The sequence below is a fragment of the Paenibacillus periandrae genome, assembly GCF_022458865.1.
Lineage (GTDB): Bacteria > Bacillota > Bacilli > Paenibacillales > NBRC-103111 > Paenibacillus_S > Paenibacillus_S periandrae.
Genome location: NZ_JAJNMU010000008.1, coordinates 115,343 through 230,685 on the forward strand (window position 1 = coordinate 115,343; position 115,343 = coordinate 230,685).

Genomic DNA, 115,343 nt, shown 5'->3' on the forward strand with positions numbered 1-115,343 from the left:
AAAAGTTCATTATCCGTTACTTCGCCTCGTCCGAATACAGTCTTGTTAGACGCATTAGACATTATGGTGCGATCATAACCTCTTATGACTGATTCAAGCTGTCCCAGTGACTGAATCGCTATCAAGGTTCCAACTTTATAGGAACGCCCAAGGGTCAGCAACCTAACAAACGCTTCATTAATAAAAAGTGGAAATTCATCAATGTTAAAAAAAATAGGAAATCTTTCGAAACCTGACTCTTCACTTGGTCTTCGGAATACACTTGACTGGAACTGGCGAATAAAGAATTGCCCGAAGCTCATACTCAGCTCTTCTAATTCTCCCAGAGCTGTATTCACAAGAAGTACCCCGCCTTCAGCCAAAAACTTATCGATATCAAGAACTTCTTCACCATCTTTAGCAACCATTAATTGTGATAGCATAGCATTCATGCAAATATCATTGATGTACTTTTTTGCACCCGTAATAAATTTGTCTTTTTTGTTTTCTACTACCTGTTTTCCCTCATATTTATGACCGTCTGGATAAAGCACTGGCATAATTCTATGTTCTTTGTCTTTCCATGTCTTAAACTCAATGACCTCATTCTCGAAATAGGAACATACTCGATCATATCGTTCCAATAGGACACGATTTTCTTCAGTCAAAGTAGGACTTTCTAAATTTCGTGTGATCCATGACCGAACCTCTTCTGTCATATCGGCTAAATAACGAGGATCTGAGTACATTCTTTGCATGTGTACAATCGAGAACATGTTACCGTGACGAATTTTCCCAAGCATAGTGTAAAGGGATGCTGTCTCCGATTGTTGTCCTTTGAAAAATTCATCTTGATCTCCTGCAAGTGCATCAAGAACGCCCCGAAAGGTTTCTGCTGCTGTTTCCAAGGGGCCAACAAATGGGTTGAATTTTACAGAGCGAATAAGGTCCGTAGGGTCAATCACTTTGATCTTGCTTTCTGGTATTCCAAGTTTTTTGCAGAGATTCAAAACGTCTCGTATCAGATCTCCCTTTGGTTCGAGTACACATACACCGAGCTTACCTCCACGTGCGATACGAATCAAATCTTGTACAATACGTGTGAGAATCGTTGTGGATGTTTTACCAGTGCCTGTAGCCCCGTTAACAAGCTCATGAAGAAATCTATTTTCTTCAACCAATACAATTGGCTTATGAGTTGCTTTCTCCCAGCCAATAATAACATCTGCTTTTTTGGAACGCAGAGAGAACGATTGACTAGCCAGAAGAGAAAATTCCCATTTGAAAAACATTTTCCTCAAATCTTCGTTCATGTGAAACTGTTTCATTAACAGGTAGGTGCCAGTAATAGAAATGAATACTGGGATACACATCAGAATATAACCAAAACTCGCCATGGAATTAATAACAAGATAAGCCTCATCTGACTTAATTCCTTCAAAAAAGTGAAACAAGTAATTTTCAACGTACCAAGCGAATATAGCGCAATAATGAACAATTAGTGCACAACCGTTTATTACGGCTGAAATAACACGACCCTTGCGGCTTTTCCAGTCAATATAAGTCGAATAGCCTTTCTTTATCGGCTGGGTGACCGTAGAATAAAACCAGGTAATGATAGGGAGGTTTAAGAATACTAAACACCACCAGGTCATATGCAAATCCAACCCAAAAAATGGGATATTCAAAATACTCGTCAAAAAGTGCGATGGATATGGTAATAATAACGATAGGAATCCCTCGACACTTCCCGATTTATGTTTCCATTGTGCTAGATAGATAATCACTGCGGAGTAAGCAGTGACCAGGTTAACAATCATTAGAAGTGTAACGAATATGGTGTGAAAATAAGTTCGGTATATCTCCATTATACGTTCGCGATTATCTACCCAATATTTCCTGTATACGGCCGTGATCAAAGACATTGATTCCTCTTCTTCTTGTTGACTCATAGCGTCCATCCTATACTCTCCTTTCTTTAAGAGAACTTGTCTCGATAGCCAACCTTATTTCCAATAGGTTTAAGGCCTTACCCTCTTTAAGTTTGGTAGACGAGCTTTCTCTTTGATATTCCTTGGTCATTTGTACAGCTTTAAATAACAACAATCGTTTATCCCCTCCTTGTGTGAAAATGCAAAAAAAGCACGCGGAACAAACCCTGTGTTAGGATCTGTCCGGTGCTTCCGGAAAAAAAGCCATATGAAATTGGCTAATACAGTTTTATTATAAAGGATTACTAAAAATTCGAGTAGCCAAAATTATTATTGCAAATTCGCACTTCAATTCAAGTCATGTTACACTAAAAAGAACGTCATAAAGTGGACAACCGATCAGTTATTTTATGGAACAATAGGTTATTCGAATTTTACAGTCGAATCGTTGATGATAATTTCCAGTGGGAAGGGGAAATTCATATGGAATTGGAAGATGCACAGTTTCTTGAAAAAGATGATATATTGAGAATTGTTGCAGAATTATGGTACGAAGGGCCATTTGAAAAAGAATTCGGTATTCGGTATTCTGATGGAAATGAAAGTTGGGGTAATTCACCAGAATACACTATTCAAAAATACAACAACTACGCCAAGCAAGGTATTGCGACTGAACTATTATCACGCAATCATATTGGATATTGGGACCCTACTGAAAACGTAGACCATCTATTAGATTTACTGAAAGATGAACGTTTTAATAATCTTGAGATGACGAAGATTGGTGAAAAATTTCATGTTAAATTAAGAGATACAACCATTACTCATGAAAACTTTCCAATTGCGATTCTAATCGCTTTTATAGTTGAGTTCGGGAAGAAATGATTCTCTAATCTAAGCATTTATTTCTTTCTTACATTGATATTGGATTGCAAGCATAAGCGAGAAGGAGGACATGCCTTTGCTAGAAATTATCGTTATAAGCTCACTACTAGCATTATTTATATATATGTTCGCTAGAGGTTACATAAAGTCAAAAAGAGAAGTAACACAAAAAGAAAAGGATTTTCGCTTAGACTTGATTAGTACCATTCGCACGCAGAAAGAACTTACAGAAGAACTCGAAATCAATATCACAGAGCTTCCTGTTCGAAAGCTCTCCTCTTTTCTTAATGACAACTCCCTTATAGATTCAGAGTCATATGATCGGGTAATAAAAAAACATTTCGGTACCGGCAAATAAAAACATCAACATTAATTAACAGAAAAACAAACAAGTGTTCTTGTTTGTTTTTCTTGTTTCGGTCTGTTTCTCGAATTAACTTCAATCGTCTATAATGGCAATAATTCAAACAACATTATGACGAAGGAGTAAGAGAATGTCTCAGACCAATGTACTTCATCTATACGAGACCTTAAAAATGCATGGACCTCCACGACCAAAAAGTGCATTCATTGAATCACTACAGCACGAAGATGCCGTTGCTCTGTTAAAGCGTGTGTTTCGTTGTGTAATCGCTGATCCAAAAAGTTTTTCAACATCTCAAAAATTCATAACCGTAAGTCTTGATTACGATAAAAATCTGTTATATGCGGAAGTTTCCACCGGATTTAAAGAAAGTATTGAAAGGTCCGTAGATTCTACAAAGCTTTTCATGCCAAAAATAAAGAATTTCACCTTACTTCTCTTTAAATTACCCGAGGAAACAGAAATTCTCACAGAATCTGAAGCTAAAAAAATGGTTGCGAAAAACGCGACAAGTGGTATATCCCCTGAAGATCTTTTTAATAACTCTGAACGTTATGAATTGGTACATGTTTCTGATATATCACTTCGTAACGGCCTGAAAATCAGATAATTGAACCTTTCACTTCAAAAAAAATGCCTTGGGTTATTACCCTTGGCATTTTTAGTCATTATTCAGCTTCATAGTGTCTAATGGATAACATGAATCTTTCTGCTTCCTCGAAATTCGCATTCCTCATTTTATTGATTTTGTTATCAGAGACACAGGCTTGAAAAGAGTACTCGTTCCCACCAACGTACACAGCAAATGGTTGCAGTGTTAAAATGCCGTCTGATTTTATTACCTCCGACACGGACACTAATTTGTGAGCTTCGACAGTAAGGACAAAGTCGATTGCGCCAATCTCACTTTGTAACTCATGATCTTCTCCAAGAAGACTGGCAATTTCATCTAGAGCGAAGTTCACTGTATGTCCATCTAAAGCAGCTAACCCTTGCCCTCTTTTACACATTTCTAAAAACGGACGTACGTTTTGAGCTGTCAGTCCGTTGACAACCACGGAAGTAGCTTCATTAAATGCTGGAGAAAAATCATCGCCATCCCAGGAACCAGTAAATTCCATGATCCGACGCTTTGGATACAACCCTTTAATACATTCTGAACCTAAAAACAAGGTTGTCCCACCTAAACTTTTAGCATCAAAAAGAGTTTTTAGGAGCTCATCGCTGCCAGACCCCTTTCTGCCATGTACTAATACACTGGCATTACAATTAATCATGGATTGCAATAGAGTATAAACTTCAAAATTAAACATCCTATTGTAAAAATACATGTTGTGTAAAAATTGCCTTTGTTGAACTTGACTCATTAATAATCACTCCCTTAAATTAAAAACAAAAAACACCCTTGAACGAAGTATAGTCCCACTATTGTGAGATGACTTGGCTCAAGGGTGCTTCCCTTAACGAACATATGAAAATTCTTTTGTATTTCTTGATTATATTATTCCATAAAACATATCACCTTGTAAAGCAAAGTATATTTATACAAAGAAAAAGACCAGTAATTTCTACTGGTCCACTTCTTATCTACATTTCGATTAGCATTCCCTTGTCAAAAAAGTAGAGAAATGCCTCGTCTACAGTTGACCATACTTGATTTATTGCCTTACGGTATAAACTAATCTGAAATTTATATTTTTCACTCATTTCAGAATAGGATTGCTGATTAATTTGATCAGTTTTAAAATCAAGGAGGACAGTTAAGTCTTGTTCGTCTACGAAAAGACAATCTATTACACCTTGAATCAGTATAATTTCGTCCTCAGCTCGTATCGCGTCCGGATACAATTCTTTCGCTTTAATCCCATAACTAAACGGAATCTCTCTCAAAACCTCTTTTGCTTTCAATAGTCTTAAACCAATAGAACTAGAGAAAAAATCTAAAATCGTCACGGGATCTATGCAGCCTGCTTGCTCATCGGTTAGTAACTTCCTTTCAACCATTCTTGCAATTGCATCGAGGACTTTACCCGCGTCTACCCCGTTTGAGTCTAGTGGGAAGTTCTGCATGACCGTGTGGTAAAATGTCCCTTTCTCAGCTGCAGAGAATTTGCTTGTTGAGATAAATTTAGGCGCTCTTAGTGTTTGACTCGCTTGTGAAGCTTTGATTCTACCTGTGGAGCTCTCATCTGCTATGACAACCGCTTCTCCTAATCGCTTCATTTCAGTCACTGAGGTTTTAGAAAACATCTTGGTGGCTTCCATATGATTATAGTTCCAGCCTAACTGATTAACACGATCAAATTGTTCACTTGGAACTTCTATCATGATAGGTTGATTTCTCGAAATGGAGTAAAGAAATTTATTTTTCTCCTCCAAGTCAATGATTTCTAATGTTGGCTGTGAGTGTCTACATATGTCAGTGCTAGACATGCTCACTCGCCATTCAGATACATCCTCCAAACCTGATTGCTCCCAACCAAAAATAGAGGAACAATTACTGTGCCGGCTAAGGGCCATCATAATCCAATCCAAGAAACTGTTGCATTTTGTAAGTAGATAATCCGGTATAAGCGAAGATGTCGTTTGAACTGCTGCTTTAGACCATACTTTTAACATGTCATCAGTATTCTTGGCTGAACCTACAAGGAACAACTTCTCCCTTGCTCTGGTCATGGCAACATATAGCACTCTCATTTCCTCAGCCAATAGCTCCAAACGCATACGTCGTTTAATTGCAAGGGATGGAAGTGATGGGTAACTTAACCTCAAAACCGGATTCGAATATTTCGGTCCGAACCCCATTTCCTTATGAAGGAGGAACTTTCCAACGAGATCCTGTTGATTGAACTTCTTGCCCAGGCCTGCAACAAATACAACTGGAAACTCTAGACCTTTGCTCTTATGAATTGAAATGATACGCACTACGTCTTCATTTTCACCCAATGATCGTGCTGCACCCATATCCGTACCACTTTCCTTCATCCGTTCTATGAAGCGTAAAAAACGGAATAAACCACGGAAAGAGGTTGACTCGAACTGTCTGGCTCGGTCAAATAGTGCCCTTAGGTTCGCCTGTCTTTGTTGACCTCCAGCCAATCCCCCTGCAAATTCATAAAAACCCGTGACTTCGAAGATATTCCCGATCAAATCCGAAAGCGAACCACTACGAGCTTGATTGCGCCATTCATCAAGTTGATTCAGAAAATTTTCTAGCTTAGCACGAAGCTTTAATGAATGGGTTTCGTCTTCGATTGCTGCTGCTGCTTCAGTGTGTACACTTTCTTCCATTTCAATATATCGTTGTACTGCTCCGTAGAACCGTCCCTTGTTCTTAGCATGACGGACTTGAGCAAGCTCATCAGCCGATAGTCCTACCAACGGTGAACGAAGTACGCCAGCCAAATGAATATCTTGATAAGGATTATCGATGATGGTTAATAAACTCATCATTATTGATACCTCGGTTGCCCCAAAGTAACCCGTCGATAAGTCTGCATAAGCTGGAATTTGCAACATTTTAAATTCATCCAGGATGACAGGTGACCAATTTTGTGTTGACCTTAGAATAATAACAATATCTCGGTATTGAATGGGCCGTAACCCTTGGATTTGCTTGTCATAAACATAATAAGGTCTTCCGCTACTTTGACCAATGAGATTTTTGATTTGTTCGGCAATGTAACGCGCTTCAAGACGTGCTGGCTCCGATTCTTCTAGTTCCATCTCCAACATCATATCGCCAGGATGGGTATCTTCAAGATTATTATCCCTATCACGTTCAATGTGCTGATTTCTATCGATCACATGAACATCGACCGTATAATCCTGTGTTGTATCGGGGTAATAGGTGGCACCAAAACTCAACTCAACTTCAGGAGTATAGGCAACTTCAGCAACCCGCTGACTCATGATCTGACGAAATATGAAGTTAGTCGCATCCAACACTTGTTTGCGGCTCCGGAAATTCTTCGTCAGTTCAATTCTCTGTCCAAGGGAACGTTCTTCACCAAAGGCTGCATATTTCTCCAAAAATAGCCTTGGCTCTGCCAAACGGAAACGATATATACTTTGCTTAACGTCCCCCACCATAAAACGATTTCCATTATGAGATTCTCGCGAAACCAATGACAATATTGTCTCTTGGACACGGTTCGTATCCTGATACTCGTCAATTAGGGTTTCGTTATAAATTTTCCTATAATCGTGTGCTGCTTTTGTAGGCTCATAACGACCATCTTTTATTTCCCCAAGAACCATCAAAGCCATGTGCTCTAGATCTGAAAAATCTAACAAGTTCTTTTCCGTCTTTGCTTTTGAAAATCTAGTATGAAACTCCATCACAAGTCTTTTTAAGCCTAGCACCACAGGTTTCATATGCTGACATTCGAGAATGAAGTCTTGAATGGACCTCTGAAAAATTTCACCTTTCAGTTTCTCCAAGTCTTTTTTAGCTCGGTCTCTCAAAGCCTTAACCGCCTCAATCTTCACTTCATCATAACCATCTTTTTTACAAGCCTTCAATCGGTCAAAGATGGATTGGTGCATGGCGGTGTGTAAATTGTCCCATGACGTGGAGCTATCCATGATATTAGTTAACACAGACAATTCTTTCATCAAATTATCAAGATATGGAGTCGGACCCTCTGGTTGATGGATGATCAAAACGGCTTCTTGTAGCAGGTTTTTAATACTCTCCAACTCTAATTTCACATCTTCCATTAAGCAGCTCACCCAAATAGGGATTGAGTCCTCCCCAAGATCGTACATTGAAACAACATGGGTCAACCAAGCCTCCGGGCTAGGATGACTTCTTGCTGAGTCATAAATCATTTGGACAAGATTGAGCAAGGAATTATCATTTCGATCACCTGAAAACCAATCAAGTAGCATGGAGAACTCCATGTTGTCAACTTTTTGATGACATTCCTCGATAATGTCCTCCAAAACATCCTGACGTAGTATAGCTGCCTCTGTTTCATTTGCAATCCTAAATGATGGATCAAGGCCTATTCGTTCATAATACCGTTGGATGACATTCTTGCAGAAAGAATGGACTGTTGTAATCGTTGCTTGTGGTAGGAGCGCCAACTGTTTTTTTAGATGCTTGGAGTTCGGATTTTTGAATACTTCCTTCTCCAGTTCTTCTCGAATACGCTCTTTCATTTCAGCAGCTGCTGCCTTAGTAAATGTTGCCACCAACAATTGATTTACGTTAGTCTTTTCCTTGGGGGATCGAACTTTTTTCACAATCCGCTCAACGAGAACGGCCGTTTTTCCAGAACCTGCAGCAGCCGATACCAATGTATCGGAGCCCACATAACTTATTGCTTGGGATTGTTGATCAGTCCATATAGACATTTGGGATAATGTTGTCATTTTCTACACCTCTTCATTAGATTCGTCGTCCTTTTCAAGTCGGCGCCATACTTCTTCGTCATCCAAAGAAGGAAGTACTCGTACATCATCCTGATTTACTAAAGAATCAAAATGACATACTGGCTGGTAAGAGCAAAATTGGCAAGGTAGCTTTTTTCCATTGAGTGTAGGCTGGATTTCAACATGGCCATCGATAATACCATTACCTACATCCGTAATTACTTTACGTACGTGATTTTGAAGTCGCTCAAACTGCTCTTTGCTTGCCACAGACGCATTCTTGTAGAAAGTGCCATCTTTTTTAAATGAAACCGGAAGGAAATCTGATTCACCACCTGCTAAGGTATTATCCATTTTCCCGAGCATTTCATTATCAGCAAGCAATAGACCTTTCATTTTGAACTGTTTGAGAATTTCTTTCTCGACTTGCTCAGCATCAATTGGGTTGGTGAGATTGAGTAATGGGTTGTGTACATGCATATACAGGGCGCCAGCTGCATTGCCTTGCTGACCTAACCATACTTTAGAATGTGACAACACTACGTCTAAGTAAGTGAGTAATTGTAGCGAGGTACCGTGGTAGACATTCGATAAATCAAGTGAAGTTTTGCTTGATTTGTAGTCAATAATGCGTAGGAAAGTTCCATTTGATAAGTTTGCTTGGTCAACGCGATCGATTCTTCCTACAACCTCAAGCGTCTTCCCTTTATCCAATGGAATTATGAGGGATGGCAGTGTTTCCCCTGGACCAAAAGCTAATTCCAGTCCAACCGGAACGAATTCACTTTGAAGGTTATGTTCCAACAGCACTTTTGCCGTTTTGCTAACTACTTCTTTTAACTTTTTGGCGATGTGTCGGTACCTAAACGTACTACTTAAGATGTCACCTTGTAATCGAGGACTGAGTATGTCCACAATGGTAGAGACTCGGTGATATAATTCTTCGTCAGTGATAATCACATCGAGCTTGTCCTCACGTTGTAGTTCTTTCATGAGTCCTGTTAATGCTGCGTGGTATAGACGCCCAATATCGGGATTATTTAACTTATAGATTTTACGTTCTTCCAGTTTCAGACCGCTTGCCGCGAAATGCGAGAAAGGACATCCAACGTACTTCTCCATTCTCGATACGCTTGTCTTCAACAGATCACCATATAAAAGTTCTCCGACTTCTGGTCGCAAAAGTGATTCTTGATTCCGGTAATCGATTGCAGCAAAAACTTTTTGAATTCGGTCTCCATAGCCATTATTTAAAAGCCAGTTATACACTGCAAACCACCCAGGAGCAATCGTCATTCCTCTTGTCCATTCCTTAAGCATCGTCACTAAATGAGTCAAAGTCTTTTCCGGATTAGAAACAAAAGCCAGTTGTTCTTCGTGCGGCATTTGGACATCAGGCATTTGACCGATCAGTTCCTCTTTAATGTCAGGGAACAATCGCCTCACATGCGTTAAGATTTCTGAAGGTAATAACGATTTGCCCTCTTCATCGGATAATGGATAACTTAGCCATAATTTGTGGGACGGTCCGCACAAAACGGTGTAGATGAGGAACTGCTCATCCAGTAGTTTTCTCGTAACACTATCGGCAATTTCAATACCGTTTTCGATTAACCATTCCCGCTCCTCTTCGGTAATGACACCCGCTTCATCAAACGATTTGGGGAGTATTCCATCATTACAACCAAGAACGAAGGCTACCTTCATTTGGGCAGATCTGGTGCGATCTATGCTCCCGACTAATACCTGATCAAGCGATGGAGGTACCAGCCCCTGCTGAATGCTTTCCAAACCAGTTTGGACTAGCGTAGAGAAAATATCCAGACTCACTTTGTCATTCCCTATCACATCAACCATCTGTTCCAACATCGAAATCACATTTTCCCATATTTGGGCATGTTCCTTTGCCTTCTCCGGTTGTCCTGCAACTAAACACTCATCTGACCAATGCAGAATCCGTTCAGGAGCCTTCACCTCAACCAAGTACTTGTATAAGGCAATTACACGTTCGCGAATCGTCTGGGACTCGTTAAGGTCCTTCTCAAGGCTTCTTAATGGCTTAGCGATCATACGCCGACACCTGTCCATTCGTTTGTTGAAAGATTCATCCGTATCGACAGAGTTCTCATCTTCGAGAGAACGATATTGACGAAACTCCCAGTTTTTTTTATCCGTCCAACGACTACCATGGAGACCATAGGCGAGAACCAAATTTTCCAGTTCATCGGTGTCGTGACGATTCAAGCGTCTGCTCTTTTTATTCCCGTTATCAAGCGGTAACAAGAAGTCTGTCTTAATGCAGCGGAACATAGCATCAAAACGCCATTTCTGAACCACAACATCAATAGAGGACCGTATAAATTCGACTAGGGGATGATGAATAACATTGCGTTTTTGATCCAAGAAAAAGGGGATATTCATTTCACCAAAGATGGTTTTAATAAGTTCACCATAATCTTCTAGATTACGTACTCGAATTGCCATATCGCGGTATCTAAAACCACGCTCTCTTGCAAGTCGAATCATCTCTCTACCTGCAGCTTCAATCTCAGCTCGCCGATTCACCGCGGCGAAGATTTTGATCTCTTCAGTATTGTTCGCAAACTCGGGTACCCCTTCAAAGAGGCGATTCTCATAATGCCGTTCCAGATGATCAAGCATCGGGGCTTCCTTAAAACGAATGCCCCCTTCTAGTTGGATAACCTCCGGTAGTAAGCCAATCTCTTTAAGGCGAGTTTGAATTCGTTTCATGGTTTTCGCAGTTGGATAAAATAAACTCAACTCATCGATGAATTCATCTCCTCCATAAACCCGGTCAGAACAAAAGGTGATTGTCACATTTGGAAAGACTGTTATGGCCTGTATGACCACTTCGAGTTCTTGTGCCGTGAACCCGAAAAATCCATCTATCCATAATTCTGCTTTACCCGCTAATGTAGTTTCCGGCAACTGAGCAGCCAATCGATTGAGATAGGACTCACTGTCCATAAATCCATTCGAAAGGATCATTTCGTAGTCACGATAAATGAGCAACAAATCTTCCATTTTCAGACTTAACGTTGCACTTACATTAGCGATCTTCTCTCTCGCACGTTGAAAATCACTATCCAAAGATTCCGCAGTTAAACGGTAACGACCTAATTCATTAAAAAATGAACCTATCGTTTCGATGAATCCCATTTTTTCTGTGTACCCCTTGAATAGCCGAAGTTGCTCTTTACGTTTTTGAAGAATATGTTGAATCAGCATCTTCTTCCCTGAATCATCAATCATGACTCCTGAAGCTGTTCCTCCTGTTTCTTGCATTACCTTCCAAGCCAATCGTCGGAAGCTTAATACTTGTGCCCTCATTAACCCGCCGAGTCCTGGTGAGGTCACCAAGTCATGTTCTGCTTGGAAAGTGGCTTGCTCGGGTACCAAGAGAATAATGGGATTCCCTGATTGCTTTAGTAATAACCTTTCTTTAATTTCATTTAAACAATAATTGCTTTTTCCACTACCTGATCGACCAATAATAAATGTAATTGCCATGGTCATTCGCCTCCTAAAGAGTAATTTGTAAAATTAACCTAGCAGTATATAAAAGTGCACGCAAAAAAGCACCCGCTACAAGTGGTTCCCAAAGGGATGTCTGTCATATAGACAGAGCCAACCACTCATAACGAGTGCATTCTTATTAAATCCAGTCTCTCATAAGCCGCATGGCAGAGAGTTAGTATTGGAAGTGTGCTTAATTGGATAATATCACATCTAACGAGAGCAGTCTATAAATCCAGACAAGAGTAATATTCAAAATATCGTGCAACTCGAAAAGTCTTTTATTCCAAAACAACACTGATTACAGATTAGATACATAAATATCTGCAGGTTTTAATAGGTTTATAAGAAATAAGGTCTTAGTTACTAAAAAGAAAAAACGATACTATGCTGGATTTAAGTCTCCCATCCCAATTACCGCGCGTGTTAAGCGACTTTCATCACAGATAAATCCAAGTCAAAATATAGATTGTGGAATACTATTCCAGATTTAAGTTAGAGAACAATCATAAAAAACCAAGTAATTTTATAGAATAGTTAACATGACACATATCCACATAACTTAACAAGTTGAGACTTGGAAAAATATTTTTTTTAATGATTTCATCGTCTGTCCAATTATATTAGAAGCAGATTGAGAAAATGATGAAAGATATACACAATTAATATACAATAATGTACTTGGAATCGTATGATTTATAGAACAAAAAAAGCCCATTCCTCTCTTCTAAGGGATGAACGTATTCGCTGATTAGGTTCGATTTTTTCGACTGAGGGTACTAAGCAAAAATTGACTGGTATGTTGACATGGGAGAATGCAAGATAAAGAGCACTCAGGAACTGATCCTTGAGAGCTGTACTATCGTGTTTCGTTGAAGAGGAATTTCTCCAATCGGAAATTAAATGGAATGATGCGTTGGCCAGCCAATACAGGTAATTTTAGTAATTCCCCGTGCATCCATTCTTCAACTGATTTAGGATTCGTGTTTCGTATAGCTAAAAGAGCATTGTATTCAAGACTGCCATAATAGTATGGATCTATATTTAGTCTCAATGCTTCTTTCCTGACGCCATCGATATCCAAATATCCACGAAGTTCCTGGTACTGAAAGTCATTTCGGCGTCCATAGTCTTCTATTGTCCATGGTACGACGGGATAAAGATCCGACAATCTATGTACAGATTGCTCAATGAGGACTCGAAGTTTTTTAATCCCAAGCTTTGACTTCGCGGCTGCCTGACTAAAAGACCATTTCCGCTCTTTTATAAGCTCGTCCATCGTTTCAGGGTACCGCACAAACTCTTCGGCGCCAGTTTTGCTTATTACTACATTGAGAAGCTCATTAAACCTTGACTCGATGCATTCCTTGATCATATATTCCGGATTACGTGGGAGTGTGCCTTTCTTTGAAAAATAGTTGCTGAGCTCGTGAAACGCATTACGTATTAATCGAATATTGATAGTCCGCAGCGTTTGTACAAGTCTATTGGCCATATGACGATCGACTAAGAGCTCACCGATCCCATAGAAATCCGCTTCCCTTTTTAGAAGAGCGTGAAACTTCGGATAGAGAGAGCAGGCATCCAGAGGATGGTAATATTTTTGAGGCTCCTCTTCTGAGACAGCTAATAAGAATTGAGGGTTAAACTGCATTTCTGCTTTATAACCCAATTTTCCTTTAACTAAACCAATATTAACGAAAAGATTTGCCTTTTGCTTCGGAGCAACTGGCACTTCGAGATTCATCAGGTTGGTTAGAATTTCAGAAATATGGCTTTTTTGGCTTTTATGTAAGAAGGACAGCAATCCTGAAAATTGTGCATGTCTAAAGACACCATCTATGTGCTTTAAATTTCGAGAGATTATTTTCTTCGGATTCCCGCTTGTTTGTGTGTAGGAAGAAATGATTAACTTCTTCTCAGCTAGGGTTAATTCGTCGAAAGTCTTCGAGAAAATGAAGGGATGGAAAAGAACATAGTGACCAATTTTATTCGTTTTTTCATTTATAAAGTAGTTTAGCTTGTGCCGCGTATGACCATCAACTGATACTTCAGTTACGATGAGTTGATGCTGAATGTATTTCTCTAAGGACACATAAAACTGACTTTCACTAATAGGCATCTCAAACTCTTGCTCAAGCCGTCGATAGATCGCCTTTCTGTTTGCGAGTTCGATATATCCATATGCATTACAGCATCGAAACAAAATAAAGACAAGTTGTAAATCAGCATGAGTAAGATGATCTTTTAGACGGGCAGTCCCTCCATCACTGAAAGTGAATTTAACTCGGCTGCTAAAGTTTAGATTCATATCGAACAAGTTTGTTAAAAATAGGGATGTTACTTTAACAGGATACGTGGGTAAGCATTCTACCAATCCTAATTGATTGGCTAACACGAGTGTTTGCATTCCTCTGACACCTCCTTTCTATCCGTTTATATATAGACTTAACCGATACAATTTGATAAGATATACCCATAGAAGACAATATGAAAGCAGGCCTTCCAACTCCTTTTTTTAAAAAAAGGTGGAAAGCGTGGAAAGTGTTAAAGTGAGATCTGGTGGGTGCCGGTGATCTCCAGTATATGATCTTGGATACCTGTGTTGGTAGCATAGATATCCACAGCAAGAGTCCTTTATTCATTGAAGGACTCTTTTTCATGTATACACCTGTGGACAATTAAACGGAAAAGGGCGAATTTTCCACAGAAATGGGTATAATCTGACAATATCATTTTTAAAATCAATTGGTCAATCGGGGTTCAGTATATAGTTCATGACGGGTTTCAGTATATACTTCGGGGCTCAGTATATAGTTCGGGGTTCAGTATATAGTTCATGACGGGTTTCAGTATATACTTCGGGGTTCAGTATATACTTCGTATCGGGTCCCTGTATATAGTTCGGGGTTCAGTATATACTTCGTGACGGGGTTCAGTATATACATTGATAATTGGTTATTCAATAGAATATTTCTATCAAATCATCTTGGCCTATAAAAAAAGATCAACAGCTTTAGATGGGCTGTTGATCTTTGTTATTAATCAGGAAAAGTTGTAGTGGTTCCTTAATTTCTTCGTCTGAATTAATTTGAATGGGAAATTTGTTTTGTAGTTGAAGCAGATCACCAGGTACAAAATTAATATATTGGATACTCTTTTTGGGACCATACACAATTTCGTAGGAATCAATAACATCCATTTGTTGTAGTTCTTGAAAAGCCTCTATGATTCCACTAACAACTAGTGATCGATTTTCCGTCTGAAGATTCAGATGTTGACTCAACGTGTCTACATGGAAGGAGGTTATGTTTTGTGCACAGGAATTGATCATATTGACATACAAGAGCTTTGTGATTGGCTTATGGAAATCGTTAAACAGGACTACGTTCATATGATGCAAGTTTCCTGCTTGTAGGGATCGGTTAATGAAAGAGTGAAAAGAAACACTAGCAGCTCTCTCTTTCCCCGGTTCCTCCCCTTCCCGTAGAATGAATTCTAGTGTATCAATTGGATGATACAAAATTGTCCTCTGACGAACTTTATTACCTGGTAAGTAATACTCCTCCATGATAATTTGGGTACGTGAAAGATTAAGCAGACTGTCATAAAGGTCTAAATACACTCTTCCTGACGGTTCTGTATCCATAGCATGGACTAATTCGTTAAATTGAAAGGAGAATTGTTGGTTCATCCCTTTTTCGAAATAGAGTTTTGTTAAGCCTGCTAAAACGCGTACATCAAATGTCCCCAGAAAAACACCATTTGCATTTTGATAAAATAGGTGCCGGAAGCCAGTTCTAGTCTGCTGCACCATACCACTAGGATATTTCTTTTTCATAACTGCTTTAGAATGAGACCCTGCCCCAAAAAGACCGTGTTCTATTAAATTGGCTTCAATAGGTGTATCAGGAACCTTACGATTTTCAATTTTCTTGAGCTCTAGCGCTTTTTCGAGCATTTTATACTCAAGTTCCAGGATAGTTTGTTGTAAATATCTATGTTGGTCAATATCTATTTTTTTTCGTTCTTCATCATTAATTTGCCGCGTCAATTGATTATACTCATGACCAAGAGATGTAAACTCCATTGAGAGCTGCAGCGTTTTATGCCGTAACATTTTTTTAGCGGACTGATGGATATTAGGAGCAATACGCTCCTCAATATCATCGTGCTGCAAGTTCATTTTTTTTAATTGTGTGAAAACCTGGATGATATTAAGAGATTCTTGACGTAGCGTGCTTCGAATAGCCTTCATATCCTTTTCCTCCATTTCAAACAGTCTCTCCTTCTATTGTATATTTAAAAAGAAAAAAGAAAAAGCACTAAATGACAAAATCACCCCTGTTTTAGAGGTATTGTCATCAGTGCTTCTGATGTGTGACTATATTTAGTTCGTATACAATATAACATAAATGAAATTCGAGACCAAGAGCAATGCTAATTTCACCCGTAATTCAACATTCTCCTGTTTTACACGAAAAAAAGGATCTCTCAGCGTATATCATTTCTTTATTTATTATTTGGTTGTTTGAATGCTAAAATAACTATAGGGTGGATTAGGAGGGATTTTTACATGGTTGATGATGACCGTAACTTAATTAGACAAATGATTAGTGCAAAATGGCATGATAATGATGAACTCTCAAAAAAATGGTTGTCGTCAAGCTCTGAACAAAGATTAAGAGGCATATGCCTTGAAATTGATCATATTATAAGCGATTCCATGGAAAAGGTCAGTAGGCTTAACGCAGAAATCAAAGATAATAAAAAATTATATTTACTGGATGAAGTACAATTACTTGCTCTCCAACATGTTCGAATGACAATTCAAACCGAGATTACTATGCGGAATAGTTGATCACATATGAAAAAGAGACGATAGATGGACAATCCATTGCTGGATGCCATCTATCGTCTCTCTTTATGATTATTTTTTCTGCCACCTTTTTACGAGCCTGAGACAGGATGAGCGGGTTACCATGGGTTTATTAGTTTTTTGGAGTTTCGGAAAGAGTGGTGGGAAAGCAACTAAGTTGGAAATCTCCTTACTAAGGAATTCACCCGCATGTTGACTTGGTTTAAACATTAAGGTTTCTGCTTCCTGATTTGCATTAAAAACGGTGACTTCGCAGGATGTGCAGATCGTAAGATTTTTGTTGTCGTTAGCCCTGAAGCATATTTCACATATGTCTTCTGGAACTTCGTAATCAAGCTGGCAATACTCACTCCACTGCTCGTCTGACATGGTGATCCACTGATCATAATGCAGACATGAATCACATAGCGCTTTACTCCCTGGTATACATGTACAATTCATACTTTTACTCCTTTTTTAATGAGGTGATCTCAGGTTATTCGTCCTTAATGCTCCTAAATACAGAATCGTTAAAGATTTCATCCATTAATGCATGAGTGGAAATTCTGACATCAAGCTTTCCCTATTGCCCTACTCTTTCATGGCTTTATGTGCCTTATGAACAGATGCAAAAAGGCAAAAATGCACCTAGTTACACCACCAATCCAAAATGGATGTCTGTCAGAGACAGATTGGTCGCATAACTACGCGCATTTTGTTAAACTAATCTTTCGCCGTATGGCCAGATCGAAATTAATAAACATCTACACTCATTATGTTATCATAAACCCTTGTTAAAGAAAAGAAACTGATTGTTCCCATTCCCAAAGTAGTGGTTAACAAATACTGAAGTTCAAAGATAAGGTTTTGTCGGTCAAATGATAATAAATTGAAAGTAACAATGGACCTCCCATGGAGGTCTATTTTGTTCTCAGTACGTCTAGATAATCTTTAGGAAATGATCTATAATAAATCTTAAATATATCTCTTTCACACGGTAGGTCAGGCGACTAACCGATTCTAACTTTCCATCTTTGGAAGCATACCTTAATGACATAGTCATGAGGATTTATGCATTTAGAATCCAGGTCGTTCTGATCTTTTTTTTGTTTGGGGGAATATATTCACCAACAATTAACCTCTGGGAGCTCATTATTCTTGGGACTCTAGCAGCGGTTTTTTTATTATCAAATAATAGAAAGGAAAAGTGAATACTCGTGACAACAATTACTTTGATTGTAGCATTTGTAGTTGGTGGACTTGTCAATGCTGTGGTATCTGCACGTATCGATGGCGCATTATTTCCATACATCAAAAAAGTAGGTAAAAAACGTTACCTCAACCTTGGTATTATGGGGGATTTATTGATCGGAGGATTTGCTGCGCTGGCTGCCACTGCGCTACTGGAACCAACAACACTTATAAAAGTGGTAGGAACATCCGTTCTTGCAGGGTTTAACGGTCTTTCCTTCCTCGCAAAAAACGCCCTTGCGCGGTCTAGCGACCCTGAGGAGACTGATGAAGTTGACAAGATGTACAAAGCTTTCATAGAAGATAGCTCGAATGAACAAAAAGTGAATTCTAAACCACTTAAGTAAGCGTTCATCATTAAGGGGATGCCTTGTGACCCCTTCTTGTACATAATAATGGAACAAAACATGAACCCTAGATTTGGGAGGAACATGAATGACAATAACTGTTGAAAACATCGACAGCCTCATCCATCGCATGTATCGGCTATTTATACTATCTAAAAGCGAAATGGAGAAAGATGAACTCGGCCTCAAATTAAGAGAACTTATGAACAAGCGCAAAGAGCTTGTCAAAACAGTAAATTAACTAATGAAAAGACCTGCATTTATCCTTTGGGATGATCAGGTCTTTTTTCTTTTTCAAGTTGATCTATAGTCAATGTGTTATACTTAAAAGGAGCAAAACATCCAAATAATCTCATAAACCTAAATAATTACATTCACACGGGATCTTATGTCTGTTGTATTAAATAAATGGAGGGCTGATTATGGATAGAAATGCTGAAAACTATATTCTATTTAAAAGAACATTGGGCCACCTACTTATCGTTGCACATCGAAACCCTGATCCCCTCACGAGAATGGAGTATCGTCAAAAGTACGAAGATATGCTAGCTCGTGATTCGGATTACAAGGTAGACGACATGTCCGATGAACAACAACGAGAGGTTATGCATCTCGAACGTCTTACGAGTTTGTATGATGACTATCTTTCCGAATTATCTGATATGCGGAAGTCAGAGATATTTTTAGAAATTATAAGCCTATACAATGATTTAGGTTTAAGTCTTAACGATTCTTCGGATGTCTTGTGACATGCCTCCCACCTTTCAGAAGTGAAGGCTTCATCACATGCCGCTAGTGTTGCATGAGATAAAACAAAATAGGAGTGGATTAATCCCAACCCATGTTAGTCGATTCTTGAACGAACTTCTTATTTTGTGAAATTTTCTTTCAGGAATTTAGATTTTTTTAAGATGCGAAAGATTATCGAGAGTTTCTCATATAGTTCTGAAACATCCAACCGAATATCTTTAATCTTTTCTGCTTCTTCTTTTGCCAGATTTAAATGAAAATCCTCTTTGTTTTGTTTGCAATATTTAAGAATTCCATTCAAATCAACATCATTGAGTTTTGTTATAACTAAATTAGGATTCTTAGTCTTAATTTCATTCAACACTTTTAGTGTATTTTCTAATGCATGGAATGAAGTCCAGAATACTAAAGCCACACTACGTTTTCTTGTTTCAAAAACTTGCAGAATAACAACTTCAATAATTATATACGTTAATGCAGCTTCAATAAATGCAGGAAACAGTCCTTTTGTAAAATCCAAATAGTCTTGAGATGTTTTGAATACTCCCAACCTGTCAACAAAAAAAGGAGAAAAAGCATTGAATACAAGTCCTGACGTAATGCGATTGATAACACCAAGAAAATAAAATATTCCTGACGAGAAATAAATTAAGGTTCTTAATCTAAACAGGAAATACAATGTTAACAAGTAAATTAGAGATGCGATGTAAAAACAGGCATTTATTATCACTTTGTCTAAATCAATAAATTTTTTCATATATGTGACAAGTGAATCTACCGTCAAATGATGATTCTTTAAATATTCACGATATGCATAGAATTCCTCATTATTGCTTATTTTTTCCTTGAACGCCTCTTCATTTTTAAGTAGTATCATATAGAAATCCTGTTTTCTAGCAGGTTGATATGGAAGGTCTTTTTTTAAGCTTTCATAAAAAGATTTCTTTGCTTCAGCATCTTTTGTCCAATCAAAATATACATCATACGAATATTTGTCATCGGTTGCATAATTGTAATATGCATCTGAATTCAATGCATTAATAAACTCAAAACTATACATATACATCGTGATCGTAAGTGCAAGAAAAATGAGCGGTAATACAGAACCTGCTATTCCAAATTGAAACAGAGGATTTTTCATTAGATTTTTCATAATTGGATTACCTCCATTATGTATTATACTTGATTAGTCAAATAAAAACAGTCGATAAATCCAAACCATACATTCTAGGTATCATGTTTATTCATAAATAATTGTGTTTGCAAACGCACTAGAACCCCCTACTACTCTGTAGCGGGGGTTAGTAATGTTAAGCGACAGCGAGCTAAGGCTGCAACAAAGGTAATAATTGTTTCTTAATGGTCTTCGCCAAAAAGCGAGACACTTTATAATCAACACAATTTTTCAGTGCCTCAAATATTGCTGTCAATGGTCCACTGAATATAAAATCATCTGGTAGGCTAAACAGACGGGCGGCCTCTCTCACGGATAGATAACGATCAAGTTCGGGATGGATAAAAACCTCATCTTGAACGTGAGTAATCGTAGGCGATTGTTTATGAGTATCAAGCCTTTGGCAATAATTTGAAAATAGCTTTTTTTTAGATCGGAGGTGCATGGGTACTGAATTGATATTCCCTCCCTGGGGGACATACATCATACGCTCCAACGTTTTTTCTGTGGGTGTAAAGAACATATCCTGTTGGGGTATGCCTTCTATATCTGCAAACGCATCTCCCACTGTTGTAAATGCTGATATATGTGGAATATCAAGGTTTGGTTCAGCTCCCTTAAGACCCAGTATAAATGCTCTATTTCTTTTTTGAGGCGATCCAAGAGAAATAGCGTTTATAACACGTGCGGTGATGGTAAACTCACTGAGGACTTCCTTGAATCGTTGGAGCATAATCCCACCTTTTACAGTAATGAAATTTTGCACATTTTCAATAATAAATCCACTGCAGTTGCTCCATTTTATGATGTTTAAAGTCTTTTCTACTAATGGGTGGTGCATAGATTCTTCGTCTCTGAAATTATTGATAGTATTTAATGCGGAAAATTTGACGCAAGGGATTCCGGCTGCCACAAAGTGTACTTGAGGAATATCCGCTTGGGTAAACTCCATCACATCACGCATAACAATATGATTACCTATATTATTTCGGTAAGTACGTATGTGGTGGTCTTTCATGGTACGGTCATCATAGCGATCGTTTGCGAACACGATATCATAGTTCTCATCCAAAAAACCTTTATCTAAAGAGCCGCAGCCAGAGAAGAGAGATAGCATTTTAATTGTCTTTTCTTGAATACCGGTGCTGATTCGTCCACCAAGGGATTCCTTAATGTCTTTCTTGTCAGCTTGAAAAAGATCAAACAAATCCATCTGCTGGTAGTTTACAACATTACCGAATTCAACCAGGCTTACGGAGTATTGGCGCTTTTGCATCTCCAGCTTTTGATTTTTAGCCTCTTCAAAGTCAATGACGTTGGTAGCAACTTGAATTGCTTCTAGAACTGTGAAGATGATTTTTCCTTGTTGAATCTCAACCTCAACTTTTTGGTGGTTCTCCAAAAACTCCCTTACTTCATGGGCCTTGATGTCGATGACAGGAACTGTGGCACCGGTTTTCTGAGTCGTTTTAGCTACATGTTTTTTTGATGCTATGGCCGGCATAACTGTAATTTGTTTCTTGTCTTTATCGATCTCGTATTTGATGGCTTGACCAATATTAAATCCGAATTGGTTCAAGTAATGTGCTTCAATATAGAGCCGGTTTTTAATCTTATAGAGCCGCTTCATGATTGCTTTCATAATAATAAACCTCCATGTATTGGGATTGGGTTGTGAATAAGGCGCAAAAAAATACACCCTAACGAAAGAGACCCTTTGTCCATGAAAAGGCATGCTGCCTTATGGCAAAAGTCCACTTTCGTTGAAGTGTATTAGTTGTTCGAATATCCCTTGAAGCGCCTGCTAGGGATCATAAATATTCTAAAAGTATAAGATTATCTTATCACGCCTAACAAGAAAATGAAATGATGAAGTGATAAGAGAGCGATTTTACCCGCTCCCTCATTTGGCTGCTATACACGTTTATTATGAGTAGTACTCTCATTCACTCGTGCTGGAGGCACATACTTGTCCAAACCCAACGGTTCAATAACAAGATCCTCGCCGCGTAGCTCATCTGGATGAAATACACCGAGCATTTGTCCAAGGCGCATTGGGACGTTGGTATTTTCGCATTTTTTTAGATACACCATTGACCCACCACAATATAGGGCATCTTCAACCTTTTGGTCTTCACTCTCTTTATCGTAATCGATAGTCTTATGACAATGGAATGGAATGTTGTCATGAAGAGCACGAATAATTCCTTCTAAGCGACCAGGCCTCAAATCAAGCTTATTATCTTTCCGGAACGGGCAATCCTTACAAGGCTCTTTAATGGAAAACAATTGCGTAATACTCATTGTCCACCTCTATTTCTATTCCCAAAATCATTCCATTGCAACTTTCGCAAGGTACCATCACAATTATTAGAGAAAGTGAAGTTGTTGCAGGGCTGACCCTCTAAGATCATTCTATCATCCTCTACCATTTTTCTACAAGTTGAGCATACATGCCAGCCCGAAGAAATCTTATAATCGCTTGGCTCGAAAAGCAAGTCATTGGCATATCTATAAAAAGAGCGATATAGATTGTCTCCATTGTACATTGCGTAGATTTCATCTATAATCTGTGAGACCTTTTCCATTGCAATACCTCCCCCACCATCCAATCCCCAGAAAGGGTGCTCATCGAATCCTTGGAGTGGGATAGTCGTAGACTTGTATGATTGCATAACACCCCTAACAGAATTAAGGGAAGCGAACATGCGTTGCACATTATTTAATAACTCTTCATGAAATAACTGATCCCAAGGTGTTTTTCCCCCTGAAAGTTCCCGTTTGACTGGAACAATGTTGGATCCGTCTTCTTCAAATGTTTCAAGATTGACTGGACATGTATATGTCGTGGACATTCGTCTCTCTGTTGCTTCAGATAAAGTACGACCATATTCACTATCTAATCCGACCTTAAATTCCACGTAATCAACTTTCTCCTTCGCATCTTTCCTCCAATCAATGGAGCCATCCACTGTAAAGTGAATATAGCCACTGTGAAAGGATATACTGCCATTATGTGTCTTTATCCATGCCAGAGCTTTTTTATCATTAAGTGTAATATTCGTCATGTTTAACACACACACCTATTGATTTATTCCTCATTTTGATTTCGGCTAGTTATTATTTTCTTCCACCCATAATTCACATTCATTGCACAGCCCTGTTCGTGAGGGTATTAACTTCTTATATCGGCAGCACTCACAATATTGGAACAAAAATACTTTCTGAACCCTATACAGGACAATATTTTCATATAAAAGGGAGATTCTTACCGCAAATAAGTAAAATTTTCTATTTCCGAATAATCCATCTGAAATCAAGAAAATTAATTTGAACACGTTTTCTTGGAACAATTCAAGATCACCTTTTTTAATCTCATCCATTAATGGAATCGAGTTTTTTGATTCTACCATAAAATCCGGATACCCGATTTATTTTAATGGTATCGCAAAGTTTTGTCGCTGACAAACACTGATTCCGGATCTGTATCCCCAACCCTTTATTGTTACAAAATTTTTAGCATAAGATTTACTCACACTTGTAATGTGCACGGATAGCGACCAGCTGGTCATTAACCTGGAGTTGCTTTTGTATACAACCGGCACCCTGAACTTGATTGAGCCAGTTCTTTACATCATCGACGTCATTAATTCTGCAAACCACGGTCACAGCTTTAAAAGGAACGGTATCCCCAAAATATGGACAATTCTCTCCACCCGATGTTACGACCATTCCGGTACTGACCTGTTTCATCGTGTTAAGGTTGATGATCCCCCACACATCATGCTTCGTAAGATCTAGTGGATTGGGAAATTCAGGTTCTGAGATGCTGATTGTCATAGGATCAATACAAAGCACAACACCGTCGTCTGGTAAAGCATTCAAGCGTTTGCATATGGTAAACTCTTTTTTAGTTATGGCTTCCTTTGTGACTGAGTTAATATCATCAATCCATAGGGTTGAGCCCTTACCACGATAATCCCCACGTCTCCTTAACTCATTAGCAAGCAAAGATATTTTATCTGAGATCCCCGATGCGAAAGGATAATTATTGGTATCAAATGCCTGGATTAAATTCCTGTATCGGATATAGCCAATAAAACGACCCGTTTTTTTAATCATATTTTCGGCCTGCGTCCAAGTTACTTTTCTTTTATCAACTGTTATCATTTCAGTTCCTCCAATCGTTTAATAAGAATAAAGAGGGGATATCCAAAGACATCCTCTCTCGCATTTTTTTTACACTAAGCTAATTTGTTTCAGAATGTCATCCAAACTCGAATGAAAGACCTTCTTTTCGCTTAACCAATCGTTGAATTCGGTGGATTGATTGCATTGCGTTAATAAAGACGACATGGATATTCTCATCTGATCGAATGCCTTCTGCTGCTCTTGAGTAAGTTGATATTCTCCAGGGTTATGCGAACGTGTATTCACCCAACCCTGTATATGTGCTCTTGCATACTCAAATACATCATTTTCCGTTAATAGACGTTTCATGATACTATCGATATCACTGCTGTTATAGGTGGAAAGCAGAAATTCAATGAATCCATCTATTGCTTTATCCGATTCAAACCCTTCAGATAGATTCGTCCAAACTGGATAGAAAGGGATGCCATTACGTAGCTCCATTCTGCTCATTTCCCCAAAGACAGGTGTTCTCTCATGAATGGTTTTGTCTGCTTGCTCGATATATAAATTATGCCCTATACCTAAGCGAGCACCTATATCAAGAAACACACCATATTCTTCTTCAGATAGCTCACAAAAATCAGCGACACTCTTGAAATTCCGGTTTCGCCCCAGCGTAATCAGTTCCCCATTCACTTCGTCAAAAGCCTCTATGTGTGTATTTGTAATGTTTTGAAGTGGTGATACCAAATAAATGGAACGATACTGACTTCTATTTGGATTGATGTCCATAAAGTGCCTATAGGATCGACCTTTCAGATATTTGCTGATGACCGATTTTGCATAATCTATATGACATCTATGCCCTTTTTTTTCTTGAAGAATTAGAAACTCGTAATCAGACTTGGAAATTTCCAGCGCATCATGCCTCCAAATATCAATCGTACCAGTCTCTTCATCTCGAAGATGAATCAATCCCGTATCATTCAAGTCTTCTTCGTGCCAGAATACATTTAGGTATTGATCGTTCGAAGGGTGAATAACGATAAAATAACGATCCTTTGGTTTTACCAATAATGTGATTACTAGCTTATCCCACCCATCGATTAAATGCGTGCGACCTACGTGGTGCCGATTCGCTTCGAAAAGTTTGCCTATGAGCTCATTCGCAAATTCATCAGGGAACTCGACTGGATACGCATGATGTTCCATAAGCAATTTGGCTAGAGTACATGTGTTGCCGTCTGGATCATTTACCGCACGGGTTGGATTATACAAAAAAATTTCTATAGAACCTTCGTTACCTTCTTTTAGGTATAGTTCCACATCGTATCCTGTTGAGTTACGCAGCATTAGATTGACTTGATTGAGAAATTCTTTTACCGATAACGAATATGATAACGATGTTGGTGAAATGCCTGTTCCTGTTACCAAATGATGATGCCATTTTAAATTCATTTTTTTTGTATTATTCATTTTTATTCCTCCTAAGGATTCATATTGTCATAAGTGCCCATAAAAAAAGCACTCCTAACTAGGTTCAACCGGTACGCGGAAAATTCCAACGTTCGCTGGTTATTCACTAGAAAGAAGTGCTTTGTTCATGAGATGGTCTTTATGGCGCATGCCGGGACCAGAAAATTAATGAGCTCTTATGGAACTATACTAACATAATCAATGGTTATAAACAAACTGTAGAATGCTCTTGCAGACTTTGAATTTCCGCCCCCTTAGCCAAGCTTTATTTAGTTTGATCCTGTGATTCCTTTACGGTTTTTACAAGAGAATCAACTTCCTTAATCATATCTAGTTGCTGATTTTCTCCGATATAGCGCACGATATGAGATTTTTGATTGTCATTCATTTTTACACCATGCTTATTACAAGCATTTTCAATGACCTCATAAATCCTCATCTGCTTTTCCATCCATCCAAGGGATTCGCCTAATGTTTTATCGTGTTCTCTCATCTTCATTCCTCCTAATATTAAATAAAACTCACACTTTAGTTAGTCTTTAAAATCTAAATTGAAGTCATATTTTATTTAGATTTCAATTTCATCGTTGAAAACGTGGACTTCTTCATCGTTTTCCAAGCGAATCACATACATGCGTGGGTTTTCGTCTGTTTTATCAAACTCTTTCCCTGCTTCCAACTGGCGAATTACCGTAAATTTCAAACCTTCATACTTCATATAGTCACTACCAGTAGGTGCGAACGATTCTTTGAATCTGATTTCACCATTGATTACTTGATTATTTTTGCTCATATTAATTCCTCCTATTATAAATAGAACTCGCATTTTATTTAGTCATCATCGCATTGACATTGACATTCACATTCCCAACAGGTGGAGCAATATTCTCTGTCTGTTGCAGGTTTTCCACATAATTCGCACAAAAATAATTTAGTTTATTAAATTACCATTCCCTGCCGTTTTTTACTGCTTCTAAATTTTCCTTTGCAAGCTTGATATATTCCTCTTTTCTTGAATCATTACCATATTCACTAATTACCTTTTCTAATTGTTTCTCATAATAACTAATTAAGTCTTCTCTATTTTTCATTAACATCCTCCTTGTGTCTGAAAATCGTTAACAGACAGCTTTTTAGTAACTTTGTAAATGTCAAAACTAGCACGCTTATCTCCCTTGAATTATCTACCAAGTATTTAACTAGCTTTCTCGTTTGATTCTCACGCACGATTACTTCATGGTAGTTATTTTCGATAAAAAGATTCAAATTCTCTCCGTCATTATGTTAAGGGTAATTTATCCTTGTGGCAGGTAAATTACATCTTTGAATGACCTTTCAAGCTGCTGTATTGTCTTTTCATTGGAGATACTTGTATATGACCTACACATACCATTGTTAGAATCGAATATAAACCATGATTTTCCTGATTCATTGAAAATCAAACTATACTCTTTACCTTTGTATTTAATGGTAAAAGAAATTCCATTACCCAAGTCATTTACATTTACAATTACCATATCATACCTCTCCCTCTCAAAATCACATTTTATATATACTAGATTCATTCTAAAGCCTAGACACATAGTAAAGTGTTTTATAAAGAAGTAACTTCAAATACAACGGCCAATCCGTCCTCATAATTTTGAAATCTAAATTCACCATTCGTACCTTGTGCGTTACAATACCAGTCCCATTCATTGTTCGTTAAATGTTTAAACTTATCTTTAATTACTTCCATCATGCTTTCAAAGTCAACTGCTTCAATTATGTCTTCTTTACTAAATGGGAAGTGAAAATCCGCTGCACCTTCATCCACTCTTTCTTCGCTTTCGTTATGGGTTAATGTATATTGAAATTTCATTTTCTAACCATCTCCAATCTAAATTGAATTGTCTTTTTATAAAAGTACATCTCCATTAATTCAGATAACTTACATTCTCACTTACATTCCACTCCTTTAAATTTTTTGGGGTTTTGGGTTGTGAACGAAACGCAAAAAAGCGCTTCTCCCAGAATATGATCGCTTGTAACGCGAATTTCAACCAAAGGTTGATCATAATCTCGGAGAAACGCTAAACACTAATATCAGTTCATAGGGCGCATGCCAGAACCAAAAGAGTTTCGTAATTATTTTGATTTTATCATACAATTCATTATGAAACAAGATAACCGTTAATGTCGTACTTTTAGAATAAAATAAAGAAGCGAGTACTGCATAGTACTCGCTTCTCACTATTTCACTGATATATGCTTGTGAAGGAATCACCCTTTTACACTTGGTAAAGCGAAGACTTCCCTCAACTCATCTATTTGACTCTCGATGATACTAGGGTTAAATGATATCAATGCTATTTCTTCCAGAATAACCTCTTTTCCAAAATGAACCGGTTTATAGTATACCGTAATCATGTATTGTCTATCAATTAGGATAGTTGTTGTTCGAACATTTGTCATTTCAGCGATAGTAATATTATTGGAATTCTTAGATCGTAGACTCTGAATAACTTTCTTGGTTCCGGTATCTTTATCCATAAAACCAATGTAAAGTTTTGCATTTTGTGATAAGGCATCAAGTAAAGAAAGCAACCCATACTCTGTTCTTTGTAGATCATAAAAATGATCCGATATCAAAATAATTTCACCTGGATTTGTTTTGGATAAATTAAAAAACAAGTCCTGATATTCTTGGTAAAATAATAATCGATTCGTATAGTAACCATCATGAATTTGTTCCAGGTTTATATTTACACTGGTCATTAAAACTTTCAGTTGATTCCGGTTATACCTCATCAATTCGAGTTCTTCGGAATGCAAAAATGCGTTTGGTTGTAGAATCATTTGTTCATTCGACTTATAATATTTTGTGTCAAACAACCGTACAAATGATATAGGATGCTCTTTCATTTGTAACCTAAATAATGCCGAATAAACATCATTTTCTTTTTCATTGCCAGTATCCATAACGTAATCTAGTTGATCTGCCTCATCCACTAGTTGAAATAAATGGGCCGGTATCGTTTTATGAACAATTTCATATTCCTTTATAGAAATAATTCTATACAACTCATCCCGTTCCAAGATATCTGGGCCATTAACTCTAAAGTTTTTTTGATCAGTCTTTTGATAGAGATCATAAATTTCTTTAATATCGGGTTCGTGCTCAATTATATAACTGCTATTGGTTTCTATTCTTTTTGTCAAATAGGCGTCACAATTCACTTTTTCACGATATTCACTAAAACCCGTAATTTGCTTAACGATGCTTCCATCCAGTAAATTTATATAAATATTTTCCATAATATCGGGTTCGATTTTTACAGTTTTCATTGTTTCTAAAACAGTTCTACCTAACCTACTGATACTTATCTGTTTACCAAAATGGTTTATGTAATCACTCATTCCCAATTCCAAAATAATAGTGTCCATATAATCGGTGTCCACTCCAAGCAGCTTACGCAACTCATCATAATGACACCAATTTAGTGAAAGTAATTTTAGTACAGCTTCATGGGTTAATGGTAATGACAATTCTTTACGTATAGTGATATTTAATGTGATTTTCGCAAATGGTATACCGATTAAAATGGTTTTTAAAAAATGTTGGCCTTCACGCTCGTCTATTATTCTTTTACGGACTTCCAAGATATTATTATTCATTAAACACCTCATAATCATAGATTTTGCAACCTGGCGTTTGACGCATGTATTCAATAATTTGAGGGAATCTATTCGTATCGTCACGATTATTTTGAAAAAGATCGAGATCCCCGACAATAATAAGGAGGCGTCTTGCTCTTGAAAGTGCAACATTGATCCTTTTTTCTGATTTTTGGAAACCAATCCCATCACTTCTCACTGTACTGAAAATAACGATATCCTTGTCCCTTCCTTGATAAGAGTCAACGGTATTAACTTCAATTTCTTTAATATTGGAATAATCAGCTCGATTCACAGAATCACGGATTAAAGACTTTTGCGCGCTATATCCCGTTATAACTGCAATTTCATAATTTTCAGCTGACTTTTCTTTATCAATGGTCTGAAGGACTTTTTTAATAATGTTGTGTTCACTTTTGTTTGAATAGGAAGTGGTCCCTGATACTTGTTTTTGTCTACGATCAGATTCAGATAATTTACTCGTACTGATCCAAGCTATCTGAGTATCTTGAAAGCAAGTTAGATCATGTAGTCTCTCAGCGTCGTCAATACCGGTATCGATCGTATTCTCATAAAAAACGTTACTAATCATATTACCTATCGTTTTATGCATTCTATATTGCATAGATAAACGGAATTTATTGGTTACAGGTAAACGATCAAATAGATGCTTAAATAGTCCTGTTTCAAAAACTTCTTGTTTCACATTACATCTGTCAATTACTTCTTTTTTTAACGTAGGAGGCAGTTGGTTATGATCACCAACTAAAATAAGTCGACTTCCTTTTAGTAGTGGAATTAGTAACTCAGGGACACTTGCTTTTGCAGCCTCATCGACAATTACATAATCAAAACTCAGATTTTTAACGGCTGGATTTGAATTATATCCGGTACAAGTACCAGCAACGATGGTCGCATTTTCAATAAGTCTTGCAACCGAATCATTTGCTGTACGTATTCGATTACTCCAATCATGTTGTATGATAGCTGTTTGGATAACTCTCATTTTATCTGGATCATCTTTGTAAGATTCTTCAAACTCAATTATAAAATTATTATCTTCAATATTTTCTTCAGTGAAGTTACTTCTGAACTTCAAATCACAATATTTTCTAAGATGGTCTTGGTCAATTCCATTTAAGGTTGTTAATTCTTGTAGTCGTTCATTTGACGCTGCAACTGTATTTTCCACCCACTTAGAATGGACGTTTGAAAGACCAAACCTTTCCCATATTCCAGGAATAATATTTTCATTTGATCCGATACGTAGAATTTTAGTGTTTGATATTGTCTGGTCTGTTAAGAGCCCTTCTAATACGTGATCGACTGCAGTATGTGATTGTGAAACAATCAAAATTTTAGAATTTCTGTGAGAGAGGTCAGATGAATTTTCAATTAATATCTGATTTACAATTTCTCTAATTACAGATGTTTTCCCTGTACCAGGCGGGCCTTGAATGACAGAAATAGAAGAAGTACTCAAAACTCTCCTTACAGTCTCTTTTTGGTTTAAATCTAATTTCTTATTTATAAATGCAATTTTCGCAAATTTATCTAGCGAAGTTGGTTGTTCAAATCCCAAAACCACTTCCTTTAGATTCTCGTTACATTCAAACTCATTTGCGCTTAATGCCCACAATGCTTTCTTTTGTTTATCGATTAAAAACATGCTCAAATTATAATCTTCTACTAATGTCCCAGCATCCGGAAGTCGTACAGATTCATTTTCATATTTAACTAACATGATAGCTTTGTTATTTTTTACAACAATTTCTTTGAACGTTCCCACAACAGCGGGTTTTTTCCTCTTCTTCTCCCCAGCGTTCAAAATAGGGTCAAATAATAAAGTAGAGTCAATAGAAAACCCGAGTTCCTCAATATTAGTATTTTCTATAGCGAATTCTAGTAATCGTTCCTCTTTATTTAGAACAAGAGAAGTGTAGTTTACTTTACGAGCAGAGTCTATAATTAGCTCTTTTTCCTTATCTAAATACTCAAACCAAATACCGAAAAAACGCTCAAATTCATATTGCTTGTTTTCATCAGATTGATATTCCATTCTATGAGAAATCAAATCATTTACAATTTCATATGTTTTATGTTCTCGAATGGACTTAATTTCGGATGATGGAACAAAAAGCAAACTACCACTTATTTTCATGCATTTATTTAAGATAGCTTTTCTATTATTAGGAGTAATATTGGAAATATCCTCTACGATAAAATGTTCTTCATAACTGTTGTATGAGCACTTCAATTTATAGCCCATATCAGAAAAAATTGTAATATCGTGCTGCTTGTTTAATTCTGGCTCCTCTAGTTTTGAATCAATAAATGCAAACGGTATTTGAAACCATTTGTTCAGAGAAAGTTTTATAAAGTCTGAGATTCCGTGGGTTGCTGGTATCAGTTTCCTGTTTCTTGCTTGTGCTAATATAGAATGAGGAAATGTTACTAAATATTTTGATTCCGCATACAATTCTCTGTAAATTGAGTTCAACGCCCTTTTGAGATCTGTTACACTTTCATAACGATCTGTAGGTAATAATTGAACAGATTTTATTAATATATCCTTTAATTCGGGTATCATCCCAGATGTATTTTTTATTTCCGCTGCAAAGGACTCTGGCAAGGGCGGTTCTTCTCCAGTATGTAAATAGTATATCGTAGCGCCAATTGAATAGATATCGCTCTGAAAAGATGCATTATCACCATGATAACTGACTTCTGGTGCCATATATAAATTAGTTCCGTAATGTCCCACGGTCTCTTTTGAAATCTGTCCTTTTATTTTTGAAAGACCGAAATCAATTAATTTTGCCTTTCTATAGTCTTCAATCATGACATTATTGGGTTTTATATCGCGGTGTACAATGCTTAGATTATGAGCTGTTTCCACTGCATCAACGATATGAAACATAATATTGTTTTTTTCAACCTTATCAATGAGTGTATTATTTATATTTTGCAAATTCATGCCTTCAATGTATTCCAAATAAATTCTACCTAAGCTATTACCATCATTTGTTTGTTCAATTTCATAATCATACATTTTCACAACATTATCGTGATTATTCAATACTTTTAATGCGCCGATTTCTCGTTCAAAGAAGAGACTGGATATATGATCCATTCCTTTTATCTCTTTTATTACGATGGGTCGGTTATTTTGTATATCCATATACTTATTAATTGTAGATATCTTAGTTTCATAGATACTTTCAACCCAAGAAAATTTTTCCGACATGATATGACCTCATTTTCAAAAGATTTTTATTATTAATATAGTTTCTCACTATAAACCGTCACTTTCACAGATTAACTATATGAATATTTTACCATAAAATGATAGTTTAATCCTATCTATCATCATAAATATTGAGACTAAAGACACTTTCTCTCTATCACAATATTTACTCTTTCTAGTTTCCAAATAAGTGTATAAAAATCATACTAGCCATGGGCACCTGTTGAAGATCTCAAAGTTAACAATAGATTAACAAAAGCCCGAATCCGAGGATTCGAGCCTTTGTATTTTTTTTCGACAACCAATGTATGGCGTCTCATTATAAGAAACTATTAACCTTATGTTAGGGAAGTGAAAGACTAACTTTGTGTTTATATACCTTTTCGCTTGCTCCTCTGATAGTCAATTAAGTTTTTCAAAAAAAGACCAATAGCACTTAGTACTAAAGTGATTGGGACTGTTTGAATTAGATATGTGACCTCTGAGTTCAAACCCAATAATACACATCCTAAACTTCCGTAGAAAATTAAGATGAGTGTCCCCTCTATATACTTTAAACGAATGAGCTGAAAAACACCCAAGAAACCGCCCAAAGATATAATTATAACAGCTAAAAATTGAACCATTTCATTTTCACTCCTTCTAGATGCTTTATTGGATTTGGATGGTTTCCTTTTTAGATATTTAAGAAAGGAGACAGGTTTATACTGGGTCTCCCTCTTCCTTCCCTTCTCTATTCAAATCAATTTATTCCGAAATAAGTGCACTATCTAGTGTAAGAAATTAAGATAGTTCAACTCTGTAGTTTAAAAAGCTCAATTCCTCATGAAGCAAGGTAGTAGATATTCTTTGCCTTCTTTTTTCCATTAAAACATAAATGTTGGAAATCACATAGCGGCTTTTGATCTTGACTAGTTGCAGTACACCAACGTGTTCTCCATTTTCCTTGAGAATCAGACGTATGGATCCAAATTCCCCTATCCATTTTTCAATACTGGATGACTTTGTAATTACCCTCTTATCTTTCCCGAAATACAGTAACGATATCAATGAATGCGGCTTAGCAAATAAAAATGATTCAATACCTTCACCTTTCCCGCCAATAATTGGTTTTTCGTTAGAATAGATTGAAAGATTAACTCTACTCATTTTACTCACCACCAACAATCAGTAAATTAGAATAGGTCACTATTCCTGTATAAGCGCAGCAGTTCACCGCTTCTAACGATAGAAGATACTCGTTATCTGGGACAATCATCTTTCCATCTTTTTGAACAGTTTCGGGATTCTTCTTAGCATACTCCTCAAGGGTTTGGTTTGCAGGGCGATGTGTGTCAATTGTCTTCCCATCATGTGCCAATGGGCAATCCATAGCTTGATTATCATATTTAAGTCTAAGGGGGTCAGCCGTAAACCCATAGACGACAGGCTGTCCTCCAAAATCAAGAGATCTCGATCTTGCAAAAACTAGTGCTAAATCCAAAAAGCTGGTCAAATAGGGATTCTTAAGCCCGCTTCTTACGATTCCAGATGAACGGAAGCTGACTGATCGATGATACATCTATCGACCAGTTTTAGCTCTTTCATCTGATTCAAGATTGGAAATCTGCTTCTTAAGAATGCGAATTTTTCGATCACGATGGCCGGCAGCCACCGGATGATCCTCCGTTTGATTTATGTGCATAAATCAGCTATCTTTTCGTTCAGCTCACTGAGTATTTTTTGTTCCTTGCTCTCGTCAACCGGAACTAGTGTTATGTTTTCATAAAAAACTTTCGCATCACCAGAATCGATTTGGTCTCGGATCTGCATTACCCGTTCCATGATTCTCTTAGTCTCTATATGCCGCGGATCACCTTCGTAGATTCGAAAGTTCTTCCATCCTCGAATCGTGGCTGTAAATCGTCGAATATCCTCATCAATTTCATTAACACTCTCTGTAATGGTTGCACCAGAAACCCATCTGTGACGTGCTAAGATTCTCCATTGTTTCATGACGTAATCGCGCTCCCTAGATTAGAATAAAAGAAAGAACCCAGATTAAACTGAATTCTTTTTTTGGAAAATATTTATTGCAGCTGAGTTTCGACAGCATCTTTTAATTTCAAAGCATCCTTAATAGCTCTCAGTAGATTGAATGTTGTCGGGATCATCAGCCATTCCTCGACAATTTTTCCTGTAATATCGGTTGTTCTTCCTTCCTTTGGAAATGAAGGGTCGATATTAGATACACATTGCCATACAGTATGATCTCCATTGATAATAATACCGCAAATATCATCCCAATAATCAACACTAGGATTGTCTAAGTATCGCTGAATCCGCATTGCAGCTTGTAAAGGAAACTTTCCGAACATGTCCTCCATTTCTCGGAGTAGTTTGGAAATAGAAGTATTCGTTGGTTTAGGAAGATCCCGTTTCTCTGACACAGGCATACCCATGTTATACCAGATGCACACTTCATTCAGCAGCTCATCAGGATCATCATTGCCATAGACAGGAATTAATCGACATTGATCTGTCTTGTCATTCATAAAATAGCCAAACCAGCACGGTTCTTTCTTATTCCGAATGATTTGAACTAAATCCCCTGTCACTTCGTTTTTAAAGAAGCGATAGTATTGCGTACTGTTTTCACCACTCGTAAAATGTTCTGTTTTTAGCAACATAGCGATATGCCTCCTAATTATTCTTATGGTTAAGGTTATCACTGGCCTGTACATAGACTGGAGTCTTTATACTTCCAATAATCGTCTCGGTTTGCAAAGGCACCTCCGCAAAGCCCCAGTTCGTCTTCCACAACGTGAGGTTTTGCAGGGTAATTGCTTTCAAGTGCAATTATCATGGGGTGAGAGTCTCCTTCCTCCCCATGAACTTCAATCTGATCATGGGTAAGATCCATCGCTAACTTGACGGATCCTAAGACCAGCCATGATACGATGTTTGATTCATGGTTGATTACCTCCGATTAATAGATATCAAAAATGTTATTCCACGATCTGAATAATTAATTGTCTCTTTAAAGGGCATTCAGGTTCACCATCGCCTGTGATGGTATAATACCAATCATCCACAAGAGCATAGACTCTTTTGGATTCAATATTCGTATATAGCTTTCTTCCCCAGTGATCTTCGCCAAAGGCCTTCACCTTGATGGACGATCCAAAAATAGAAGTTTCATGAGAAACATGGACATCTGTATAACTGTCTGATCCTGGCTGTCCTTGTGAGACCAAGCTAGTGCCCCAGCAGGTGTCGCATTTTTCGCCCTCAACATAGCCGTTAATGCAGCCATCTGCTTGACAAGTCACAAGTTCGGGTACCGTTTCAATTTCATCGTCTGCCGGATTGCCTTTATTATTCGACATAGTCATGCTATCGCTCCTCAGAATGAAGTGTAAATATTGAATGGCAAGCCACAAAAAACAGGACTTAATAAAGTCCCGTATCGGTATGCACGATTAATCTGTAAAGACTAATTTTAGTTGCTCAAACGAATGTTCTTGGAACCGGTCTAATTCCCTACTTTCATCTTGCAGGTCCTCTAACCGATCCAGGAGCTTAGAGCCTTTAGACCATATAGGTTTCGCGATCAAATCTAAGTAGTGGATTCCACTCTGCTGCATTAAATCCTTACGTGCATCTGGATCAGCATAATAAAAGCCTGATTCATACATGGGATAGAGTTGTACTAACTTCGAAATGGCAGCTAACTCAAGCCACTTTTGAGTCACGTCCTTACTTCTATACTCTTCAATAAAGAAACTATAGACGACTTCAAGAGGAATCGAATCAGAAAATCGGACTGCTTCCCTCATATCGGGGTCTACTTCAATTTTTTCCGTGTTCAATGATTTCGGTTCAATCGCAATGATAGCTCGCCGTGTATGGTGCATCGCCAAGAGAGCATAAGCAGCTTGTTCTGCTGCTAATTCCTTAGCGTACGGATCGACCATTTCATTGAAAAAATAGATATAGGGTCCGGAATGGTCAGGCCAAACCTTCTTTTTCGGTAAAATATTAATAAGTCCAGTTTGTAACATCATGTGTAGATTTTCTAAACTTGTTCCGTGATAGTACATATAAAAACCTCTCTTCATTCTATATTTGGTTGGGTTGTGATTGAAGCGCAAAAAAGCACTTCTCGCAGTAAAAGATGCAAACGAGCGACATCAATAGTCACAAGTTTATTCTTTCACTCCGAGAAGTGCTTTGTTTTCATAGGGAGTTCTTGAGGCGCTTGCCAGAACCAAAGCGGGAATTTTAGTATTATAATCATACCACACACCTGAGATCCCTACAATGCTGTTACCAATTTGCATTCAGAGGAGGAAACGGAAGCAAGGAAAAAAGAGACAGTTGACTTTACCGTCTCTTTTTTTGAATATTCGGATTTTATCTTGGAAACTAAGACTTCAATTGTCATCATTCTTCTTCCATGTTCTACAATCAAACCGTTTTTGTCCATCGTCATAGAACTTCATATGTTCATCTATCCAATTAAGCTGTAAGGCTGTTACACCCTGAAATTTAACAGGAGAATGTGTAATAATTCCGTCTCTATCTCCATTCAATTTACTAGAGAAATATAAGCATCCAAATTGAACTTCGATAGGAATATCAGTTATTAAAAGGTTATGTTCTGTATTACCGCACTTCAAAAAAACTCCGTTTGGAAATAAAACCCCACTTAATCCTTTGTCTTCTACAAACTCGTAATTAGTGATTGTGACTTTCCTTTCCATTCTTTCTTCAAAATTTGCGGGCTTTACAATCCAATTTTTACAACCGGAGCAAAAGATGTACCCAGTTATATCTTGCTCCCATTTATCGTCCGTAGCGCACCCACACATACTATCAATTAACCCTTGGTCCCAAATTTGATTTAGATCTGAATAATTCAATCTCAAGTTAGCACCATCCTATTAATGATGTAAAAAAGTACTCATTTTCATGTTAAGCAATCTGAATGTACTCTTGCACGTATTGTAGATTAACAAACTCAACGCCAGTCATGACCGTTTCAGTGTAAAAAGACCCATCATTAAGCTCATGATATTCGACACCTCTGGAGTTGAAATACTCACGTATCTCTGGGGAGTCGTACTCTTGATTAAGAGTGAACACAATGCCATTTGCAGACTCGAATCTATTCGGATTCGTAGATATTTTCCCTTCTAAGATTTCTTCCACAATTTCAAGTTCATTGTTTGTCATTTTCATATCTCTCCTTCTAAATCGAAGATGAATAAAACTTCGTGTATCACTTCCTGACTAATCCTTATCCCGGCTCCAATTCTTGAACTGTCTATTAGGCATAAGAATATCTCTTTCATTTACTGCAGTATTGGGGAGAGGGTTGCTTGCTTGACCCGCCCCTGATTCATGAATTAATTTTGAAGCCATGGCTTTGACTCTAATGATTCAAGATACGCGAGTGCATCTTTAATGTTTTTGACTGGTTTGATGTGTAGCTGCAAATTCTCCTCTTTCTTAATTTTGATCGCATCAAAATAGTCATGTTCAGAAACAAAACATGTCATAAATTGGATGTTTTTCCCAGTTAAACTTGCATTGGATCTAATCTGGTTAGCTGTGATAAGTTTCATCTTAAGCCCACCTATTGAACTTACATTACCTTCAACGTCAATCGTACCGGTTCCGCAGATTTTATATCCCTTGAGGAGATCTTTATCACCGAACTGATGAAGGAGTTCAAGGGTAAGCATTAATCCAGCTGAATTGCCGTTTAAATCTTGGGGAGATCCTTCAAAAAGGTCTTTAGGCAGTTGCTTACCTAGGATGGATTCTGCCACAGTTTGGGCATTGGTATTAGAAACTGCGAAGTGTTCGTGACCTTCCTTTGCAGATGCCGTTGCCACTTTTTGTTTATCACCGAATGAAATATCAATGAGTTGTGCATAGGAATTAACGAATTTCAGATCATTCGCAACCTTCTGTTCAGTAAAAGGTAGATTCCCCTCTCTAAAGTCCCGAACAGCTTTATCTTTCTCATACTCACGAAATACTCTGCGAAACTCTCGATTGTCAGATAAATTCATGGTGGAACTTCCATACACACTAAGTGAATAGAAGTGACCATTCTTTTGCTCTGAATATTTTGGATTAATGAATTCGGAGTCGGGATGAACATCTCCCGAAATTATGACTTCATAATAAGCATAAGATTGAACGATGAACATTACAAAAAAAATAACTGTAATAATGGTGGCAACATAACCGAAAAACTTTAAGAACGTATTCTTAAATGTAAGTCTTTCGACATCATCAAGTTTTTTAACAAACTTGAAAATGAGGTAACTTGCCATCCCTGTAAGGATTAAACAACTAAGATAGACCCAAGCAATCGGGTCATGGATAAAATCAAACATGTAGACGCCTCTTTTCATATTTAGTTAAAAATTTCATTGGCCTGTGAGATCATCTCATCCCAGGATCAGAGACATCTGTTTCTCTACTAATTAGCAAAACGTCCTCCTTCTAAATGGAATATGGGTTGTGATCGGCGCAAAATAGCAAAAAAAGCGCCTTTCCCAGAGAATGACTGCCTTTGTAAGGCATAACGAACCGTAAAGGTTGTCATTCACTCGGAAAAGTGCTTTGTTCACGAAATGGTTCTATGGCGCTTGCGAGAACCCAAAAAGTTAAATATCTATACAACATTATCCTAACATAGCAGGGCCTATTACTCAACTGAAGGGCTCACTATAGTTCGTGTAACCGGCCACATGAAGCAGATAATATTTAAGACGTATACACAGAAATGGAGAATATATGAAATTGTGAGATGTAGCCACACAAAACAGACCAATTTGGTAAGTTATTAACATTGTTCAGTAATATTTCATCAAATAATACGCGTAATCCGATTTTTGCTTTCACTGAGTTATATTAATTGAAGATACCAGTCTGGCAAAGGGTTTACATCCTAACCGGCCACACAAAGCAGATCTCTTAATCGTAATTGCTTAAGAAACCCCTTTTGTAATTAATGAAAGCCGTTTTATTTCTATTCAAAGGTATAAGCAAGCTAGTGGCCACACAAAGCAGGTTTCATTAATAAAATTGCTTTATGTTATTAATGAAGTTCGATTTTCTTCCTATACAAAGGTATATAGATCAGCTAGCGGCCACACAAAGCAGACCATACTCCAAAATAACCCAAGGGGATTTAGACTTAAAGCCACACAAAGCAGAGGATTTAAACTACTTATCCACAATGTTTAATTTGGGTGTGTGGTAATTGGATATATTTATAATATTAACTCACTTTTGCGTGGCCTCTATAGTCTGCTTTGTGTGGCTTCTGATTCTGCTATATGTGTCCGCTAACAACACTTTGATGTGGCCGGTAAGTCTGTTCAATGTGACATTCAAGTCTGCTCTATGTGGCCGGTATTGCCAAAATGATATAGTCCCACCTGCAAATAACCATTACTAAAACAGGTAAACACAAAGAAAACTAAATAATAATTAAATATATATAAATAGTTAATTAATCATACATAGATATCCACAGGAAGAGATCCCAAATCCTTTAATCCTATTTTACGTGCCTCTCTTAGAAAAAATGCCTTAGAAATATTAAAGAATCATACCGGCCACATAAATATGACTTACATTCGGTAAAGCTTAAATGAACTAAGATAATTGGTAGTACAGAGGTGTTTCAATTGACTCTATATTCATTGGGGTTCATATAAGAACTGATTTATAAGCCAATCCTCCTATCTAGTATAGTCTGCTTCGTGTGGCCAGTTAGTAAAACCGCCATATTCTGTATTGTGTGGCCGGTAATCGAACTATTCATTTTGTCTGCTCTATGTGGCCGGTTCAAAACCAGGATACACACCAACAAAATTAAGCCATTCTATGATGATTATTGGTTATCCCAATACCAAAATAGATCGATCAAAGGCTATTTCATTAATTAAACTTAAAAGAAAGCGATATCTTATATACTCAAACCGGCCACACAAATGTGAGTGGAATCTCTACATAATTTACGCTATGATATTAATCAGTTGGTTAAGATCATTAAAAAAATGAATTATATAAACTTAATAAATCTACCGAATTTACATATGTTTTCACTTGATTAAAGAGAATCAAAAGATTCAACAAGAAGTTCATAGTACCAAAATACAACAATAGGTTGGTGATAGCCAATGATCGAGAAACAGTTACAAATGGATTTTGAACCCGATCCAATTTCAAATCACTATATCGTTTCTGAATCTAACGCTCTCATCGAAGCAAAAACCAACCTAACACTTTATGAGCGTAGACTCATTTACATACTAGCTTCAAGAATCCATCCGGAAGATAAAAACTTCAAAACCCATTTTTTTAAAGTTAGTGAAATTGCAGATAAACTCGACCTCAATGACAGAAATTTTTATAAACGCATTCGTGACATAGTAACTCAACTTCGAAGTAAAGAAGTCATTATTGATGAACCACAAATGAATTCTACTCTTGAAGCAAATTGGTTGGCCTCTGCAAGGTATTACCATGGAAAAGGGATTATAGAACTTGAATTCTCATCTCAATTGCAGCCATATCTTCTTCAGCTCAAGCAGAACTTTACGAAGTTTAAACTTTGGAATGTTCTTTATCTACGAAGTAATCATTCTCTAAAAATGTACATGCTTCTCAAACAATACCTTCACTATGGTAAACGTAAGTTTAAGACGATCGCTGAACTTAAACAGAAGCTTGAGATCGACCCTGGTCTTTATGAGAGGTATTCGCACCTAAAGAATCGAGTCCTCCTTACAGCACAAGACGAATTAGCTGAGAAAACAGATATTAGGTTTGAGATTGAAGAAATTAAAAATGGGCAGCGTGTAGTGAGCGTTGTTTTTCACATATTCCGCAATGCAAAAGAAGTGAGAGAAAATCTTAACGATGCAGAATATATCGATAACCAGCCAATTTATGAGCTACTTACTCGATTTGATATCAACCAAAAACAAGCTAAAGCCTTAATGAAAGATCATGGTGAAAAACGAATTCGAGAAAACATCCATTATGTTTTCAATCGTATGAAAAACCGCGATGTGACTAGTGTATCCGGATATATTATCAAAGCGATTGAAGAGAATTATGCTGATTGTGGTGCTTATTATGCTTTGGAAGATCCAGAGAACAAAAAGACATCACTTACTGATTTAAATCAACGCATTAGTAAAGTGATCTTTTTCTATGATCAGTGCATTAAAGATCGTATTTATGAACCAGAATTAGCAAATACAAATATGATGAAAACAATTTTGGATGATATAGCAAATTGCTCTAATGAAAGGCAACTACTCAACTTGAAGCCAATCGAAGAAGCTGAACTATATCACCATTACGCCAAAAAAGCACTTAATCATTACCTAAACGATTCAGAACAAAATTTTTAATTTATTCACTTCACTTTATCTTTTCTCAAATATCATTCGTTCTCTCACAATGCATTTACCTAAAAACCCGCACCTTTAAAAACTAAAGAAGCGGGTTTAAGTAAATCATTAATTGAATAAAGTCTCACAATTTAGTCACTGACTAACCCAAAATAATATTAAAACAGATGTTAATTTTGGCCTCAAGAATTTCCTTCTCCTCCCTCCCACTTTATGATACACAAATATCCCGAAGGCTAACGGAAAAGCAATCCTGCAAATAAATTTAATTCGCTCTCTCTTTACTTTCGAGTCCCATTTTTCTGTACTAGCTAAACTTGCTTTTAAGAGCTATTTGCAACTCCTGAGATATATTGATTTCCGCTTTATCTGCGGCTCCCTTGATCCATCTTGGTATCGTGTAGTTAACACAAAATGACATCTATAATTGTAACAGTTCAGTTCATTTTCGATAAATAAACTCTCTAAATGAAAAATCACTCCTAAAATAGGAGTGTTTAAGGGTACCATGGCTATTCTTAAGATGCCTTATTTTTTAAAGCTAATGCTCAGAGTGAAAATCCACCAAATGGTGGCCAGTAAGCAAACCCAAAGCATTGCTGGTGGAGAGAATACTGTTACAAAGACAATCCATAAGACAACGGTCACAATGAACCAAAACCACGAATTTAATAGTAGGAATGCGAAGAGACTTGTTTCAAAGATAAGCTCAACCAAAAATTCGAGCATGAATCTCAGCTCCTATTTAATTAATAACGTCCCTATAATTACTTTCATATCTAATCGATGGGTTTATTAACATTTTATCTGATCCCAATTAATTGACTGAGTCTTTTTGGGGTAACAAAAAAGTTACCCCTACTGGATGGATTTATCTTGATCTATGTTGACGCCAATACAAATCGTCATCGATTTTTACAGGTACCTCAACTGTTTTTTGATATCCCGTTGGTGTGGTTGCGGTAAATAGGAAGTAGATCGTCTGCGTATCCCATTTCAACATTTCTTCTGACCACAACTCTCCCGTCCAGATGCCATCAAATGCATTTCCAGACAATTTGGGCAAATTCGTTTTAAATACTGTCCCTTTAATTTGTGAATCTGTTTTGACGACATTTCCTGTTGTGACGGCTTTCAGTACAAATTTCTCTCCAGGGAAGAAGACATCATACGTCCTTGGACTCTCGTTTGTCCTTGTTTTAGATTGGTTGTATTGTATGCGATGTGAATTCCAGTCATCTGTGTGATTCACGTATCCAAGCAATACCATCGGACTCACCACAATACGTCTAGTCAAACTGTCGCTGGCTCCATGAATGTCTGTGACCGTTAAGGTCACATCAAAATTTCCAGGTTGTGCAAACGTGATATACGGCTCTGTAGCGCTTGTTGTCACATGCCCGCTTGGATCTATTACTGACCAAACCGAGGTGATCGCATCCCCATCCGGGTCGGTTGACTGATTATACAGTTGGATATGATCCCCTTCCCACGCCGGCCCCTCGAAAACATCTACAGGTGGATTGACTTTCCAACTAAATATCGCTTTTGGGGGTCTATTAATCATCATCCAAGTTTGAGGAGACCAATTCGACTCGGCTCCGTACTGGTCATAAACCTTGACGCGAACCCTCAGTTTTTGTCCGGTTGGCAGATCGGCTGGGACTGTCATTTTCCCCGTTGTTGAAGTTGTATTTTGCCATACTTTCCCTGAATCGAAGATCATGATATCATTCGCTTCATTCGTGATCTGGATCTGATACCAATACAGGATATATCCTATATCTGGATCGGATTGATACCACGTTAGCTCGGGCCGCAGCGTATTCACGATGTTAGGAACTGCTTGTGTTCCATAAGGAAAGGTCATATAGGCAACGGGCGGACTGTTCGTTGACATCCAACCGATATTACTCCAGTCAGACCAATCCTCTCCATCGCTGACTTGTACTTGCACAGAGTATTTTTGTCCCATCGACAGTTGGGTGTCCATTGTCCATGCCCAGCTTGTTAAAGGTGTACTCATGTCACGGTTAGTAACGCACTCTACGGGATTATTCGATATATCACGCACACATAAATTGAATGTAGAAAATATCGTGTTCGGATCGATATCGGCCTGATTCCAAGTCAAGGTAGGCTGCAGCGAAACGTGTGAAGGCTCCGCGTAGGTTCCGTTAGGGAAAGTAAGCCATACGGTCGGTGGATGATTTGGCGCTACGGGCTGGTCGATATCGATGGTTTGAATGTACCAATCCGACCAAGCTTTATTCTCATCTCGAACAGCCATAGCAACGGTATATTCCCCACCCTCTAAGGGTCTGACAAGCTTGCTATCTTTTTTCACTCCAGATGGGGTGATATAGTAAAACTTTTTGGCATAAATCCCGTTATTGGCTGCAAAGTCTGGCTGACAATTGCCGTGTGCGTAGCAGCGGTCCGGATCAAAACTCAGGTCCGTCCATCCTACTGTTCCATCCGGTTCAATATGCAGGGTAAATGGAGCTTCAGGTATCCGATGCACAATTAAATACTGCTCGTAATCCTCCGAATATTTGCGGTACGAATCAAAAGCAGCATTGTCGGGCCTTGGATTATCCGGTACCCGATATTTGAGCTTATATAGCCCAACCTTATCGAACTGTGGAACGGGATTGGTCACGGTTTGACCGTGCATCGAAGATAAGCCAAAATCCGCATCATAAGGTGCCCAGGTGTAGGTTAGGAATCGGCCAGGATCTACGTGGTCAATGTACCACTGCGTTAACGGTGCGAACATCGCATCCCTTTCCGGATCGTCAAAGGTAGTTTCATACTTAATGGGTGTATTGACGATCACAGCGCCTGGTGTATCGTAGCTTAGATCCGACTCTGACCACATATAACTAATGCCTTTAAATTCGGTATTATCGGCTGTTGAATACGGACCCAGCGTACCGGATGAAAAAGCGCCATCAGTGGCATCAATGATGAGTCCATTATTCTCATAAACCTTGATGTGAGACCCTGTAATTTTGATTTTGTATGAAACTTGCTGTTCATTATTTAAAATGTGACTCACTGGTGTAGAAATCAAAGCTTTTCTTCCATTTACGATACGAACCAGTTGTACATTGTCCTTATATACTTCTACTCGATACATATTTTGGTGATTTTGAATTCGGAATCCCATACCCGCATGATAATCGGGCCCGTCCAGCTTGGCAAACTTCATCGTCCATGAAATCGTACCGTTGAGCACCTGTTGAGATGATGGATTGAACAGTTGGCCGAATGTAATAGGTTCGTTACTGTAGGGTGATTGTCCTGTACTCGGCTTGTAGCCGTAGGATATCGAATATTCGACTCCAGCTTTAGTCGTGGAACCTCCAATATACCTTGTGCTGCTAGTAGGTAGTTGATTGCTTCGAGGTTGTGGATTAATTTCAACCCCAGAAAGAAGGTCAATCGTCTTGCCAGTAATCCGGTGTGTTCCATAGCCATTCCTATAGGTTGTATAATCTTTGTAACCATCAGAGGTACTGGTGCCTTCCGACCATTCGAAGAAATCTCCAGGCTTGGTTGTCGTTACCGCACTTGTACTCAAATTTTCGTAGTAGTAATTACAACCAGCAGGTGTCTCATATTCAGAATCATAAGGCCAACAATAGGAGATACCAACATATTTTTGATCAGCTGATACTCCGCCTCCGATAAATCCATTGATTTTATCATGAGCTACAATTTGTTTAACAATAGAAGGAAATCCAGTTTCAGCATCCCATCTAATTAAGTGGGGTTTATTGTTAATTCTGCTTAAAGTATAATAGTTGCCTTTCGGATCTCCAGCAGGTGCCCAATACCCAATATCCTCGTCATCAACACTTCGCTTAGCCCCACTGGACGTTCCTAAAATTTCATCCAAGCCGTCAGGTAGATACGCGATATAGCCATTCTGTGACGTGTTACCGGGATTATATCTGGGCTCGGCAGGAATATTGTCAAATGATTCCGTCTTATAGGGGGTAGCCATATTGTCAGGCTTAAACGATTTAATTGTCCTGGTAGTAAGATTAATTTCCTTAAAATCTGAATTAAACCGCATACGGGCATAACGACCAAGCTCATCCCCATTACTAAATGTTCCTCGTGCGCCCGTATAAGATGGTCTACCTGAATCGATTTCTATCATAAAACTTCCAGATGCCGATGCCGATGCTCTTAATGCAAGAAGATCATCAATTCGGTACCTCCACCAATATTCATTATATTGATATCTACTCCCACCTGTATTTCTAGGCGAAACTATAGTTCGGAACATAATTTCTCCTAAATCTTTGCGCACATACATCACTGGAGCGCTACCATTAACTGCAAAGGGGCTCAGTAGTATTGGATCGTGCGTATCTCCTAGGAGATACTGCTTACCATAATTCGTATCTGCAAATGTCGCGCTACTTACATATTCTCCTTGACCCAAATAATGGTAAGGAGCAGCCCCACCGTAAGGTAATTTAATCTCCTTTGGATCAAGATCCATATTTTCGGCTCCTATCGGCAAGGAGAATTTACTATGCACTCCATTGCCCATCCTAGCGCTTATTAATCGACCATCGGCAGATGCAAACCATCCATTGTTGATCCAAGATTTATCTAAGCTAGTGTTCGTCCAGCTCATAAATTCAGACGCTGGAAAAGGAGTTACATTGATAGGCATGGGCTCTGTGGCTATGCCTGTAGCTGTAAAGGTGACATCCGGATTGTCATTGTCTATTTCCGATATGAAGATATTCTTAGCTTCTTTAGCCAACGTGACGTTCACATCGCTTATGCATGTCGATAAAGTAATTACAACAATAAGCAACGCAGAAAATACAGATTTAATCTTGTTTACTCTCAAATTAATTTCTCCCTCTTTTATTATAAAAGACCGGATATCGATTTCCGTCCGACAGTTTATAGTTTGCGTCGATTTTCTTTTAACCTAGAACTGACATAGATTGCGACTTTACGGCAATTTGACTTTTTTTAAAAATTCAATTTAGCGGATATTTTCCGCATTTCAAATGAGCGGGATTTCGTCAGCATCAACCGATAGAGTAATATGTATGCTACTCTATTCTATCGTTCCCCTTTCAAATTATTCTGTTTCTCTAATGATACAAAAAGCTTCTTAATTCGAGAAACAAAGTACAAGATTGTATTCTATTTACGCAAAATCAGAGGTGTGGTATTATTTGGATATTACTTATATTTACTTACAAAAGGTCATGCGATAATCCTTTTCTAAGATCCTTTCTATAGGATCAGAGGACACAAGACTCTGTCTTGCTGTTTGTTATGTAGAAATAGGTGGAATCGTATGTCCTTTTTTGTATGGGCATTCAATCTATAACATTATGAGTATATCAAAGGGGGGTTGTTGAAATGAGAAGTGAATCAACAATTGAGAAAGTAATAGAGGAATATAAAAAGTTAACGGTCTGGAATGTAATTGTAATCGCGAGCGGCTCAATTTCATTTATGGTAATGACAATTTTATTAATTTTATTCGGGTATTTAGCACTGCTTGCTCTTTACCTAACTTCAAATGTAGTTTACAGCTTCGTTGCTGTGGCATTATTGGTTCTTGCTTTTGTAGTACACATGAAATCAGTTCGGAACGGCAACCATTATGTAAAAAGTAATATGGGATCTGGACAACTATTCGAAAACTGTCAGTTCCCTGATAAGGATTTAAAAAAGTGGAGTTATGGATATAAAATACTCATGAGAGAATTTCGTTACAATAAAATGGAGAACTATATAAAAGACGAATTACACATATTAGGAACAGGAGCTCCTGACGTTGAAAAATTAAATGAAATTATTACGTATCTTGAAGAAGAGGCAGTGGGTCAATTACAATCCAAATGGAAGCCTGTTGCGATTTTAGCGGTAATACTCTTCCCACTTATTAGTGAATATGTTGGATTTCGGTATAATATTTATTTAAGAACGCAAGGTGAAATCCTTACAACACTGATAACTGCTAATACACCTAAAGATGGTCTTGTTACGATTGAAACATTGAAGCAGCTCTCAAATGACTGGTCAGATGTTTCCAGCATAGGTGGATTGTGGTTGTTGATCAAACTGCTGCTTCCTTTAGGGTTAATTTGGACTTTAATTATCATAATTTTCAAGTTTACAGAATTGATTCTATTGAGTAATATACAGACGAAACGAGACATAATAAAAGTGCTAAGGATGATTAAAATTAATAGGTAATGACTGATCAAAGAGACAGAGGTCATTTATGGCCCTGCTTTTTGGGTTTTACATATAATCATGTATCAAAAAACGATTTATTAGCAGCCGCTACAAAAGTTAAAGAAGACTCTTATTGAGTCTTCTTTAACTTTTGTATTTTTATATATTTAGCAACCTTTTCAATTTTGATATTTTCATTTTCCGGCTATTCGAATTTTATGGTGGAATCAAGAAAATAATTTCCAGTTTATTTTAACTAATAGGTATATAGTCCTATATACATTTGTATATATTAAGCGTATTTTTAAGTCATAATATTAATGCCGACGAAATAAGGCGACGATCAAAAGGGAGTTGGGTAAAATGCGAAAACAACTAGTTCGCCAGGTAACATTCGGTAAGGCAATCGCTCGGGTAATGGTATCAAAATTTTCTCGTGACATAGATTTAGACGGCGACATCGTTGGTCAAAAAATTGAAACGGTAACAAAGATCGAGATATCGGTTAATGACAAAATCATTAGTAGCGGATTCCATGCAAGCCTGCTCCAATACAACAATCTGACCGATACATTCTACACGAAGGCAAAACTCGATCCAAATCAAGTCTACACACGTGTTGGTGACAAAGCCATTACGGCTGGTCGTGAAGCGTACGACGCGATCAAGGAAGCGATCGCTCAGATGGATGCCGAATTGGCAGCGGAATTCGGCGTCAAATCAGAAGCCCAAAAGGAACGGGACAAGCAATTGTCAGAAGCACAAGCGGTAATCGAGGCGGCAGAGTGCGAAGGCGTGGACAAACTGATGACGGAAGCGGATATCAAAGTTTGGCGTAAATGCTACAACGATCTGCACAACGAGGGCGGCGAAGGGTACATACCTAAAAAAGTGAGCAAGGAACGATATGAGTGGGCGCTAGGAGTGCTCGGAAAGTAATTGCAAACAAATAACAACGGGGATTCTATTCATTTGGAGGAATGGGAATATCATGGAATACATTGACGGAAAATTAATTGTTGACGAGCTCATAATTGACCCCTCTTTACCTAATCATGTTGTCATACGAATTGATTCAAATTTTTACATGTTGCGTCACAGCTCCGCCACCGATAGAGAGCTGACGGATAAAGACTTGCGCCAGTACAAAAAACAACCTCATAAGAATTGGTACCGTCCAACAGCATCTTATCAATACTGGATACAAGGTCTCGTCCCACGCGGCGGGTATCAAGTCGAGATTGGCCGCGCAGCAACAGAAGAAGAATTTTCGAAAATCATAGCAGATCATTGTCTCACCGAAGATGATGTTTCGCTTGAGTTTACTGACTCACGTGGAGAACTTTTCGGGCAAGCGTATAGCAAGTCGTTCCCGGCCAAGCAAATCAGAGTTAAGACAGCAGGCGAAGCGCTGGCGCTCGAACGCGAGTTGCGGAACAAAGGCATCGAAGCGGCAAACGGATCGCCGGATCGAGTTAACATTCGGGTTCAATCGGTAAAGTAGTAATGCCCCTCAATCAATCACAATTAGCTAAACACTTGGGCGTTACCCGTGGCCACATCAGTAACGCCCTAAAAGCTCAAGAGAAAGCCAAAGAAGCAGGACGCGCATACGAGGGGCGTGTGCCTTACCCTACTGGACACCGCGAAGGAAAGCCATATTGGATCATTAAGTAAAGCCCCCGAGGGGCTTTACTTTTTCCAGCTATTCCACCACAAAATCCGAATACCCCATTTTCCTGAACCATCACTGAATACATAACCAACGCAAGTACTACCAAAAACCCATTCTTCCTGTCCTTCTGACACCAATCTCTTTTTATTACAAGATCATCCTAAGAACAGATATACCGTATGATTCATAATTAGGACAATATACTTTGGGTTATTCGTTTTTTTATTGTACATCATTTTATGATGGAGGTATCAGAATTTAACTGCATAAAAAGATGGTTTGCAATTTCAACTGATCGTGTATCTGACCATTGACCATGGGATTCTATTATGTAGAACTTCCCGTTTTCATCAAAAGAGTAATTGAGACTACACTCTTTTTCGTTGTCGTTTTCGACCACAAACCAGTCGTCTGCCAATAGATTAAGTGCTATTATGACTGGATCATCGTCATCAATAGACGCTTTAAATTCATATTGTACGATTCCGTTGATAGAGGAAACGACTCGATACCGATCACCGTCAGCTTCTTCTGCAATTTTGACAAGTGTATTGAATTCATTGATCTGTTGATTCATTGAGTTATCTCTCCTTAGAAGTATTATTTTTCAAGATGACCATTATTTATTGAGAATACTATCTTCCTCTTCAAGAATATCTAGCAATTCCTCGGGAACCCAATCATCGGGACAAATTGAAAACAAAAAGTCTAATGAATCTTCATTGGGCTCAAAACAATCCCATTTTCGACCTTTTCGGCGAGCACGCTCGCTTTTTTTGCTTCGAAGTTCTTGTTCTGTGCCTTTTGCCATTCGGAAAAAATCAATTGCCTCCATAAATTCACCACTATTAATGGCTATTTGAATATGCTCCTTAAGTTGTAGCAACCTATAAACGAGGGCGACCTCTGCAATCACTGCAGGGACATCTTCAGGTAAAAGTTGGAGAGTAGTCAATTTGCGGGCTTTAGATAAACCGACATTCTTAAAACCAGCATGAAGATAATTAGCTCCAGGGAAAATTGATCTTACTGCACTGTCCTTGACAAAGGTAATAAAACCCTCCTCTGGTATACCCCATTTTTGGATACTCGCATAGATGGCCCACCTCACCAAATCAGAGGAGAGATAAGCCGATTCATTCCTGTAAGTTGTACATTCTATAACATCCTTAAAGCTGTCTATTCGCTTCTTCGAATACCATGACACCCAAGTAGCATCTCCCATTTGCGACCGCAAGACGAGGTTGTCACCTGGCCTCGTGAAAAATGAAGATCCAACAGTAACACGGGAATAGTGCCTATCTGCAAGGGCGAGACAATCGCGATCTGTCTTCGTCGTCGTAATCCAAGGCCCAAATTCCCCAGCAACTTCCGACCCGAATGACATCAGTAAGGATTGGGTCTTAGGATCAGTTGCAGGACGTATTCTCTTTTGTCGTTTATTCATTTTTGTTTGAATTTGTGAATCATTCTCTTCAATATCAAATTCCATTATGCCCTGCATAAAAGAAGACCTCCTTTTTAAATAACTTTTAATCAAAAGCAAAAGAGAAGCAATCGCAGCTAATTTTTTCTGCGTTTCTTCTCTTTTGGTATGAAGAACTGAAGCGGAAATATCTGCTACAGTCCAACATTTGTTTAGATGTTTCATTTTTAACTATTGTAATAAGGTTACCGATCACAGTATTATTACAAATTAGGATTTGGTGAATAGCCACCGAAGTCTTTTGTATTGATAGCTTGGCCGACACTAACGATATACACGGAACCTTGTCCCCAAATGCATTTCCACAATTCAAGAGCATCAGCTTCAGGTTCGTCAGAAAACATATGTTCAGTAGACCCAAAATTATTGTATGTGATTCTGGTAAGCATGGCTTTGTTACCTCCTAAGGTTTTTTATTTGACTTGCCAACTCAGACTGTTTGATTTTCAAAATCAAGAAAACAGCCGCATCCACCAATGTCAAACAGATCAATTTGATCGGGTTTGGTTTCTTCATCATTATTAAAGTCACGGAGTGTGTAAGGCACACTTGCATAACGATACTTAGTCAATGAAGCTCCATCCTCCTCATATTCATCGTAAAGTTCTAAATCCATCATTTCTTGTCTATCCAATGCGACTGTTTCTTCTTCGGCATCGATGGTATTATTTGAATTCTCTACAAGGGAATTTCCTTGGCGTTTCATAAAACTGTATTTTCTAATTTTCATGTAACGAGCCGATGCACTAGCACTAGGATGGATATATAGTTTTGGTTTATCTGCTCTGCCGTAAAAATAATCACGATACGCATCGTCCAACTCTTGCAGCATCATTTCCTGGACATGCAGTGGAATCCTGTCTTCATCTGGTACTGTGTTATCAATAATATACCGGTAGGCAGAAACGCACATATACAGGTGATATTCCTCTTCCATTAGCTTTTTGAATACTTCAGGCATCGTTTTTTTAAGATTTCTAAAATGTCCCATTCCTGCTTTTACACATCGCCCGCTGCAATTCGAATGAGAAAATCCTAGTTTATACAAATCGGGTTGTCTGATTCCATACTCTTTGAGTACATCATCTACACGTACAAAATTATGGATAAGTGGCATCTCTACTTGAAATGGCAACCAATTTTTTAAAATAGCTTTTTCTCTATGCATTTCTTTATAATCAATACCAAAATACAAAGTAGCACCTGTAATGAAATCATCCTGCTTCAAGAAGTTAGCATTACGCCAATTCTGGATATTCGGCTCGATACCCTTCTTCAAGTAGTCAGCAGCCACCCTCATCTTTAACAACTTTGAACAGTCACCCAGACGATTATTATAAACGAGCTTCTTCTCAAACATCAGCTGCATCGGTGAAAGACCGGTACTGTGAACGAGAAGTGGTAATTCTAGCTTATCGGCTCCTTCATAAATGAAACGATATGAGTCTTTATGCTCCCACTGGGGATCGGTGAAGTAAAGTAAAATGTTGTCACCCGGATACTTTTTCTTTACGAAGTCGGCCGTTGCAAAACTGGCTTTGCCTCCACTAAAGAAAATGATATGGTTCTTCCGGATAGGGACCTCCACTTCTAATGGGGATTTATCAAAAAAAGGTGGTTCTTTAATCGAATAGGTAATAACTCAAATCATCTCCTTCATGAATTTTGGGTTGTGAACATAGTCTTCTGCATAACAAAAGAAGCACGTCCACATGCCGATCACCACAAGGAAGGCAAAATGCCACCTGTAAGGGTGAATCTGACACGTAAAACGTGCTTCAAAAATAAATGACTCTATGGCGCCTGCGAGAGTCCATGTTGATACAGAAGTTATACACTCATGGTATCATACCTGCAATGTACCGACAAGGAGAAGTAAAGAAAAAGAAAATAATTAATGAAATTATTGAATCCTTGGTAAAAATTATTTCCCTTAAAGAAGAAGATTACGAGAAACGAGTACTCTGTTATACTTTTCTTATTTAGTTAGTTTAATATTTTTATCACATGACTATACTGAGAATTATATTCTCATAGAAAGAAGTGGACCATAGTGAAAGAAAAAAATGGGAAATTAATAACTGGAGATTTCAAGCGGCTCCCCTCTTACAAAGAACAATTGGATGCAATCATTAAACAAGTCGAAATGCATGATCGATCTGTAGCCAAAGCAAAAAAAACTATCAATGATGTACTTAACAAGAAAAATTAACATCCGATGTATATAAAAATAGTTCTTGGAGACAATGGTTAATACTAATCAATCTCTGCCTTATTCAGATAACCAATCGACGAAAACGCTCATGATTTCACTATGATCTTTAGTTCGAATTTCATGGACAAAATCTCGAAGCAGAACTGTAATTACTTCTTCGATGGTCATGGAAAAATCCGGGTTGATATTACTGAGATCCATTAACAGAACGGTTAATCTTCGTAATGCCTTTAAATGGATCTGAAACGAAATGATTTTGTATTTGCGCCGCGGTTCAGGAACTTTGCTTTCAACTAAAGCCCACCGGTTTATAGATTGCTGCCTTAAGTCACTTTGAACGGGCTTAAGATATTTTGTTTGCTTTGCCATCAAAGCATCTGCTAGATTCTTAAGTGGGATACCTATACTAATTTGTTTAAGAAAATCAGCTAGTAGAATCGATGTTAAACCTATAAATGTAATGGAATATTCTCCGTCCGTTGAATCGCTGATATCATCTAGAAACACCTCGATACGCGAAAATTCACTCAGGGAAAGCTTTATCATTATAGAGTCGTATTTCAATGGCTTCTCCGTTTTCGCGCCAAATAATGATGTTATCAACTGCCAGGTTATGGGTCTTTCTTTCGTATTGGCTGTATCGATAATGAGGGGTAGCTTTGGAGCTTCACGTTTCATCATAATAGGCTTTGCCCTCCTTGATTAAACATTTTGCATTCTATTGCATAGTGTATCAGTCGATATACCATTTGCCGCTCCGATACATCATAGTAAATCGCTAACTCGGCAATAATCTTATACCATTCTTCGGTAGGTTTAACATGCATATATCTTCTTGTATCCTCATAAGGGTAGCTTGGTATTCTCTGATCTCTCTTCTGAAGAGCGCTCAATAATAGATGTGTGCAGCAAGCTGTCTCTGTCAAATTCAATGACTTTCCGATACGTCGAAACATCATACGTTCAACTGGAGTTACCGGAAACCGAATATCATGAATTTTGTCTGAACGAATTTTGCGCTCTTTTGTTTTTAATTGAGTCTTATTTTTGTTGGCATTTTTTTGAGTTCTACTTTCTTCGATAATCTGATTTAAAAACAAACCTCTTCCCCCCTTTTAAGTGCTCGAACCAATTTTCAAAATAACTCTAGGGCCACTTGACCACTTGACCACTCCTTAGTACAAGCTATGAGTGGGGGAAAGGATATATACATTGTCTTTAAAAATATTCTAAAACATAAGGAATAGGAGGGTTTGATCTTGAATAAGCAGAAGGTTCAGAAGGAAATTGCGATTCAATTTTGCAAACTTGCCCAAAAAGTCCAAAAGGAGATCATCGTTAGAAAGAACCCTAAATCACACAAATAGTTTTATGGTAGTGGTAAATGATTCTGGCTGCTGGTCGATAGTCGAGGGAATTACTGCAAACTTACATAAAGGGAAATGAAATAAAGGGTTGAGCACTGTGCTCAACCCTTAGGAACCGCCTGCATTCACATAAAAATACGTCAAGTGACTTTAGATTTCAGTTACACAAGGCTATAAGGATTTACTGTGCCTATCGAAGGATTTCTTGTCGCTTAACTTCTTGAACCCAATTTGGAAATTCATTCATAAGACGGAAATACAAATCTTCATCCGAAATTTTATCAATATCATTTAATTGAAAGAAGTTTGCGTTGTCTACAACACGACCTCTCAAGTCGTCTAATCTTTGCAAGAATTCGAACTCATCAGCATCCTCATTCAGTCCAATAAACTGCCAGAAAATTGGATAATGAGCCGCTTTTATCAATGCACTTTTCGTCTTATTTTTATCACTATTTGCTCCATCAGTAATAAAAAGAACTAATGTTGGAAAGTTGGAAGGATCATTAATTCCATATTGTTGTACAATTTCCTCCATAATTGGAGCATACTCCGTACCACCCCAGAAATTATTTTCTCGCTTACCGAGAATTTCACGATCTACATACTGAAAAAAGTCCGTCTCAGTAATAGAATTGAGACGTTTATATGCGTTGCTATCACTTGAGAAAAGATACATATCAAGCTCCCCATTATCATCCATACGAAGTGCAACTGGAAGCAAACGCTCAATTACACGCTGAACAACACCATTTTTAAACAATGCTCTAGATGAGCCCGATTTATCCATTACGAAAACTACTCTTGCTTGGGAAGTAGTATTTCCACTTTTTTCAAGGACAATTTTAAATGTTTCTTTACGTATTGATAGGTTTTCTAGCGCCTGATCTTTTGCAAGGTTTACATGATTTTTCTGAGGTAACTCAGATCCCCCTTGGTTTTTGTTACCCCCACCAAACAATCCTTTTAAAAAACTCATTTAATTTGATCCCCTCTCATTTTGAAATGTACGTAGTTGATTCTAATTTTCGTAATCTGTTCCAGGATTAGATTTCACCAGTGTCACCACAAGTGTTACAATAAGTGGAGTACTTTGTGTAACCCTTGCCGTTACAGTCTGGACAAGGTTCACGTTCATTTTCCTTCTCATCTTCCATTTCGACCAACCAACCTCATATTTGATGCCCACAAAATCAGCTAAATTCGTTCTGGGACATATTCTCCTGAATTAGAGATCTTTTTACATCATGGGGAATTCAGTTTTTGTACTTTACGAATAACTCTTTTCCGAAAAGTTAGTGAATCGAGAGTATCAACAAAATCTATATTCCCTTCATGAATCCAATGATCAATCATAGGATAATTCACCTTGTCGATTAAAAATGAATCAATATAATAAAAGCCGTCACTGGATTTCTTTAGTTCTTTTCCAGAGCTTAATTTCCAGCAAGTAAAAGTAATCTTATTTGTGAAGTAGATAGATTTCGAATCCACTCTAAAACCATCAGATATCCTTAAGAAAATTTCATTCACAGCATTACACATTTGTTCAATTATATCTTGATATAATGAGTTAAGCTCAGCCTTTCGATAAACATCTTCAAGAAATTTAAAATAATTATGCAATTCTTCTTCGTTGTTTTGTATTCCACAATTATCCATGATCAAATGGACAGTTTCATGATTACGATCCCAGTTCTTACTATATTCCAAAATGGTATTTCTAAATCTAGATGGAATTAACTGATTAACTCCATCTATGGTTTCTGTAAAAAATAATACGTCTTCATTTGCACCTGCAAGATTATTCGTAGCTGATCCAACAACAGATGTATAACCTCCATCTCTATGATACTCAGGCTTTGACTTTAAACTAATAACCAAAGTTTCATTTTCCATTTAAAATTATCCTTTCGTATATAGGTAAAACCCTTCTAGAGTACGTAAGGACTTCTCGGGTTTTTCAGTTAAATGACATTAAATGTATGCGTTGTTCAATTTGTGGTTACTTTATGCCAATTAACGAAGTGAGTAGATCAGGGAAGAGGTACATGAGAAGAGCGTCCAAAAGAAAAAAATAAACCCAAAAGAAAAAATTGTTGCTAAGAACTCGCTTTCGGGAATATATAAGGAGAGCAATTAATGCAACTACCCCTAACAACATGGGGATTTCAATAAATCGACGAACAATATCTGCATTCGTGATCCCCTGATTATGAATTTCGATTAAAAATTCATCTACATCGGTCTGGTGAATCTTTACCCAATATCTGAGAAGTTTGATACTGCCGATACCTATGAGAAAAAAGAAGGTTCTACGGATTAACTTAAGAAAGGAATTTTTATTGCTTTCATTGCCCGTGTCATTTTCATTCGGTATCCTGGTTGTCGAACTTTCTATCATTTGTAGACCACCCCCATATGGCTTTATCCATAGACTACCATTATCCTACAGAATCGAGAAACAACCTTATATAAAAGAAAAACTCACTTCTTAATGAAGTGAGTCTGTTTCTTAATAAGTGACTTTAGGGATCACGTTATCCGTACACCCTCTGTAACAGTAGCCTGCGAAGATCCATCCATCATCACTTTTACGAAGAGTTGCGTAAGTTGCTCTTCCTTCAATATGATCATCAATGGAACCAATTTGTATGATACTACTTTTCAAGGTCGCCGGAGGTACTATATTCGAAAAATAATTTACCATTTCATCATCAACAAGATCATTAATCTGCAGATATTCATCCAAATCACCTTCCCAGTTTGCGTGTGTCTTCACAACCTTTTGAGGCTCATCCGGTTGCTGTTGATTGTTATCGGTACCTGGAGCGGGAAGTGGGATGTTTCCTACAAGTTTTAGTATAATTTTTATTCGATCGCGTGGGGATGATTGGTCATGGAATGAATAATCATTAATGACACTTATAATCTGGTCGTGGATCTCTGACCCCAGTTGTGTAATGGATATTTGTTTAACTTTGGACCATTTGACAACTTGAACTAAACCTAATCGTTCTAAAGCTGCTACGGGTTTAAGTGAATAGCGTCTTCTTGTGAAATCATGACTGTAGAGTAGTTTGTTTCCTTTAATCCATCCTAATGTTTCAATTTGTGCATAAGTCAATCTTAATGGAAGTACGGTTTCTTTCTTTTTCATGAAAATCTCTCCTCGTACTGGAATATTGGGTTGTGATTAAGGTACAAAAACACCTTAACGAATGAACCCATTACCTTAGGGGCATTTACCAAAATGACCATGAGTCGTTTTGATTAAAGTGTAATTTGAAAGTATTGTTCACAACTGCGCAAGCAAGGGACGATAACTGGAGTGTTTAAAAAATCTAGAGAATGAATAAGAAGTAAAACCCGCTTCTTATTCATTCAATAAAATACACAGTCAGTCACGATTCTCTATATGCTCAATGTGACTATTTTCGAACCTCATCATCGATTTTACAATCGCATTTATGTGCTCGATAAATTCAGGAGACATCGTTTTGAGCTCTGTAATGGTGGCGTCAATATTGCTCCGTTTTGTCAATATATCGTTGATTGATTCACTCATTTGCTTGAAGAGAGGATTATGTTTTAACTTTTTATTGGTCGTGAACTCAATTTTAAGCATGTTGAGGTATTCGCTCGGCATCGCCCTAAAAAGGTTCATGATATCAAATCCTTTACTACAATCAACTAAGAGGGGCTCCAAAAGCTTAATACCATATATGTGGGTAAAGGTTCTAAGCATAATTTACTCCTATTCTTGTATACTTTTACAAACCAGAAGCGGGTTGATTAAGTAACATGTACGTCCGTATCTGTGAAGACAATTGCAGTATTGACACCATTACAATGTTCTCTGAGACCGTAAAATAGAAGCATTCTACTTCTATTAAGGTACTAATAAATCTTCATCATCATTAAAGAGTGCTTAACAATCATTACATCCAAAATCGAAAATGTTTAAACTTCGTATTTTGTGTTATTTTCATGTTTAGTTAGAATATTTGAAGTCTTTTTCATATCGTAAGGCTCTTTATCTAATATCTGAAGAAGCCTCATTCGATTAAAGCGTTCTGCCAATAATGTGGCAAGATTTTGAATTAAAGCTTCTTCGATATAATATGGAGGTTCCCCATTTCTATGATCGGGCTCTTCAGAAGGATTAAACGACCTGATAAATACGTGGGGTAAGCGTTCTACATATCTCCATCTCTGGTACAGTGCATGCTTTGTAGACAACCCACTCCCATCCAGGAAATAATCGCCAACTCGGACTACTGCGTGCTCAGCATGCTGGTCCTCTTTACATATGACGATGAGATAAGGTATTGCATGAATTTCGCCTAGCCAAAGCAAGATGGCCTTCATCAAGCTTCTGCAACCTCCATCGATCCAGCCGCAATCCGGTAGGAGTTCCAAAACATGATCTTCATTAAGGAATGTCTTTAGTTCATTACTGAGCTGTCGAACCTTTGGATTAATGATCTTTACACCTCTTATTCGCAAGTGTTCTGGCCAAACCATTTTTCGACTGGATCTCCAAATTAATTCCCACTACCCGAGTGCAACTGGACTCTTCAACTTTAGAATACGTCTGCCAATAACCACAATAGAGGGGTTCCAAAAGGGATCATTAATGAATGAATTGAAACTGTCGATAGATTTGATGAGGAGTTGCTTCTTCGATGCTACGTACTTGTGCGTCCATTCTGTGTGCTCAACTAATTTCACATGTGCTGTTTTGTCCCCAAGCTTAAAGGTTATGATGTGCTCATCTCGGTCGATTTTAACAAAAATGTTATAGTATCGATTGAACTTGCAGATGTATTCCTCAAATCCCTCACAATCAGGTGTTTCGTAACAAATACTATTGAAAAATTCTTCGATGGAGACACCGAGTTTCTCATTAATTACGAGTAAGTCATCCATAGTGGGATGAATTCGAATCGAAGTCAATTCTTGAATGACAGTATCTAAAAAAGGTTTTGTTTCGAATTCAGATCTGAACGTTCCTTCAATACCCTGATTTCCATACCATCTCACGATAAATGTTGCGTCGTCTTTAATTTTCTCCATCATGGCCTTGAGTTGTTCTTTCATGTTCATACTCCTCTTTTTATTTGGATTTATTGGGTTGTGAAAAAGGCGCATAAATGAAAAATACACCCTAACGACAAGGAACCATAAGCCCTGAAAAAAATAGGCATGCTACCGTAATGGCAGATGGGTCCACTCTCGTTAAAGTGTATTATGGTAATTGAATAATCCCATAAGCGCCTGCTAGGGATCAAATAGGAAAAGATTAACTTCTCTATATATTAGCATTTTCCTATAAAGTTGAACAGGAGCGGGTGAATCACTCATATTACAGAAAATAGGCGTGAAAGCCCTTGGCTTCAGCCATGGGATGAATCGGCTTAGGACAAGGGATAGCCTTTAGGCTGTCTTAATTGCCCTACATGGTTACACCTCCTTGTGCAGTTTTGTTATTCAACTGATTCAATATAGGTATGGGACAATCATACAGAACTACCAAAACAACCGTATCATTGATCAACTTTCATTTGGTTAGCAATTAGTAGAACTAGCTTTGAAAGGGTGACATCATGCAGACACTAACCATTCAAATACGCATATTTCCGTCCAAACCGTCTGTATTGGTGGATATGGGCAATGCGTACATTCGGACGGTCAATGAGCTAACTGAGCAAGCAGAACTCTAGGACGGGCTATTGAACTAGCCCTTAACTTAGCAGTTGGGCAAAGCGGAAACGTATGCACCAATTAACTAGCTAGGAATCCCACCCTTTCAAGGGTGTGGAGGTTCAATTGTGATACTATTTCAATAAGTATTTTCTGATCCATGTGATCCGCGGTATCGGCTGCCGGTAGGGACGCTGGTGATGATAAAGCTCTCAATGTGTGTTCATGTTCTTTTCGTTTCCAAATACATGGAAATTGAAGGTTAAGTAGACTATGTGATCTGTGATGCCTGCTTATAAGGTTTGAGGATTGTCACGCTTGAACATTTCCACCACTTAGCTAACGCTTGAAATGAAGGATTCTTGGGTAAGCGACCCTATGGATTCGAATTGTGCCTATTCATAGGGGTGTTCTCATTATTTATTAATAAATTTTCATATTAGTTAAAGCCATTATTTCTAGATATGGACGGTGAAAACAACAATGAACGATCCGTATCTGGCAGAATGATTAGCCAAATTGATCGTTCATTACATTAAAAGATATTCAAGAATCGCTTGATTTCAAAATTTCTAGAATCATTTAAAACGCAAATTTTTAAATCTTATGTCCATACCTCGCAGATGAATAAAAATCCCAATGCCAATCGAAGTACTTTGTATTTCTATCGTTAAATCCTGCACATTTTTTTCCGTCGAGTTCGAGGATCTTGAATTGAAGAGCAGATGCTGTAGTAGAACGGATAGGAGTAACAATTCCTTGATTTATCCCAATGTACCCCTTCTCAAACAGATCATCGCAGCCAAGTTTACACATAAGGGCTGCAATATTTAGAAGGTCCCTTTTTTCTTCAGGTTGACACTCTGAACGTTTTTTTATATGTGCTGCCCAAAGCATATCTGCCGGGTACATTTCTCCGCAAATAACACAGCAGCCTTCCTTTTGACCCTGAAGGAGCAGTTCTCGCAGTTTGCTCTGTTCCTTCCGGTAACTCCCCATAGCTTGTCCATCGAAATCCCAATCAAAGGGTTCAGATGGTGGCGTAGACGCTTCTAAATCTTCTTTGTGTAATGGATTGGAGCTAGTAAGCCAACCTGCTTCAATCGCTCGAACGAGCGTGAAATGTATGAGGCTGTCATTTTTTTTGCATTTAATCTTTATTTCGGGCCAGTTCACCATTTCACATTTCCCCTTATTGTTTACAGAAAAAGCATTGAGAGTCACTTGGCCGCTTCCACTCTTAACACTGATCCATACACCGTATTGGCGAAACGCGAAACTGCCGTATTCTCCAATGCCTATATAATGCTCACCATCCTCTGAACTTGAGGAATTTAAAGAAAACATACACGGATTCGGTATGCCAAATTTAGATAATACACGGGCTTCTTTCTCGCTGAATTGCAAGTGAAAATCATACCAACCATTGGGGAGCTCCGTTTGATCTAATAAAGATTCGCGGATATGCCAAGGATTAATTTTTATAGGATAATAGGTTATGCCTTTGGGGGACCATTTTTCACGTTGTGTTGGCGTCACGCCAATATTTAAGTTGGTTTTGTTTTGTAATATGAAAATGGTATGAAGTACTTCATTCGGAATGAGTATGTAATAACCTACATTATTTAGGTAACGCAGACCATCCCGTTCTGCATGTACAACGAGTACGTAATTATGGACTGACTTGTTTTTGGCAAAAAATTCATTTATTGTTTTGTAGTCGTCCTCGTGAATCATCGCATTTTGCTTTGGTTTATCGTAATCCCGCGGGATAACATACACACTGGTTTGAGTTTTAGTCAAATTCAGGTCCGTTGAGACGAGGACAATGCCATTATCAGTCTCCTCGACTACGATATCATTTGGATATAATTGGTTTTTCACAAAAGACACGCCAGATTTGGCGAGAAATGGACTTAGCTCCTTCATGTTGTATTCCCTTTCTATGAAATATTTACATGAATCTTAAAAGTGGTATCGTGAACGCATTTAGGTTATTACCGATTGGAGATATTTCATTCCCCGATCGGGTACAAAGTTCATTTACTAAGAAACTTTTGGAACAGACATAACATCGAACAAAATGGTTGACGATGTTTCTAGAATAGCTGTAGACTCGATCCCAAACACCATATGAATTCTTTTGGTAACTATGGAGACTCACTCCTTAAATACTACCATGACGAAACATTGACCGGACACGTTCCTTGCCCCATGGAGTATGTAGCAAACTAATTATCTCATTAAGGACAACATCAGATGGCGTCAAAAATTTAATAGGATCCGTAACGCTTCTTTCGGCAAATTGTTCGATCAACATCAACTGTAACACTTCTTGAGCATAAGTCATTGCTTCTTCTGAAAAAGTATTACTTTTCAATTCGATTTTCGGAATTTCAACGAATTGAGTAGTCACGTTTATAATGACTTTTTGCATGCGGACTCTACTAGAAGTAAGAATGTCCCAGATCGTGTAATGAAGAGGCAATTGGCCGTTCTCACAAATAAAACAGGTACCTTCGTTGTAGAAATTACCAGATCCGTTGCATAATCGGCACATTGTCGTGGTAACTAGCTTTTGAAAATCAATTTCGTCGGTTCCAGGCTTTACAACTAGTGCGACCATATCCCCTGGGCGTAACCCTAAACGATCACGTTCGTCTTTCGGCACAGTAAATTGTAGCTGTCCTTTTTCGCTAAGTTTGGCTTGAAGCATTTTTTTACCCCCTGTAAGTACAATTTCCTTACCTCATGAGTCGATAGTAAGGTATTTGTACTTACATGTCAACGCGTTATATTATAAAGAATTCTGATTTATTGGTGAAAACCCCATATTTGGATCACCATTTTTTTCGTTTCGCAAAGTTGTGATCTTAGTTCGTGTCTTGAGATATATGAAATGTTGAATCATTTCTCTGTAAACAAAAAAGAAGGCCATAAATGATATGGCCCACTAATTTTTTGGTATAGTTTATTTGTGCGAGAACTGACATTTTTGCTTGTGACGATTAATATACTCTTTCATCTCCACATCAGCACTTGCACGTTGATCTGATGGAATTGGAACAACCATGACCCCGTCATCGAGTAGACGAATTACAGGTCGATTTCCAAAAACGGATACCCTTCCGGCAATTAAAGGTTTTGACTTGCGCATGAAGATCAACTCCCTTGTCTATAGTATAACTCAATTAGCCCTTTGGCTTCAACAGGGGGAATAGCCAGCAATCGTTGTTTTCCATTAACGACTTCCATTCCGTAATGGTCAATGTAATATTCCATTAAACCTGTCTTTGCTTTAAGTAAAACATAACCATCGCCATTGTTTTCCATGCTAATTAGACACGCCTGCGCGAATAAAACATCTCCTGCATTTAAGAATTGTTCCATTGGTTTTCGATTAGTTGGTGCTTTTTCAGCAAGGTCAAGCTCCACATATCCTTCTCTAATTGCAATTGCAATTAAACCTTGAATGCTATTATTTCCAACAACTTGCATCTTATATGCAGTGTACTCGTGATTTTTTCGCAAGTAAACGCTCCAATCAAAACCGCGAGACCAGCCATCACTTTTCTTTAATTGTGGTAAATCCAGTCGTGTCAACAAACTGAATTTTGCAGTGTAAATTTCGCTGTTACGATGAATCAAGTTCCAACTCAAATTCGTTCCCTCCTGGGTTACCTTCTAGTTAATGTGTTCATAGCAATGATGCAACGCCTTTGCTATGATAGGCATCGAACCAAAGCCAAATAGTTTCTCTCCAAGTCCCTTTCGTGAATACTTGCCAATCGTGAGCAAGGTATAACTCCTGGGTATCATTGTCCTCTTCAAAAGGAACGTCACGTAAATCATTCCATAACTGTTCAATCTGAGAATCCAAGGTTTGACTCGTCTCGAAAATATTATTCGCTTCGTCATGTCTAGCTTCGATGTTCAGGATTTGTCCCATTTGGATTGCTACGTCGTCATCTACGATAATCCCGTTTTTGAAATGATTTTTCATTTTAATCCCGCTCCTTTTTAGATGATTAAATACATGATGCTGGATTAATTAGAACATTGGGTCGGATGCATGGCGTTTCTCCGTTTCTCATATGACATTTGGGTTGTGAGCAGACACAAAAAAAGCGTCACTCCCAATAAACGATTGCATAAGACATCATGCTAGCCAGAGGCTAAATCGTTCACTCGGAGAAGCGCTTTTATTGGAATGACTCGTAAGGCGCGTGCCGGAGTCTAATAATAAATAATAGAATATTCTCATTCTAACATAACCAATCTTTTTTGGACAAGGAGAATGGTAAAGAAATTAGCAGGGTATTTCGAACCCTGTTGTAATAATCTTTGGGTCTGACGAAACATAGATTATCGAGGATAGAGTTAAACAAAATTATCCCTTTATCCTGTTTCGTGATTATCAGGACAAAAAAGAACCTACCTTGAAGGCAGGTTCTCCAAAATGAGAAGGAGACCGAATGGTCTTCTGCACTCCTCAATTAGCTATTATCTGATCATGGCTACTCAAGACCAAGTTGTCTCTGAGTAGATTCATCTCTAATTTGAAATCTTCGTCGAAGTCCGAATAAAGTATGGATGAATATCTTTCGATCGGATTCTTCCCAATTTGGTGTCAATTGAGCAAAAGGTGTGTTTTTAAAAACCTGTTTAGCTAAAGAATTCTCTGGTAATTCATGAAAAGCTTGCTGAAAAACATCAAGCGAAAACTGGAAAATATGGGGATTTTCCCTCAATACCTTATATGCTATGTGTTCATCCGGAAATATCTGAAATAACCCCTCTAAATAGTACAATAGTAAACTGACTAAAGACTCTTCTTGACGGTTAAAGAATGGGTTTAGGATGGCATTATTATCGGTGATTTTCATCACTTTTTTTGCCAATGGATGGATCGGGTAACTATAAAATTGCTTCAAACATTCTTCTTCCTCTCACCGTTTCTCCTTCAACTTTCTATAAAACTCAGCACTCACCCATGAATTAATTTCATAGAAATCAAATAACTGTTTGCAGCATGGACAAGTTGGAAGCATCAATCCACGATTATACTCACGCACCAGTTCTCGAAAAATAGCAGAATGGGGACTCTCATTCATCCATTTTTCCTTTTCTTCATATAAAGCCTTGTGTTGATCATTGATTAGCTCGAAATGTCTTGCAAGGTATAACATAGCTTCAAAAGGATCAACATTCAGCCCACAACTGCAGGTTATTTCGCGATTAATGGGCACACCGAAAGCTGAAATCTGGAAATTATACGAAAGGCAGATTCACATGAATGTTGTCTGATGTGTGGCCCATTTCCAAAAAGGCTGCCCTCCATGACACCTACATTTCCAACTATGCTGTATATCTAGTATAACATCCCGCTAAGATTTCGAGAAATACGGGTCACCAATCACAAAAAAGTTAGTGAAGATTGACATAAAAAGTAAGCATCTGGGTTATATAGTGGTTATTACGACAACTTGCAATAATTGCATTATTGAACATTATATGATAATATAATACCGTTTTTTTTCTTTCATATACATGAGATTTGTCTCGTAAAGAGGTTGAAATCGGCAGTTTGATTAACCACCATACCACTATCATTTACTGCAGAAGTGATAGCTGTTTTTAACTATTAAAAACTCCAGTTAAACTTATCATTTTGTCCATAAATCCGAAGACAAAAAAAGAAGACTCTCCAAAAGTCTTCTTTTCTCCATTCACAGAATCATTCAGAACTTAATTGTTAGGTAAGGGTAGGTAGATACATTTTCGTAAATCTATGTTAAAACCAAGGTTAAGAGTGCTGAGGAGGAGGTCTTAATCAAAATCTATTGTTCTTCTTCCGAATCAAATTTACTATAGATGAAATTAAAGGAATATAGCCTCTTGCTAACGTTCACTTTTTCAAAAATGGGAAAGAAACTTTAATCGGTAAACTATTGAATTATTCGGACTCACTTATGTTTGCCGTAAACTGAGTAAAATCAGGGATGGATTCTAAGTCGTAAGCAAAAACTGCTCGTATGATTTTCTCCACCATTTGTTGCTGTAGGTCTAGGCGTTCTTGTGGCTTAGCACGCCAACAGGATTTTTGGATTATTGGCTGAAAGAGTTCAACAATTTCCTCCATAGCTCCCCTATCGCCTGACTTAGCTTGAACTACTAAATCGTATAAGTCTGGTTCAATCATCTTTTTGCCGCACCTCTTCCTTGATTACCCTCACTAATTCAATAATCGATGCATTTAACGTATCGATTCTCTTCTCAAAACGTGTCAGAAGATAACCTGTTAAAACGATAGGAAACCCAAAATTAGATATAGAGGATGTTACAAGACTAATAAACTGCACCTCGTCCACTCAAGTAGCCCCCTCTCTATGAACTGGCATTACTACAGATTCGTTGGGAGAGGATAAGTATTGCCTCATTTTACGCAAGGCCGATTGTCTGGTCTTAGAAATTGCTTGCTGCGAAATTTGCAGTAGATTTGCGATGTCCGTGTCCAATACGCAGCAGGAATATGCAAGTGTAATAATAAATTTCTGCCTGTCAGTTAAACTATTGAATGCAAAGAACAATGAGTCACTATCCAAAGATTGCTGGAATGCTTGTGAGTCTGTGGCAGTAATATCATCCTCGATCGTAACTGTCATACCTTGCAACATTTCCCCGAAAGTTCCTTCACCCTCCTCATTTGGAGAGTCAAATATCAAGACATTTCTTTGTTCATTCTTTATTCGATTGCGATGGTAATCTATGTCGGAAAAACGAATGAGCGAAGAAAGGTACTTTGTAAAACGGATACGGAAGAAAAATCGCCTAAATGCTACTTCGAGATGGAGCAGGTTTTCTGGTGTGGGGGTACGTAAGTATTTGGCTAACAAGCAGACATGGGATTGGTTTTCAAAGAAACCCTGAATCACAGAATTCTTGAACAATTTTTTGTTCTCTTCCATAAAAACGAAATATGCCTGCATTTCTTCATTTACTATTTTTCTCACTTCAGAATCAGATTTCATCCCAATTCCTCCTCCTATAATTATCCACTCTATATATAAAGTGTAAAAAGTAGGTGTTAATACAACCTATACAAGAACATTTGTTCGTATTTCTAAAAATAAAAATAATCGCTTTTCATGGCGATTCATTCACTTCTTATTATAGAACATATGTTCTATAAAAATATGCGACATATTTACCATATTTCTGTAAATCCATTGTTTTATTTATTGAATGCAAATAAAGACCGGAACTCCTTATCAAGGAATCCCGGTCATTTATACTGTAATCCATATGATATTAAAACTTCAAACTAAATGTCTGATTGATTATAGCTTTGACGAATAAAGTTACGGACTACCAAATGATCTCTATCCAGTTCTATCCTCCTACATCTTATCTACTGGATAACGATCCCACTAAGACTTGAATTGTTTCTAACGATAGTCTCACTCCTTATTATACCTCTACACCTCTGCATCCAACCTATTAGTCCATCCGTTTTGCTAAGAGTACCATTTTCCCACAGGTAAAGCTGGTTTTGGCTTGAAAGTGGCCAAAACCCATCGAAATGGTATCAATATCATATTTCATCCCCATGAATACCTCTACTCATCTTCTCCATCGCATCACTTACTTCGAAGCTGTACTTCAAATTAAGACCAATCTTTCTCTCCCATCCGACACTTAATTTAGTCTTTTACTACGATATGAAAACTCTAAAAGATATATCTTCGATGATGGTATCTCAATTATCCAAAACATCGTTTGCCGATGGCATTACCATTCGTTTCTACGAGTCCGTTAATTAAATCCAAGTTAATAATGTATAGAAATATTTCCCATAATTTAGTGGCCAAATAACTTTTCATGTGTGGTTGTACAATAAGGGGGCGATTTTCACCTTAATATGTGAGGAACAACGAAGCAGAAAGTTAGGTTCAGGGATGAAACTTATCTTTCTGGCATCCCCTTTAGTTCTTCCTTACAAATTTTAGAGGAGGAATTTTGTATGGCAAGTATTATTCTTAATGATTACAGTCCTGAAATTAGTTTAAATCCAACGAACGCACCAGGTACCCCTTCAGCTAGTATCGGTGGCGGCTTCCTTATGTACTCCAATAACCCGGAAAAGGTGTTTTCAGGAGATATTGCTGATAACGGTAGATGGTTAGGCAGGCAATCTGTTAGGGGTGCAGGCCAAGTGTATCTGTGGCATGTAAATGCCACCGGATCAACTATCAATTCCACTATATTAATCTACAATCCAAGTGCATCGAATTCCATTACCGTAACATCTTCAAACTATGGAACAACCAATGCAACTGGAATCAGTGATGCCTCTGCTTGGGTATCTTATCTTAACACTTCCTCATCAATTTCGACCACAATTGGACCAGGTGGCTATGGTAGCCTTCCTGCTTTAAATTTAACCGTTGCTAATGGTAGTAACTATGGCGTGGTCGCACGTCTTAACGTTACAATTGCAGGAACTGGCTCTGCAGCCGATGCTGTTCTATGGGATCTTGCTTACATTTCTAACTCTTCAGGTGCAACAGGACCTGCCTCTACAGTCGGCAGCAAACAAAATGGTTATTCAGCCACTGGCTCTTATAATTATTTGAACTTCCCAACAATGGCCCCAACTACTCTAAATGGCATTAAATATAACTTCGGTTATGTTGGTGATGATTTCACTAGCACTGATATGGTCTGGGTTTCTGGTGGCAGTCATACCGGCTATATTGAATGTTGTTATGGTTCGCAATACAATGTAACTATTCCACTCTATAATAATTCGGGTTCTACCCAAACTTTGCGAATATTTTTGGGAAGCATTGGTGGATTTGTTTTTCCAGTCGTTAATGGATATGGAGTTATCGCGAAGAAAGAATGGGTTGACGCCTGGACGTATGTTGATGTTGTTGAGACTACGCTTGGACCATATGGCAGCGAAACGATCAACTTTACACTTATGATCTCAGCTATTTCCGCTTCACCACTACACATCGGTGCAAGGGTATATTAATTCGCAATATTCCTGATTATTTAAAAAAGCTCACATTGACCCACAAAGTCACTGTGAGTTTTTTTTATGAGATAGTTTCGTGAAATTTGGGTAATAACAACCATTGATCTTTTTTTCGCTCATAAATATTGAATTATAATTGTTCACATGCATATTTCATGAGGATTACACTAAAAAACGACGGTATCAATTGGTTTAATTATTTCCAGTAATGCCCTTTTTTTAAAATTTACGCAACTATTTCGAATAAATTAAGTCTATAAGGTAGAACGGGATTTTGAAAAGGAGTGTTTAAAATGAAAAAATTTCTTACCGGTTTAGTACTGGGTATAGGATTATCATCATGTACAGTCGTTTTTGCATCTGAAACTATTCAAGCCTATTTATTTCCGAGTAAAGTAACTTTTCATATCAACGGGAAGTCAACGAATCTGGATGTGAGCGGAGAGAATCAGATAATTAATTATAATAACAAGGCCTATATTCCATTACGTTTGTTTACTGAAACTTTGGGAGCCAAAGTTGATTATCAGTCATCTTCAGCTGCGACTAATGGCAATAATCTGATTGATGTCCACATTCCACCAATTCAGGTGAGCTCGAATAATGAAGGTGCATGGACTTTCAAACAGTCATCCCATTATATAGACCCTATGATTCCTGAAGGGGTTGGGGTTTCTTTTGGAAAACCAAACATAGATTTCAGTACCAAATCGATTCAACCGCAAATACAGTTTAAGAATTCAAGAGATGTCGCGATCCAAATTGATCCAGTTAGCATTGAGTATCAAGTCACAAAAGTGAGTACCAATGGTGAAACCGTGTTATTTGATTACAAGATTCCACCCCTTGATGGTCGGATACCAGCAAGTTCTTGGTTCACTGCTAATGTTCCCCCTTGGGATTTCAAAGATGGTCAAGGTAATTTTGTTGAACCTGGAACCTATGCCCTTTCGATCAAAGTCCCATCTACGCTTGATTACAAAATCGAAGATTCAGGAGCCCCTGTTACCATATCATCTATTTCGAGGTTTAGCCGATGGGAATATGAAATCACCCAAAATATGATCGATCAATTGAAAACCAAATAAACAAGTTAAAGAAAAACGGAAACTAATGACTTATCAATTCGAACCATCTCTTAAGGGGGATGGTTCTTTGTCTTACCTTTAATCTCATTGCTCTGCTTCTGATATAAAATCTGAAGCTCTGGCAGCTTCTAACTATATTTCATAATGCAACAAAAAAGAAGCAGCAAGACTTGTCAATATATCAATTATCGCATAAAATAAGAACATATGTTCGAAATTGTGGAGGCGATAAAGTGGAAAAATATCTAAACAAGTATCTTGGAAACATCGTCGAAATTATTTATTTAGGTAAAAATAATATCATTACACAACGCTTGATAGATATTCACTCAATCCACTGTGGCGCAGTAAAGGCTTATTGTTTGAAACGTAAAGCTCTTCGGGTGTTCAGGATCGATCGTATTTTGGCAGTGCAATTGGCTTCTATAGGAACGAATTCACCCAAGGGCGCTTAACGCACAGTATTAGTTAATGACACATTTGGAGGGTTAATACTCTTTTGCAAGTTAATTTTGGTATATCGGAATAACGACCAATTGTAACCATGTAGTCAGACGATTTGTACTGAGGTAAGTTTACAACTTTATTATCCCAGTTTATCAAGAGCTAATTTATAAAAACCTATATAAATTAGCTACTTGAACTATTATACATGACCAATATGTGCTAATAACTTCATTTCGTAATCATCTAACGTTTTCTGTTAATTCGATGATCTGTGTCAAGAAAGGCCATCCCAAAGATGGCCCGTCTCTCCAGTCGACTACAATTTTTGTTTCTCCAATAAACTTGTTTCTTCTTCAATTCGACTAATATCAATACGCTCGAACAATAACTTTAGGTTTTGAATTTTTCGGTTAGCTGGAACTGAAGTCAGCCTCCAAACGGGTTGTTCAAGTGTTAGGAACTTTCTTATTTCTTCACAGGAGAAGGGAATAAATGGATGCAGTAAATTGGACAGATTCACTATAATTTGCACACATATATTCAGCGTATACCCACACGTTTCTTGGTTTTCCTTAATTTGTACCCATGGCTTTTCTTCATCAAAGTATTTGTTTGCCCGGCGAACGTAAGTAAAAATCAGTTCCACGGCTTCCTTTAGATGACCTTCTTCAATTAAGGTCCCAGACTTGAGATACAAATCCTCAATTGTTCTTTTCCATTCTTCACTAAGATTACCTTCTGGAACGCATCCCCCAAAAGACTTGTCGATAAAAGCCAATGTACGATTAACAAAATTTCCAAATGCGCCAAGCAATTCCCCATTGTGGCTATGGATGAACTCCCTCCATGAAAAATCAGTATCTCGGTTCTCAGGACCGTTTGCTATTAAAAAATAACGAATGGAATCCGGTTGGTAGCGACTCATAATATCAGGTACCCATACAGCCCAATTATTACTTGTCGAAAACTTTTTCCCTTCTAAGGTCATGTATTCACATGAGATTATTCGATCTGGCAAATGGAGATTCCTTACACCCAAGAGCAGTGCTGGCCAAACCACTGTATGGAAAGGAATATTATCTTTACCATGTACATAATAAGCGGTTATTTTCTCTTTCCCCTCCAACCAAAAGGATTCCCAGCTACCACCTGTCTCATCAGCCCACTGCTTGCTTGCCGATAAGTAGCCGCTGACAGCTTCGATCCAAACGTAGATTTTTTTATCTTCGAACCCTTCAACCGGAACATCTACACCCCAAGTTAAGTCCCGAGTTACAGCACGATCTTGAAGTCCTTCTTTTAAGTATCGTCCTGTTAACTGTACAGCATTTTCTTTCCACCCTTTAGCTTTTTTTACATACTCGTTCAATTCAGATTGGAATCGAGAGAGCGCAAGGTAATAATGCTCTGCTGGCCGCTCAATAGGGGGATTCCCACAAATTTTGCAAGTCTTGTCTGAGAGGTCTGCAGGATCTAACAATGTTGAACAAAAATCACATTGATCACCTCTGGCGCGGTTCCCACAAACTGGACAAATACCCTCAACGTATCGATCTGGTAAAAATCGTTGATCTGTTTCACAATATGTCTGCTGTATTTCTTTCTTGTACAAATATCCATTCTCCAGTAAACTCAAAAACAATTCTTTAACTACATGATGATGAAATTCTTGGTCAGTACGTGTGTACAAATCATAAGTAAACCCCAGCTGTTGAAAGCACTCGGCAAACTCCTGATGAAATCGATCTGCAATATCCCCTGGGGTGACACCCTCTTGAATGGCCTGAACTGCGACAGGTGTACCGTGGCAATCACTCCCTGATACGTACAATACCTTTTCACCCTTTAAACGAAAATAACGTGCCAGCACATCTCCTGGTAATAAACTTGCCAAACGTCCCAAATGCAATGAACCGTTCGCATAAGGCCAAGCTCCTCCAATAAAAATATTTGCCATTAAGACTCCTCCTTTTTTGACAAACAAAAAAACCCTCATCCCGAAGGGACGAGAGTTGTGCTCACGTGGTACCACCCAATTTTATTAATGCCTTGCGGCATTAACCTCTTCAGGTACGACGCGTTTGCGTTTATACCCTAGCACAGTAACGGGTGCGGGTTCCGGCGCAGCCTACAACCACATGAGGGTTCGATGCGCAGCTCAGAGACCATATTCTCAAGGTTATTCTTTACCCCTTTTCAGCAACCGGGGCTCTCTGTAAAAAGACATCACCATGGTACTCTTTCTCGTCTTAGCTTTTTTCTGAATATTCAAGTTATTGGAAATTATACTGAATATGATTTGCTAAGTCAAGGTTATTAAATGGATGACCTACTTGTGATACGTTTCAGCTGTACCAGCTGGAGCGGGTGTTCAGTAGTAACCCGCTTCAACTTGTGTCATTCTCTTACCAATGCCTATATTTTCACGGAAACCGTGATAATGGTATCGTTGTGAGCGCCCCCATGCGGCACGAGCCGGATTCGATTAATATGAAACAGCTTTTTATTGTTCATGCCTCCACTATTCCAACCAAAACTGATAGCCTTCCCTCCGACGCGGAGTACCCTCGCAATTTCTTTTTTAAGATTGGACCAATAAGACGCTTGCGTCCTGGTTCCACCTAGCGTATCAAGCCCAACCGATTCATATAGTTCTTTTATCTGTCGGGGTGAATAAGGTGGTTCGAATAAGACAACATCCACGGATTCATCGTCAAACAACTTAAGGAATTCGTATGCATCTAGATGAAAGTTCGTAGACATATTGGGATTAAGATCATTGGTCACATGGGCCCATTTACTTTGGTTTGCGAAGGGATCGATTGTAAACCCTCCCCTCAGCTCCTCTCGAAGCAGTTCCTTAACGGGACCGAGGAGATAAGGATTGGCATTGGGCATAGACCATACACGATCCATCTTCATTTCCTCTGGAACATAGAAATGGGGATCTATGCATTCCCAGATCTTCATGATCGAGTGGAAGTCCGTTGATTTGCTGATGATATTATTCGCTGACTCCTGGTAATAGAAATTAAGATCATAGAAATGAACATTTGTGACGAAATTCTCGTGTGGGACAAATATCTCCTCTCCTTCCTCATCTTCATCCAGATCGAATAAATCAATACTACCGGAACAATCTACCCCAACAAGAGGTTTGTTTGTCATTAGGGCTCCCCAATAATTCACGGAACATGCCTTTTGCTTGATGCGTGCTGGGAAGTAATCGTCATCATCCTCATGCTCCAAGTCATAATAGTAAAAACCATTCATGTGCTCCTCTCTTGTGAAGGGGGACTTCTTGACCACACACGTAATTCCCTCGAATTCAAACAGTACGTACTTGTTCTCAACCATTGTCACAACGCTCCTCACATTGTTTTTGTAATAAAATGTACATGTAGCGTGGAGGTATATCCGGACAAAGCAAAAAGGCACTTTCGCATGTGCTGATGACCCATTAGAAGGTATAATGCCACTAAGGATGAATCAACACTTTAAAGTGCATCAACATAAATGGATATGACTCTGTAGCGCATGCAATAGCCCAAGAATGAGCTGATTTCATAGGGGCCTGTAGCTTTACTCTGGAATCGATCAGTAAGAACTACTTCGAAGCAGATTGAATGTAGTCTCCATATATGGGGATGTTTTAAGCTTGGGCCTGTATTGTCGTATGCAGTCATTATATTTACATTGCCTCTATTTTAGAAATGTGGCCGGGCTTATTTCGATATACCAAAATGAGCCCGGAATAAATGATTGTAATTTTCAACGAGATAAATCCATGCCCGATGTATGAAGTTGCAATGATGGAGTCATAATGGATCCGACGAGTTCAGTTGGGGATGGTCTATACATCATCCGCTTCCTTGCGCTACACGAAATCTAAAAAAAGTAAGTGCGACATATAATCGGTTGGATTATCAAGAACAACGAATAAATCGAATTCTTTGTAATAGTGCTCATTCAATTTTGCTGAGATTGGAGGCATATTGTTCGAGCCAGCCAAACCCCATAAGAGCCATTCCGCGAAATTATCGATATTGGCTTCATGATGCTGGAGGCAATTGGTCAACATTTTTTTGTTCCTCTAGCCTGAGAGGTTCCTATGTCCGTCCATTCAATCTGGGGGGATTGGACCACTTCCTGCAATAGTTCCTTTCTGCAGAATGGCCATCCAATACATCCATCTACCCCAAAGTAACTCGCCGTAAGAAAACAGAAAAGGCAATAGCCATCCCCGCTTCGTGAATACTTCAGAGTTATTTTTGGGCATTCCATTTATTCCTGAGGAGTAGGTAGCTATGTTACTAGAAAATTGGGAAAGTTGCTCCTGGGAAAAGCGATTCAATCGATATAATTGATTCTTGTCATCATTTTTAATGGCCATAACGTCGCCTCCGAAATACCTCCCCGTCTGCACGAGGAGGTTGTTGTCCCTGTGCAGAGGGTAAAGATATTCAAGCTGCGTACCTACGATTAACTTAACTTAACTCAATCATATCTGCTCCTACAATCATTGGAATTAAAATCCACCTCTTCATGAGATTTCTGCTCCACCCTTGACTTTCAGAAGGGCAATTCATCGATATTAAAATCCACTTCTTTTTTGTTAATTTTAACACGCGAACGGTGTCTTTTTGGAATGTTACTAAGTCCGTTCATCGAGTTTACATGGTTTGCTGCGGCTATCTTTTTCACGCAATCACTACCTAATTCGCTGTATTGATACTTACCTGAATCCCACTTGCGAATACGGAAAATATGATGGATCGTATGGCCACACATCTGGCACGAACGTCCACCATGAGTAAGTTCGTAATCATACAATTCCCACTCTTTTAAATCTTCATTATTATGAAATGGTACAAGATTTCCTATCATCTAATCACCTTAATGTTTTAGGATTTCAAATGGTTCGATCGCTTTTCTCCAATAAGTTATATCAATGCGAAAATATCTCTTTGCTAAGTAGCTCTCCACGCTTAAATAGAATGATGATGGGAGCGGGCTCTTGGCTTGATTAGTATTAATCATAGACGTCCTTGCAAGGGCAATCCACCTATAATAGTAATAGGGGCAACTCTGGTACACCCAAATTGTCTCGAATTTTCTTAACATTCTCTTTTAGTATCTCAAAGAGTATAGCAATCCTGCCTTTTCTTAAAGCAGCGCGCCCAAGATTTCCACTTCCGGAGAATTGTTCAATAACAACCTCTCCAGGTTCTGTGATTGCTTCAAGGATGGCTTCATAAAGTTCGATAGGCTTTTCTGCCTGATGGATTCTTTTCTTAGATGGCTTCGTCTGGAAATCAAATTCAGTTGGCAGCATATATGCGGTACCGCTCATTTTCCCACCACGTTGTTTATCAATCCGAAGCGACCTTGCCTTCCCTTTCACAAAGAAAAGAATATCTTCTGTATTCTTTGATTTGCGGCCGGTATTTAAGATATAGTTTCCTTTTTTCCATGGAACCTTGGAATAGTAGAGTAATCCGCATTGCTCCGCCATTATTTTCAATTCATATAAGTATTTATAATTGTTTTCATTCTCTGCTGGTAGTATCTCTACCAAGAACCCCCCTGGTTTAAGCACACGTGCCTTTTCTCTAAAATCGTCTGTGTTATACCGGAATGAAGTGTTTTCATAACTTGAATCAAAATGACGATTTCTACCTGAATTTGAAACGGGATCATACCACGGATGATCCGCTACAATAGCATCTATACTATGATCATCAAATGGTGAAAGATCTCGTCCATCTCCCTCAACTACAAAAGCAGCTCCGTCATTGGATAAGAAGGTGTAAACTCCCCGAGAGACTCGCTGACAAGACTCCTTCAGTTCTCTATAAAGCCTTCCCCGGATTGTACTTTCAGGTTTTGAAGGGAAATATGAAGCGATTTCTTTGATGTTCATCGGGCGTGCATTACGTTCCATGACTTCCGCAATTCTTTTGGCTAATATAACTTTACTCATGAAGCTTCTCTCCTTATTAGATGCTTGGATGATGAAAATGAATAACAAAAGAGAAACCCAAAAACGGATTCTCTCTTATTTTTGGTGTATAAACTGCCGCTGAATTTTGCAGTCAACATTTCTTTGGCTCGTGTTTCTTAAGCAAAGTTGTTAGAGTCTGGTCCGGTTACATACAATAAACAAATGGCATTTGCAGCTGAGATGATAACACTTGGATTTTCGACCCATTCATCTTCCGTGCACATAACGATATTTTCACCTTATGATCGTAAATATCGATGGAACCCTTATTGATTTCATCGTGAGCTTTCTTCGATGAGTTTACAAAAATGACCTCCTTCTTGTCTTTTGGGTTGTGATAAAGGTACGCAAAAAAGAAACGACCCTCACAATGAATGTTCGTACATAAAGGCGTAATTTAGCCTAAGGCTGAACATTCACTCGGAGGAGCGTTTCTTTATAATGTAAGACTCATCAGGCGCTTGCCAGAGTCAACTAATCAAGTGAAAATGGAATTAATTTCATCATAACATAGATCAAAGAAATAGAGAACTGTTCCAAGAAGTGTCCTCCTGGTGAATTACGGATGCTCAGAAATCATGGTTATCCTTTTGAATTGAACCGCCTCCAGCTTCAAATCTGACTGAATATATTCAAAAAATATACCCTACACGTCGTTAAAATAGTGAGTGTTCAAAGAAAATAAAGTTGTAGACTAGTTATTGATTTAACGCGGTTTTCTAGTTGGAAAATCGTCAACTTTCGAGAAATACGATTTAGACTGATCCGAAAAAGCAACAACAGCGGACTAGAAAGCGAATATAAAGTTCTAGACTGACTGCTGTTGGCTACCATTCAACTATCGTCTCCGTTTATATGAGGATTAGTATAGTACTTCCTCAGCCGGTCGGTAATATCATGTTAACTTAAAATAGCTCCTCGAAGAATTGACTGCTTAACATTATCTCCATCACAGTCCTGGTCAGACTCCTTAAAAACAGCTGAAAGATATGATTTGCCTTGTATCCACACCGAAGAAAATCCACTGCCGACCAGTCCACCGGAATCCGGACACTGATCTACTCCCCACGAAAACTGGAACGAACCAATATTGCTCCCCATTTCTTTGCCATATATAGGTGAATCTGAATAGACAGCCTTGTATCGCACCAGGATCAACGGCAAATGTGGAAGCTTGAGCTTGCTGCGGGATAAATTGTGGAGGTGGCGAAGAAGGCGGTTGATAAGCTTGAGTCCCTTGCTGTGGTGTTGATGGTTGGAACGGAGGGAAAAACCCCATTCGTATCACTCCTTCTTAATAATAGGCTAAAATAATGTATGCTTAGAGTGCGACGTGTGTTCAAAAAGATTACGAGATGTGGAATTTCGGAACTCCGTGCCATTCTTCAACCGTTCAATCCGGACTTAGCTGTTGAAGTATTCTACCAGTGAATGCCTTGCGGTCAGTCTAACAGTTTATTTTCATAGTCTATATCTTTATTTTCACGGTCTATCACTTTAAATTCTTTTAACAGTGAGTGCTTTCAAGAAAAAAGAGACCCGCTCCAACTTAATATCTAAGATGGGAGCGGGTCATGGTTAGTCAAACTGCATCATGGATTTACTTTCTCTAGGAGGCATGAACATATATATTATTTTTTCAAATCTGACTTTACTAAGACTGTAGAAACTTCTGCTCTTGTAGCATTAGATGTAGGAGCTAACAAAATATCAGTAAGTCCGTTAACCATCTTGTACTTGACCAACGTTGCAACATGTTCTAAAGCCCAAGGAGCCACCTCAGTCACATCTTTGAAATTGGATAGTTCAATTTCAATCTCCCCTTTATCTTTGAGCACCTCTAAGTTTGTAAAACGAGCTAAGGTTCTAGATAGTATAACCATCATTTCCTGTCTAGTTATATTAGCATTAGGGTCAAATTTGGACTCTCCAATCCCCTCAACTAAATTGTTGTTATAGGCTGTTAGTACATATGGAGCGAACCAATCCGAAGAACCAACATCTGTGAAAGTAGTTGAATAATCAGACATACCTAAACACAACATTCTGATTACCATAGCAGTAAATTCTGCTCTTGTCACAGATTTATCAGGAGCAAAGGTTCCATCTTCATATCCATTAATTATTCCAGCTTTTAATAATTTTATTAAGAACTCTTCGGACCAATGGCCTTTTGTATCTGTGAAATTAATAAGTTCAGACAGTGTTGAAGGATTTAAACAACTGTCTTTGAAATCTCTGGAAACATTAGCATTGGATAAAAAATATCCTTTAGATACTGAAATATCTTTCTCATTTATGGAAGAACTCCCGCTTGTAGAGATGTTTCCGGGATTAGTATCAGAATTACTTCCGGAACCTCCACCTGCGCCTCCAGATCCTCCTCCGTAACTTCCTCCACCAGATCCTCCGCTAGACCCATTTGATCCTCCAGTAACCGGTTTGGATTCTTTAGGAACACTAACTTCTTTCTGACCAACAACAATTTCAGTACCATCGGCAGCTTTTCTAACCGCTGTGATCTTGTAGTTATGATCTTCTGCAGAATTTAGACCATCCTCACTGAACGGTAATTTACCATCAACTGCAGAGACTGTACCAAGGTCTTTCACCTCTCCAGTAACGGAGTTGTTATAGTCAACTTTATAGGTTTGTCCAGAAATCAATCGATACACCCATTCAGGATTACGATTTAAATGATACTCAAAAGCACCTTCAATTATCTCAAATGTGAAAGTAATTTTACCCATACTGTTTACTGGTTGGGTTACTGTAAGAGGAACTGGCTCTTGTGGAGTTTCTACCTCTAGAGAAGTCGGTGCACTTTCACCATATTCATTTTTGGCAACTACCGAGTAAAGGTATCTTTGTTGCGGTGCCAATGTTGGATCATGGAAGGTCGTTAATGGCCCAGTATAAGCAATAATACTTGTGTCTCTCCTAACATCATAACTCGTAGCCTTATCTACAACTGCCCATTGAAGTGATACTGCATTGGAGTAGATTCTATTTGCCTTTAGATCTGTAGGTGCAGCAGGAGGTAATCCTTTTGTTTTTACAGTCAAACTTTGGGCAACACTGTTACCATGTTGATTTCCTGCCACTAAGAGATAGGTATAGTTCGTTTCTTTAGAAAGATTAACATCATCAATAGTTAATTGACTGCCAGTATAGATTGGGGCACCATCACGTGATATCGTGTAAAAAGTTGCACCGTATACTGCATTCCAAACGAGGCTAGTGTTAGTCAATCCTACAGAAGATGCTTTAAAATCCACAACGCTAGCAGAGGGCATGTTAGGTTTCAAGTTAGGTAACACTTCAACTAATGTCTTAACTACTAGAGAAGAGTTAGCGCTAGTGGAATTTCCTATTTGTGCTGCCAATGTGTAAGAATAGGTTGTGTCTGAAGCAACCGAACTATCAGAAAATGATGTCACTAAATTTGTCGAAATGGGAACATTATTCCGTTTAAGAATATAACCAGTTGCCCCCGTAACTTCAGTCCATGTAAGATTGACTCTATTATAAGTCACTTCAGTAACCGTGAAATTCTGTGGTATTGAAACATAAGACGGTAATGTAATTACTGTTAATTCTGCTGCCGCACTTCCTTGAGATCCTTTAAATGCCGTTAATAAGTATACGTATTCTGAATTTGAAGTAAGTGATATGTCAGTAAAATTAACTGGTACCCCCGAATATACGAGCTTGTTATCTCTACGAACTTCGTACCTATCAGCCCCGGTTACCCCTGTCCAAGCCAATTTGGCTGTAGTGTCGGTAACTGTTACAATTCTGAAGTTTGTTGGCGCACTAAAGCTTATTGAAGAACCACGAGTAACTTTGAGTGTGTAGGTCTCTTCAGCACCAGATTCAGCCAGTACTTTAAATGTCAGAGTGTTTTCACCAGTGATCAAAGGAAGATTATTTGAATATTGACCGCTGTTGAATGTGGAATTACCCACTTTAAATTTACCAGCGGGATTTACGGTTCCTACCGAAATTCGGATAGCAGCCACAGAATCTGAAACCTCGGCAGAATAATTGTATACTCCAGTGGTCACAGTCTCATTTATAAATCCAGACGATAAATCAATGTACGACAAGGCCATATCAGTTGATGGAGCTAATCTTGTTACTGTAATAGTGTAAGTTTTTGAAGCATTGTTTGAAGCTTTAACAATGAGAGTAATTGTATTCGTACCCGTATTTAGATTGACATACCCTGACATAGCCCCAGAAGGAACCAGTATGTTATTAACCCGAAGAGTAGCGGTCTCATCCTCAAGGAATGCACTTACCCTCACTCTGGTTTTAGAACCCGCAACCGTTGAAGTGTAGGTTAACAAGTTAGTATCAAAAGGTTCATTCAATGTAGCATCCTCAATATCGATGCTAGATAAATTGGTGGACAGAACGATTATGTTCGAAACCACATAATTGCTTTCGAGAGACTGATTATTCATTGGGTCTGCTGATCTTGCATAAACGGTAACATTCTCGGTTATATTCAAATCTCCAGTATATGGCGACCATACGCCAGAAGTTCCAAGCTTGTATTCCTTAACTATTGCTGCAGAAGGATAGTTTATTGTCAATGTTACATTACCGGTAGTCGGTAATGTCGGGCTCGCAGTAAAAGTTGCCACCGCAGGAGCATTCTTGAAAATATTAGAGATCATTAATGTTCCGGCAACCGTCGAGTTCCCTGCAGCATTTGTAGCCCGAGTTTCTACCAAACCGTTTTGAGTTACGATAACAGGTCCATTATAAGCCAACCAAGTACCACCATCTAATCTGTACTCATTAGTTACTGATTCTGGAGGATACGTGACGGTAACCGTGATATCATTATTCGTTGGTGCTGTAGTACTCGGTACAATAATAGGTGTGGTCGGTACCGATTTGTCAATATTAGTAACATTATAAGAGGTCTCGGCCGAATAACTTCCACCAGTAGATGATCTAGCGTAAACTGTTCCGTTGTCTGTCATAACAACTGGTATAGTATAAGTGGTCCAAGTTCCAGCCGCTCCTATTCGATATTCCTTAACTGTTGCTGCAGAAGGATACGAAATGGTAACCAATACATTACCACTCGTAGGTGTGGTTTTGTCTGGAGTGAAGGTAGCTTCAGATGGAACAATATTCGATACCGTTATTTTACTAACTGTTTTATTACCTTCTGAATCTGCTGCGTAAACGGTATAAATTCCGTTTGTTGTAGCAGTGAAAGTTGAGTTCGGTAAAGAATTTCCAGCGGACGCAAAATGATTTACATCAAAATCTCCGAAATCCCATAACACAGAAGAAACTGAACTTTCAGTATCAGTCACAGTTGCTGAAATTAAAACATCATCCGTAGTTGGTGTAGTTGGGTTAGCAACTAAAGCAATGGATGGAGGGGTAGTATCAGGAACAGTTGTGGAGAATACCTGAATTGTTTCGTTACCTGCATAGTCCTTCGAAAATACTGTGTATGTCCCTGGATCCAAGTCAATTGTAGTTGAAGCTGTTGCTAAATTGACCGCTGTCGCATCGGTCATGAAGTTACTTAAAGTCTTTGTGCCTATTAAATATTTAGCTGAATGCCAAGTACTCCCACCTGTGTCAGTATTAGAAATGGTCACTGCTTTCTTTCCAGGAGTTACACTATCTATTACGGATACAGTGACTGTCGGTGGCGTTGTATCGGAAGTAGGAAGAACAACGTTATACGGAGAAACGATCATATCGTTTTGACTTCCGTTTCCTCCTCCTCCGTTATAACTTTTACCGAAGGTGTATATCTTACGATCTGATGAAATTGCCACGCAACCAGTGGAACACTCTACAGCTACGATTCCAGTTAATCCAGCAACTTGTTTTGGTGTAGAAGTATTAGGAGTAAAACTACCTGGATTCCCCCAAGACCAAACTGTACCATCACTTTTTACAGCTACAGAAATATTATCTCCAGCCGCAATATCAACATAAGTTCCAGATAACGCAGTTACGGCTGAAGGAGCTAATTTCTCTGTAGTTGTTCCATTACCCATTTGACCTTGTGGATTAGCTCCCCAAGACCACACTGACCCAGACTTAAGAGCCAGTCCATGTGATACTCCTAAGACGATTTTAGTTGCCCCATTCAAAGTTGTTATTGGAGTTACTGTTGTAACGCCACTAGCTTTATTTCCGGTACCCAATTCACCATAAGAGTTAGCTCCCCAAGCAACTACGGAATTATCTGTTTTTATAGCAATAACACTATAGGCATTAGTATCAAATTGTTTAATTCCAGTAGTTAATTGAACGGGAGTAGTTACTGTACCAGTATTAGTTAATAGTTTACCGTTACCAGTACTCCCCCATCCGAATATGGTTCCAGTCTCGTTTAAAGCAAAACCGTTCTTAACTCTAGAAATATTAGAAAGTCCAGCAATCTGGGTTGGGACTGGCACACTGGTAGGTAAGCCAGCCAGTGGACTACCAAAACCGTTTTGTCCCCAAGCCCAAACTGTTCCATCAGTCTTTACAACATAAGTAACAAAGCTACCTAACCCAACTGATTTAATATTTGTAATATCCGTTCTTTTTGATGGTAACCACTTAGCCCCAAGGGGTACTAGGGTGTTTATTCCCCATTGCCATAATCCTCCATCAGAATTAAGGAAAATTTGGTGTGAATCTCCCCCAGCATACTGTCCTTGCATCATTGCTGTGTTAACAGTTCCGGCAGCAGGAGGTGCAGCCGCTCCTCTAGTGATGCTCACGGTATAAGTCTTTGTGCCCCCAACCTCCGAAGTAATCACAATAGGAATTGAATTTAAGCCTTCAGCCAGAGATATATTTTGTCCTTGACCACTATTTGAAGCTATGCCATTTATGGTCATGGTAGAAGAAAGGTCAGACAACACCGCAGATAATGTAGTAGAATTCACATCATTGGCAACAGAAGCGCTATAATTTAAAATCCCACTAGAAAAACCTGGTGATAGAGAAATACCAGAACTGGTTATACCTGTGAGATTATTATCTGTAGAAGTACCTAATGAAACCGTTTTTCTATAGAACGCCCCACCTTTTATTACAGATACCTTTTTAACGTCGGGGTAATATTTGTAAACTGCATCAACATCTGAATCCAAAATTGCTGTGGTCCCGTTAATTCTGTTAAATACTTTCAAATCTACTGGACCAGAACCGGAATTCTGAAAGTTAGAGAAAACTATATTTTTACCATCTGGACTCATACCTACGGGCTTAGCATTTTTACCTATAACCCCATAAGCTGTACCTTTTGTTTGAGTAGAAACATTATAATACTTCACAGCTTGTAAGGATGAAGTAACCTCATACCCAGAAATTATATTTCCATCATCTGAAATGGAATCTGGAACAAAAAAGTTTGGATAAGTTGCCCCATTAATGTTGGCTGTAGGAATAGTAATGTCTGTTCCAGTTACGGTATCAATTACTCCATAGCTGAAAGTTGTTTGTGCACTTGTAAACACATAGACATAGTACCTTCTATTGGCTGACATTGCACTCTCAGTTAACACCATACCAGGCGGTCTCATCACATTAAAAGGAGTGATTACATTTTCAGCTATTTCATACTTAACTAACCCATATTCTCCATGTGATATATACATAATATTATTATCCGTGGTCGAAGGCCACATCTTAACCCCTGACATATATAAACTTGAGAAAATAGTTTTTTCTGTATTAGTAACTAAATCTTTTCGATATAATGTCGTTCCATTTTCATAATAAAAAGCATACCTATTGTCTCTAGAAAGAACAGCACCATAATTCCATCTACTTGTGTTTTTATTACTAAGATTTGTGGTCGTATTAGTCACTAAATCCCTCATGTATACTTCTGTAGGATTATTCCCCGAGCGAGGCGTTGAGGCTGTATACAATATCTTAGTTAAATCTGAGTTAGCGTGTATATCTGAAATATAATAATTCACTTCATCAAAAGTGTAGGCCAATTCTCCTGCCCCTACAGCTGCCTTTACTGGATTACCATCTAAAAAAGGAGCTCCAGACAAAATAATAGATAAGATTAATAATAGCTTTGTTATCTTGCTAAACATTTCAATACCTCCGTTTAGTTAATGCGGTGGGATTCTCCATATCATCATGCAGGTACTTCAAATTCTCTTTTCGTAATTACCGAAACATAGAAATCATTTCTTTACGTTACTGCAGCATAAACCGATGTTGATGTTCAGATTATCTCTGGTAAGATGTTAGAATTCCATTAATTGGCTCCTCTCAGTCTCTTGATTTTGTTGTTGTAATAGGAGTATTACTGGCATATTTTGATTTGTTTTTAGTCCCGCACGCATCAAAATCATAAAGATAGATGTTAGCCAATGTCGTCGCATCAAACAATAGGTTTCACCTCCCATTTATGGTTTGAATTTGTTGAAGTTAACCTATTCCATTACGTGAACACATTCCGTACCGACAGACGGACAGACAGATGGATTGTATTAAGGATTGTTCGATCCAGAGCGAGGATTTTCCTCACCCATCTCAACATCGTTAATTACCCACTAACCAAAGACTTTCTCACTTATTGAGGCCTATTGCCTGCAACCCTTGCGGCTCATTCCCCGCTCGTCACCCTACAAGCTGAGCATTCAAAAAGAGACCTTCCGTTATGGTCGGACCCATGCAAAGGTATGGTGCTTATTGAGGATTACTATATAGACATCATTTATCGACCAGATCCGATTACCCTACACGCTTCTCTTCTTTTTGGTAACCTCCTAAAAAAAGTAGTTAATACTAGTAAGCATATCATGGGGGATTTACATTCGAGAAACAGGTCACTTCAAGGACATATATCGTCTTACACATGAAAGTATCTGTTCATCCATCAAATTTATGGTTCTTTGATCCACTCAAGCGACTATGAGTTGCTTTTGAGCAGTGTAGGGCATAACTGAACCGGAAATTGAAAAACCACCAGTATATACTGGTGGAATGTTTAAATTGTGTGTAATTACGATGATTGCTAGAGTAATCCTTTCAAACAACACGGGCAGCATCTGCCTTAAGTTTCGCTTCCTGATAGATAACTTTACTCTCTCATTTTTTATTAATTTCATTTTGATTAATTTTCGTCGGGTAGAAGAAGTGTTATTACATAGTGAGTGTCACAGTCATCAATGATCGACCTAATAGCCTTTTTACAACCAAATGAATTGATTTCAGTGGCAATGGTTTCGATCCCGTTACCAATCAGAATATTAATGCCAATAGGTTTGAACGTGATACTGTAGATAGTTCCACTGGTTTTGATAAAAGACTCCATGCTCTTCTGCAGCAGCCAATATTCGAATAAGGGGGATAATTCTAACGAATGAACTCCTGAGGTCTTTGTTGCATAAATGGGTTTCATAATTCCATGCTCTTGTGCTCTTTCATTGTGTTTCATCTTACATTTTTACCTCCTTGTCCAAAGGACCTGTGATTAACGCTTTGAAGCGGATTTGATTTGTACTAAGACGTAATAAAACACCTTAACGACAAAGAACTACTCTCGTTAACGTGTACTCAAAATAGATACAATATCTCTGACCGAAGCAGGAGCGGGGCGTTTATCGCCAAATCAGCTCTATCTTCCTTCAAGTAATCAAATTTTAAAAAAGGCGTGCTTATTAAAGTTCCAACATATTAGTTTCGTTAAGCTCGTGAGTGTGCATAGCTTGAGTTGGATTTAGTGGTTTTCCTATAATCAATACGAGCATCTCAGTGTATTGGACACGATCACCCTCTGGAGTTATGATATTGATTTTCTCAATTGGATAGCCAGCGTCTTCAAGAGCAAACAGTTCATTTTTGAGAGCACTCATAGTTGGCACACAAAACCACTCATGAACTTGAAGAGGATTGATGCAGAACACGTTATAGTAACCATCAGACTGTACTTGAACCTTATCTCGATTCAATAGCATTTCAACTACGTTACTCGGTATCACTTCCACAATGGGGTTCTTCGAAATAAAAGCAAACCATTCAATTAGAACATCAAGTGACGGAAATTCGGGGTCGCATAATGTCCATCCAGCTTGATCGATGTTAATAAAACCATATGTAGGCTCCAGGCATCCACCTTCAATTGATGTTGTGGACTTAACAACAATTTGGTATCGGCAATTTTCAGCATCAACAATGATGGCACCCGCTCCGGATGATTCCTTCCAAGTATGTATTTTTTCCTCTGTGAGGAGTAAGTCTTCTGGTGACTGATAGAATGAGTACTCATCACTCGCTACATCCATTGCTAACAATGTTTGGTTCCATTCGCTGATTTGTTTCGTTAGTTGATTCATTCAAAATCGCTCCTTTGTTATGGGAAATGTGGGTTGTGATAGATATAAGGCGCAAAACAAAAACACACCTTAACAACAACGAACCATTCGCCCGCTACATCATAGGCATGCTGCTATCAAGCAGATTGGTTCACTCTCGTTAAAGTGTATTCGCACATTGCAATATCCCATAAGCGCTTGCTAGGGACAAGGATGAAAGATCATATATATCAATAATCTTAGCATTCCTGTATGAAAATGAAAAGGAGCGGGTAAATATCTTCAGATTCATGGTAATAAATTACTTTTCATAATGGATGCAACAAGTATGTTCTCATGCCAAGGGTAGTTTCTTTGTTGCTCGACTATATCGATGATGTCGAACCCATTTCGAGAATCGGAATTAACCCTGACAAGAATGTATAAGAATGTATTTGTTGAGTTGTTTACATCAAGAATCAAATCATGGAACTTACGGTCCAGAGATTCTCTAAGAACGCTAATGATAAATAATTCACCCGTATTATAAAAGTGCTCAGTACTTTTATATTCATTAGGCAAATAATAGCCTGACGAAACGTGTCCATAATGATTGCCACTCTCATCTGTTTTAGGATGCTTTACGACAGAAATCACTCTCTGTACATAAGATGGGTTAAAATTATCCGACCACTTTATGTTTGTTTTGGAAAAAGGTTCGTACGAAAAAGTCTTATTTCTCCAGAAGATCGACCTTAGGATTCTTGTAATCATTGCACCAAGCACCTCTCGCGTTAAATATAAATCATGGTAGAAACTTGCAACCCTCCATCTTATGCCACTTAATGTTGAAATAACGTTAGGAAAAATGTTTTTGCAACAATCGCACCGATGATCTTTTAAGTTTAGCAGAGTCCGCACATTTAGAAATCGCTCATCCGAAGCATCACTCTCAATGAAAATCTTCACGAACTTTCACAATATGATTGAGTTGAACGAATATTAGCCCGAGTACTAAGCCGATAAGGGTTTCAGTTGATGTGAGATTCAAAATTGTGGAAGCTATTAGTAGCAATATCGAAGTCAGTATCAATCGTCGAATATGTTTCATTTTTCCTTCCTTTCCTCCGGATGCCTACTTCCTATTCCTTGGAATTGTAGTTCATAGGAAGTTCTCTCTAATTCGTTGTTCCTAGTTTATCATTGCGGTTTGAAGTTCGAGAAACACTAAAATGAATGCGATATCATCACTTGAATTTCCAATAGGTAGGATCTGGTGAGAAATGGTAAGTGTCGAGGTACATGAATAAAATAGTGAAAATTGGTAATAATAATTTTAAGTTTAGCTTTTACTTGATACATATATATTTAAGTTTGTCTTTAAGTTTATAGGAAATATGATATAATGGAGGTAAAGGAAGGTGTATTATATGTTGGATTTGGTAGAACAACGCATGGCTAGTACTTTACCTGCTGTTGCCACAAAAAGCGTTATTGAAGGATTAAAAGAAAAAGATAGCATGGTGCAAATGAGATTGTTCGTTAAAGTATTGAGTAATTTCTTACAACAACCAACGCCTTATGTGTCGACTGATCTGGACGCTATAATGGAAAAAAGCGAGATCACCGCAGATGAGCTCCAAGAACAGGTTATGGCGTTATTTAATCATATGGTCAGCGCCGGTTCGAATACAACAAAATCTGTCACCCGCTATACGACAGGTCAACTGGCAGCCTTCTTTGGTGTTACAGTTGTAACAATCAATAACTGGTTAAAAGTTGGTAAGATCATTGGGGCACACAAGACTGGAGCTAATAAGCAATATCGAATTCCAGAAACCGCGATCTATAAAAGCATGAGTGGGGAAAGTATTCCGATATCCGAGATCGTAAAGTTGTACGAAGAAGAGAAACGTCGGACAAGCCTACGTTCGATGACGCCGACACAAGAGCAAAAAGAGCTGTTGGATGCTGTAGTATTCTTCGAAAACAAATATGGCGGTGTCTATGAGAAAACACTTGGGCATCGAGATCGAAAAGCGTTAACGTCATTAGAAAAAAGGGATGCAAATGAGTGGGAATATCTACTACGTTGCATCAATGGTGAACATGAGTAAACGTCGCCCGTCAACGAATTTCACTATCTTAGAGCGTGAATTCAATTCAATAATCATCGAAATTCGTGACTACGATTCAACAGGTCAAAAAAGCTCGATGTCCTTTCAGAGGAAAACAATTCTCCTAAATAATGACACACGCGTATATGTGACCGAACGGGTTGTGAACGCAGAAATACTATTTTATCAGTATGATTGGTATACGAACTCGGGAGAAGAACTTCTGAAATTCCATTCTGAGGAACACAAGGATAAACGTTATAAAACCGCAACAGGAGATCACCATATCCATCCCTCATCCACGATTAAGCTACTGAACGTTGATCGTCTACCCAATTATCTGCATCAGGATTTACGTGCTATTATGGAATTCATTTTGCTACATACTTTGGCCAATGCCGCAAAAGAAAAAAACAAAAAGTGAGCTAACGTATCGATTAAAGGTTCAACTCGAACTCCCAAGCGGAGAAAAATCTTGTTGTACCCTGCTCAACCAGTGTAAGATTCGGTCTATATTCCACCATAAAGAAGCGGGAGTAAGATGAACCGCTTCTTTTGTCTATCCTATGTGCCTCTAAAAATGCATCTTTAGTATCCCAACCAAAAAGGCCGAAATTGGAACCTTGGTCGATACAAGAATCGGAAGATGAAAGATTTTGTTGTGAGATTTTTGTTGAAAACGGCTGAGACCGTTAACCACTTCCTCTATCGTCATGACCCGATTTATAGGTCCTCCCCACCTTTTAAAGTAGAAGGATACGCCTTGGGGTTGGCGTTGTTCTTCGAGTTCGTATCCCCAATCTTTATATCGGTCCCTCTTTCAGCAGCCTTCATTGTCGCATTCGTTCACAGGGTGGCCAACTTGAAGGGGTTACATTTGATTTTGGGTTTGCTCCCCACAGTTACCTCCCTTCTACAGTCAACCCGCTCTATGTATATTGTTTTCCAATTCCGAAATCAATTTCAAGTATCTTTTACGCATGAGGAAAGCAATCAAGGAGCGGGGCCAGATGGAGATCGATAGCAGACTGCAATTTCAATAATATATTCTGAACATCCACCCACCAGGTGGTGTATTCCATTGAGATACCCTGATCGCCGCGCACTACTGGAAGTAAACAGGGCATGGTAGGATGAAAAAGAGGAAGTTTGCCTATAGGGGGAATGAGCGGCCATGAGTATGTCAACGGTCGAGATGATAGGAACGCTCCAAGAGGGACAGGTTGCCCGCCTCCTTATGGACCATGGCCGAATCACTGTTATTCGTAAAGGACACGGATTTTTCTATAAGGACCATCCGTACCTTGAACCGGAGGGAACGCATCTGGTACTGAATATCGGTACGATGGAGGCTTTGTGGGTTCTGGAGGAACCCACGGTACCCGCTTATGTTGATTCTGGTGTCGCGTTGCGGACGTTGTTGCAAGATATTGAGGTGCAAGCGACTTTTAACGATCAGACCATCACAGTTTCCAAGCGTACTAAGATTGAGGAGTTGCTGCAGCTCTCCGATGAACTGCGGATTGAGGATCTCTGGCTTGAAGTTAAGTGGTCCCTTTCTCTAAACTAGCATCTTTTCGAAAGGGGATTTGAATATGGAAGACCAATGTTGCGACTGTGGGACGACGGAAAATGTTAAGACGTACCGTGCTCTTCCTCCTTTCTTGGGATGGTATAACATTCCCGATCCAAGAGTGTATTGCGATCCGTGTTTGGCGGCCTTAAAAGGAAGAAACATGAAAGAACTGGGACGGGCTTTTGTCATCTTACCAACATCACCAGAAGATGCCGAGCAGGTACTGGAATAAATGTTGTGGAAGAAGCGGGTTCGGTAATCTGAATCATTCACAAAAAGGAGGCAAATCGATGAAGATCAATGACAAGGGTCTTATTTGTAAGGAAATAACGGACGGATCCGTTACCATAATTGGAGAGGCGTCGTTATCTGAGGAAGAAGCTGTCGCGATATTGACATCCATGCCCTCAAGGGAGGTACATAGACTTGTCTTTGGAAGCACTGGCGCCGGATACGAGTGGAAAACCCTTCAGATCTGGGCGGAAAGGGAGTTTGGGATCGAATGTTCCGAAAGTCACAAAAAGGACCTTTCGTTATATACATTCGATATAGCTTGTGAGAAACTTGGGCTTATCCAAGGTGACGAGGAAAACTTCCATAGCCATATCGAGTATGCAGAAGGAGACAACAAATGAGGAAACGCCAACGGAAAAAGAATTCGAAGAAGTATTTACCGATCATCGTTGACGAATTCCCACTTCTATTAATGACGGATGAGGAAAGACTGGATGCGCAGCGGCAATACGAGGCATATCGGCAGCGTTATGCTTTTCGTAAACGATATAAAGACCTGAAAAACAACAGAATGCTCCGCGTCTACTATCCATCGAGCAAATCCTTCCAACAATCCATGAATAGGTTTAATAGACTAATGAGAGAAGTAATCGGAGCCTTATAGGAATAATTGAGGAGCGGGAACCCGCTCCTTTTTTCTTTCCAATGGCCGATCAGTCAAAGATAGATTGCGGATTGTCAATTCACGACCTACATTTGGCCTAAAAAAAGTCCGTAGGGGATCGTTTTGTAAATTGAGGGATCTCCTCCAGGGTAATCGTGAACTGAGGTGCATAACAGATGACATCTCTGACCTGGATGTCAACTCCCGGTTCGATATTAAACAACGCGTAGTTGGTATATGTTAATTCCTTATCGTGCACACCCTCATACCGTACTCCATGATATCCAATAAAACTGCAGCAGGTCCCGATGAAATTAGGTAGTAGATAGGCTTGTTTGAGAATCTTGGTTTCTTCGTTCATTTCGTTGAAGAAGCCTTGAAAAGTAGGATCAAATGAACCGAGATCAAACAAATGGAGCTCCTTTCTAAGAATCTGGAACTCTCCAATATCAAGGACATCCTCATGTGTAGGATGGATTTCATATGGAATGGCATCGAGACGATCCGCGACATATAGAACCGGTACACCTATACTGTTATATCGACCGTGTTGAGGATGACCTTGGGGTGGTGCCCACATTTGTTCCTTTGTTAGGACGGTGGGCGTATCCCGCTTGCGGGTGCGGCCGCGGTATAAGGTGCCAACCTTTGGTGTCAAGAGGGAAAAGTCTCTTGCCTCAAAATGTTTCTCCAATGTTTGATAAATGGCCTTGCCAACCGGATGTTTTAAGGCGAGCATCGGATATCGACTAAGGTATGTTCTGAAATTGTTCAGATCATCCTTCTCTATCGTTACTCCATAAGACTGACTGAACGCACAAAACTCCTCATACTGAAATCCCCAGTAATCCGCGACATCCCGCTTCGTATAAATATCGTCATCAATCTCAAAAATGCCTCTGTTTGAATTGTCATTATTATACGCGTCCCTACCATGACCACAAGGGCATTGGATATGTGTGCATAGCAGTTGGTATAACTCTTCGGGGACATCTTTATCAAAAAAGTACTCACTCAGGGTTATACCTTCAGGTTGTTCCATTCTAGAGCTTGGATCATGGGGGTCATTGTTAAAGGCGTGTACGAAATGGCCGCGCTCTTCTCCTTCACAATATGTACAACCACCGATATCAGCTCCTACTTGATCAGCGATATCATTAAGGATGTCATCCTCTATAGTTAGGATGAAGTAAGAATCCTCCTCGATGATGTCTTCGTTGCAGCATGTGCAGGATAGTTTCTCTTTCCCTTCCTTTGTGATTACATGGCAACCATCAATTTTACCGAGAAGATCATGCCCATATTTTCCCGAAAAATCGAAGAACAGCGAACCACAACTGAAACAGAGGGTTGTCTCGTTTAAATCTGTAATTACATGCACGATGTTCAACTCCTAATTGATTTATATCTTTTCCTGCTTCAGATCCTAAACTGAAGCGGGATTGATTTATACGAGAACTTTTGACTCAGTAATGATTATATAACAAACCGGCTTCTTGTGGTTCTAATTATATGACTCATAAACATGGGGTCGGAGCGAGATAGAGTATGAGCAAGGAAATTCATTGTTCTGAATTAAAAACGTGTTTACGGTTTAGAATATGCAGGATTATTGAATGAATAGATCCCCTCCTTCCCTTTCCTCTAAATTGGGTAGTGATAGATTTACCGTATGTCTATTCTGCCAGAGATTCACGGAACGGTGATCTAACGGCTCCAGTTATTTTATGCAACGGCTCCACAACTTTTTTTGATTATGTAAAAACAAACAAATATCCATATAAAATGCTCGATATTACGGGGTAAATACTTTCATTTATCTACAAATATCCATGGACTACTGGATGTATATTTAATCTGATAAGATACAAAGTGCCAGTATCCCTTATTTTCATGCACAGGGACTCTTCTTTTCAAATACATTACATAAAGGAGTGTTAAATGTTCCCTTATAAGTCTTTGCATTCAGACGTAGTCCTTTATTGGCGAGTTCGTCAAATGATTTTTTTCGTTATTTTCTTGGTCATCTCATGTTTTCCATCAATTCTTTATTTAGTATGGCTGAGCACATGGTACTGGCTTCTGATATTAACCTTAATACTGGTGATTATCACGATCACATATAGTGGTTTCATCATCATTAGGGGTGTACATATTCGGTACACGCGGCGAGGATACCTAATTTCAGAAGATGACATACGAATTCGGTATGGTAGTATTTGGACCGAGTGCTCGACTGTCATTCCAATGAATCGTCTCCAGCACGTTGATAAAGAGCAAGGGGTCATCGCTCGGCATTATGATCTGGTTGCCCTCACCTTTTATACAGCTGGCAATGTGCATGAGTTAGAAGGTCTCAGAGAAGATGAAGCAAACCAAATCCGAGAACGCGTCATCAGCCTTGCGAAGTTAGATGGAGGCGATGCTTATTGTGATTAGACATCATCATCCTATCACGATATTATACCGGCTGAATCGAAAAGTTAGAGGTATTATTATCCCCAGTGCCTTTCTTATTTTTAACGAGATTCGAGTAGACACAGGTCATCAACCGTATTGGATCTATTTGATTGCAGTCGCAATTACATTTGTTATCTGTTCTTGGGCTATCCTTTCCTGGATGAAGGATACATATCAGGTGGATAGTGATGCTTTACATTTAAGAAAAGGTGTTTTTACTAAAACGGAGCGGGTCCTACCGATATCTAGAATAAACACGTTGGATTTAAAGCAAAATTATGTGTACAAGCTTTTATCCATCGCGAAGATTGAAATTCGAACCGCAGATTCCAATGATCATTCTGTTGCTACCCTTGTTGTCTCTTTGCGCAAAGCGAAAGAAATTGAGATGTACGTGAAATCAGACCTATATTTAGAGATGAAGGTTGAGAACAAGCCCCTATTCACGACATTGCCAAAGATGAAAGAAATATGGATGATGGCGATTTCATTGAAAACCTTCTGGTTAGGGGTACCGGTTAGCATGACCCTTATGCAATATGTCTTCCAATGGGTATCTAGAAGTGAGCCAGAGCCTAGTGTCAGTATGTTGTCGATGATTCAAGGTAGCTTATGGGCAAACATTGATATGCTCTCCTTTGTCTTCTCATTGGGTATTTTATTGGGAAGTACAATCATTGTATCGTGGATTTTCTCTTTTGTAGTGGTAAGTCTAAAATACTATGGTTGGCAGGTAAAGAGGAATGCATCATTTCTTACGATTCATTACGGATTGTTTGAGTCACGAATCGTAAGGCTGCATGTAAGTAAGATCCAATCGATTCGAATCAAGGAACCCTTTATCTGTCGCATATTTGGCTATGCCTTTGTTTGGATCGATTGTGTTGGTTTTGAAGGAGAAAGAAAGATTAAGATGTTGCTTCCTGCGATGAAGAAGCGAGATATACCTCAAGTTTTGCAGGAGATTCTTCCGGAGTTTACATTACCCGATACAAGTTGTTACCCTCTCCATAGAGACGGGAAGCTGCTTGCAGCAACACGAGTAAGCATCCCTTTATTCCTCAGCATATTATTTGCCGCGTTTTGGTACCACCCGATTTTGTACACTACGATAATTCCGATTACAATCGCTCTAATGAATCTATACGCATATAACCGGAGTGGCTGGATGCTTTACAAAAACCATCTAGTCATCTCGAAAGGTGGGTTAACGCAATCGACAGTCTATGTGCTTCGAAACTCAATTCAATCTATATCTATTAGTCAACACTCGATTCAGAAGAGATTGGGCTACAGTAAACTGTATATCGACATTGACTCCCCTTCAAGATGGAGTGAATACCGGATCGTAGGTATTCCGATAAGCCATCACTTAAAGATTCGCGGTTGGTATGAGAACCGCTTTGGCCAATAAGGGTAATGCTAGAAAGAAAGTATGTTGTGTGTCTTATTTTACCCTATTCGTGTCTATCTCCATCTCCATTAGGTATAAGAGCGGGACACGATTCTTTGTGTCGCAATCTCCATTTGTTGCGGCAAGAATAATAGTATTAACAAAAGAAGGGTGATTCCTAATATGAAAATGGAAAGAGAAGATTATCTCATTGTCTTTAAAGGAGTCGGTGAATTAGATTTTACCCAATTAAACGTTTCTGATAATGCCAAGAGGCTTTTGTATTTCATTGGAACTTTTGTTAAACCGCAAGATATGAGTGGAAAGGTATACTCGTTCACAGTAGCCGATCTTGCTGATAATGGTTATGAAAATCTGGATACTATAAGGGAGCGTTTGAAGGAATTACATACAAGCCTGCCTTAGTATTAGAGAAGAGCTTGAACATTCCCACCACTTAGCTACCGCTTGAAGTGTGGGATTCTTGGGTAAACGAACCTTTGGATTCGAATTGTGCCTATTCATACGAAGGGCACACCAAGCGAAAACTGTGGTTCCCACAGCTCAAAGAGTGGCTACACCGCCACTCTTTTTATATTTTCTGCGGCATTCGCATCTCGATCATGGATGGTTTTGCAGGATGGACATGCCCACTGCCGCACGGAGAGATTCTTGACTTCTTGATGGATATAACCGCATACATGACACGTTTGACTCGTTGGTGCAAACGGATCGGCATGTTTCAAAGTACGTCCATACCATTCCGATTTATAGGTAAGTTGGCGTTCAAATTCACTCCAGGACGCATCGGCGATGGATTTGGCCAACTTGTGGCTTTTAAGCATGTTTGCGACTTGCAGGCTTTCGATACTGATCGTTTGGTTTTCACGAATCAGTTTTGTTGAAAGCTGATGCAAAAAATTCTGACTTGTGTTGGCAATTCTTTCATGAATCCGAGCCACTTTACGTTTGGCTTTCTGCCAATTCGAACCGCCTTTCGTGCGGCGAGCTAAGCGGCGTTGCCAAAAAGCTAATTGTTGCTCGTATTTACGAAATACCTTGGGATTGGCAACCCGTAAGCCATCCGAACAGACGGCAAACTCCTTCAGTCCAAGGTCAACCCCAATATGCTTGTCGATAGGCGGCAAGGGTTCTACCTCAACCTCACAGATGATGGAAACAAAATATTTGCCTGCCGCATTACGACGCACGGTAGCCGAAAGTATGCGTCCATCACAAGCTCTGGAGTTGGCAAAACGAATCCATCCAAGCTTCGGTAGTTTGATTTTAGTTCCATCGATAGCAATATTGCCATTGGTGGTTTTGGTTGTATAACTTTGAACAGGTTTTTTGCGACTTTTAAAACGTGGAGCTTTGTTCTTCGTTTTAAAGAAACGATCAAAGCTGTCTGCCACGTTACGAACGGAGGATTGCAGAGCAATGCTGTCCACCGATTTCAGCCATTCATAAGAGCCTTTAAGGGCAGGAAGTTGTGTGGCACAGGTGTAATAGGACAAGCCCTTTCCTGTTACCGTATAGGTATCATTCCACAACTTTAAGAAGTGGTTGAACACGAAACGACAACAACCAAACATCTGATGGATGGATTGCTGTTGTCCCTTCGATGGATAGATACGATATTTGTAAGCTTTATGAATCAGCATACCACACAACCTCCTTTCGAATTGAATGTAAGTACATTATAGCACATACGTTCGGGATGAATGCGGAATAGCACGATTCATCCCCATTTAGCGAAGTAGGGGTGTTCTCGTTATTTATTGATAAAAAAAGCTTTTCTAGTTTTAATTAGTACTTCACATGTATATACAGATGGACGGTTTGAAATAGTACTCTCTCGTTTTTTCAACCTAATGGGGGATTGTCAGAACTTTTCTTGTAGACTTATTAAATGGTTAATAATCCGTGTGGCGAATATAAAGGAATGTATATGTGAGGATCTATATTGGCCATTCATCTGTTCATTGATTAAAATGGGAAATTTATAAACATGCTTAAAATACAACCCGCTCTTCCGCGATTCGGAGAAGAAGCGGGTTGTTTTAATTTAATGACCTAATAGGCATGTAAGAGTTCAAGATCTATAAAATCTTTTACTAAATGGAGGGCGTTCCATTTCAAAATCTAAATAGTTTTCGTCTAATAATCCTCTAATAAAACGTGATTCTATTCGATTAATTCCGCCCATATGAACGGGGATTAATAAACTGTTCGAGTATTTGGGAACTTTGGTCCATGAAAAATGGAACTTTATTTACACCCGATTATGGCTAAAATGTGTAAGCTTTCTAGCCTGCAGACCCACAGAATTAAATGAATTAGTTTCCCTTTATAGATCGTGGATCTTAGGGGCTCTTCTACTCTTGTAATGCTAACCTTCGATCTACTATTTTAATCCATATTCGAGAATTAAAACTTTTTATTAATCATGCTAACGGTCAAATAACCTTAGAAGGCATATTCTCTCCCTTCATCAAGGATATATACTTTGATTCTAATTAGGTCATCCTTCAAACACTAAATTAACGTCTCATGCATATATACAAAATGAACTATTTATGCAATTACAATTAATTAATGATAAAATTTAAATGTAACCACTATCCTGCTTTCTTTGTAATATAGCGGCAGAGCGGGCTAAAAGTGATGGTGGTATATCTATAGATACAGGTGTTTCTTGTTTCTCAGGGAAGTAATAGTCTTTAATTACTGACACGTGCATGATCCATATGGAACCAGATTGCCGAAGAAGGCCCATTTCTTGATATTTGTCCAATAGTCCGCGATGAATGTCTTTACGAATTCTCCCAGGCACAAAGTTGAAGCGGGTCTCGATCTCACTTGCAGTCATAACCCGCTCAATTGTAGTCTTGCAATTATGGCAAAGAGTAAAGTGTCCAAGGAGGATAGGCAACCCAACTGCTCTAATCCAACCATTACATTGTGAGCATCTGAAGGGATGGATACCCCCTTGTACTGTTTTTAAACGGTGTTCATAATCATTGATTTGAGCATTCAAGCTAAACACTTGTAGGGTTGTGCCCGTGGGGGAACTTCCTAATTCATTAAAAATTCGAAGTTGATTCTGAAGCTGTTTGATATGATTTTCCATCTCATCAACCCATGAAGTTTCAAGGTGTCTTCTGCTGCGACCTGCATGATAGAAGAGCTCAATCAATGATTCATGTACCAGCCAACATTTATTCGATTTACGAACAAGCGATGTTTTTTGCAAAAACTTAATGGCATTATTACAGTCCTGCTTTACGGTACCGGCTTTCATAGAATTACGTTCCTCCATCTCGGAAGTATTCATTACCTGAGATATTGTCCGAACGCAGTGATTGCAGAATAACTCATTATTTAATCTGACTGAGTGTTCTTCGATCGATTGATCACATTGACTGCATTTTACTTTATTAGGGATCTTTATAAGCCGCTCATAACGCATTTCCGCGTCCCTAATCATCGCATTAATGCTAAAAATGTGGTAAGGAGCATCGGGTAATTCATCTTTAAGGGTTATAATGTCTTCTTTTTTCTGATTCAAAGCGAGGATTTGTTGGTATGTACCATCAATTATAGACATAAACAGGCATCTCCAATCTTGTGGACGTTTCCGTTATTTATTATACACGCAAACGTCCAACACAATCAAAACCTACTGCAATTAATCTCCCTCTTATAAAATGAGGGAGGCACAAACCCTTGATACTACAAGGTTTCTGTTTAATTTGCTTTGAATGGAGGTTGAAAAGCTCTGAAATAAGTTTACTTCATTAAATGTGAGGGATATTAGTTTTATAGGGGACTAATTTCATTACGAGGACTGAAAGAAATTTATGATTTGCGGCTTGAAGCATTATTTTTCACAACTGCAAGGAAATGCTTTAAAGAACCCTCGGCAAAGAAATGCTTCCTAATTCATAATGAAAAAGGGATCCGCAGCAGTCCCAGATCCATTCAATTGATTGAACTATCGTTTACCGTAGCTTAATCCTCAGAAGCTCCAGCTTGAAGCCACGAAGCCTAAATTGATCATTCATATTTCGACGGCAGATTTGGCACCTTGACGACACAGCCACTTAACAAAATCAGTAGTGGAACTACGTTTTGCTGGGTCCTGTGGAGTCAATCCATCCAAACCGAAATCCTGTTCAGTTCAGCACCTCGGTCGAAAAGGTACCGTAGTAAAGGGTTACCAAGCGGTAGCCCTTCGCATTTATCTATTGTACCCGTTAGGTCAATCGTCAATTCCATAAATAACTATGTCAAGAATAAGGGATCCTCTGTCTGCCACTACAGCCGGAGAATCCCTATTAAAGTAACGTGCCCTTTAGGCCGCTGGGTCAACCGCACAACTAAGCTGGAACGTAGGTCAACCTGATCACAATCTCGCCAATTCGATCGCTTGCCACGAGGCGCAGCGGCGGCCGCGGACCGGCGAAGAACGGCTTGCCGTGACCCAGCACGACTGGATGGAGATAGAGTCGATACTCGTCAACGAGACCGAGCTCCGTTAGACTGTGGGCCAACTCCGGCCCGGCAACTTCAATCTCCCCTTCATACTGAGCCTTCAGCCCACGTATGGCCTCTGCGAGGTGGCCCTCGATCAGAGAAGCGTTCGGACCGACGGACTTTAACGTCCTCGACACCACCCACTTCGGTTTGCTTTGCCACGCCGCTGCGTATTCCCGTTCCGGCGCATCCCATTCAAAATGGTCTCCGTCCCAATACCGCATGGTCTCGTACATGCGGCGCCCGTACAGGCTGCCCGCCAGGCCGCGCACGTCGTCGATGAAATGACGGAATAGAACGGGGTCGGGCTGAAATGCCGTGTGGTCGTGGTCGACGAATCCGTCCAGAGACTGGTTCAATGCGAAAACGATCTTTGCCATGCGACTGACTCTCCTCCCTGGTTTTCTCGCACATTCATCATCAAGATTACACGTTCCATATGCAGCCTCCTTTATGTCTACATTTTATCATCCAACAGCATGTCCGGTTTCTCATGGATTGCTAATGTGCACAGTCTTTGCCTGACCGAATACAAATTTAATTTAACGAAGGATTGTAAATTAAACAATTCTGCCCGATAGTTGAATAGGCTACCAATCGCGCCGGCAGCCTATTCATGGTTGAACTAACGTTCCTCGTTACTTCAACAACAAACTATTCATCCAATTTCTTTTTTAATCTGCCTAACTCCTCTAAAGCACCTGTTGCAGAATAATAAATCATCTTTTTCTCTAAAATTTCCATTTCCTCATCTTTTGTTAACTCATCAACAGTCTTGGTACCGGTTTTCAACCAATTGAATGTGTCACTCTTGGTTTTCGAAAGCTCTTCTAATCTCTGTTTAATGTACTCAGTCACTTCAAAACTCACAATCTCACACATCCTTTTTACAATACATCTTACCATAAATCCCTTGCCAAGTTTATGAAGCTCTACTGCCAGTTAGTTGTGCGAAGTCGAATTTTCGCTTATATAGTACTTGTGGCAAGGAAATGTTTCAAATTTAGAACTTACGGCAAAGAATTGCTTCAAATAAATATTAGTTGGATTGAAAATAACCCTAAATCGTCTGAATTTAGGCAAAAAAATGATTCAATCTGTGACAAAGATGTAATTCAAGTCACATTATTAAGTTGATTCCCAAAACGAATCCTCTCTGTTTTAATGAGGATTCGTTTTTCATTTACTGGCGAAACTTTTTTTCATAAGTGCGGCTTGATGCATTATTTTGCCTAAACTGCAAGGAAATGCTTCAAAGAACTCGCGGTAAAGAATTGCTTCTAAAATCGCAATGAAGAATGGATCAGCAGCAGTCGCAGATCTCCTCTTGCATATGGCTGAAAAAACATTTTCTGGATACCCCAAGATATCTAGTGAAAGGAAAATTCAATCTTACGGGTAGATATCCTAAGGTGTCTAGTTGCAACGAAACATTAGTGGATTACCATGAATGATTGATTTATCATTCCCATCGAACCACAAATTGTTTTTTGCATCATGAAAGATTAATTTGTTAAATAGTCGCCGCATATCTAAATCTACACCTGCCCCCTTATAGGGAACTACCTCAGGATTTGTTTCATAATAATAGAGGATGGGAACAATCTCTCTTATTTGACTCGACTTCCCTATTTCCAAAGACAGGAACTTCTTATTGAAATCAATAATTCGTGCTATACCAAGACTCTCCAATCCTTCAAAGCGCTCAAACAAAAGTATCTGAATAGTTCCGTCAGGATTATTAGTGAGAATTAGATTTGGTGACCATCCTAGAGACTCTTCATCGACGGCTATTAATTTAATGAAGCTTGATGAATTGGAGCGGGTGACTGGTGGTCCACTGAAGCCGGACTCGGTCTTTAGGTAATTTTTAAGGTTAGTTCGAACTGCTGCCAGATGCATCTCACTGTTCGATTCAGCCATCGCCGCTTGTTCAAGTGTAGAGTTGTTAGAAAGTCTGAAATTAATTAATGGTGTATATTGTTCCATTTTACTCATAAATGCATTTAGAACAGAAACCCACCTAACAGTTATATAACTAGCTGATGAATGGAAAACAATTGATCGTGGAGTCTCATTCATTTCTGAAAATGAGATCCCTTCTGATATAACATCAAGATATTCCCGATAAGCTTCAAACTTATCAGCAAGCTTTTCCCCACGTTCTGTAGACATGTCAATCTCTAACCAAAAGTGATTTTGACTGTTGATTTTGAATTCACCATCAGGTCGAAAGTACCTCTTAATTTTCTTTGTTTGCTTAATTGTAGAAAATTCTCTTGAAGCGTAACGATTATCTATGAACTCATAAACAAAGCCCTTCTTTGTAGCATAATGCAACATTTGCAAATGGAAGTTAACAGATAAATCGTGATGCGCGAATCTGTCTTGTGAAGGTTTGTATAATGAATAGTCAAAATAGCCATAGTCACCATCCCAACCACTTGCCAGACTTGAAGCATGCTCTTCAATACCGTGTATCGTATATACAGTATTTAAACCTTCGACTGACAAATAGAATACCTTTTTCATGGAATGTGGAGTCTTCATAAAATTTACGATCCCTTTTTTGGTCAAATTTGAGAGGGTATTTGAAATGTATTTAATACGACCCGTATAGGTTGAGCGTCTATGATTATCGTTTATAAAACCCTCATCAGCTATTTCAGGTTGGATCATATACGTGACTTGTTCAACTGTACCACTCCGAAAGACGAACAATTTAGAAAGTACATCGATTTCAGTATTGCTCAAATAAAAAGGACCAATAATTGGCATTGCAAACACCCTCCAAACGTGCCTTGAAATATCCTACAAATTAATGCGTACCAGAGCACGTATTTATTCACGCCTTTTGGACGTAGATAATAGTACAGTTAAAACCTATCAAATTCTAATCGAGAAATCAAGGAACACAAAGGATAATTGAATTACATCCTGTGAAAACTTACATGGAATATAATATGGAAAACTATGTGGAAGCTCCACATCATATTCCACCAAGTATTCCATGACTAATTCTTCATTAAAATCCAGTCTATATTTCATTCGAAAATCCATTTGATATTCCATTGAAATTAATCTAATTTATTTTCGTTCTAATATGAAATACTGATCTATTGATATCTCTATGAGATGGTGATTAAAGAAGAATCATATTTAGATTGCTGCGATAAATAACAACCTGCAACCTATTCTTAATAACAGGAATCAATTAACTTAACATAACATAACTTAACTTAAACTAAGTTAAGTTAATTGATTATCGATATACGTCCAACATTTACAATACTGAGTAAGAGCGTTAGTGTTGGCCTGAGATCGTAAGTGCTCCAAGAATATATAAAAAAACAATATTCCGAGTCATTTGAAATTGCCTTCCCATAAACTACCTTTCTGATGAATAAGAAAAGTCAGTCCTCTTACTAGGATTAATTCAATGCAGAAAAGATGCTGATTACATTAAAATAATAGAACCAGAGTATAAAGAATAAACCAGGCAGCATGGTTTTAGAAGGCATAACCCCCCTTCTAGACATTCTTATCCTTAAGTTAATGATAAGGGGTGACAGCTAACCCATAAAGGGACAGAGCCCTGTTAAATTGATTACTGATATTCAGGTCACGCTGCCTACTGCACTTACAGACCTGCTTCAGAATATTAGGAAGCTTGTTCTGCTGCTTCTTTTGGGTATCCGCAAATTGATTAAAGGCGGCTCTCCCCCGGCCGGCCTAAACAGGATACGCTAGGACCACCACCCGGAGTAGATGAGGGGAAATTAGAAGGGCTGCTTGGCAGACTGCGCGGTATTGCTGCAGAGTATCTGCACATTGCCAATGCCCAGAAGCTGCTTGAGGCGACACTTGGAGCGGGGATGAAGCCGGGAGATATGGAGGCCAATGTTTAAGGCGCGGACAGGAAATGATCAGGTTGGCTCTTACCTGGTCTAACACTTAAAGCTAGCAGAGGATATGACGAAATTCGTTATATTCGTTGAGAGATCTTTAAAGCGCGACATAAGGTAAGGCCACACCAAGTGGTGTCAAACTGGTTTAAGCAGGAACTTGGTTTCACCACCAGTGAACATGGAATCTGCGTTTTTCTCATAGGGATGAACTTCAACTTCATTAAAGCGACCTAAACACTTGCCAAAGCCGATGGAGATTCCTAAACGTTATTCGCAGGCAAAGCTCTCCTTTTTTCACAAAGCAATAGATGGCACATCTTTAGTTTGATGCTGATTTTGAATATCTGTCCTTTACCTAGCGATACAATATAGCTTGTTCCCGTGCGGTAGTGAATGTTACGGTCTCTCTTACGTCTTGTACAAGGGATCCCGGTTCTTTTGATCTGTTCAGAAATGAAACTTTATCAATTAATAACGAGAACACCCCTACTATGTTAAGTGGGTATGCTGACTCACAAAGGTCGAAGAGACTACAGCAATCCATCCATCAGATGTTTGGTTGTTGTCGTTTCGTATTCAACCACTTCTTGAAGTTGTGGAATGATACCTATACGGCATCAGGAGAGGGCTTGTCCTACAACACCTGTGCCACACAACTTCCTGCCACTAAAGGTTCTTATGAATGGCAGAAATCGGTGGACAGCATTGCTCTACAATCCTCCGTTCGTAACGTGGCAGACATCTTTGATCGCTTCTTTAAAAAGAAAGACAAAGCTCCACGTTTTAAAAGTCGCAAAAACCCTGTTCAAAGTTTTACAACCAAAACCACCAATGGCAATATTGCTATCGATGGAACTAAAATCAAACTACCGAAGCTTGGTTGGATTCGTTTTGCCAACTCCAGTGCTTGTGATGGAAGCCTACTTGCGCTACCGTGCGTCGTAATGCGGCAGGCAAATATTTTGTTTCCATCATCTGTGAGGTTGAGGTAGAACCCTTGCCGCCTATCGACAAGCTTATTAGGGTTGACCTTGGACTCAAGGGGAGTTTGCCGTCTGTTCGGATGGCTTACGGGTTGCCAATCCCAAAGTATTTCGTAAATATGAGTAACAATTAGCTTTTTGGCAACGCCGCTTAGCTCGCCGCACGAAAGGTGGTTCGAATTGGCAGAAAGTCAAAAGTAAAGTGGCTCGGAATCATGAAAGAATTGCCAACACAAGACAGATTTTTTTGAATCAGCTCTCAACAAAACTGATTTGTGAAAACCAATCGATTCAGTATCGATAGCCTGCAAGTCGCCAACATGCTTAAAAATCAAAAGTTGGCCATATTCATTTCGGATGCGTCCTGGAGTGAATTTGAACGCCAACTTACCTATAAATCGGAGTGGTATGGACGTGCTTTGAAACATGCCGATCCGTATGCACCAACGAGTCAAACGTGACATGTATGCGGTTATATCCATCAAGAAGTCAAGAAATTTCTCCTTGCGGAAGTGGATATGCACATCCTGTAAAAGTATCCATAATCGAGATGCGAATGCCGCAGATAATATAATAAGAGTGGCGGTGTAGCGACTCTTTGAGCAGCTGTGGGAACCACAGTTTTCGCTTGGTGTTTCCTTCGTATGATTAGGCCAATACGAATCCATAGGTTCGTTTGCCCAAGAATCCCCCACTTCAAGCGTTAGCTAAGTGGTGGGAATGTTAAAAGGTGCAAAGGTGCAAATAAATAGAAATTTCGGTGTAGCCTATTTATTTGATTTTTACTATATCTTTTAAAGTCCTCAAATAGGAAATTTGATCTGAAACCGTAATCAGTCGAAATTATCTTACTACATTTCTACAGTTTTTTTTCGACTCAAACTAGTATGTAGGTGGTCTTTCTATCACTTAAAACTAGTGCTTGGTCCGGCTGAAGAACTATGTTGCCAAGCAAAGATTAGCTTTATGTTTGTAACTTTAAGACGGGAATCAAAAGAATCCGATGGAAAGGATTGTTCGTCTGCTCGGATGGTTATATTCATAATTACGGTTTATTTTGTATTTAATAAATAAAGACCTGAAAATATCAGGTCTTTTTAGAAGGAATATGCGATTTGTCATTGAGGTTTCAATCTTGTTCTATTTGCCCGTTCCAAGGCACGTTGCGTTATTGGATCGTTAACTATACTTTCCGATGAGGCAATTGTTAAATTTGCAATCGGAATTTCGTTAGAAGGTGAAGTGATTTGTATTTTGTTAACAATACCAACTGGGGTACCTTCTGGTATTAATCTCTCCGATTTAGAACTAGAATCATCAGGAGTAGATTTATTCAGTGCTTCATTTGTTGTTTCTGTGATGTCAGTTTGATTCTGTTGAATATCAGTGTTTATACGATTAAGTGCTTTTAATTTATTGTACTTGATTGCGTCTTTTAACATTTTTTCTATAAATTTATTTTGACTTAATAGGCTTTCTGAGAGCAATCGGTTAATTTCATCGATATAGTCCACTTCTTCATCGTCCGGAACACGTGAGGGAGTGAAAGTAAATCCCACTCCTCTCTTAAACTTTTTTTTCTCGCTCATAGTCTCATTCGCCTAAGGGCGACACCCTCCCTTCCATTCCCTGAAAAAAAGTAAACTAATTTACTGTCAATGTTAATTTTTCAAGATAAGAAGCGATTAGATATGCGCGGCTAGTGAAGAATTGGGCTTCAGAGATAACTTCAGCATCCGGTAATAGAAAAAATTCAATATCTTTGAAGAAGTAATAAGCAAAAAGGATTCCGCCGCCTACTAAAAAGAAATTGCTAACATTAGGTGCTTTAGTCAGCGCAAATACATTTAATTGTTTCTCGACTTCCTTAAAATAGCTTTCCATATGCTTAAGAACAGTATTTGTTACATCAACATTACGAACCCTCGCCCAGGATACCGTGAATTTCGGAGAATACTTTTTATCTTTGAGCATTTTATCCACTTCAGGAATTATTACCTGATTTAAAAATTGTTCCCGGTTTGAGTACGGTGAAACCACTTCAAGAGAATTATCCAGTAAGAATTGGCGCAACTTTTTAAATTCCTCTATGTTAGAAATCTCCTCAATCATTGCATCAATGTATGAATTGGTTCCTAATTCAATGTTGGTACTGCTCACACCATTTAGCCCGTCAGATTCGAACAAGGCAATATCTGTTGTTCCAGCGCCAAGGTCAGCAATGCAGTGATCCTCTTCATCAAATTTATTAGACATCGGAAGCTCTATCAATTTATTGTCTTTAAGGTTATTTGTTAATGCGAGTGCTGTTGTTGCACCTTCAATATTAACAAGTCCTCCAATTATATCAATAGTTACCTTTTTTTCATTATGGACACCGTCTAAAAATTCGATTACATGCTCTCCCCTAATTCTAGCAAGGAATGCTTCATCTCCAACTTCCTTATATTCTTCTATTGGCAATCCACCAGCATAATCATGGGTAATCGAAAATTCTCCTAAGTTTGCAGCTGCAACTGCTAAAGCGGTTAGTTGAGCAACAAAATGAAGTTCGCTAGATGACTTTCTTTGACCACTAGGTTGTTCCATGTCTTTTTTATCACGTGCGAAGTCACCTACATAATAGTATGTTCCGCTCAAAGCCTTAGATTGTATGTATACATGAAGTCGATCAGTATTAGAGATTTCTTTGGATTCTTTTTTTAACGGGTCTCCTACTGCATTAGCTGGTGCTACAACTGTAGGAATTGAAAAACTCTGAATATTTCCGGAATGATCAAGATATGAAACCTTAACTCGTGTGTTACCTGCATCAGAACCTGCTAATAAATGGAAAAGTGAGCTTTTCAAATGAAAAAACCTCCTATTTTTAATGGATAAATGTCAATTAACTTAACTTAACTTAAGTTAATTGTGTTAATTTAAGTTAAGGTGATTTAAGTTAAGTTAACTTAAGCTGTTACTAGTATATACCAACAAGAGGTAAGAAGCAAGGAGTTTTGAAGATAATTTATATACCCTATACGAAAAATATATTCTATAGATATATATATATTGGACGTCTTATATATTCTATACAAAAAATATAATCTATACATAATCATAATGGTAACTTTGTATATCCTATACATAATGTTAAATTCATGTTGTGATCAAAAATTTTGTGTTCTATATGCTAAATAAATCCTATACACTAAGGAATTGTAGTCATTTTATATATCCTATAACTTAAATATAATCTATACCAAAAGAGGGAAAACTAACAGCGTATATTCTATACGAATTATGTAGTCTATAAAAAAGCGTTTTAATATATTTTACATAAAAAATATAGTCTATACTATGATGTTTTTTGAGAATATCCATAAATTTAGTATATTCTATATGCAATCAATATATATAATACATTTAAATATATTTTAACATATATTCTATATGTAATATACAGACGGAAAATATATAATTCTAGTATATTCTATATGAAGAACTTCGATGTAAGTTGATAGGATATATATGATTGATAGTATTTACGATCTTGGTTATTATGTGTTGTAAATCAATTGCTTTATAGGTGAGTATTATGAAATAGGGGAATGTGAATTTGATAATACAAACAGCAAAGCCTGAATATTCTTAAAAGTATCTATTGTATAGACTATATTAATGATAAAGCTTATAATTGAACAAGGGAAATTATGTGTAGTTGGGAGATGATGATGTGGTACTAGAACGTAATCTATACACTCTTGGAAAAGCAGCAGAACATCTTGAGCGCGAGAAGGGAATCACAATCCCAATTGTAACTCTACGAAAATGGTTCGATGAGTTAGAACGTCTTAAAGTACATACGCTGCCTCGTACTGAAAATAAAAGAGAAAGAGTTTTATCACAATTAGAACTCGACATAGCAATATATATTCAAGAGTTTAGACAACAGTACGGTAGAAAAATTTCTATTGAAATAATTGCAGAAGCAGTCAAGAGCAACTTCGAAACAAATTATTATGAGCCTGTTGTACCCGTACCTGAGAGCACGGAACTAGTAAGTATGGAACAAATTCTAGAGAGAATTAATTCAGATATTGCTGATCGGATGGATTTAATACGTGAAGAGATTCGCCAGGAGTATGAGGAAAAGGAAATGAACGCGAAATTATTATTACCAGATCCAGTTAAAAAAGCTGCTGAGGATAGGATAGCCATGAGAACCTTTCAATTAAACATTTGGGATACTGAAAGGAAAATTAGAAAAGAACTTACTATTGAGGCAGAAGGTAAGTGGCATGAAAATCCCATAAAAACAGGATTTATAATAAAGAAAGAAGATATAGGCAAAAAGATGGAATTCGTTAAAAACTATGTAGAAGAACATCTGGATGATAGACTTAAACTGGCACTAGATATTAACACTAGTTCGCTTGATTGACAGTTGATTTAGAATGTTTTAGGATAAGATCATAACGTACTGTATAAATAAAACAATATATCTAATCAAAAGCGAAGCACGCTGACTAAACCCTTTTAGGGTTGGTTAGCGTTTTTTTATTAATTAATCAAAAAGGGAGTGTTTAAAATGATTGTGGATAATCCTGCAGAAAAACTAAAACTGTTAAGGTTAAGAAAAGGGTGGACCCAAGATGATCTGATAGACCAAGTTAAATCTGTGAATAGAACTGTAAGGTTGTATCAAGTTATGATTTCCCGATATGAAACAAACAAAGAACAACCAACACCAGAAATTAAACAGGCGATCCATAATGCCATTGGGGAAAAGATATGGGACTAGGGAGGTACGAGATATGGCTGATAATAGTGACCTGCGAAGAGTAATTATCGCATCTCAAAACACAAATTTTGCTGGAAAACTCAAAACGTTTGTTGAACAAAGTGGATACAAAGTCTCAGAAATCGTTGTATTAGCAGAATATTTAATTGAGACGATTGAAGAAAGTTACAACAATGATGAGCCGATACACGCTCTAATTATTACAACGGACTTGGCACATAAACTGAACGACGAAAGATTAGAATTTCTTTCTGACTGCTTAGTAACAATACGTACGCGTCATAGCCAAATCAAAATGGTTGTTCTATCTAATGAAAGGGAAGGGCACCCATTTCTTGCAGAACTCGTAAGTGTAGGCATTTATAACATTTTCTTAAAATCTTCATCGAATGATTCGATAAATGTGCGTGAAATCTTAAACTGCTTTGATACACCTAAAGAATTTGCAGAGGTCTCAAAATACAGGGAATACAGTTCGGATATCTTATGGAGAAAAATGAATAGGGGAGCAGTTGAGTTTACTTTAAAGACAGAAAAAACTAAACAAGAAAAAAAATTAGAACAGAATACCGAAGATCATTCTGCTGGATCAGAATCGCATGAGGGTAAAATAAGTACGGAAAAACAATCTACACTAACTACTGAAAAACCAAAGCAGCCTTCAAGAGAATTCCATATTGATGATAACATAGAAGATTATGAGATCCCATTCCCAAACATAGTCGAAAAAATCGTTGTTAGAGACAGATTTTACGGCTCGGTAGTAGTTGCTGTCATCGGTATTAAATCAGGCACTGGAGCAACGCATTGTTCAGTTTCTATTGCTAACTATTTAGCGCGAAAGGGGAACAAGGTAGCATTAGTTGAATGCAATGAATCGAGTGACTTCAACTACATTGAACTGTTATATAAAGGGGTTAGAGATGAATGGAGTAATTTAGGAACAAAATCCTTCAAAATAGATGGTGTAAATTACTTTAAATCGGATAACTCAAATTTGGATTTGATATCACTACTTTCGTCTGAATATACATTCATAGTGATGGACTTAGGGTCCTATGGTCAGACAACTTATTTTACTGAATTTCTTCGTTCAAACATACAGATTGTTGTAGCAAGTGGTATTGAATGGAAACAGCGGCATATCTTTGATTTTCTTTCAAAGACAAGTGAGTATGAACAACAGTCTAAATGGAACATAATCCTTCCTCTTGCTGACAACCAAACTATAACAGACATTGAGAGAGATTTGGAGATGGATAGAATTTTCTCGCTCCCCTATCATCCGGACCCATTCAGAAGAAATGAAGAGGCTGAGAAAGTATTTGAAAATATAATTAGTAGGACTTCAATTCCAACTATGAAACCAATTAAAAACAAGAATATTAAATTTCTTGTAATAAGTTTGTTGTTACTTTCATTTATTTTAGTTGGTTTACTTATTATTCAGAATCTCTGGGTGTAGATGTGGTTAAAAGTTTATTGGAAAAGTAGCGATCAAACCAGTTGGAATTCCCGGTTTAAAGTGGATGATCGTCATTTAAGGGTATTATGAGGCAGAATCAAGAGATTTGTAATTTTACTTTTTAAAACAAAACTAATGTAATACACATTATTAACAGAGGTATTCTTATAAAATATAGGTGAGTGGTTTAATTATTAACTACTCAATAGGTAAATAGCATAAAGCGAAATATAATCAAGTGTTAAATATTACGATTCATTTGACGGAGAAGGATGATAAACTTGCTTATAAACCTTTTTGGAGATAGTTTGGCTCCAACAAATGTGTTAATTAGTATACCTCTTGGGCTTATCTTACTATATTTGGCTTATCAACTCTTTTCAGCAAGACGAAAGAGATACTTACCACTGACAATAACATCTATTGTTTTAACGATTTTGCAAGTAATATCTTACGTTGCTTTCACGGTTGGTGCAACACCAGTGGGTGGCTTGTTTCAAAGTCTAGCATTTTCTTGTACCTTAGTATTTATCATTCTATTAACACAAGTTCAATGGAAACAAAATATTTATGAGAAGATAATATCATTTGTCCTATCTATTCTTCATGGGACAACAATTGTATTAAACTTGCAAATAACATCAAATGTTATTGTTATTCTTTTAACTGGATTTCTCATGAATCAGATCAAGAATAATGTAAAATCTGCAAGTAAAAGTATGGCATTGTTATTGATCCTAACCATATATGCCCTAAGCGCTATTATTGCCTTATCAATAAACTCACCCATATTTTGGACAATATCAAATTTAATACATCCCATTCTTATAATTGCGATTTTTATCACCCTTCAAGAGCGGTTAATGAAAATGTTAATGAATTCTTATATTGCATCGGTAACAGACCCTTTAACTGGCCTTTATAATAAAAGGCAATATCAAAGACAATTGCAAACAGAAATGAATTTACTTAGTAAAGATTTATATGCAATATTCTGTGATATTGATAACTTTAAAAAGTTAAACGATACTCAAGGACACAAGAAAGGAGATGAAATGCTAATAAAAGTTGCCCATATTACTCAAGAAGAGGTCAGTTCCTACGGTATTGCAGCGAGGTATGGTGGTGAAGAGATTGTAGCTTTTGTTAACTTGGAGTCGCATAAAGTTGACATCGACTTTATTACAGAACGAATTCGTGAACGGGTACAATCTGAGACGATCGTAACATTAAGCATTGGGTATGCAAAGAGTGATTCTTCTCTGACCTGCGATCAGTTAATTCATATGGCTGACAAGGCGATGTATTATTCTAAAACTAATGGTAAGAATTCTGTTTCTGCTTTTAACGATTCTATGGATTAACAATTCATGGGGAGCCCACAGGGTATACTAGATCGATTGAACGAAGAGCACTAAATGGGTAACTATATGCATCAAAAGCCCTGAGATCGAAGATTCACATAATAGTACATATGATGTGATGGTAGAGTTTTAATAAATTAATCGTTGTGCATTCATATTCATTTGGGAGGAAAAAACGTGAATGAAGAAATTGTATATAAACCAATCATATTAGGTGAAGATGGAGCAACAGGGGAATATATTACCTGGCCTTGGTTTGAGGAACAACACTCGACGATGACAATCATCGGGTCTCTGAACAATAGCCCACGACTGAAGTTGGTCGATCGTATAATTAATGAAATACAAAGTCAAAACACAAATATTGTTTTTCGGATTTCAAATTCGAATAAAGTGTCAGGAGTTAGTGTAGACAGTGATGCAATCCTTTGGACAGAAAAAATACCTGATCCCTCAGAAGAATTTGAGGATAGAGATATTTTCATTGAAAATCGAAGAACTTTCTCAACTTCATATTTCAATTTGTTCGCGATGTCTAAAGGGATTAAGCGGTCGGAACTATTGCCCAACACTTCCTACCGATGGCATATGGAGGGACCACTAAATGGGTATCAAAGAATAATCGAGAATTTGGATGATGATCATCCTTATAAACTCGATTTGATGCATGAACTTGAGAAGATTTCCATAGTTCCATGGTATAAATCCAAAGAGAATGGAGCCGTATTTCAACTCGATCAGAGTTCTAAAGTGGTAAACAAGGCACTGTCATTCTTGAGGGCAGTGTGGAGTTTTTGGTCAATAATCGGCATGTTAGATGATGAGAAGAAGATACTCTTAACAATAGATGTCCCTCCTGAAATATTGGATTTCAAATTAGAAAAAGATATTGCAGAAGTCGTTTCGTTTTCGTTTGATATCCTTCGTTATCTTGCTTATGAAACAACAGTAGCGCTTTTAATCTCTTCAGATATGATGTATCCGGCGCCGGAGAAAGAAATCAGGCATAAGATTATCTTCAATTCTTCCGAAGTGACAGATTTTGACCTGAACAGTGAAGATATTAAACCTGGCATTGACCCATTTCTATTTGAGATGTGGGGTAAAGGGGAACAAACAGCTGGTATTCATTTTGATGATATTATTGGATCCCAGACGATTCTTATTCCAAGAATCGATTGATGGGTTTCGGCTATAAAATCTGTAACTTGCTTTTGTAATCTTTTCTAATTACGACTAGCCGTATAAGGATGATTCCTGATGTTTTCCAAGAGCGTGGCCATTGAATTGGAGTATCGATATTGATAAAACGAAAATGCTCGTAATCGACGAAAGTTCAGAAAGGATAATAGCCGGGGGATTATTAGCTGCCGGTTATTTTTGTTTTCTAAGTTGAAATAATTGTGAATGAGATTTATAGTTAACTTAACTTAATCTTGTAATAAATGAACAGAGGTGCTTAGTATGAATGAACCTGATCTGAATGGGATAAATCAACTCGAATCGGGTGTTTTAGTCCAAACATACATATGTATTTTAGCCATGATTAATTATGGTACACCAGAAGAAAAACAAAGAGCCAAAAAAAAGCTGGTTGAACTAGAACCATTGATTGCAATGCATGTAAATAGGAATGCTTTCCGATATGCTATTAGCAGCCTTGATTGGCAGGCAGAGGAAGTGAAATTACTGAATGGATTTTGAAGGGAATCATTTTAGAAAACCATCCAAATACTGGATGTGGGTCTTGATTCCACTTGGATGTCTATTACTGGTGATAACGGCTACTCAATTGGTTAACCTATTAACTGTAAGCAAACCAGAACTCTCTGCAAAGACATATTTTTTATTGAGTTTTGCTTTCTTACTTACAACAATATATTTATCATTT

At 38.3% G+C, this 115,343-nt stretch carries 100 protein-coding genes, 1 pseudogene and 1 other annotated feature (2 of these 102 running past the window's edge); of the genes and pseudogenes, 32 read left to right on the forward strand and 69 right to left on the reverse strand.

Translation table 11 applies throughout. The features are described 5' to 3' along the window. A protein-coding gene (locus tag LRL21_RS14835; protein ID WP_240416573.1) for a TraM recognition domain-containing protein crosses the window boundary here: on the reverse strand, nucleotides 1-1,940 show its 5' portion. Its footprint begins 1,117 nt before the window's first position; only the first 1,940 of its 3,057 coding nucleotides appear in the window; the start codon lies at nucleotides 1,938-1,940; its stop codon lies off the left edge, out of view. Nucleotides 1,941-2,393: 453 nt separating this feature from the next. Between LRL21_RS14835 and LRL21_RS14840 the strand changes: the two genes are divergently transcribed. From LRL21_RS14840 to LRL21_RS14850, 3 genes are all read left to right on the forward strand, one after another. Then, the gene (locus tag LRL21_RS14840; protein ID WP_240416574.1) at nucleotides 2,394-2,795 is read left to right on the forward strand and encodes a hypothetical protein; all 402 of its coding nucleotides are present in this window, start codon (nucleotides 2,394-2,396) and stop codon (nucleotides 2,793-2,795) included. Between the two features lie 76 nt (nucleotides 2,796-2,871). After that, complete coding sequence (locus LRL21_RS14845) at nucleotides 2,872-3,153, forward strand: hypothetical protein (protein ID WP_240416575.1); 282 nt, start codon at nucleotides 2,872-2,874, stop codon at nucleotides 3,151-3,153. Between the two features lie 136 nt (nucleotides 3,154-3,289). Further along, nucleotides 3,290-3,769 carry a hypothetical protein gene (locus LRL21_RS14850; protein WP_240416576.1) on the forward strand — a complete coding sequence of 160 codons (480 nt, stop codon included), beginning with the start codon at nucleotides 3,290-3,292 and terminating at the stop codon, nucleotides 3,767-3,769. Between the two features lie 58 nt (nucleotides 3,770-3,827). On the opposite strand, the gene LRL21_RS14855 is transcribed toward LRL21_RS14850, so the two are convergent. The 5 genes from LRL21_RS14855 to LRL21_RS14875 form a co-directional block, all read right to left on the reverse strand. Next, nucleotides 3,828-4,526 (reverse strand): hypothetical protein, encoded by a 699-nt coding sequence (locus tag LRL21_RS14855; protein WP_240416577.1) that lies wholly within the window; start codon nucleotides 4,524-4,526, stop codon nucleotides 3,828-3,830. Between the two features lie 220 nt (nucleotides 4,527-4,746). Then, nucleotides 4,747-8,538, reverse strand: a complete 3,792-nt coding sequence (addA, locus tag LRL21_RS14860; RefSeq protein WP_240416578.1) for a helicase-exonuclease AddAB subunit AddA — start codon at nucleotides 8,536-8,538, stop codon at nucleotides 4,747-4,749. A 3-nt stretch (nucleotides 8,539-8,541) separates the two neighbouring features. After that, nucleotides 8,542-12,069: a helicase-exonuclease AddAB subunit AddB gene (gene addB / locus LRL21_RS14865; RefSeq protein WP_240416579.1), complete on the reverse strand. Its 3,528-nt coding sequence runs from the start codon at nucleotides 12,067-12,069 to the stop codon at nucleotides 8,542-8,544. An 865-nt stretch (nucleotides 12,070-12,934) separates the two neighbouring features. Beyond that, nucleotides 12,935-14,485, reverse strand: a complete 1,551-nt coding sequence (locus tag LRL21_RS14870) for a hypothetical protein (RefSeq protein WP_240416580.1) — start codon at nucleotides 14,483-14,485, stop codon at nucleotides 12,935-12,937. Nucleotides 14,486-15,091: 606 nt separating this feature from the next. Continuing rightward, entirely contained in the window at nucleotides 15,092-16,348 is a 1,257-nt protein-coding gene (locus tag LRL21_RS14875; protein ID WP_240416581.1) for a hypothetical protein, read from the reverse strand. A 303-nt stretch (nucleotides 16,349-16,651) separates the two neighbouring features. Here LRL21_RS14875 and LRL21_RS14880 point away from each other — a divergent pair, with 303 nt between their 5' ends. From LRL21_RS14880 to LRL21_RS14895, 4 genes are all read left to right on the forward strand, one after another. Continuing rightward, nucleotides 16,652-16,936: a hypothetical protein gene (locus LRL21_RS14880; protein WP_240416582.1), complete on the forward strand. Its 285-nt coding sequence runs from the start codon at nucleotides 16,652-16,654 to the stop codon at nucleotides 16,934-16,936. Nucleotides 16,937-18,150: 1,214 nt separating this feature from the next. After that, nucleotides 18,151-18,531: a DUF4257 domain-containing protein gene (locus LRL21_RS14885; RefSeq protein ID WP_240416583.1), complete on the forward strand. Its 381-nt coding sequence runs from the start codon at nucleotides 18,151-18,153 to the stop codon at nucleotides 18,529-18,531. An 88-nt stretch (nucleotides 18,532-18,619) separates the two neighbouring features. Further along, a complete protein-coding gene (locus LRL21_RS14890) occupies nucleotides 18,620-18,772 on the forward strand; it encodes a hypothetical protein (RefSeq protein ID WP_240416584.1) in 153 nt (50 codons plus the stop codon). A 181-nt stretch (nucleotides 18,773-18,953) separates the two neighbouring features. Then, the gene (locus tag LRL21_RS14895; protein ID WP_240416585.1) at nucleotides 18,954-19,280 is read left to right on the forward strand and encodes a hypothetical protein; all 327 of its coding nucleotides are present in this window, start codon (nucleotides 18,954-18,956) and stop codon (nucleotides 19,278-19,280) included. Between the two features lie 119 nt (nucleotides 19,281-19,399). Here LRL21_RS14895 and LRL21_RS14900 read toward each other — a convergent pair whose 3' ends face one another. From LRL21_RS14900 to LRL21_RS15010, 23 genes are all read right to left on the reverse strand, one after another. Beyond that, complete coding sequence (locus tag LRL21_RS14900; RefSeq protein WP_240416586.1) at nucleotides 19,400-20,434, reverse strand: hypothetical protein; 1,035 nt, start codon at nucleotides 20,432-20,434, stop codon at nucleotides 19,400-19,402. A gap of 172 nt (nucleotides 20,435-20,606) precedes the next feature. Beyond that, on the reverse strand, nucleotides 20,607-22,097 hold the full coding sequence (locus LRL21_RS14905; RefSeq protein WP_240416587.1) for a DNA cytosine methyltransferase: 1,491 nt from the start codon (nucleotides 22,095-22,097) through the stop codon (nucleotides 20,607-20,609). Nucleotides 22,098-22,369: 272 nt separating this feature from the next. Next, on the reverse strand, nucleotides 22,370-22,759 hold the full coding sequence (locus LRL21_RS14910; RefSeq protein WP_240416588.1) for a hypothetical protein: 390 nt from the start codon (nucleotides 22,757-22,759) through the stop codon (nucleotides 22,370-22,372). Next, the gene (locus LRL21_RS14915; protein WP_240416589.1) at nucleotides 22,756-23,523 is read right to left on the reverse strand and encodes a hypothetical protein; all 768 of its coding nucleotides are present in this window, start codon (nucleotides 23,521-23,523) and stop codon (nucleotides 22,756-22,758) included. Before LRL21_RS14915 ends, LRL21_RS14910 begins: the two co-directional genes overlap by 4 nt. A 460-nt stretch (nucleotides 23,524-23,983) precedes the next feature. Beyond that, a complete protein-coding gene (locus tag LRL21_RS14920; protein WP_240416590.1) occupies nucleotides 23,984-24,625 on the reverse strand; it encodes a hypothetical protein in 642 nt (213 codons plus the stop codon). A 69-nt stretch (nucleotides 24,626-24,694) separates the two neighbouring features. After that, nucleotides 24,695-26,065, reverse strand: a complete 1,371-nt coding sequence (locus LRL21_RS14925) for a hypothetical protein (protein WP_240416591.1) — start codon at nucleotides 26,063-26,065, stop codon at nucleotides 24,695-24,697. A 265-nt stretch (nucleotides 26,066-26,330) separates the two neighbouring features. Further along, nucleotides 26,331-26,558, reverse strand: a complete 228-nt coding sequence (locus LRL21_RS14930) for a hypothetical protein (protein WP_240416592.1) — start codon at nucleotides 26,556-26,558, stop codon at nucleotides 26,331-26,333. Nucleotides 26,559-26,633: 75 nt separating this feature from the next. Then, nucleotides 26,634-26,858: a hypothetical protein gene (locus LRL21_RS14935; protein ID WP_240416593.1), complete on the reverse strand. Its 225-nt coding sequence runs from the start codon at nucleotides 26,856-26,858 to the stop codon at nucleotides 26,634-26,636. 151 nt (nucleotides 26,859-27,009) lie between these two features. Next, entirely contained in the window at nucleotides 27,010-27,156 is a 147-nt protein-coding gene (locus tag LRL21_RS14940; protein ID WP_240416594.1) for a hypothetical protein, read from the reverse strand. 204 nt (nucleotides 27,157-27,360) lie between these two features. Further along, the gene (locus tag LRL21_RS14945) at nucleotides 27,361-27,582 is read right to left on the reverse strand and encodes a hypothetical protein (protein WP_240416595.1); all 222 of its coding nucleotides are present in this window, start codon (nucleotides 27,580-27,582) and stop codon (nucleotides 27,361-27,363) included. 77 nt (nucleotides 27,583-27,659) lie between these two features. Continuing rightward, nucleotides 27,660-27,926 (reverse strand): hypothetical protein, encoded by a 267-nt coding sequence (locus LRL21_RS14950; protein WP_240416596.1) that lies wholly within the window; start codon nucleotides 27,924-27,926, stop codon nucleotides 27,660-27,662. 401 nt (nucleotides 27,927-28,327) lie between these two features. Continuing rightward, nucleotides 28,328-29,722: a hypothetical protein gene (locus LRL21_RS14955; RefSeq protein WP_240416597.1), complete on the reverse strand. Its 1,395-nt coding sequence runs from the start codon at nucleotides 29,720-29,722 to the stop codon at nucleotides 28,328-28,330. Then, complete coding sequence (locus tag LRL21_RS14960) at nucleotides 29,715-32,969, reverse strand: serine/threonine-protein kinase (protein ID WP_240416598.1); 3,255 nt, start codon at nucleotides 32,967-32,969, stop codon at nucleotides 29,715-29,717. The genes LRL21_RS14955 and LRL21_RS14960 overlap by 8 nt, the downstream gene beginning before the upstream one ends. A 783-nt stretch (nucleotides 32,970-33,752) precedes the next feature. Continuing rightward, entirely contained in the window at nucleotides 33,753-34,118 is a 366-nt protein-coding gene (locus LRL21_RS14965) for a hypothetical protein (protein ID WP_240416599.1), read from the reverse strand. A 1-nt stretch (nucleotide 34,119) separates the two neighbouring features. Next, a complete protein-coding gene (locus tag LRL21_RS14970; protein WP_240416600.1) occupies nucleotides 34,120-34,530 on the reverse strand; it encodes a hypothetical protein in 411 nt (136 codons plus the stop codon). Nucleotides 34,531-34,643: 113 nt separating this feature from the next. Continuing rightward, the gene (locus LRL21_RS14975; protein ID WP_240416601.1) at nucleotides 34,644-34,964 is read right to left on the reverse strand and encodes a hypothetical protein; all 321 of its coding nucleotides are present in this window, start codon (nucleotides 34,962-34,964) and stop codon (nucleotides 34,644-34,646) included. A 74-nt stretch (nucleotides 34,965-35,038) separates the two neighbouring features. Further along, nucleotides 35,039-35,638, reverse strand: a complete 600-nt coding sequence (locus LRL21_RS14980) for a hypothetical protein (RefSeq protein WP_240416602.1) — start codon at nucleotides 35,636-35,638, stop codon at nucleotides 35,039-35,041. A 13-nt stretch (nucleotides 35,639-35,651) separates the two neighbouring features. Continuing rightward, a complete protein-coding gene (locus tag LRL21_RS14985; protein WP_240416603.1) occupies nucleotides 35,652-35,801 on the reverse strand; it encodes a hypothetical protein in 150 nt (49 codons plus the stop codon). Nucleotides 35,802-35,956: 155 nt separating this feature from the next. Then, nucleotides 35,957-36,343 carry a hypothetical protein gene (locus LRL21_RS14990; RefSeq protein ID WP_240416604.1) on the reverse strand — a complete coding sequence of 129 codons (387 nt, stop codon included), beginning with the start codon at nucleotides 36,341-36,343 and terminating at the stop codon, nucleotides 35,957-35,959. Nucleotides 36,344-36,430: 87 nt separating this feature from the next. After that, nucleotides 36,431-37,051, reverse strand: coding sequence for a hypothetical protein (locus tag LRL21_RS14995; protein ID WP_240416605.1), 621 nt, complete (start codon nucleotides 37,049-37,051; stop codon nucleotides 36,431-36,433). A gap of 333 nt (nucleotides 37,052-37,384) precedes the next feature. Then, nucleotides 37,385-37,879, reverse strand: coding sequence for a hypothetical protein (locus LRL21_RS15000; protein WP_240416606.1), 495 nt, complete (start codon nucleotides 37,877-37,879; stop codon nucleotides 37,385-37,387). Nucleotides 37,880-37,925: 46 nt separating this feature from the next. Then, nucleotides 37,926-38,186, reverse strand: coding sequence for a hypothetical protein (locus LRL21_RS15005; RefSeq protein WP_240416607.1), 261 nt, complete (start codon nucleotides 38,184-38,186; stop codon nucleotides 37,926-37,928). Between the two features lie 173 nt (nucleotides 38,187-38,359). Beyond that, nucleotides 38,360-39,361: a hypothetical protein gene (locus LRL21_RS15010; protein ID WP_240416608.1), complete on the reverse strand. Its 1,002-nt coding sequence runs from the start codon at nucleotides 39,359-39,361 to the stop codon at nucleotides 38,360-38,362. Nucleotides 39,362-41,158: 1,797 nt separating this feature from the next. Between LRL21_RS15010 and LRL21_RS15015 the strand changes: the two genes are divergently transcribed. Further along, nucleotides 41,159-42,400: a replication initiation protein gene (locus LRL21_RS15015; RefSeq protein WP_240416609.1), complete on the forward strand. Its 1,242-nt coding sequence runs from the start codon at nucleotides 41,159-41,161 to the stop codon at nucleotides 42,398-42,400. Between the two features lie 871 nt (nucleotides 42,401-43,271). Here the strand turns inward: LRL21_RS15015 and LRL21_RS15020 are convergent. Further along, the gene (locus LRL21_RS15020) at nucleotides 43,272-47,279 is read right to left on the reverse strand and encodes a glycoside hydrolase family 78 protein (RefSeq protein ID WP_240416610.1); all 4,008 of its coding nucleotides are present in this window, start codon (nucleotides 47,277-47,279) and stop codon (nucleotides 43,272-43,274) included. 527 nt (nucleotides 47,280-47,806) lie between these two features. On the opposite strand from LRL21_RS15020, the gene LRL21_RS15025 reads away from it, so the two are divergent. The 3 genes from LRL21_RS15025 (at nucleotide 47,807) to LRL21_RS15035 (ending at nucleotide 50,135) form a co-directional block, all read left to right on the forward strand. Then, on the forward strand, nucleotides 47,807-48,649 hold the full coding sequence (locus LRL21_RS15025; protein ID WP_240416611.1) for a hypothetical protein: 843 nt from the start codon (nucleotides 47,807-47,809) through the stop codon (nucleotides 48,647-48,649). A gap of 345 nt (nucleotides 48,650-48,994) precedes the next feature. Then, nucleotides 48,995-49,570 carry a hypothetical protein gene (locus tag LRL21_RS15030; RefSeq protein WP_240416612.1) on the forward strand — a complete coding sequence of 192 codons (576 nt, stop codon included), beginning with the start codon at nucleotides 48,995-48,997 and terminating at the stop codon, nucleotides 49,568-49,570. A 52-nt stretch (nucleotides 49,571-49,622) separates the two neighbouring features. Further along, nucleotides 49,623-50,135 (forward strand): hypothetical protein, encoded by a 513-nt coding sequence (locus LRL21_RS15035; protein WP_240416613.1) that lies wholly within the window; start codon nucleotides 49,623-49,625, stop codon nucleotides 50,133-50,135. 403 nt (nucleotides 50,136-50,538) lie between these two features. On the opposite strand, the gene LRL21_RS15040 is transcribed toward LRL21_RS15035, so the two are convergent. The 4 genes from LRL21_RS15040 to LRL21_RS15055 are packed head-to-tail and all read right to left on the reverse strand — an operon-like array spanning nucleotide 50,539 to nucleotide 53,380. After that, on the reverse strand, nucleotides 50,539-50,883 hold the full coding sequence (locus LRL21_RS15040; RefSeq protein WP_240416614.1) for a hypothetical protein: 345 nt from the start codon (nucleotides 50,881-50,883) through the stop codon (nucleotides 50,539-50,541). Nucleotides 50,884-50,925: 42 nt separating this feature from the next. After that, the gene (locus LRL21_RS15045) at nucleotides 50,926-51,957 is read right to left on the reverse strand and encodes a hypothetical protein (RefSeq protein WP_240416615.1); all 1,032 of its coding nucleotides are present in this window, start codon (nucleotides 51,955-51,957) and stop codon (nucleotides 50,926-50,928) included. Between the two features lie 38 nt (nucleotides 51,958-51,995). Beyond that, nucleotides 51,996-52,181 (reverse strand): hypothetical protein, encoded by a 186-nt coding sequence (locus tag LRL21_RS15050; RefSeq protein ID WP_240416616.1) that lies wholly within the window; start codon nucleotides 52,179-52,181, stop codon nucleotides 51,996-51,998. A 41-nt stretch (nucleotides 52,182-52,222) separates the two neighbouring features. Further along, complete coding sequence (locus tag LRL21_RS15055; RefSeq protein WP_240416617.1) at nucleotides 52,223-53,380, reverse strand: phosphoadenosine phosphosulfate reductase domain-containing protein; 1,158 nt, start codon at nucleotides 53,378-53,380, stop codon at nucleotides 52,223-52,225. A 465-nt stretch (nucleotides 53,381-53,845) separates the two neighbouring features. On the opposite strand from LRL21_RS15055, the gene LRL21_RS15060 reads away from it, so the two are divergent. Further along, complete coding sequence (locus tag LRL21_RS15060; protein WP_240416618.1) at nucleotides 53,846-54,004, forward strand: hypothetical protein; 159 nt, start codon at nucleotides 53,846-53,848, stop codon at nucleotides 54,002-54,004. A 60-nt stretch (nucleotides 54,005-54,064) separates the two neighbouring features. Here the strand turns inward: LRL21_RS15060 and LRL21_RS15065 are convergent, their stop codons facing one another. The 18 genes from LRL21_RS15065 to LRL21_RS15150 form a co-directional block, all read right to left on the reverse strand. Continuing rightward, entirely contained in the window at nucleotides 54,065-54,688 is a 624-nt protein-coding gene (locus tag LRL21_RS15065; RefSeq protein ID WP_240416619.1) for a hypothetical protein, read from the reverse strand. Then, nucleotides 54,685-55,107, reverse strand: a complete 423-nt coding sequence (locus tag LRL21_RS15070; protein WP_240416620.1) for a hypothetical protein — start codon at nucleotides 55,105-55,107, stop codon at nucleotides 54,685-54,687. The genes LRL21_RS15065 and LRL21_RS15070 overlap by 4 nt, the downstream gene beginning before the upstream one ends. Before the next feature lie 457 nt (nucleotides 55,108-55,564). Further along, the gene (locus LRL21_RS15075) at nucleotides 55,565-56,353 is read right to left on the reverse strand and encodes a vWA domain-containing protein (RefSeq protein WP_240416621.1); all 789 of its coding nucleotides are present in this window, start codon (nucleotides 56,351-56,353) and stop codon (nucleotides 55,565-55,567) included. 266 nt (nucleotides 56,354-56,619) lie between these two features. Beyond that, a complete protein-coding gene (locus tag LRL21_RS15080; protein ID WP_240416622.1) occupies nucleotides 56,620-57,273 on the reverse strand; it encodes a hypothetical protein in 654 nt (217 codons plus the stop codon). A gap of 106 nt (nucleotides 57,274-57,379) precedes the next feature. Continuing rightward, nucleotides 57,380-57,778: a hypothetical protein gene (locus tag LRL21_RS15085; RefSeq protein ID WP_240416623.1), complete on the reverse strand. Its 399-nt coding sequence runs from the start codon at nucleotides 57,776-57,778 to the stop codon at nucleotides 57,380-57,382. 111 nt (nucleotides 57,779-57,889) lie between these two features. Beyond that, the gene (locus LRL21_RS15090; protein WP_240416624.1) at nucleotides 57,890-58,534 is read right to left on the reverse strand and encodes a hypothetical protein; all 645 of its coding nucleotides are present in this window, start codon (nucleotides 58,532-58,534) and stop codon (nucleotides 57,890-57,892) included. Nucleotides 58,535-58,774: 240 nt separating this feature from the next. Then, on the reverse strand, nucleotides 58,775-59,041 hold the full coding sequence (locus LRL21_RS15095; protein WP_240416625.1) for a hypothetical protein: 267 nt from the start codon (nucleotides 59,039-59,041) through the stop codon (nucleotides 58,775-58,777). Nucleotides 59,042-59,337: 296 nt separating this feature from the next. Continuing rightward, the gene (locus LRL21_RS15100) at nucleotides 59,338-59,748 is read right to left on the reverse strand and encodes a hypothetical protein (RefSeq protein ID WP_240416626.1); all 411 of its coding nucleotides are present in this window, start codon (nucleotides 59,746-59,748) and stop codon (nucleotides 59,338-59,340) included. Between the two features lie 183 nt (nucleotides 59,749-59,931). Then, nucleotides 59,932-60,477, reverse strand: coding sequence for a hypothetical protein (locus tag LRL21_RS15105; RefSeq protein ID WP_240416627.1), 546 nt, complete (start codon nucleotides 60,475-60,477; stop codon nucleotides 59,932-59,934). A 1,200-nt stretch (nucleotides 60,478-61,677) separates the two neighbouring features. Continuing rightward, a complete protein-coding gene (locus LRL21_RS15110) occupies nucleotides 61,678-63,009 on the reverse strand; it encodes a hypothetical protein (RefSeq protein ID WP_240416628.1) in 1,332 nt (443 codons plus the stop codon). A 238-nt stretch (nucleotides 63,010-63,247) separates the two neighbouring features. Continuing rightward, nucleotides 63,248-63,796, reverse strand: a complete 549-nt coding sequence (locus LRL21_RS15115) for an AbrB/MazE/SpoVT family DNA-binding domain-containing protein (RefSeq protein WP_240416629.1) — start codon at nucleotides 63,794-63,796, stop codon at nucleotides 63,248-63,250. 255 nt (nucleotides 63,797-64,051) lie between these two features. After that, entirely contained in the window at nucleotides 64,052-64,237 is a 186-nt protein-coding gene (locus LRL21_RS15120) for a hypothetical protein (protein WP_240416630.1), read from the reverse strand. A 5-nt stretch (nucleotides 64,238-64,242) separates the two neighbouring features. Continuing rightward, nucleotides 64,243-64,740 carry a hypothetical protein gene (locus LRL21_RS15125; RefSeq protein WP_240416631.1) on the reverse strand — a complete coding sequence of 166 codons (498 nt, stop codon included), beginning with the start codon at nucleotides 64,738-64,740 and terminating at the stop codon, nucleotides 64,243-64,245. A 37-nt stretch (nucleotides 64,741-64,777) separates the two neighbouring features. Next, a complete protein-coding gene (locus tag LRL21_RS15130) occupies nucleotides 64,778-65,083 on the reverse strand; it encodes a hypothetical protein (RefSeq protein WP_240416632.1) in 306 nt (101 codons plus the stop codon). Between the two features lie 514 nt (nucleotides 65,084-65,597). Then, nucleotides 65,598-66,014 (reverse strand): hypothetical protein, encoded by a 417-nt coding sequence (locus tag LRL21_RS15135; protein WP_240416633.1) that lies wholly within the window; start codon nucleotides 66,012-66,014, stop codon nucleotides 65,598-65,600. 1,022 nt (nucleotides 66,015-67,036) lie between these two features. Continuing rightward, nucleotides 67,037-67,282: a helix-turn-helix domain-containing protein gene (locus tag LRL21_RS15140; protein ID WP_240416634.1), complete on the reverse strand. Its 246-nt coding sequence runs from the start codon at nucleotides 67,280-67,282 to the stop codon at nucleotides 67,037-67,039. Further along, nucleotides 67,275-67,451 carry a YvrJ family protein gene (locus tag LRL21_RS15145; protein ID WP_240416635.1) on the reverse strand — a complete coding sequence of 59 codons (177 nt, stop codon included), beginning with the start codon at nucleotides 67,449-67,451 and terminating at the stop codon, nucleotides 67,275-67,277. The genes LRL21_RS15140 and LRL21_RS15145 overlap by 8 nt, the downstream gene beginning before the upstream one ends. Next, a complete protein-coding gene (locus LRL21_RS15150; RefSeq protein WP_240416636.1) occupies nucleotides 67,452-68,111 on the reverse strand; it encodes a sigma-70 RNA polymerase sigma factor region 4 domain-containing protein in 660 nt (219 codons plus the stop codon). Between the two features lie 992 nt (nucleotides 68,112-69,103). Here LRL21_RS15150 and LRL21_RS15155 point away from each other — a divergent pair. The 3 genes from LRL21_RS15155 (at nucleotide 69,104) to LRL21_RS15165 (ending at nucleotide 71,666) form a co-directional block, all read left to right on the forward strand. Further along, nucleotides 69,104-70,120 (forward strand): hypothetical protein, encoded by a 1,017-nt coding sequence (locus LRL21_RS15155; RefSeq protein ID WP_240416637.1) that lies wholly within the window; start codon nucleotides 69,104-69,106, stop codon nucleotides 70,118-70,120. Between the two features lie 296 nt (nucleotides 70,121-70,416). Beyond that, nucleotides 70,417-71,211, forward strand: a complete 795-nt coding sequence (locus LRL21_RS15160; RefSeq protein ID WP_240416638.1) for a stalk domain-containing protein — start codon at nucleotides 70,417-70,419, stop codon at nucleotides 71,209-71,211. 233 nt (nucleotides 71,212-71,444) lie between these two features. Beyond that, nucleotides 71,445-71,666, forward strand: coding sequence for a WYL domain-containing protein (locus LRL21_RS15165; RefSeq protein ID WP_240416639.1), 222 nt, complete (start codon nucleotides 71,445-71,447; stop codon nucleotides 71,664-71,666). 308 nt (nucleotides 71,667-71,974) lie between these two features. Here LRL21_RS15165 and metG read toward each other — a convergent pair whose 3' ends face one another. The 9 genes from metG to LRL21_RS15210 form a co-directional block, all read right to left on the reverse strand. Next, complete coding sequence (gene metG, locus LRL21_RS15170) at nucleotides 71,975-73,615, reverse strand: methionine--tRNA ligase (protein WP_240416640.1); 1,641 nt, start codon at nucleotides 73,613-73,615, stop codon at nucleotides 71,975-71,977. A 41-nt stretch (nucleotides 73,616-73,656) separates the two neighbouring features. Beyond that, nucleotides 73,657-73,918, reverse strand: a binding site (T-box leader). Nucleotides 73,919-74,073: 155 nt separating this feature from the next. Further along, nucleotides 74,074-75,015, reverse strand: a complete 942-nt coding sequence (locus LRL21_RS15175; RefSeq protein ID WP_240416641.1) for an LPD28 domain-containing protein — start codon at nucleotides 75,013-75,015, stop codon at nucleotides 74,074-74,076. A gap of 766 nt (nucleotides 75,016-75,781) precedes the next feature. Next, entirely contained in the window at nucleotides 75,782-76,051 is a 270-nt protein-coding gene (locus tag LRL21_RS15180; protein ID WP_240416642.1) for a hypothetical protein, read from the reverse strand. A gap of 179 nt (nucleotides 76,052-76,230) precedes the next feature. After that, nucleotides 76,231-76,545, reverse strand: coding sequence for a hypothetical protein (locus tag LRL21_RS15185; protein WP_240416643.1), 315 nt, complete (start codon nucleotides 76,543-76,545; stop codon nucleotides 76,231-76,233). Nucleotides 76,546-76,723: 178 nt separating this feature from the next. Further along, nucleotides 76,724-77,641, reverse strand: a complete 918-nt coding sequence (locus LRL21_RS15190; RefSeq protein ID WP_240416644.1) for a DNA-methyltransferase — start codon at nucleotides 77,639-77,641, stop codon at nucleotides 76,724-76,726. A 991-nt stretch (nucleotides 77,642-78,632) separates the two neighbouring features. Then, entirely contained in the window at nucleotides 78,633-78,941 is a 309-nt protein-coding gene (locus LRL21_RS46260) for a transporter (protein WP_338044624.1), read from the reverse strand. 352 nt (nucleotides 78,942-79,293) lie between these two features. Then, on the reverse strand, nucleotides 79,294-85,755 hold the full coding sequence (locus LRL21_RS15200) for an S-layer homology domain-containing protein (RefSeq protein WP_240416646.1): 6,462 nt from the start codon (nucleotides 85,753-85,755) through the stop codon (nucleotides 79,294-79,296). Between the two features lie 1,028 nt (nucleotides 85,756-86,783). Continuing rightward, nucleotides 86,784-87,107, reverse strand: a complete 324-nt coding sequence (locus LRL21_RS15205) for a hypothetical protein (RefSeq protein ID WP_240416647.1) — start codon at nucleotides 87,105-87,107, stop codon at nucleotides 86,784-86,786. 223 nt (nucleotides 87,108-87,330) lie between these two features. Beyond that, entirely contained in the window at nucleotides 87,331-88,005 is a 675-nt protein-coding gene (locus LRL21_RS15210) for a hypothetical protein (RefSeq protein WP_240416648.1), read from the reverse strand. A 1,388-nt stretch (nucleotides 88,006-89,393) separates the two neighbouring features. On the opposite strand from LRL21_RS15210, the gene LRL21_RS15215 reads away from it, so the two are divergent. From LRL21_RS15215 to LRL21_RS15240, 6 genes are all read left to right on the forward strand, one after another. Beyond that, the gene (locus LRL21_RS15215) at nucleotides 89,394-90,080 is read left to right on the forward strand and encodes a MerR family transcriptional regulator (RefSeq protein WP_240416649.1); all 687 of its coding nucleotides are present in this window, start codon (nucleotides 89,394-89,396) and stop codon (nucleotides 90,078-90,080) included. After that, the gene (locus LRL21_RS15220; RefSeq protein ID WP_240416650.1) at nucleotides 90,073-90,504 is read left to right on the forward strand and encodes a toxin-antitoxin system TumE family protein; all 432 of its coding nucleotides are present in this window, start codon (nucleotides 90,073-90,075) and stop codon (nucleotides 90,502-90,504) included. Before LRL21_RS15215 ends, LRL21_RS15220 begins: the two co-directional genes overlap by 8 nt. A gap of 750 nt (nucleotides 90,505-91,254) precedes the next feature. Continuing rightward, nucleotides 91,255-91,650 (forward strand): hypothetical protein, encoded by a 396-nt coding sequence (locus LRL21_RS15225; protein WP_240416651.1) that lies wholly within the window; start codon nucleotides 91,255-91,257, stop codon nucleotides 91,648-91,650. 25 nt (nucleotides 91,651-91,675) lie between these two features. Then, nucleotides 91,676-91,888 carry a hypothetical protein gene (locus LRL21_RS15230; protein ID WP_240416652.1) on the forward strand — a complete coding sequence of 71 codons (213 nt, stop codon included), beginning with the start codon at nucleotides 91,676-91,678 and terminating at the stop codon, nucleotides 91,886-91,888. Between the two features lie 58 nt (nucleotides 91,889-91,946). After that, entirely contained in the window at nucleotides 91,947-92,291 is a 345-nt protein-coding gene (locus tag LRL21_RS15235) for a hypothetical protein (protein WP_240416653.1), read from the forward strand. Next, nucleotides 92,288-92,554 (forward strand): hypothetical protein, encoded by a 267-nt coding sequence (locus LRL21_RS15240; protein WP_240416654.1) that lies wholly within the window; start codon nucleotides 92,288-92,290, stop codon nucleotides 92,552-92,554. Before LRL21_RS15235 ends, LRL21_RS15240 begins: the two co-directional genes overlap by 4 nt. A gap of 97 nt (nucleotides 92,555-92,651) precedes the next feature. Here the strand turns inward: LRL21_RS15240 and LRL21_RS15245 are convergent, their stop codons facing one another. Further along, nucleotides 92,652-93,935 (reverse strand): RES family NAD+ phosphorylase, encoded by a 1,284-nt coding sequence (locus LRL21_RS15245; RefSeq protein ID WP_240416655.1) that lies wholly within the window; start codon nucleotides 93,933-93,935, stop codon nucleotides 92,652-92,654. A 617-nt stretch (nucleotides 93,936-94,552) separates the two neighbouring features. Between LRL21_RS15245 and LRL21_RS15250 the strand changes: the two genes are divergently transcribed. From LRL21_RS15250 to LRL21_RS15260, 3 genes are all read left to right on the forward strand, one after another. Then, nucleotides 94,553-94,993, forward strand: a complete 441-nt coding sequence (locus tag LRL21_RS15250; protein ID WP_240416781.1) for a PH domain-containing protein — start codon at nucleotides 94,553-94,555, stop codon at nucleotides 94,991-94,993. A 181-nt stretch (nucleotides 94,994-95,174) separates the two neighbouring features. Next, nucleotides 95,175-96,428, forward strand: a complete 1,254-nt coding sequence (locus LRL21_RS15255) for a PH domain-containing protein (protein WP_240416782.1) — start codon at nucleotides 95,175-95,177, stop codon at nucleotides 96,426-96,428. A gap of 162 nt (nucleotides 96,429-96,590) precedes the next feature. Beyond that, entirely contained in the window at nucleotides 96,591-96,833 is a 243-nt protein-coding gene (locus tag LRL21_RS15260; protein WP_240416656.1) for a hypothetical protein, read from the forward strand. Between the two features lie 149 nt (nucleotides 96,834-96,982). On the opposite strand, the gene tnpB (LRL21_RS15265) is transcribed toward LRL21_RS15260, so the two are convergent. From tnpB (LRL21_RS15265) to LRL21_RS15285, 5 genes are all read right to left on the reverse strand, one after another. After that, nucleotides 96,983-98,071: an IS200/IS605 family element RNA-guided endonuclease TnpB gene (tnpB, locus tag LRL21_RS15265; RefSeq protein ID WP_240416657.1), complete on the reverse strand. Its 1,089-nt coding sequence runs from the start codon at nucleotides 98,069-98,071 to the stop codon at nucleotides 96,983-96,985. Nucleotides 98,072-99,015: 944 nt separating this feature from the next. Then, nucleotides 99,016-100,017: a hypothetical protein gene (locus LRL21_RS15270; RefSeq protein WP_240416658.1), complete on the reverse strand. Its 1,002-nt coding sequence runs from the start codon at nucleotides 100,015-100,017 to the stop codon at nucleotides 99,016-99,018. A 772-nt stretch (nucleotides 100,018-100,789) separates the two neighbouring features. Then, the gene (locus tag LRL21_RS15275; protein WP_240416659.1) at nucleotides 100,790-101,326 is read right to left on the reverse strand and encodes a dihydrofolate reductase family protein; all 537 of its coding nucleotides are present in this window, start codon (nucleotides 101,324-101,326) and stop codon (nucleotides 100,790-100,792) included. A gap of 274 nt (nucleotides 101,327-101,600) precedes the next feature. Continuing rightward, nucleotides 101,601-101,816, reverse strand: a complete 216-nt coding sequence (locus tag LRL21_RS15280; protein WP_240416660.1) for a hypothetical protein — start codon at nucleotides 101,814-101,816, stop codon at nucleotides 101,601-101,603. 546 nt (nucleotides 101,817-102,362) lie between these two features. Continuing rightward, nucleotides 102,363-103,724 carry a replication-relaxation family protein gene (locus LRL21_RS15285; protein WP_240416661.1) on the reverse strand — a complete coding sequence of 454 codons (1,362 nt, stop codon included), beginning with the start codon at nucleotides 103,722-103,724 and terminating at the stop codon, nucleotides 102,363-102,365. 1,621 nt (nucleotides 103,725-105,345) lie between these two features. Between LRL21_RS15285 and tnpB (LRL21_RS15290) the strand changes: the two are divergent. After that, nucleotides 105,346-106,428, forward strand: a pseudogene (gene tnpB, locus LRL21_RS15290) (IS200/IS605 family element RNA-guided endonuclease TnpB). A 527-nt stretch (nucleotides 106,429-106,955) separates the two neighbouring features. Here tnpB (LRL21_RS15290) and LRL21_RS15295 read toward each other — a convergent pair. Further along, nucleotides 106,956-107,426 (reverse strand): hypothetical protein, encoded by a 471-nt coding sequence (locus tag LRL21_RS15295; protein ID WP_240416662.1) that lies wholly within the window; start codon nucleotides 107,424-107,426, stop codon nucleotides 106,956-106,958. Nucleotides 107,427-107,481: 55 nt separating this feature from the next. Next, entirely contained in the window at nucleotides 107,482-108,687 is a 1,206-nt protein-coding gene (locus LRL21_RS15300) for a ParM/StbA family protein (protein WP_240416663.1), read from the reverse strand. 868 nt (nucleotides 108,688-109,555) lie between these two features. Here LRL21_RS15300 and LRL21_RS15305 point away from each other — a divergent pair. The 7 genes from LRL21_RS15305 to LRL21_RS15335 form a co-directional block, all read left to right on the forward strand. Beyond that, complete coding sequence (locus tag LRL21_RS15305; protein ID WP_240416664.1) at nucleotides 109,556-110,263, forward strand: translation initiation factor IF-2; 708 nt, start codon at nucleotides 109,556-109,558, stop codon at nucleotides 110,261-110,263. Between the two features lie 147 nt (nucleotides 110,264-110,410). Beyond that, complete coding sequence (locus tag LRL21_RS15310; protein ID WP_240416665.1) at nucleotides 110,411-110,623, forward strand: helix-turn-helix domain-containing protein; 213 nt, start codon at nucleotides 110,411-110,413, stop codon at nucleotides 110,621-110,623. A 13-nt stretch (nucleotides 110,624-110,636) separates the two neighbouring features. Further along, nucleotides 110,637-112,088 (forward strand): hypothetical protein, encoded by a 1,452-nt coding sequence (locus LRL21_RS15315; protein WP_240416666.1) that lies wholly within the window; start codon nucleotides 110,637-110,639, stop codon nucleotides 112,086-112,088. A gap of 281 nt (nucleotides 112,089-112,369) precedes the next feature. Then, on the forward strand, nucleotides 112,370-113,452 hold the full coding sequence (locus tag LRL21_RS15320) for a GGDEF domain-containing protein (RefSeq protein WP_240416667.1): 1,083 nt from the start codon (nucleotides 112,370-112,372) through the stop codon (nucleotides 113,450-113,452). A gap of 177 nt (nucleotides 113,453-113,629) precedes the next feature. Further along, nucleotides 113,630-114,634: a hypothetical protein gene (locus LRL21_RS15325; RefSeq protein ID WP_240416668.1), complete on the forward strand. Its 1,005-nt coding sequence runs from the start codon at nucleotides 113,630-113,632 to the stop codon at nucleotides 114,632-114,634. A gap of 282 nt (nucleotides 114,635-114,916) precedes the next feature. After that, nucleotides 114,917-115,156, forward strand: a complete 240-nt coding sequence (locus LRL21_RS15330; protein WP_240416669.1) for a hypothetical protein — start codon at nucleotides 114,917-114,919, stop codon at nucleotides 115,154-115,156. Continuing rightward, nucleotides 115,146-115,343, forward strand: the 5' end (the start) of a protein-coding gene (locus LRL21_RS15335) for a hypothetical protein (protein ID WP_240416670.1). It continues 213 nt past the right edge of the window; only the first 198 of its 411 coding nucleotides appear in the window; its start codon is at nucleotides 115,146-115,148; the stop codon falls past the right edge of the window. Before LRL21_RS15330 ends, LRL21_RS15335 begins: the two co-directional genes overlap by 11 nt.

Coding starts and splice junctions, on each gene's coding strand:
- LRL21_RS15090 (WP_240416624.1), bottom strand. CDS start 58,534: ATGAAAAAGAAAGAAACCGTACTTCCATTAAGATTGACTTATGCACAA.
- LRL21_RS15150 (WP_240416636.1), bottom strand. CDS start 68,111: ATGAAATCTGATTCTGAAGTGAGAAAAATAGTAAATGAAGAAATGCAG.
- LRL21_RS14935 (WP_240416593.1), bottom strand. CDS start 26,858: ATGAGCAAAAATAATCAAGTAATCAATGGTGAAATCAGATTCAAAGAA.
- LRL21_RS14920 (WP_240416590.1), bottom strand. CDS start 24,625: ATGATAACAGTTGATAAAAGAAAAGTAACTTGGACGCAGGCCGAAAAT.
- LRL21_RS15030 (WP_240416612.1), top strand. CDS start 48,995: ATGCGAAAACAACTAGTTCGCCAGGTAACATTCGGTAAGGCAATCGCT.
- LRL21_RS15200 (WP_240416646.1), bottom strand. CDS start 85,755: ATGTTTAGCAAGATAACAAAGCTATTATTAATCTTATCTATTATTTTG.
- LRL21_RS15130 (WP_240416632.1), bottom strand. CDS start 65,083: ATGAAAAATCATTTCAAAAACGGGATTATCGTAGATGACGACGTAGCA.
- LRL21_RS15225 (WP_240416651.1), top strand. CDS start 91,255: ATGAGTATGTCAACGGTCGAGATGATAGGAACGCTCCAAGAGGGACAG.
- LRL21_RS15255 (WP_240416782.1), top strand. CDS start 95,175: ATGAAGGATACATATCAGGTGGATAGTGATGCTTTACATTTAAGAAAA.
- LRL21_RS15235 (WP_240416653.1), top strand. CDS start 91,947: ATGAAGATCAATGACAAGGGTCTTATTTGTAAGGAAATAACGGACGGA.
- LRL21_RS15220 (WP_240416650.1), top strand. CDS start 90,073: ATGAGTAAACGTCGCCCGTCAACGAATTTCACTATCTTAGAGCGTGAA.
- LRL21_RS15270 (WP_240416658.1), bottom strand. CDS start 100,017: ATGTCTATAATTGATGGTACATACCAACAAATCCTCGCTTTGAATCAG.
- LRL21_RS14990 (WP_240416604.1), bottom strand. CDS start 36,343: ATGACTATGTCGAATAATAAAGGCAATCCGGCAGACGATGAAATTGAA.
- LRL21_RS15310 (WP_240416665.1), top strand. CDS start 110,411: ATGATTGTGGATAATCCTGCAGAAAAACTAAAACTGTTAAGGTTAAGA.
- LRL21_RS15015 (WP_240416609.1), top strand. CDS start 41,159: ATGATCGAGAAACAGTTACAAATGGATTTTGAACCCGATCCAATTTCA.
- LRL21_RS15160 (WP_240416638.1), top strand. CDS start 70,417: ATGAAAAAATTTCTTACCGGTTTAGTACTGGGTATAGGATTATCATCA.
- LRL21_RS15120 (WP_240416630.1), bottom strand. CDS start 64,237: ATGCGCAAGTCAAAACCTTTAATTGCCGGAAGGGTATCCGTTTTTGGA.
- LRL21_RS14945 (WP_240416595.1), bottom strand. CDS start 27,582: ATGGTAATTGTAAATGTAAATGACTTGGGTAATGGAATTTCTTTTACC.
- LRL21_RS14975 (WP_240416601.1), bottom strand. CDS start 34,964: ATGAAACAATGGAGAATCTTAGCACGTCACAGATGGGTTTCTGGTGCA.
- LRL21_RS15260 (WP_240416656.1), top strand. CDS start 96,591: ATGAAAATGGAAAGAGAAGATTATCTCATTGTCTTTAAAGGAGTCGGT.
- LRL21_RS14875 (WP_240416581.1), bottom strand. CDS start 16,348: ATGGAGGAAAAGGATATGAAGGCTATTCGAAGCACGCTACGTCAAGAA.
- LRL21_RS15190 (WP_240416644.1), bottom strand. CDS start 77,641: ATGAGTAAAGTTATATTAGCCAAAAGAATTGCGGAAGTCATGGAACGT.
- LRL21_RS15155 (WP_240416637.1), top strand. CDS start 69,104: ATGGCAAGTATTATTCTTAATGATTACAGTCCTGAAATTAGTTTAAAT.
- LRL21_RS15110 (WP_240416628.1), bottom strand. CDS start 63,009: ATGAAGGAGCTAAGTCCATTTCTCGCCAAATCTGGCGTGTCTTTTGTG.
- LRL21_RS14915 (WP_240416589.1), bottom strand. CDS start 23,523: ATGACGAATATTACACTTAATGATAAAAAAGCTCTGGCATGGATAAAG.
- LRL21_RS15215 (WP_240416649.1), top strand. CDS start 89,394: ATGTTGGATTTGGTAGAACAACGCATGGCTAGTACTTTACCTGCTGTT.
- LRL21_RS15115 (WP_240416629.1), bottom strand. CDS start 63,796: ATGCTTCAAGCCAAACTTAGCGAAAAAGGACAGCTACAATTTACTGTG.
- LRL21_RS15250 (WP_240416781.1), top strand. CDS start 94,553: ATGATTTTTTTCGTTATTTTCTTGGTCATCTCATGTTTTCCATCAATT.
- LRL21_RS15105 (WP_240416627.1), bottom strand. CDS start 60,477: ATGAAAGAACAACTCAAGGCCATGATGGAGAAAATTAAAGACGACGCA.
- LRL21_RS15045 (WP_240416615.1), bottom strand. CDS start 51,957: ATGAAACATCTAAACAAATGTTGGACTGTAGCAGATATTTCCGCTTCA.
- LRL21_RS14970 (WP_240416600.1), bottom strand. CDS start 34,530: ATGTATCATCGATCAGTCAGCTTCCGTTCATCTGGAATCGTAAGAAGC.
- LRL21_RS15140 (WP_240416634.1), bottom strand. CDS start 67,282: ATGATTGAACCAGACTTATACGATTTAGTAGTTCAAGCTAAGTCAGGC.
- LRL21_RS14890 (WP_240416584.1), top strand. CDS start 18,620: ATGACAATAACTGTTGAAAACATCGACAGCCTCATCCATCGCATGTAT.
- LRL21_RS14995 (WP_240416605.1), bottom strand. CDS start 37,051: ATGTACTATCACGGAACAAGTTTAGAAAATCTACACATGATGTTACAA.
- LRL21_RS14850 (WP_240416576.1), top strand. CDS start 3,290: ATGTCTCAGACCAATGTACTTCATCTATACGAGACCTTAAAAATGCAT.
- LRL21_RS14930 (WP_240416592.1), bottom strand. CDS start 26,558: ATGAGAGAACACGATAAAACATTAGGCGAATCCCTTGGATGGATGGAA.
- LRL21_RS14855 (WP_240416577.1), bottom strand. CDS start 4,526: ATGAGTCAAGTTCAACAAAGGCAATTTTTACACAACATGTATTTTTAC.
- addA (WP_240416578.1), bottom strand. CDS start 8,538: ATGACAACATTATCCCAAATGTCTATATGGACTGATCAACAATCCCAA.
- LRL21_RS14895 (WP_240416585.1), top strand. CDS start 18,954: ATGGATAGAAATGCTGAAAACTATATTCTATTTAAAAGAACATTGGGC.
- LRL21_RS15185 (WP_240416643.1), bottom strand. CDS start 76,545: ATGATAGGAAATCTTGTACCATTTCATAATAATGAAGATTTAAAAGAG.
- LRL21_RS15085 (WP_240416623.1), bottom strand. CDS start 57,778: ATGATAGAAAGTTCGACAACCAGGATACCGAATGAAAATGACACGGGC.
- LRL21_RS15205 (WP_240416647.1), bottom strand. CDS start 87,107: ATGAAACACAATGAAAGAGCACAAGAGCATGGAATTATGAAACCCATT.
- LRL21_RS14965 (WP_240416599.1), bottom strand. CDS start 34,118: ATGAGTAGAGTTAATCTTTCAATCTATTCTAACGAAAAACCAATTATT.
- addB (WP_240416579.1), bottom strand. CDS start 12,069: ATGGCAATTACATTTATTATTGGTCGATCAGGTAGTGGAAAAAGCAAT.
- LRL21_RS15080 (WP_240416622.1), bottom strand. CDS start 57,273: ATGGAAAATGAAACTTTGGTTATTAGTTTAAAGTCAAAGCCTGAGTAT.
- LRL21_RS15295 (WP_240416662.1), bottom strand. CDS start 107,426: ATGAGCGAGAAAAAAAAGTTTAAGAGAGGAGTGGGATTTACTTTCACT.
- LRL21_RS15025 (WP_240416611.1), top strand. CDS start 47,807: ATGAGAAGTGAATCAACAATTGAGAAAGTAATAGAGGAATATAAAAAG.
- LRL21_RS14900 (WP_240416586.1), bottom strand. CDS start 20,434: ATGAAAAATCTAATGAAAAATCCTCTGTTTCAATTTGGAATAGCAGGT.
- LRL21_RS46260 (WP_338044624.1), bottom strand. CDS start 78,941: ATGGGGTTTTTCCCTCCGTTCCAACCATCAACACCACAGCAAGGGACT.
- LRL21_RS14870 (WP_240416580.1), bottom strand. CDS start 14,485: ATGCAAACACTCGTGTTAGCCAATCAATTAGGATTGGTAGAATGCTTA.
- LRL21_RS15240 (WP_240416654.1), top strand. CDS start 92,288: ATGAGGAAACGCCAACGGAAAAAGAATTCGAAGAAGTATTTACCGATC.
- LRL21_RS14940 (WP_240416594.1), bottom strand. CDS start 27,156: ATGAAAAATAGAGAAGACTTAATTAGTTATTATGAGAAACAATTAGAA.
- metG (WP_240416640.1), bottom strand. CDS start 73,615: ATGGCAAATATTTTTATTGGAGGAGCTTGGCCTTATGCGAACGGTTCA.
- LRL21_RS14960 (WP_240416598.1), bottom strand. CDS start 32,969: ATGTCGGAAAAATTTTCTTGGGTTGAAAGTATCTATGAAACTAAGATA.
- LRL21_RS15315 (WP_240416666.1), top strand. CDS start 110,637: ATGGCTGATAATAGTGACCTGCGAAGAGTAATTATCGCATCTCAAAAC.
- LRL21_RS15285 (WP_240416661.1), bottom strand. CDS start 103,724: ATGCCAATTATTGGTCCTTTTTATTTGAGCAATACTGAAATCGATGTA.
- LRL21_RS15040 (WP_240416614.1), bottom strand. CDS start 50,883: ATGAATCAACAGATCAATGAATTCAATACACTTGTCAAAATTGCAGAA.
- LRL21_RS14955 (WP_240416597.1), bottom strand. CDS start 29,722: ATGAATAATAATATCTTGGAAGTCCGTAAAAGAATAATAGACGAGCGT.
- LRL21_RS15230 (WP_240416652.1), top strand. CDS start 91,676: ATGGAAGACCAATGTTGCGACTGTGGGACGACGGAAAATGTTAAGACG.
- LRL21_RS15065 (WP_240416619.1), bottom strand. CDS start 54,688: ATGATGAAACGTGAAGCTCCAAAGCTACCCCTCATTATCGATACAGCC.
- LRL21_RS14950 (WP_240416596.1), bottom strand. CDS start 27,926: ATGAAATTTCAATATACATTAACCCATAACGAAAGCGAAGAAAGAGTG.
- tnpB (WP_240416657.1), bottom strand. CDS start 98,071: ATGCTGATTCATAAAGCTTACAAATATCGTATCTATCCATCGAAGGGA.
- LRL21_RS14980 (WP_240416602.1), bottom strand. CDS start 35,638: ATGTTGCTAAAAACAGAACATTTTACGAGTGGTGAAAACAGTACGCAA.
- LRL21_RS15175 (WP_240416641.1), bottom strand. CDS start 75,015: ATGGTTGAGAACAAGTACGTACTGTTTGAATTCGAGGGAATTACGTGT.
- LRL21_RS15050 (WP_240416616.1), bottom strand. CDS start 52,181: ATGCTTACCAGAATCACATACAATAATTTTGGGTCTACTGAACATATG.
- LRL21_RS15210 (WP_240416648.1), bottom strand. CDS start 88,005: ATGAATCAACTAACGAAACAAATCAGCGAATGGAACCAAACATTGTTA.
- LRL21_RS14925 (WP_240416591.1), bottom strand. CDS start 26,065: ATGAATAATACAAAAAAAATGAATTTAAAATGGCATCATCATTTGGTA.
- LRL21_RS14880 (WP_240416582.1), top strand. CDS start 16,652: ATGGTTGATGATGACCGTAACTTAATTAGACAAATGATTAGTGCAAAA.
- LRL21_RS14840 (WP_240416574.1), top strand. CDS start 2,394: ATGGAATTGGAAGATGCACAGTTTCTTGAAAAAGATGATATATTGAGA.
- LRL21_RS15005 (WP_240416607.1), bottom strand. CDS start 38,186: ATGACAAACAATGAACTTGAAATTGTGGAAGAAATCTTAGAAGGGAAA.
- LRL21_RS15010 (WP_240416608.1), bottom strand. CDS start 39,361: ATGTTTGATTTTATCCATGACCCGATTGCTTGGGTCTATCTTAGTTGT.
- LRL21_RS15180 (WP_240416642.1), bottom strand. CDS start 76,051: ATGGCCATTAAAAATGATGACAAGAATCAATTATATCGATTGAATCGC.
- LRL21_RS15330 (WP_240416669.1), top strand. CDS start 114,917: ATGAATGAACCTGATCTGAATGGGATAAATCAACTCGAATCGGGTGTT.
- LRL21_RS14910 (WP_240416588.1), bottom strand. CDS start 22,759: ATGAGTATTACGCAATTGTTTTCCATTAAAGAGCCTTGTAAGGATTGC.
- LRL21_RS15095 (WP_240416625.1), bottom strand. CDS start 59,041: ATGAACCTTTTTAGGGCGATGCCGAGCGAATACCTCAACATGCTTAAA.
- LRL21_RS15075 (WP_240416621.1), bottom strand. CDS start 56,353: ATGAGTTTTTTAAAAGGATTGTTTGGTGGGGGTAACAAAAACCAAGGG.
- LRL21_RS14905 (WP_240416587.1), bottom strand. CDS start 22,097: ATGAAAGCAATCATGAAGCGGCTCTATAAGATTAAAAACCGGCTCTAT.
- LRL21_RS15035 (WP_240416613.1), top strand. CDS start 49,623: ATGGAATACATTGACGGAAAATTAATTGTTGACGAGCTCATAATTGAC.
- LRL21_RS15275 (WP_240416659.1), bottom strand. CDS start 101,326: ATGGCAAAGATCGTTTTCGCATTGAACCAGTCTCTGGACGGATTCGTC.